This is a genomic window from Enterobacter sp. 04-C-12-SI-ECC, assembly GCF_047530715.1.
GTDB lineage: Bacteria > Pseudomonadota > Gammaproteobacteria > Enterobacterales > Enterobacteriaceae > Enterobacter > Enterobacter bugandensis.
Window position 1 is genome coordinate 226,575 of the sequence record NZ_JBLKDI010000001.1, and the last position, 114,131, is coordinate 340,705.

Sequence of the window (114,131 nt, forward strand, 5' to 3'; positions counted from 1 at the left end):
ACCCGCTTCTGGTACGACGAACACCACGGGCTGAAGCGCGTGGTGGATCCGCTGGGGCAGACCACGAAGCTGCGCCGGGACGAGTTTGGCCAGGTTGTGGAAGAGGTCGATGCCGCAGGCAACAGCCGCTATCAGGAGTACAACGAGGCCGGACAGGTTGTCCGTTCGACGGACTGTTCCGGGCGTGTTACCCGCTATCGCTATCATCCGCTGGGCTGGCTGGTGGCTGAGACAGGCGCCGACGGTGAAGAGACGCGCTACCGCTACGACGCCGCAGGGCGCCCGGTGCAGCTCGATCGCCCGGAAGGCTGGACGGAGTCGCTCAAATGGAACGAACGTGGCCTGCCGGTGAAGCATGCGGGCGCCGACGGGAAAGAGAGTGAGTTCAGATACGATGCGGCGGGGCGCTTAACCGCCACCCGTAATACGCAGGGTGAAGAGGTCCGTCGCCGCTGGGACAGCCGCGGGCGTCTGATTGCCCTGGAAAACGAGAACGGCGAAGCGTACCAGTTCCGCTGGGGCGCTGACTCGCTGCTGCTGGAAGAGGTAGGGCTTGATGGCGTGGCCTCACAGTATCGCTATGACGCCTGCGGACGCACGATTGCGCGCACCTTTGCCGCCGGTCATCCGGAGGCCATTACCCACGCCTTCGCCTGGAGCGCGAGCGGTCAGCTGGTCGCCCGCACCACGCCGGAAGGCCAGACCCGCTACCACTATACCCCGTCCGGGCTTTTAAGCCGGATTGGGCTGCATCCTGCGCTTGCAGCCGACGCGTGGACCACCGAGGCAGAGCAGGAGCTCGCCTTTGAGTATGACGCGCTTGGTCGCGTGACGCGCGAAGCGGGCGAGCATGGTGAGCTGGCGTGGGAATATGACGCGCTGGGCAACCGCATCTCCGTCACGCTGCCCGATGGCCGCGAGCTGAAGCAGTTCTACTACGGCAGCGGGCATCTGCTGAGCATTGCCCTCGATAAGCTGTCGGTCTCCGATTTTACCCGCGATGAACTCCACCGCGAGACCAGCCGCACCCAGGGGCTGCTGACCACCCGCAGCGAATACGACCGCCTGGGTCGACTGCATCGCCGGGACGTCTTTACCGGCAACGCCCAGCGCCCGTCGCCGCGCCGCTGGTCCCGCCGCTGGGATTACGACTACCGTAATAATCTGGTTCGCGAAGAGCGGGACGATAATCCGTTCAGCTGGTACCGCTGGCAGTACGACAACGCCGGGCGCCTGCTGGTGCAGGACGGCACGCTGCCCGGACAGGAGCAGTGGCGCTGGGATGCAGCCGGTAACCCGCTCGAAGGATCTGCTGAGAAGGTCACGCACAACCGCCTGACGCAACTGAACGGCATTCGCTGGCGCTATGACGTCCACGGACGCACCGTGGAGAAAGATAACGGCCAGACCCGCTGGCACTATCGCTACGACGGCGAGCACCGTCTGACGGAGGTGATCAGCCAGCCGCGGGACCGCAACAGGCCGCAGACGCAGGTCAGCTTCCGCTACGATCCGCTTGGTCGCCGTATCAGCAAAACGCGACGCCAGATGCTGGGTGGACAGCCAACCGGCAAGCCGGTCACCACCCGGTTTGTCTGGGAAGGGTTCCGCCTGCTGCAGGAAGTTCACGGGGATGTGCCGCTCACCTACGTCTACAGCGATCAGGACAGCTACGATCCACTGGCGCGTATTGACGGCGCTGATGACCCGGAGATCTTCTGGTTCCACTGCCAGCCCAACGGCACGCCGGAGCGGATGACGGATATCGAAGGGCAGGTGCGCTGGGAAGGTGTGAACAGCGCCTGGGGCAAGCTGCTGCGGGAAAGCGAGACGCAGGTATCAGGATATTCTCAGAACCTGCGTATGCAGGGGCAATACCTGGACCGTGAGACAGGGCTGCACTACAATCTGTTCCGGTATTACGACCCGGACTGCGGACGGTTTACGCAGCAGGACCCGATAGGGCTGGCGGGGGGGATTAACCTTTACCAGTATGCGCCGAATGCGCTGGGGTGGGTGGATCCGTGGGGGTTAAGCCGTGAGTGTAGCGGTAAAACGAAACCTGATTTCTACGTCGGTCCAGCGGGGCCAAGCGCTACAATGCCTTCTACAGCCTATCGCTATATGAGGTACCTTGAGGATGACGGTACTATTAATGCATGGGTGCCTAAAACATTTGAATCCAAATCCGCACCAGTCACTTATTTTGGTTTTGATAAATTAGACTCCGGCCGCACAGTAAGAGATGCATTCCAGATCAAAGGAGCAGATAAATTGAATCCACTTGATCCTTTGGATAAATCATGGAGTGATGGACGTCTTAGAGCTGAGTTTGATACGCTTCAATTATATGAAAATGGTGTTCCGCAAGTGCGAACCCCGAGAATGTTCGGCGATAGACCAGGAGCGCCACTTGAGCCGTTTACTAAGGCATACCCTGAATACGGCCAAGGTAATGTTCAACAGCTGCATGCTGAAAATAGAGTTATTAATTTCGACAAGATTGATATTCTGCCAGAGGAACCATGATAAATTTACAATCTTATAATGAAGTGTTAGATTTCCTGGAGCTGTTTTTTCAAAAATATATTCTTGATTCTAATTGTTTGCAGGATATGCAATCTATTTTAGATGATTGTCGAAAAGAAAAAATGGTGGCTATTCGAGCTATAGACTCATGTTTTATGGAATATAGGCGAAAGACTCAAGATTATAGAGTCCCTACTCATGAGGAACAGGAGATATGGAAACAGTTGTTCAATATATGGCAGTAAAATATTAAATAAAAATGGCTGGATGGATTTTTACTTAATATCCCGTATTATTTTGCTAAGGTTATGCTATTACCATCGGTGTCAGGAGGTAATCTGTTTTTTTCGAATGTGTTATTAAAATTCAGGAGTAAAATGAATGACAGTGGAAAAGTTAAGAAAGAATCTTGTTTTTTTAATAAAAAAATATGTTCGGGAAAGTCAACAGGAAGCATTTTATGATGACATATCAAAGCCTGATGTGCCAGTGAAAGGTATTTTAGCTGACTTTAATAAAGTCAAAACAAGAACCGTTGATGAAGCGGATGGAGATTTGATACGTGATATTTACTTTTATTTTTGCTAACTATTAGTTATACGGGGAATTGATTTTTTCAGGTTGTTTATTATGTTTGTTTTTTTATGGGAGGTGAGTAGGTTGATGCATGGGGAAGGGTAAATGACTCTTGACTCGTCCCAATCCTTACCCTCCCCTATGAGGGACATTAGAAATATATTAATTACAGATTTTATTTTATATATCACGCATTATGCTGATTTCCTTCTTTTAACTTTATTCAAAACCTGTTCGCCGCTGATGATAATCCGTTCGAAGGGCGATTGAAAAAATTACCCATAACCGCCTGCTGCAGGAGGTGCACGGGGACGTGCCGATGACCTAAGTATACTGCGACCAGACAGTGATGACCCGTTGGCACATGCTGACGACGTTAATGCCCCAGAGATCTTCTGGTTCCACTGCCAGCCCAACGGCACGCCAGAGCGGATAATGGATATCGAAGGGCAGAAGCGCTGGGAAGGGGCGAACGGAGCCTGCGTAAGCTACTGCTGGAAAGCGAGACGCAGATATCCGAGTATCTCCAGAATTGGATGTGCCAAACAAACCAGTGTATGAAATCAGGGATGCCTATCATGAATTACGATTCATATAATGAAGTACTCGATTATCTCAGGTTTTTTTTCAACGAAAGAGTGGATTCATCAATTTATTTAGAAAAACTAATGACTTTGATTGAAGGATCTCGCACTGAAAAAACGGTGATAATAAGAGCAATTTATGAAACGTACATGCAGTATGTAAAACAAAGTAGAGATGGCATAAAAATTAACGCTGAGGAAAAAGAAATGTGGATTGACTTATTGCACCATTGGCAATAAGACTTTATTGTTATGCGGGTGTCATTGTAAATGGTTATAATAAATATAATTTGTACGCGGAAAATGCTCCTCATATGGATGTTCTCATGTTGAGTCGATTATATTATTAAGATCTTGTCAGACAATAAAAAGTAAATCAGGACAAAATGATTAAATTAAAATTTAAACCGATTACAGGTGAACTAAATCTTGATGATCTGCCTTTGGAAATTGATACTGAAGAAGGCTTTTGTAAGTGTGATTTATACCGCGAATTAGTAAAGCACAAAGCCGTTAAGAAAACCATGCCAAATCACTACCTTGTTGACTCAGCAGTGTTTTCCGATAAAGAATTTCAAGTTACTATACGCCCAGTGTGCTATGGTTTTCCTTTTATGCTTCATCTTGTTGATAAAAACAGTCAATACTATAAAGCATTAAATGATTGGAATGCTCGAACTAATATTCACATACTAAATGAATCAGTAAAAAGTTTGTCTGATTGGCTGAAAGAATCACTAAACCTGGACACGCCTGATACCATGGAAACAGACATCATTAGGTGGAACTTTGCGTGGGGGCGGGTTTCAGTCTCATATGAGACAAAGTCGTTTAATCATGGGATATATATAGTTTGGAATATAACGTAGTCACTTCCAGACAAGGTTGTTTAGATATGTTAGAAATGAAACTTGATGTTCATACTGGATTTGTAGCAATTAACAACTACCCAATCGAATTAAAAGATGTTGATACTTTTAAAAATTCCGCATTTTACAATTTCTTCTCGCCATTGGCTAAAATAGGTCCTTTTTATTTCGCTATCGATAATATTAAATGGAAAGATCAAATTTTCATTTTGGAACTGAGGCCCTCAGCATTTTCTTTTACTCCATCATTATTCCTTACTAGTAAGGATGGGAATTTTTATAAAACGCTAGAGGATTGGGATAAAAGGGCTAGTCTGAGTAATTTATCGGATGAGCAGCAACGCTTGACAGCCTGGGTTGAGAGTGAAATAACCTCAAAGCCTAAACTTAAAATTACAACCCCCCCATATGGAATTCAATGGGAGCATGAATGGTGAAGTATTGTTGTACAGTCTAATGAAAAAAGCTTCGATTGTGGTATTTATATCGAATGGAATATTTGATTAAACAATGTTATTAATTAATAAAACCCCTCATTTCCTTCTCGCCTTACTTTTTTATTAATAAAGTTAAAGTCTAAAAAAATGAAAATAACTAATCGACTGAAAAAGAAGATATTAGTCCTGGATGGCATTGATAATGACTTTATAGATTATGGCGCAAAAGTAGCATGCCCTGAATGCGAGGGTGTAATAGTCTATTCCATCGTAAACTCATATGAGTTTGACTCGCTCTCTGAAGAGGTAAAATACTTTTTGGTTAAGAAAATGAGAGGAGTGAAGCTTGTTAGCGATCATAATGAATTTAGCTATGATGAAAGCCAATTACATGTTTCGAAAAAAGCATGTTCAAATTGTTTAAAAGAATTTTCTACTGTATTAACGTATAAAGAAGTGCAGCCAGCCCGATACCGGGTATATCTTGTGGGGCTTTTTGAAGGTGATTTGAAACAGATCAAACTTTAAACGTTGAGGTTTACCAATGATTGAAAATCTCATTTTTATTAAAGAAAATGACCTGGTTCAATGGGTATGTGGTGCAAGTAACATACTGGTTAGTATGCCGTTTTTAGACTATGCAATGGTCGACTCAACTCGCCAGTTAGTCTTTACGTTAAGCGAGCCAAAGCCATTACCAACCGTTTTGACCATCTTCAATGCGCAGGGCGAAAAACTATTTTGGTCTGCACCTCCTGAAGGCGCATTTTTCTATTACTTAACTTTCAACCTGTCAAAGGAAGTGGTTGTGGTCTGTAGCTATGCGGAAAAGCAAAACGGCTGGCATGAGTGGTTTTATTCCTGGGATATGAAGCGTAATGCTTTGTCTCAATTGGGCCCAGCGTATTAACATCAAAAGCGCCAAAAAACGATAACAATAACCGGTAGCCAAAGAGGGCCGAATAAGCAGTTCCAACAAGCGGTTTAAAACAGAGCTAAGAGGCAAAGGATGAGTACGGTTTACATTGTCATATTGACCTATATCAAACCCCTTGAAGAGGTTGACGCAGCGATACCTGCTCATGTGGAGTGGCTAAAAAAGGGGTATGCAGAGGGGATATTTCTGGCATCGGGTAGACGGATCCCAAGAACCGGTGGAGTCATACTCGCTAAATGCGAGAGTCTGGTCTCTCTCGAAGAGCGCTTGCGCGAGGATCCCTTTCAGGCGTTGAAGCTTGCGACTGCCGAAATCATTCCCTTCGAACCAAGTATGAAGGCAGAACTTTTAGACAATGTGTTTTGACCCCCCAATAAAAAAATCCACGCCAGGGCGTGGATTTTTTTTATTCAAGACGACTCAGACGTTGAACAGGAAGTTCATTACGTCGCCATCTTTAACGATATAATCTTTCCCTTCCGCACGCATCTTGCCTGCTTCTTTCGCGCCTTGCTCACCCTTGTAGGTAATGAAGTCTTCAAACGCGATAGTCTGCGCACGAATAAAGCCCTTCTCGAAGTCGGTGTGGATCTTACCGGCCGCCTGAGGCGCAGTCGCACCCACAGGAATCGTCCACGCACGCACTTCTTTCACGCCTGCGGTAAAGTAGGTTTGCAGGTTCAGCAGCTCATAGCCCGCGCGGATCACGCGGTTCAGGCCTGGCTCTTCCAGACCCAGTTCGGCCATGAACTCTTCACGGTCGGCGTCGTCCAGCTCGGCGATATCGGACTCAACGGCTGCGCAAACCGCCACAACCACAGAACCTTCCGCCGCGGCGATTTCACGGACTTTGTCCAGGTACGGGTTGTTCTCGAAACCGTCTTCGTTAACGTTGGCGATGTACATGGTTGGCTTCAGGGTCAGGAAGCTCAGGTATTTGATCGCCGCTTTGTCTTCGTCAGTCAGGTTTTTCAGCGCGCGCAGCATGCCCGCATTTTCCAGCTGTGGCAGGCATTTTTCCAGCGCAGCCAGTTCCGCTTTCGCGTCCTTGTCGCCGCCTTTGGCTTTCTTCTGCACGCGGTGAATCGCACGTTCGCAGGTGTCGAGGTCAGAGAGCGCCAGCTCGGTGTTAATGACGTCGATGTCGTCAGCCGGATCCACTTTGTTATTAACGTGGATGATGTTGTCGTTCTCGAAGCAGCGCACAACGTGGCCGATCGCTTCGGTTTCACGGATGTTGGTCAGGAACTGGTTACCCAGACCTTCGCCTTTGGAGGCACCCTTCACCAGGCCCGCGATGTCCACGAACTCCATGGTGGTTGGCAGAATGCGCTGCGGCTTCACAATTTCCGCAAGCTGGTCCAGACGCGGGTCCGGCATTGGCACCACGCCGGTGTTCGGTTCGATGGTACAGAACGGGAAGTTCGCCGCTTCGATACCCGCTTTGGTAAGCGCGTTAAAAAGGGTGGATTTGCCCACGTTTGGCAGACCGACGATACCGCATTTGAATCCCATTTCTAAATCACCTTAATATCTTGATAATCAATCCGTTAACGATAACCGATTGATGAAAAGTAAATAACTACGCCTATTATACACGTAACCCGCATGACGCGCGGTAAAAAAGCCGTATCGGGCGGATTATTGCGCTTTGAAAGCGTGTAAGCGATTTGTCGCTTTAGTTAAGCCGTCTTGCAGCCAGATTTCAGTGCAGCGCGCCGCTTCGTCTACCGCCTCGTCAATCAGTTTTTGTTCGGAAACCGGGGGTTTACCGAGCACGAAACCGACAACTTTGTTTTTATCGCCCGGATGGCCGATTCCCACGCGCAAACGGTGGAAATTCGGGTTATTGCCCAGCTTGCTGATGATGTCTTTAAGACCGTTGTGGCCGCCGTGCCCGCCGCCCAGCTTGAATTTTGCTACGCCAGGCGGGAGATCCAGCTCATCGTGGGCGACCAGAATTTCATCCGGATTGATGCGATAAAACGTTGCCATTGCCGCCACCGCTTTACCGCTCAGGTTCATAAAGGTGGTCGGCACCAGCAGGCGAACATCCGCGCCAGCAAGGTTGATACGTGAGGTGTAGCCGAAGAATTTAGGTTCTTCACGCAGGGGAGCACGTAACCGTTCGGCCAGCAGATCGACGTACCAGGCTCCGGCGTTGTGGCGGGTGGCCGCATACTCCGCGCCCGGGTTGGCGAGGCCGACAATCAGTTTAATCGTCACGATTCAATTCCTAATGGGTTCCAGATCTGGCGCGTAGTTTACTGTCTGGCGCGCCGCTTGACAAAATTCTGCGTTCGTCACAGCGAGAAGCAAATAATTACTTATCTGAACAATTAGAATTTCAAGTTGTTCAACATGTTATTTGTAAATTTTTGTCTGGGAGTTATCTGTAATTGTGATCATTCACGCAACTCATAAAAGGGGCGTTGTCTATACTTTACACACAAGGATTAGGGGCTTTTCCCCTGACAACCCAAAGTTCCGGAGGTGACACATGAAACGCAAAAACGCTTCGTTACTCGGTAACGTGCTGATGGGGTTGGGGCTCTTCGTGATGGTAGTCGGCGTAGGTTATTCCATTTTAAACCAGCTGCCGCAGCTTGATCTCCCACAATACTTCGCGCATGGCGCGGTATTGAGCATCTTCCTCGGTGCAGTATTGTGGCTCGCCGGGGCGCGCGTAAGCGGACATGAGGAAGTCTGCGATAAATACTGGTGGGTGCGCCACTACGACAAACGCTGTCGTCGCGACCAGCATAAGCACAGCTAGTGCATGATGAAGAACATCGAAACGACTCCATCCGGAGTCGTTTTTTTTGCATAGCATATTGACCCTCACGTAACGTAAGGCTCCAGAGTGGTGGCACTGGCAAAGTAAAAAGGAGCAGTTATGTTGATTCAGGTGGGTGAGCTGGCGAAACGAGCCGGTATCACCGTGCGGACATTGCATCACTACGAGCAAACAGGGCTGTTGCTGCCTTCTGCCAGAAGCGCGGCAGGTTACCGGCTTTACAACCTGGCGGATGTACAGCGTCTGCACATGATCCAGGCGCTGGCAAAAGCGGGGCTGGAACTTGCCGAAATCAGGGATTTTCTGGAAAAGGAGTCGCTGTCGTTGACCGAGCTACTCGATGCGCAAATCACGCAGCTAGATAAACAGCTGCGCAGTATACACACGCTGCGCGACCGGCTGGTGGAGCTGCGTACCGGGCTTACCGACGATGCAACGCCGGATCTGGAGTCCTGGCTACAGACTCTGGAGTTAATGAATATGTACGATCGCTGGTTTAGCAAAGAAGAATTACAGCAGTTGCCGTTTGCGGTACAGAAGGATGCGCTGGCGGCTATCTGGTCAGGGCTGGTGGCAGAGGCTAACGCGCTGCTGGAACAGGATATACCCGTTACTGACACGCGGGCGATGGATCTGGCGACCCGCTGGATGGAACGTCTTGAACAGGACACGGCGGGCAAACCGGAGTTTCTCACCCGGCTGAACGAGATGCACAGCGTAGAGCCACAGATGCAGGCGCAGACCGGCATCACCCCGGAGATGACAGATTACATCACGCGGGCGTTTGCGGAATCTAAGCTCAGGATATGGGAGAAGTATCTCACTGCCGAAGAGATGGCCTTTACCCGGGCGCATTATTTTGACCGCATGATGGAGTGGCCGCCGCTGGTGGCGAAACTGCATCAGGCGCAGCGGGACAATATCGCTCCTGACTCGAAGGAGGCGCAAAAGCTGGCTGAAAACTGGCTGGCATTGTTCCAGTCCTACGCAGGCACCAACCCGGAGACCCAGCAAAAGTTTCGTACGGCTATGCAGCAGGAGCCGCATCTGATGAAAGGAACCTGGATGACGCCTGCCGTGCTTGCATGGCTCCAGCAGGCGATCGGGGGGATGATGCAGAGACGTTTCTCTGCATCAGGTAACTCACAGATCCGCTAACGCGGCTTCACGGTTAGGATAAAAGGCAAGGCGGCCAGGGATCGGCTGCACGCCCGCACGCGCCATGGTGCGCAGGGGCTGGAATTCCAGGTTGCTGACCCGCAGCTCGCAGCCTTCCGGCAGACGTTTCACAAAGCGCTGGAAGGCATCCAGACCACCGGCATCCAGAACCGGGACGGCATCCCACTTCAGCACCACAACCCGTTTCCCCGCGATGCGGGACTCCAGATCGCTGAACAATCCTTCCGCCGCGGCAAAGAAGAGCGGGCCAATCACGCGCAGCACCAGCACATCCTCAGGCACCTCCACGTTAACCGGCGAGAGGCGCGTCATCTGCGCGATGCGGCGCATAAATAGCAGGGACGCGAGCACGATCCCGACGCTGATGGCGATAACCATATCGAACAGCACGGTCAGCGACATGCAGATCAGCATCACGATGATGTCGTCTTTCGGCGCACGGCGCAGCAGATTCACCACCTTATGCGCCTCGCTCATGTTCCAGGCCACCATCAGCAGCAGGGCGGCCATGGCGGAAAGCGGCAGCCAGGAGAGCAGTGGGGCAAGGATCAGCAGCGCCAGAATCACCAGCACGGAGTGGATAACCGCCGAAACGGGGGAGGTCGCACCTGCGCGCACGTTGGCCGCTGAACGGGCGATGGCTGCCGTAGCGGTAATCCCGCCAAAGAACGGTGCGATGAGGTTGCCTAAGCCCTGACCGACCAGTTCGCTGTTGGCTTTGTGCCTGGTGCCGGTCATCCCGTCGAGCACCACAGCGCACAGCAGGGATTCAATCGCTCCCAGCATCGCCATAGAGAACGCGGCGGGCAGCAGGGCGCGAAGGGAATCCCAGCTCAGGGTGAAGCTCGAACCAGGCATGTCCCACGGCAGCACCAGCTGCGGCAGCAGCTGTGGAATGCCGTTACCCTGCGAACCGTCCGCCAGAACATAGTGGAACTGCGAGCCGATAGTCGCGACATGGCCACCGAACATATTGACGATAGCCATCACCGCGCAGCCCAGCAGCAAGGCGGGCAGATGGCCCGGCAGGCGAATACCGAGGCGAGGCCAGACGATCAGCGTCCCCAGGGTGACTATTCCGATGGCGGCGTCGCCCAGGTTGGCCGTTGGCAGCGCCATAAACAGCGCCCCCACTTTCTGTAAATAGTGCTCCGGAACGTGGGTCATTTGCAGACCGAGGAAATCCTTAATCTGCATGGTTCCGATGGTGATCCCAATCCCTGAGGTGAACCCCAGCGTCACGGAAAGGGGAATGTATTCAATCAGGCGACCAAAACGGGCCAGACCGAACAGAATCAAAAAGACGCCGGACATCAGGGTGGCAACCAGCAGGCCTGCCAGACCAAACTGTTGTGAAACCGGGTAGAGGATCACCACAAAGGCGGCGGTCGGGCCGGAGACGCTGAAGCGCGAGCCGCCCGTCAGGGCAATAACAATCCCGGCAACGGCCGAGGTATACAGACCGTACTGTGGCGCAACGCCGCTGCCAATCGCCAGCGCCATCGCCAGCGGGATGGCAATAATCCCTACGGTGATCCCGGCGATCAGGTCACGGATAAAGCGTGACGAGGTGTACTTCTCTTTCCAGCAGGCGTCGATGAGGGCGCGAAAGGGCAGAACATGTGAGGAGGCTACGTTTTTCACAATTATCTATCATCCGTGTGCGCATCATCTGTCATATGAATGGCAGGTGAAGGAGGCATTAATCATACAAATAAAACCCAGAGACAAAAAAACCCGCCGCAGCGGGTTTTTTGGCCGTGTTCGATTAGTGTTCGAACATTGCAGAGATGGATTCTTCGTTGCTGATACGACGAATCGCTTCGGCCAGCATCCCGGACAGGGTCAGGGTACGCACGTTTGGCAGTGCCTTGATTTCGTCGCTCAGTGGGATGGTATCGCATACCACAACTTCGTCAATGACGGAGTTGCGCAGGTTGTTCACGGCATTACCGGAGAAGATCGGGTGGGTCGCGTAAGCGAACACGCGCTTGGCACCGCGCTCTTTCAGCGCTTCAGCGGCTTTACACAGCGTACCGCCGGTATCGATCATGTCGTCAACCAGCACGCAGTCGCGGCCAGCTACGTCACCGATGATGTGCATCACCTGAGAAACGTTAGCGCGTGGACGACGCTTGTCGATGATCGCCATGTCGGTATCGTTAAGCAGCTTAGCGATAGCACGGGCACGTACCACGCCGCCGATGTCCGGAGAAACCACGATTGGGTTGTCCAGGTTCAGCTGCAGCATGTCTTCCAGCAGGATTGGGCTGCCGAATACGTTATCAACCGGGACGTCGAAGAAGCCCTGGATCTGCTCTGCGTGCAGGTCAACGGTCAGCACGCGGTCAACGCCGACGCTGGACAGGAAGTCAGCGACAACTTTTGCGGTGATGGGCACGCGCGCGGAACGGACGCGACGGTCCTGGCGGGCATAACCAAAGTAAGGGATAACAGCAGTGATACGGCCTGCGGAAGCGCGACGCAGGGCGTCGACCATAACAACCAGTTCCATCAGGTTGTCGTTTGTTGGAGCACAGGTGGACTGGATGATGAAAATATCACCACCGCGTACATTTTCGTTGATTTGTACGCTGACTTCGCCGTCGCTAAAGCGACCTACGGCGGCGTCGCCGAGGGAAGTGTACAGGCGGTTGGCAATACGTTGTGCTAGTTCCGGGGTGGCGTTACCAGCAAAAAGCTTCATATCAGGCACGAGAAGAACCTCAGGCATGCGTCCAGTGGTGGATAGCGTTCGCCGCAAACTGCGGGGCCTAAGCGAAGGCTATCCAGGCGGTGTATTAAAGAGCGCGATGCAACGTCTGGAACAGGGTGACGTTGTCACCGAAACTCAGTCTGCGCCAGAATGGCCTGCTGTAGGGGGGAGGTGTTCATCCCGCGTGCTACAAAACCATGCAGCCAATCCGGCGCTTGCTCAAGCACCTGACGGGCGGCGGATTCGGTGTCAAATTCAGCAAAGACACAGGCCCCTGTACCGGTCAGGCGCGACGGCGCGTATTCTAACAGCCAGGAAAGCACCGCATCAACCTCGCGAAAACGTTTTCTTGCGATATCCTCGCAATCGTTGCTGAATTCACAATTTAATAACGTTTCTATTGACCGTACCGGGGTATTTCTTTTCAGGTCAGGATCTTTAAAGATGACCGGGGTCGGAATACTCACGCCGGGGTGGGCAACCAGATACCATTTCTCCGGCGGGTTGACCGGGGAGAGGATCTCACCTACGCCCTCGGCAAAGGCCGCGTGGCCGCGAACAAACACAGGGACATCTGCGCCCAGCGTTAAGCCCAAACCAGCCAGTTCATCCGTCGACAGCCCGCAGCCCCAGAGGTGGTTCAGCGCAACCAGCACGGTGGCGGCGTTGGATGAGCCCCCGCCGAGACCGCCACCCATCGGCAGACGCTTCTCAATGCGGATATCCGCACCGCTTCCCGCCGGCAGACGGCCCGATTCCGCGGCGGCTTTCATCAGCAGGCGCGCGGCGCGGACGATCAGGTTGTCCTCATGCGCCACGCCGTCGACCGGCGTCAGCAGGCAAATCTGCCCATCCTGACGCGGCTCGATGGCAATCGTGTCGCCATAGTCAATGAACTGAAACAGCGTCTGCAGAGTGTGATAGCCGTCAGCACGCTGGCCGGTGATGTATAAAAACAGGTTCAGTTTTGCTGGAGAAGGCCAGTGGGTCATCATTTAACGATCCAGTTGTCCATTTTCAGCTTGATGCGCTGGCTGCCCTGGGTCAGCTCCATGTTTGATGGCAGCGACGGTTTACTCTTGCTGTCATAGGCGCTGTACACCACTTTCCAGGTTTTGCCGTTCTGGGTGTAGTTGACCTGGCTCAGACGGTATTGATCGTCAAGCGTATAGTCGGTCGCTTCGCCCGGCAGGCCGAGGATCCACTGGCGCAGGCTGTTCAGCGGAATTGGCATCCCGGTCAGCTTGCCAATCATCTCTTCAGCATCGGTCGCCGTGTAGTGCTGGCCTTTGTTATCGGTGATCTGCGCTTCGCCCGGTTTGGCGATAAGCTCCAGCTCGGTGCTGCCAAGCGGGTTCAGCAGCAGCAGGCGATAGTTGTCCTGCCCCGTTTGCTGCCAGAAGAAGCGGGCATAAACCTTTTGTTCGTCAGAGAGATACGCGAAGGCGCCGCGCGTCTGGTACTGCTTCAAATTAAGGACGTCCTGCTGGTGCTGACGCCACTGCGGTGAATCAGGGCTTTTGCCCGGGCCTTTTGGTTGGGTGACAGTACAGGCGGTCAGAACCAGTGCTGCCAGCGGCAGCAGGCGAATCAGTCGGGTCATAATGAGGACAAATCCTTGAGATACGTTGCAGTTATAACTGTTAATGCTAGCGCCCCGCAGTGCTACCGTCTACGTTCAAATTATCTCAAAGCGTTGAGTAACCTATTACTCCGAAAGGAGGCGGTCTCTTTTATTGATCTCGCGCATCCTGTATGATGCGTCCTGCTAACCTTATTAACGCTGGTACTACTCCCGCTCAACATGACCCTATTAGCACTCGGCATCAACCACAAAACGGCCCCGGTTTCGCTGCGAGAACGCGTTACGTTTTCGCCGGATACGCTTGACCTGGCGCTGGACAGCCTGCTTGCACAGCCGATGGTGCAGGGTGGCGTGGTGCTTTCGACGTGCAACCGTACCGAGCTGTATTTGAGCGTGGAAGAGCAGGATAACCTGCACGACGCGCTGATCCGCTGGCTATGTGACTACCACAATCTCAACGAAGACGAGCTGCGCAACAGCCTGTACTGGCATCAGGATAACGATGCGGTCAGCCATCTGATGCGCGTCGCCAGCGGTCTGGATTCGCTGGTGCTTGGCGAGCCGCAGATCCTCGGCCAGGTAAAAAAAGCCTTCGCAGATTCCCAGAAAGGGCATCTCAAGGCCAGCGAGCTGGAGCGTATGTTCCAGAAGTCCTTCTCCGTGGCGAAGCGTGTGCGAACCGAAACCGACATTGGTGCCAGTGCGGTTTCTGTTGCTTTCGCGGCCTGCACCCTTGCGCGTCAAATCTTTGAATCCCTGTCGACCGTCACCGTGATGCTGGTAGGCGCGGGCGAAACCATCGAGCTTGTGGCGCGCCATCTGCGCGAGCATAAAGTGAAAAAGATGATTATCGCGAACCGTACCCGTGAACGCGCGCAGGTGCTGGCGGACGAAGTGGGTGCCGAGGTGGTTGCGCTGAGCGATATTGATGAACGTCTGAAAGAGGCGGACATTATTATCAGCTCTACCGCCAGCCCGCTGCCGATCATCGGTAAAGGGATGGTGGAACGTGCGCTGAAATCCCGCCGTAATCAGCCAATGCTGCTGGTGGATATCGCCGTTCCGCGCGATGTTGAGCCAGAGGTTGGCAAGCTGGCTAACGCCTATCTTTACAGCGTGGATGACCTGCAAAGCATTATTTCGCACAACCTCGCCCAGCGTAAAGCGGCGGCGGTGCAGGCGGAAACCATTGTTGAGCAGGAAACCAGCGAATTTATGGCCTGGCTGCGCGCGCAAAGCGTCAGCGAGACCATCCGCGAGTACCGCGGGCAGGCGGAGCAGGTGCGTGATGACCTGACTGCCAAAGCGTTAGCGGCCCTGGAACAGGGCGGCGACGCGCAGGCGATTATGCAGGATCTGGCGTGGAAGCTGACCAACCGCCTGATCCATGCGCCAACCAAATCTCTTCAACAGGCTGCCCGTGACGGGGATGATGAACGCCTGACTATTCTGCGCAACAGCCTCGGGCTGGAATAGCGCCCTATACCCATTTTCTAAGACAAGGTGCACTTACGCCTATGAAGCCTTCTATCGTCGCTAAACTGGAAGCTCTGCACGAGCGCCATGAAGAAGTACAGGCGCTGCTCGGCGATGCCGGGACTATCGCAGACCAGGAACGTTTTCGCGCGCTTTCGCGTGAATATGCGCAGTTGAGTGATGTATCAAAATGCTTTACCGACTGGCGACAGGTTCAGGAAGATATTGAAACCGCGCAGATGATGCTCGACGATCCTGAGATGCGCGAGATGGCGCAGGAAGAGCTGCAGGATGCAAAAGCGCGTTCCGAAGAGATGGAGCAGCAGCTTCAGGTGCTGCTCCTGCCGAAAGATCCGGACGATGAACGTAACGCGTTTGTCGAAGTGCGCGCCGGTACCGGCGGTGACGAAGCGGCGCTCTTTGCCGGGGATCTGTTCCGCATGTACAGCCGCTACGCCGAATCGCGCCGCTGGCGCGTGGAGATCATGAGCGCCAACGAAGGTGAACATGGCGGCTACAAAGAGGTTATCGCCAAGATCAGCGGCGACGGCGTGTACGGACGTCTGAAGTTTGAATCCGGCGGTCACCGCGTGCAGCGCGTTCCGGCCACCGAATCTCAGGGCCGCATTCATACCTCCGCCTGTACGGTGGCGGTGATGCCGGAGCTGCCGGAAGCGGAACTGCCGGACATCAACCCGGCGGACCTGCGCATCGACACCTTCCGCTCCTCCGGGGCGGGTGGTCAGCACGTTAACACCACCGACTCCGCCATCCGCATTACCCACCTGCCGACCGGCATCGTGGTGGAGTGTCAGGACGAACGTTCGCAGCACAAAAACAAAGCCAAAGCGTTGTCCGTGCTGGGCGCGCGCATCCACGCGGCGGAAATGGCGAAGCGTCAGCAGGCGGAAGCCTCTACGCGTCGTAACCTGCTGGGCAGCGGCGATCGCAGCGACCGTAACCGCACCTACAACTTCCCTCAGGGGCGCGTGACCGACCACCGCATCAACCTGACCCTGTACCGTCTGGACGAGGTGATGGAAGGGAAGCTGGATATGCTGATTGAGCCTATCGTGCAGGAATACCAGGCCGACCAGCTGGCGGCGCTGTCCGAGCAGGAATAATGGATTTTCAGCGCTGGTTACGTGAGGCGGCCGCTGAGCTTTGCAAAAGCGAAAGCCCGAAGCGAGACGCCGAAATTTTGCTTGAGCATGTGACGGGTAAAGCCCGCACGTACCTGCTGGCATTCGGCGAAACTGAGCTAACTGCAGAGCAGGAAGCACGGCTCGCCGCGCTCCTTGCCCGCCGTAAAAACGGCGAGCCGGTGGCGCACCTTGTCGGTGAGCGCGAGTTCTGGTCGCTACCGCTTTACGTCTCGGCGGCGACGCTGATCCCGCGTCCGGATACCGAGTGTCTGGTGGAGCAGGCGCTGGCACGTTTACCCGCAGCGGCCTGCCGCATTCTCGATCTCGGTACTGGCACTGGTGCTATCGCGCTGGCGCTGGCCAGCGAGCGGCCTGACTGCGATGTGACGGCAGTGGATGTGATGCCCGACGCGGTGGCGCTGGCGCTGCGTAATGTGGAACGTCTCAGGCTCAGCAACGTAACGGTGCTGCAAAGCAGCTGGTTTGCCGCGCTGGAGAACCGCTCATTTGCGATGATTGTCAGCAATCCTCCTTACATTGACGAACATGATCCGCACCTTGCGCAGGGAGATGTTCGCTTCGAACCGCTGACGGCGCTTGTGGCCGCCAACGCGGGATTAGCCGATCTTGATCACATTGTGACAACGTCACGAGAGCATTTGCTTCCCGGCGGCTGGCTGCTCGTGGAGCATGGCTGGACGCAGGGAGAATCCGTGCGGGCACTGTTTACCCAGGCAGGCTACGCCGCTGTCGAAACCTGCCGCGACTACGGCGGCAACGAACGCCTGACGCTGGGGCAGTGGTCTTGAGATCCGGGTATCTGCCATTTACTGATAAAGGCGTAAGGCTGACTGAAAGGCAGTTTGGCGTTATCATCTACATCGTTTTGAGTTTTATCGCGCCTGAGCGTCATTGTTCGCTCAGTCGTTACTGGGGTAAGTCATGAGGTCCTTAGCCGATTTCGAATTTAATAAAGTGCCGCTTTGCGATGGCATGATCCTGATTTCGGAGATGATACGCGACGATTTTACGTCGCAGTACGTCTACGATGAGCTGGAGAATCTGGTCAGCCTGGCGCGTGAAGAGATCAATCAGGCGCGCCCGCAGGACTGGCAATTAGAGAAGCTTCTGGAGCTTTTCTACGGCGAATGGGGTTTCTGCGACACGCGTGGCGTGTATCGCCTGTCTGACGCATTATGGCTGGACCAGGTCTTAAAAAATCGTCAGGGCAGCGCCGTTGCGCTGGGCTCTATTTTGCTGTGGGTTGCGCACCGCCTGGATATTCCGCTGGTGCCGGTTATTTTCCCGACGCAGATGATCCTGCGTGCGGAGTGGCTGGACGGTGAGATGTGGCTCATTAATCCGTTTAACGGCGACACGCTGGACGAGCATACGCTGGACGTCTGGCTGAAGGGCAACATCAGCCCGGTGGCCGAGCTCTTTAACGAAGATCTCGACGAAGCCGACAACGCCGAAGTCATTCGCAAGCTGCTGGATACGCTGAAGTCAGCGCTGATGGAAGAGCGTCAGATGGAGCTGGCCTTGCGTGCCAGTGAAGTGCTGCTGCAGTTTAATCCGGAAGATCCGTACGAAATTCGCGACCGCGGGCTTATCTATGCCCAGCTCGACTGCGAGCACGTGGCGCTGAACGATCTGAGCTATTTCGTCGAGCAGTGTCCGGAAGATCCGATTAGCGAAATGATTCGCGCGCAGATCAACGCGATCTCGCACAAACAAATTACACTGCATTAATCTTAATTCCGATTCACACCTGAATAAGGCGATCCTATGAAACAAAAAGTGGTTAGCATTGGTGATATCAAGGTAGCAAACGACCTGCCGTTCGTGCTGTTTGGCGGTATGAACGTGCTGGAGTCCCGCGATCTCGCCATGCGTATCTGCGAGCACTACGTGACCGTGACCCAGAAGCTGGGCATTCCGTACGTGTTTAAAGCCTCTTTTGACAAAGCCAACCGCTCCTCCATCAACTCTTACCGTGGCCCTGGCCTGGAAGAGGGGATGAAAATTTTCCAGGAGCTGAAGCAGACGTTTGGCGTGAAAGTGATCACCGACGTGCATGAGTCCTGGCAGGCGCAGCCTGTGGCAGACGTGGTAGACGTAATCCAGCTTCCGGCGTTCCTGGCGCGTCAGACCGACCTGGTTGCCGCGATGGCGAAAACCGGTGCCGTGATCAACGTGAAAAAACCGCAGTTCGTGAGCCCTGGCCAGATGGGTAACATCGTCGATAAGTTTATCGAAGGTGGTAACGACAAGATTATTCTGTGCGACCGTGGCGCTAACTTCGGTTACGACAACCTGGTTGTAGACATGCTGGGCTTCAGCGTCATGAAGAACGTCTCTAACCAGTCGCCGGTGATCTTCGACGTGACCCACGCGCTGCAGTGCCGCGACCCGTTTGGTGCAGCCTCTGGCGGCCGTCGTGCTCAGGTGACCGAGCTGGCGCGCGCCGGTATGGCGACCGGCCTGGCAGGTCTGTTCATTGAAGCGCACCCGGATCCGGCTAACGCGAAATGCGATGGTCCATCCGCGCTGCCGCTGGATAAACTGGAGCCGTTCCTGAAGCAGATCAAAGCGATTGACGATCTGGTGAAAAGCTTCGACGAGCTGGATACCAGCAAGTAATAAAAAAACCCGCTTCGGCGGGTTTTTTTATGGGACATATTGCCGGGTAAGCGCAGCGCCGCTGGGCAAAAGACTACGCAAAGATCGTCATCAAATACGCTACAAACAGCGCCATATGCGCCGCGCCGTTCAGGACATTGGTGCGGCCAGTGGAGAATGAAATCTGGCACAGCAGCAGCGAGGCCACCATCACAATCATCTCCGGCGCGCCCAGCGCAAACTGCAGCTCGTTACCGGTCATAAAGGCGATCAGCGTCACCACCGGTACGGTGAGTGAAATGGTCGCCAGCACGGAGCCGAAGAACAGATTCATCGCACGCTGCACCTGATTGTTCAGCACCGCCTTCAGCGCACCTAAACCCTCAGGGGACAGGATCAGCAGCGCCACCAGGAAACCGGTAAAGGCCACCGGCGCGTTCAGTTCGGTTAACAGCGTCTCCAGCGGGTTGGCGTTCATCTTGGTGACGGCAATCACCGCAATCAGATGCACGATCAGCCAAACCGTGTGCCACGCGCTGCTGTGGGCCGACGGCTTGCCGTGGTGCGGGTCATCGTCGTCGCTGTCGTCTTCATGCTCATACACAAACAGGCTCTGGTGCGTTTTGGTCTGAATGAGCAGGAACACGCCGTACATGGCGGCGGAAATCAGCGCGACCAGCAGCGCCTGGCCGGTGGAGAAGTTTGCGCCCGGCAGCGCCATCGGGAAGACCAGCACGATGATGGCCAGCGGGAAGAGGGCAATCAGATACTGTTTAATGCCGAAAAGATTCATGTACTGGGTCGCAAATTTGCGTCCGCCCAGTAACAGAGAGAAGCCTACCAGGCCGCCCGTCACAATCATAATGATGGAGTAAAGCGTATCGCGCATCAGGGTCGGGGCGGCATCGCCGGTTGCCATCAACGCGGAAATCAGGCTGACTTCGAGAATAACGACGGAAAGGCTGAGAATTAAAGAGCCATAAGGCTCGCCCAGGCGGTGGGCTAATACGTCCGCATGGCGAACGACGCTAAATGCACTGGTTAAAATACCCACCAGGGCAAGAATATTGATACCAACCACCACTGGCAGTGACTGACTGCTTCCCCAGAAGAGCAGCACAGCCAGTGCCAGAACCGGGAAAATGAGAGACGTCTCCTTGTGGCGGGTTTTTACCGCCTCGTGTGTTGCTGTCATGTGCTTCTCCATCAATGCAGGTGCTTGTAATTATAGATAGATTTTAAGGGCAATAAATTAACAGAAATCTGTTAAATAACCTTTGTTTTTTACTTAATTTTACCCTTTATTATGGTTTTCTTGTTTAATGCCTATAATAAGATATTTCTTTTAAATATATATTTAATAACAATGAATTATGGAATTCATCCGCTCATTGTTTATGACCGGCTGGCACACCGGCGTATCGTCGTCCACACTTAACTCTTTAGGCAAAAGAGAGGTTAGTGATGCCATATAAAACGAAACGCGAATTACCCGATAACGTGAAAAACGTCCTGCCCGAACATGCGCAGGATATCTACAAAGAAGCGTTTAACAGCGCCTGGGATCAGTACAAAGATAAAGACGATCGGCGGGATGATGCCAGCCGGGAAGAGACGGCGCACAAGGTCGCCTGGGCCGCAGTAAAACATGACTATGAGAAAGGAGACGATGATAAATGGCATAAAAAGACATAGCCGTGAAATTATTCGCTGCCTTCATTTTGACTTTTCAGGCGGTTGAACTGCCGTTGTATTGCAACTGGTCCGCTAATTGCTTATCGTAATTTGACTGCTGGCAAAATGACCAGCACAGAATGCCGGGAAGGCGAATTACAGATGTCGCAAGGAAGCATGCAGTGGCGGAGGTGGAAAGTGTTAACGCGTGATTTCTTAATGAAGGCAGATTGTAAGACGGCATTTGGTGCTATTGAGGAATCGCTTCTCTGGTCAGCTGAACAACGTGCGGCGTCGCTCGCTGCCACGCTTGCCTGCCGCCCGGATGATGGCCCGGTATGGATTTTTGGCTACGGTTCACTGATGTGGAACCCGGCTCTCGAATTTGTTGAATCGGCAACCGGCACGCTGCCCGGCTGGCATCGCGCATTTTGCCTGCGCCTGACGGCCGGACGCGGCAGCGCCTGTCAGCCAGGGCGCATGCTTGCACTAAAAGAGGGCGGACGCACCACGGGCGTCGCGTATCGCCTTCCGGATGCAACGCTCGAAGAGGAGCTGACGCTGCTCTGGAAGCGCGAGATGATCACCGGCTGCTATATGCCGAGCTGGTGCAAGCTGGAGCTCGACGACGGGCGCACCGTTAACGCGCTGGTGTTTATTATGGATCCGCGCCACCCGCTGTATGAAGCGGACACCCGCACGCAGGTGATTGCCCCGTTAATCGCCGCCGCCAGCGGGCCGCTGGGCACCAACGCGCAATATCTCTTCTCCCTCGATCAGGAGCTGACCCGCCTCGGCATGCAGGACGATTGTCTGAATGAGCTGGTGGTGAAAGTGAAGGCGCTGCTGGAAGGGAACCCGCTCAACAGCACGCTGCGACCGGGTTTTGCCTGAGAATACGCCCGGCGAGCCGGGCGTTTAAATTATGCTGCCACGTAGCTGACCGAATGCTCCAGCGACTGGCTGTGGCTGTCGATCAGCACATCCCACGTGCCGGTATACGGCACGGTAAGCCAGGCCTTGTCATCCTGCACGGTCAGAATATCCGCCTGGGATTGTTTCTGTGCTTTCGCACTCATCAGATGAATACGACAGCGCTCTGAGCAACGCACCACCACCGTATCCCCGCCAAACAGTTTCAAACTTGTTTTCACCAGTGCCATTTTCTACCCCGTCGATTTTGCCCATCCCGAGCGTGATGTTGTTCACAAAATACTCATTGCATAACACCAAAGCGGGGAGCGAGGGATGCTGATTTTGATCAAAAAATGGCATAACGATTAAACAAAAATGACAAAATTCCTGGAACCTTTCAGCTGACGCGCGTTTACCCTGTTTAACGCGCGCCTGAAGAAAATTAAATGCGGAAATGGCCGGCGGTTTCAGCAAGCTCGCCCGCCTGGCTTTGCAATGCGCTGGCGGCCGCGGCGGACTGCACCACCAGCTCGGCATTCTGCTGCACCATTCTGTCGAGATGGGTCACCGCGTGGTTGATCTCATGAATGCCTTTCATCTGCTCGCTGGTGGCAATCGAGATCTCGCGCATGATGCCGGAGACGCTGCCGATGCTGGAGCGGATCTCATCCATGCTTTCCCCGGCCAGATGCACGTAGCGCGAGCCGGTGGCCACGCTGTCGGTGGTGGAGTCGATAAGCGATTTGATCTCTTTCGCCGCCTGGGCGCTGCGGCTGGCGAGGTTCCGCACTTCACCGGCAACCACGGCGAACCCGCGGCCCTGCTCACCGGCACGCGCCGCCTCGACGGAGGCGTTCAGCGCTAGAATGTTGGTCTGGAAGGCGATGCCGTCGATCACGCTGGTGATATCGCCAATCTTAGCGGACGCCACTTCGATAGACTGCATGGTGCTGATGGCCTGCGAAACCACTTCACCGCCGCGCGCTGCGGCCGCAGAGGCCTTGCTGGCCTGGTCGTTGGCTTCTGCTGCCGATTCATTTGACTGGGTGACGGAGGCGGTGATCTCTTCCACGGCGCTGGCGGTTTCGCGAAGGCTGGACGCCGCCTGCTCGGTACGTCCGGAGAGATCCTGGTTACCAGCCGCAATCTCCTGCGCGGCGTTTTTCACCGAGGCGCTGGCGTCGCGGAGCTGAACCATTACCACCGAGAGCTTATCGCTGAAGGCGTTAAACGCCTGCGCAATTTGCGCCACTTCGTCATCGCCGCTGTCCGGCAGGCGCTGGGACAGATCGTTAGTGCCGTTGGCAATGTTGTGCATCGCGTCACGAATGTCGGACAGGCGCTTCAGCAGGCGGGCAATCAGGACGTGAACAATGGCGCCGCTCAGGAGTGCGAGGATCACCAGCGAAATCGCCGACGCTTTCAGCAGGGAACGCATGCCGGAGGTGGCATCGCTGCTGTCGAGGGCGACGACCAGGAGCCAGTTCGTGCCCGGCACGGCTGAGGCGATAAAGGTTTTATCCTTGTCATTCAGCGTTCCGTCGACCGGGTTACCGCTCTTCAGCGCCGCAAGGTCGATGCCTTTGATCGTCTCGGCAAACGGCTTCAGCGTCAGGGCCGGCTCGTTGGCGGCAATCACCGTGCCGTCGCTGTTCAGAAGCAACCCGCTGCTGGCCGGCGTGGGGTGGATCCCGCGCACGTTCGCCACCACGCTATCCATGGCGACATCGCCTGCCACCACCGCTTTCAGAGCGCCATTCTCTTTCACCGGCACGGCAAACGTGACCACCAGCTTCCCGGTCCCGGCATCAACGTAGGGTGCCGTTACCACCGGGCCGTCCGTGCTCACCACCTGTTGATACCAGGGACGAACGGTGGGGTCATAATCCGCCGGGACGCCTGTCGGGTCGGAGAATTTCGCCGTCTTGCTGGCGTAGCCCACGTAAACGTTGGTGAAACCGCCCGCCTGGGCAAGCTGCTTAAACACCGGAACCGGATCGTCAGCCAGCGCGATGCTCTGCGCGGAGGTAATCACCGTCATTTTGCTTTTGACCCAGTCGGCAATCGCCATGTTGTGGCTGGCGCGGGTGCTGGTCAGAATATCGCGCTGGGACTGCTGGTTATCCTGGCGCGTGACCTGGAAGTTAATTACGGTATTGAGAAGAAGGGCGACGACGAGGCAGCCTGTCGTCGCGGCGATAATGCGTGCGCGAATGGATCTGAACATAAGTGAAATACCTGCTGTGTTGTTTCCATGCCTATCGGCAACCCCGCAGGTAAACTTGATGCTGAAACCGCGTCCATAAGAAAATAATATTTTTACGGGTTTATTATTAAAAAGTTAATACTTTATCCGCGGTCAGCGTCCATTCGGCCAGTTCAACCAGCGTACCGATTTCTACGCCCTCGATCAGCGGCAGCCCGGTAATGCCGCGCCCGTCGGTGCAGGTCTTACAGAGTTTTACCGGCACGTCCTGCGCGGTCAGGATCTCCAGCATCTGCTGAATGTTGTAGCCTTCCGCCGGTTTTTGACCCTTCAGCCCGGCGGTGACGGCGTCGGACATTAAAAATATCCGCAGTACCAGGTCGCTCTCTTTTTCGCGTAGCGCGATCGCCAGGCGCAGGCTGTTGAAAAGGGATTCGCTGCCGTAGGCCGCACCGTTGGCGACGATCACAATCTTCTGCATGTTGACTCCTGTTTTTATAAAGGCACGAATATTGCTTAATTTCCCCGGAGTTTCGCTGTCCGGGAGAGTAAGCATGACATTAATGGCCGGCATTTCGCCAGGTGCAACCGAATGGCTCCAGCGCGCAAGGCGGATGCGCCGAGAGCAGCTCAGCAGGCTGGCGCAGCTGAACGTGCTGGTGCGCGGAATTAGCCAGCTGGTGCATATGCTCCAGTGCGAGCGCGGCGCATCTAACGTCTGGCTCTGCTCACAGGGTAAGCTCTATGCGCCTGAATGCAAAGCCAGCCGGGCGCTGGTGGACGAAAACCTTGCTGCACTGAACGACATTCTTGGAAAACAGTCCGCCTTTCCGGGAAGCGCCGTTTGCGAACGTATCGGCAATGCGCTGCTCACGCTGGAGACGCTTCCCGCGCTGCGCGACGGTGTAAATCGGCAAACGCTGACGGCTCCGCAGGCAATGGAGCACTACTCCCGCATGCTGCGCCACCTGCTCAGTATCGTACCGCAGCTTAATGACAGCATTGACGACCCGCAAATCGCGGGCCGTTTCGTCGCGCTATATAGCCTGATGCAGGGGAAAGAGCTGGCGGGACAAGAGCGGGCCCTGGGGGCAATTGGCTTCACGCAGGGCTTTTTCGATGATGTGACCCGCCAGCGGCTGGTTGACCGCATTGACGGGCAGCAGGCCTGCTTTGAGATCTTTCTCTCCCACAGCCAGGCCGACGTGCAGACTTCGTTCTCCCTTAATTGTCAGCCCGATCGTGAGACGGAGCAGCTCCGGCGCGTGGCCTGTACCCGCCAGCCTGCTGCAGACAATGGACATACCGCACTCGCCTGGTTTGCGCTGCAAACGGCGCGGCTGGAGCATCTGCGCGCGCTGGAGGAGACGATCATCGCCGATCTGATGGTCGCGGTGGATGAGCGTATTCAGCGCGACGAGGCATACCCGCTTCCCGGGGATGAACAGGACGATCCGCTGGCGCACTACCCGGATAAACCGCTGCTGACCCTGGTTCGCCAGCAGGCACGAGAGATAGAGCAGCTTTCCCGCCAGCTCGCGTCGCTGCGCGATACGCTTGAGGAGCGCAAAACCATTGACAAAGCCAAAAGCGTGCTGATGACCCACCAGAACATGAGTGAAGAACAGGCGTGGACAACGCTGCGCAAAATGGCGATGGACAAGAACCAGCGCATGGTCGATATCGCCCGCGCGCTGCTTACGGTGAAGAGCGTCTGGCAGGTAACACCAAAGGAGTAGCTGCACAATCAGCGGGCATTTTATGCCTGATTGAGGTGCGTGAACGCGGGCAAAACCCGGTTTTCGGCCCTGAAAGAGGGTCTTTAAACCTGGCATTGGCTTTGCATTATTTAATTAACCATTTTTGACGGTGCGCCAACGGCGGTGCATCCGTCTTCGGGATAAAGGCGTCCAGCGGTGCTTCGGCACGGCGGGCGCTTTTTTTTGGCTTTTTTTCGGGAGCGGTTATGGCGGATTTGTCGAGACGGCGATTTTTGCAGGCCAGCATGCTGGCGAGTGGTGCAGCGCTGTTACCGGGTGTTATGCAGGCTGCCTGGGCGGCTGGCTCAGATAAACCGGAACAGGAGACGGTGCGCGTCGGGTTTATCCCGCTGACCGACTGCGCACCGGTGGTTATCGCAGCGTTAAAAGGCTTTGATAAAAAATACGGTATCACCATCGTTCCCACCAAAGAGGCGAGCTGGGCGGCGGTGCGCGACAAGCTGGTGGCGGGAGAACTGGACGCCGCACACATTCTTTACGGTCTGCTGTACGGGCTGGAGCTGGGCATCGCCGGCAAGCCGCAGCAGATGGCGAACCTGATGACGCTCAATCAGAACGGCCAGGCCATCACGCTTTCAAGCGATCTGGCGGAGAAGGGCGTTCGCGATCTCGACGGGCTGAAAACGCTGATCGGGCAGCAGGCGCCGGGAACCTACACCTTCGCGCACACCTTCCCGACCGGGACGCATGCCATGTGGCTTTACTACTGGCTGGCCAGCGCGGGCATTAACCCCTTTGACGACGTGCGCACGGTGGTGGTGCCGCCGCCGCAGATGGTGATGAACATGCGCATCGGCAACATGGTGGGCTTCTGCGTCGGCGAGCCGTGGAACGCGCGGGCGATTAACGACCGGATCGGCTTTACCGCCGCCACGTCGCAGTCCATCTGGGCCGATCATCCGGAAAAGATCCTCGGCACGCGCCGCGACTGGGTGGAGAAAAACCCGCACGCCGCCCGGGCGCTGGTGAGCGCGGTGCTGGAGGCCGCGCGCTGGATCGAGGCGTCCCAGGAAAACAAACGCGAAACCGCGCAGATCCTCTCCCGCCGGGCGTGGCTCAACTGCAAAGAACAGTATCTCACCGGGCGCATGCTCGGCGAGTATGACAACGGCCTGGGCCAGCGCTGGCAGGACGCGCACCCGATCCGCTTCTTCAACGAGGGGGCTGTGAGCTACCCGTATCTCTCCGACGGCATGTGGTTCTTAACCCAGTTCCGCCGCTGGGGCTTGCTCAAAGCCGCGCCGGACTACGCGGGCATCGCGCAGCGCATCAACCAGACCGCGGTCTGGCAGGATGCCGCCACCGCCGTCGGGGGCGTGTCCACGCCGTCATCACCGTTCCGCAGCAGCACGCTGATGGACGGCACCGTCTGGAACGGCACCGATCCGGAAGGGTACGCCAGCCGTTTCGCTATTCACCGTAAAGGGGCCTGATTATGCCACATCTGCAAAACACGAAACCACAAGAGACGCCAGAGAGCGGGGAAGTGATTGTCCTGCCTCCGGTACAGGTTCGCCGCCGTCCGCCCGCGTTAGCGCGCCGGATGAACGACTTTTTCCAGCGCGTTATCCCGGCGCTGCTTGGCCTCGGGCTGCTGGTGGTGCTCTGGCAACTGGCGGCGATAAACAGCAAAGGCTTCCCGACGCCGCTCAGCACGCTTGATTCCGCCATTACCCTGTTTGCCGACCCGTTTTATCGCGACGGGCCTAACGATATGGGCATTGGCTGGAACGTGCTTGCTTCACTGCAGCGCGTCGCCATCGGCTTTGGCCTGGCAGCGCTGGCGGGTATTCCGCTGGGCTTTTTGATTGGCCGCTTCACCTTTTTCTCGCGCATGTTCAACCCGCTGATTGCGCTTCTGCGCCCGGTCAGCCCGCTGGCCTGGCTGCCCATCGGCCTGCTGCTGTTCCAGAAAGCGGAGCCCGCGTCGAGCTGGACCATTTTCATCTGCTCTATCTGGCCGATGGTGATCAACACCGCCGAAGGCGTGCGCCGCATTCCGCAGGACTACCTCAACGTCGCCCGCGTATTGCAGCTTTCCGAGTGGACGATCATGCGCCGCATACTCTTCCCGGCTGTGCTACCCGCCGTGCTGACCGGGGTGCGCCTCTCCATCGGCATCGCCTGGCTGGTGATTGTCGCCGCTGAGATGCTCACCGGGGGGCTGGGTATCGGCTTCTGGATCTGGAACGAGTGGAACAACCTCAACGTCGAAAACATTCTGATCGCCATCGTCATCATCGGCGTGGTCGGGTTGCTGCTGGAGCAGGGGCTGATGCTGATCGCCCGTCGCTTTAGCTGGCAGGAAAAATAAGGAGCGAACATGAAACCATTAATTCAGGTCCAGGCCGTGAGCCAGCGTTTTTCCACCGCCAGCGGCGAGTTTCTGGCGCTGCAGAACGTCTCTTTTGATATCCACGAGGGCGAAACCGTGAGTCTTATTGGCCACTCCGGCTGCGGCAAGTCGACGCTGCTTAACCTCATCGCCGGGATCGCGCTGCCGACGGAAGGCGGGCTGATTTGCGACAACCGCGAAATCGCCGGGCCGGGGCCCGAGCGCGCGGTGGTGTTCCAGAACCATTCTCTGCTGCCGTGGCTGACCTGCTTCGACAACGTGGCGCTGGCGGTGGATCAGGTGTTCCGTCACACCATGAGCAAGGCCGAGCGCAAAGAGTGGATCGAGCACAACCTCGACCGCGTGCAGATGGGACACGCGCTGCACAAGCGTCCGGAGGAGATCTCCGGCGGCATGAAGCAGCGCGTCGGGATTGCCCGCGCGCTGGCGATGAAGCCGAAAGTGCTGCTGATGGATGAGCCGTTCGGCGCGCTGGATGCGCTGACGCGCGCCCATCTGCAGGACTCGGTGATGCAGATCCAGCAGGCGCTGAACACCACCATTGTGCTCATTACCCACGACGTGGACGAGGCGGTGCTGCTCTCCGATCGCGTGCTGATGATGACCAACGGCCCGGCGGCCACCGTCGGGGAGATCCTCCGCGTTGACCTGCCGCGCCCGCGCAACCGGGTGCAGCTGGCGGACGACAGCCGCTATCACCACATGCGCCAGCAGATCCTCCATTTCCTCTACGAAAAACAGCCGAAAGCGGCGTAACGAGGGGGCGTTGATGCGACTGGTCATTATCGGGAATGGCATGGCGGCAACCCGGCTGATTGCTTCGCTCACCGGGCGAGCTTCCGGTCAGTTCGCTATCACCGTCATCGGTGACGAGCCGGAGCATGCCTATAACCGCATCCAGCTTTCGCCGGTGCTGGGAGGGGAAAAAACGGCTGCGGGCATCTGCCTTCAGGATGACCAATGGTACCGGGAGCGCGGCGTGACGGTGCTGCGGGGCGAAAAGGCACTCGCCGTGAACTTGGACGCGCGGGAAGTGCAAACCACCGCCCGCACGCTGGGCTGGGATGCGCTGGTCTTTGCCACCGGGTCAACGCCGTTTGTGCCGCCGATTCCTGGGGGCGATGCGCCGCACGTTTTCACGTTCCGTACCCTGGAGGATACCCGCGCCATTCAGGCGATCGCCGGTCCGGCGGTGGTGCTTGGGGGCGGCGTGCTCGGCGTAGAGACGGCGGCAGCGCTGGCTCGTTCAGGTAACAACGTCACGCTCGTTCATCGCGGTCCGTGGCTGATGGAGCAGCAGCTGGACCAGCAGGCGGGCGTACTGCTTGAAGAGGCGCTGGCGGCGCGGGGCGTGCGCTCTGAACTCGCCTCCGGCATCGCGGCGATTAACGGGAATAGCGTGACGCTGCTCAACGGACGCCGCGTCGTCGCCGCTCGCGTGGTGCTGGCGACCGGCGTGCAGCCCAACGTCGCACTGGCGCAGGCCAGCGGTGTTCGCTGCGCGCGCGGCATCGTGGTGGATAGCCAGATGCGGACCTCCGCACCGGACGTCTACGCCATTGGCGAGTGCTGCGAAATTGACGGCCAGACCTTTGGCCTGGTCGCCCCCTGTATGACGCAGGCGGATATTCTCGCCGCGCGGCTGGCGGGTGACACAGCCGCGCCGTTTGCACTCACCGACAACGGCGTGCGCCTCAAGGTGACCGGCGTGGAGCTGTTCAGCCTCGGGCGCACGGCGGTGCAGGAGGATGATGTGGTCTGGAGTTCCTGGGATCCGCTAACCCGTCACTATCGTCGGTTACTGATCCATCAGGGTGCGCTGGCTGGCGTGCTGCTGATGGGCGACTGCCGCAGCGCGGCAACATTTACCGATTTACTGGCAACGGCTGCGCCCGCACGCGCGGACTGGCTGTTCGATCGTTTCACTACGCAACCGCAGGTTGCAGGACAGAACGCTATGACAAAACCTACTCTGGTGGTGGTTGGGCACGGTATGGTCGGCCATCATTTTCTCGAAGACTGCGTTAACCGCAATCTGCATCAGCAGTATCAGATCGTTGTCTTTGGTGAGGAGCGCTATGCCGCCTATGACCGCGTGCATCTGTCGGAATACTTTGGCGGCCGAAGCGCGGCGTCGCTCTCGCTGGTGGAGGGGGAATTCTTTGCCGATAACGGCATTGAGCTGCGCCTCTCGCAGCAGATCGTCGCTATCGATCGCGACGCGCGCGTGGTGCGTACCGCCAGCGGGCATGAGACCCACTGGGACAAGCTGGTGCTGGCGACCGGCTCATACCCGTTCGTACCGCCGGTACCGGGCAACGATCTGCCGGGCTGCTTTGTCTACCGCACCCTTGACGACCTGGACAACATAGCGGCCCACGCGGCGGGCTCGCGTCGTGGCGTGGTGATTGGCGGCGGCCTGCTCGGGCTGGAGGCGGCGAATGCCCTCAAGCAACTCGGGCTGGAAACGCACGTGGTGGAGTTTGCGCCCAACCTGATGGCGGTGCAGCTTGATAATGACGGTGCGGCGATGCTGCGCAGGAAAATCGAGGCGCTGGACGTTGGCGTTCACACCAGTAAAGCCACCACGGAAATTGCTGCGACGGACGACGGGCTGGTGCTGCGCTTCGCAGACGGTGAACAGCTGGAAACGGACATGGTGGTCTTCTCTGCCGGTATTCGTCCTCAGGACGCGCTGGCGCGCAGCAGCGGGCTGGCTGTCGGCGAGCGCGGCGGGATCTGCATTGATGACGCCTGCCGGACCTCCGATTCGAACGTGCTTGCCATCGGTGAATGCGCCCTGTGGGAGGGGAAAATCTTTGGCCTTGTGGCGCCGGGCTACCAGATGGCGCGCGTGGCCGCCGCTGCGCTCGCGGGCGAAGATAAAACCTTCACCGGGGCAGATATGAGCACTAAGCTCAAGCTGCTCGGCGTGGACGTGGCGTCGTTTGGCGATGCTCATGGGCGCACGCCGGGGGCGCTAAGCTACCAGTGGACGCACGGCCCGCAGCAAATCTACAAGAAAATCGTGGTCAGCCACGACGGCCAAACGCTGCTCGGCGGCGTGCTGGTGGGCGATGCCAGCGAATACGCCACGCTGGTGCAGATGATGCTTAACGGCATCAGCCTGCCGAAAGAGCCGGAAACGCTGATACTACCCGCGCTGTCAGGCAGCGCGCCAAAAGCGCTGGGCGTGGCGGCGCTGCCGGAAAGCGCGCAGATCTGTTCGTGTCATAACGTCAGCAAAGGCGATATCTGCCGGGCGGTGAGCGCGGGCGCAGCGGATATCGGCGCCGTTAAGCAGTGCACCAAAGCGGCGACCGGCTGCGGGGGCTGCAGCGCGCTGGTGAAGCAGGTGATGGAGTTCCAGCTTGCCGAGCAGGGCGTGGAGGTGAAAAAGGACATCTGCGAACATTTCCCGTACTCGCGCCAGGAGATTTACCATCTGGTGCGCGTCAACCATATCCGCACCTTTGAGCAGCTCATCAGCCGCTACGGTCAGGGGCACGGGTGCGAGATCTGTAAGCCGCTGGTGGGGTCCGTGCTGGCCTCCTGCTGGAACGAATACCTGCTGAAGCCGGCGCATCTGCCATTGCAGGACACCAACGACCGCTACTTCGCCAATATTCAGAAGGACGGGACGTATTCCATCGTGCCGCGCATGCCCGCAGGAGAAGTGACCGCCGACGGGCTGATCGCCATCGGCCAGATTGCGAAACGCTACGGCCTGTACAGCAAAATCACCGGCGGGCAGCGTATCGACCTGTTTGGCGCCACCCTGGAACAGCTGCCGGAGATCTGGCAGGCGCTGGTGGAGGCCGGGTTTGAAACCGGGCACGCTTACGGGAAATCCCTGCGCACGGTGAAATCCTGCGTCGGGTCGACCTGGTGCCGCTACGGCGTGCAGGATTCCACCGGTCTCGCGGTCAGGCTGGAGCACCGCTACAAGGGCCTGCGCGCCCCGCACAAAATCAAAATGGCCGTTTCCGGCTGCACCCGCGAGTGTGCGGAGGCGCAGAGCAAGGACGTGGGGGTGATTGCCACGGACAAAGGCTGGAACCTCTATCTGTGCGGCAACGGCGGGATGAAGCCTCGCCATGCGGATCTCTTCGCCAGCGATCTGGATGACGAAACGCTGATCCGCACCGTAGACCGTTTCCTGATGTTCTACATCCGCACGGCGGATCGCCTGCAGCGCACCAGCACCTGGATGGACAACCTGGAGGGCGGCCTCGACTATCTGCGTGAGGTGATCCTCAACGACAGTCTCGGCATCGCCCATGAGCTTGAGCAGGAGATGGCCCGGGTAGTCGAGACGTACCAGTGCGAATGGCAAACCACGCTCAACGATCCTGACCGCCTGGCGCTGTTCCGCACCGCGGTGAACGTCGCGCCGTCGGACGAAAGCAAGCGCTGGCAGGAAATCTGCGGCATTGACGATATCCCGGAGCAGGCGGGCATTGGCGCGCGTCTTGGCCGTAAACCGATCGCGCTGTTCCGCTTTGGCACGTCCGTTTATGCCCTGGACGACCTCGAGCCGGGCAGCAGTGCGAACGTGCTGTCACGCGGCATCCTCGGCGATGCGGCGGGCGAACCGGTGGTTATTTCTCCGCTCTACAAGCAGCGCATTCGCCTGCGCGACGGCTGTCAGGTGGAGAGTGGCGAACCCGCTGTACGCGCCTGGCCGGTCAAAATTGAAAATGGCAAGGTGTGGGTCGGCAACGAAGAGCTGGTGATGCGCGCGGAGGCCTCATGACGGAAACCAGAACAACGTGCCCCTACTGCGGGGTCGGCTGCGGCGTGATCGCCAGCGTGGAGGATGGAGCGGTCAGCGTTCGGGGGGACGACACCCACCCTGCAAACTTTGGCCGCCTGTGCGTGAAAGGATCGGCCCTGGGGGAGACGACGGGCTTGCAGGGGCGATTGCTGTACCCCGTTGTCGATGGACTTGAGGTGGACTGGTCGCAGGCGCTGAACGCGGCGGGCGAGCGACTGCGGGAGATCATCGACACATGGGGGCCACGGGCGGTGGCGTTTTATGCCTCCGGCCAGCTGTTAACCGAGGACTACTATGCCGCCAACAAGCTGATGAAAGGGTTTATCGGCGCGGCGAACATCGATACCAACTCCCGGCTCTGCATGTCCTCGGCGGTGGTGGGCTACAGGCGCGCCTTTGGCGAAGACGTGGTGCCGTGCAGCTACGAGGATGTGGAAAACAGCGACCTGGTGGTGCTGGCTGGCTCGAACGCGGCCTGGACGCATCCGGTGCTCTATCAGCGCCTGGTGCAGGCAAAGCACATCAATCCACAGATGAAGGTGGTGGTGATTGACCCGCGTAAAACAGCCACCTGCGATATTGCCGACCTGCATCTGGCGCTTAAACCCGGCAGCGACGCCGGGCTGTTTGTGGGGTTGCTCAATCTGATCCAGGGCACCGATGAGTGGCCGATTGACCGCGTGGCGGCGTTTTGCGACCTTCCGGCAGAGGATATTGGTACCTTTTACGACTGGTTTGTTACCGTGCCTCGCGCCATTACGCTCTACACCATGGGGATCAACCAGTCCTCCAGCGGCAGCGACAAGTGCAGCGCCATCATTAACGTGCATCTTGCCAGCGGGAAGTTCAACCGTCCGGGCTGCGGCCCGTTTTCGCTGACCGGACAGCCAAACGCCATGGGCGGCCGGGAAGTGGGCGGGCTGGCGAACCAGCTGGCGGCGCATATGAGCTTCGAGCCGGACGATCTTTCGCGGGTGGCGCGTTTCTGGGGAACGGAACGGCTGGCGCAGACGCCGGGGCTGATGGCGGTGGAGCTGTTTGACGCCATCGCCCGCGGCGAGGTGAAGGCGGTGTGGATCATGGGCACCAATCCTGCCGTGTCGCTGCCGGACAGCCACGCGGTGTGTCAGGCGCTGGCGGCCTGTCCGCTTGTGATTGTCTCTGAGGTGATGAAAGATACCGACACCAGCCGGTTCGCCCATATCCGTTTTCCGGCGCTGGGCTGGGGGGAGAAGGACGGCACGGTGACCAATTCCGAGCGGCGCATTTCGCGCCAGCGCGCGTTTCTGCCCGCGCCGGGTGAGGCGAAGCCGGACTGGTGGATCGTGGCTCAGATTGCAAAACGGCTGGGCTACGGCGAGGCCTTTGCCTGGCAACATCCGCAGGAGATTTTTTGCGAACATGCGGCGCTGACGGCGTTTGAAAATGACGGTGCGCGGGCGTTGAACCTTCAGGAACTGGCGGGGTTAACCCGTGAAGCGTGGGAGACGCTTGAGCCGTACCAGTGGCCGACGGGGAATTTACCGCGCCGAAACGTAGTGCCTGTCGATCCGCTGCCGCACGGCGCGACGGCTACCGCGCTATACCCGGCGATCCTCAATACTGGCCGTATCCGCGACCAGTGGCACACCATGACCCGTACGGGATACGTGCCCCGGCTGATGCAGCATATCGCGGAGCCGTTTGTTGAGGTCTGCGCCGCAGACGCCATTCGGTTTTCACTGTGCGACGGCCAGCTGGCGCGGATCGGCTCGCCGCGCGGCGTGATGGTGGCCAGAGTACGAATCAACGAGAGAATACGGGAAGGCGAAGCGTTTGCCCCGATGCACTGGAACGCTGAGTTTGCCCGCCAGGGAAAGGTTAACGCGCTGGTGGAAGGGCGCATCGATCCGGCTTCCGGGCAGCCGGAGAGTAAGCAAACCGCCGTCAGAATCATGCCCTGGCAGCCCGCCTGGCAGGGGGAGCTCTATGCCCGGGAATGGCCGGAAATCCCCTCTTCGGTTCACTGGTGGCGTAAAGCCTCGCGAATGACGATAGCGGGTGATAAGCCGCTGCTGTCGTGGGTGATGGACTATGCCAGCGGCCGGGGCTGGCAGCTGCAGGTTGCGCAAACCGGGGAACGCAGCAGCGTGCTGGCCTGGCATAACGGCCATCTGATGCTGGGTTTTTGGGAAGGCACCGCCTTGCCCGATCTGGCGCACCCGGTGATAGAAGCCGCTTTTCAGTCACCACCCTCGACGCCCGCAGAACGCCATTCGCTGCTGAACGGGCAGGGCGTGGGGAAGGTTACAGATCCGGGGCGCATCATCTGCAGCTGTTTCAGCGTTGGAGAAAACGCGATACGGGAGGCGATTGCCGGAGGCTGCGGTTCCGTTATCGCGCTGGGGGCGACGCTACGGTGCGGCACGAACTGCGGTTCGTGCGTGCCTGAGCTCAAAACAATGTTTCAGGAAATTCCGGAAAATTCCCCGTAAAGCTGCAAAGAGGGAGAAATCACGTTAAGGTACCTGGTGTTCTTACGTAAGCACCAGGTAATTCTTACGACATTGATGACTGTTTCTTCCCCTTTCCGAACGCTGGTTTTACTCTCCCTCGTTACAGCCGGAGCCGTTCACGGTGCGCCGAATTCCTTTATCCAACAGGCACAAAATCCCTTTGATAATAACGGGGATAATCTCCCCGATCTCGGTATGGCAGCCCCGACCGGGGAGGGGGAAAAGCATCTCGCCGAAATGGCGAAAGCCTTTGGTGAAGCCAGTATGACCGACAACGGCCTGACTACGGGCGAGCAGGCGCGGCAGTTTGCCTTTGGTCAGGTGCGCGACGCGGTGAGCGGCGAGGTGAACCAGCAGATTGAATCCTGGCTGTCGCCCTGGGGGAACGCCAGCGTCAATTTGCTGGTGGATAACGACGGGAAATTCAACGGCAGCAGCGGGAGCTGGTTTATCCCCTGGAACGATAACAACCGTTACCTGAGCTGGAGCCAGCTCGGCCTGACGCAGCAGACGGATGGCCTGGTCAGTAACGCCGGAATCGGCCAGCGCTGGGTGGCCGGAAAATGGCTGCTGGGCTACAACACCTTTTACGATAACCTGCTGGATGAGAACCTGCAGCGTGCCGGACTGGGCGCGGAGGTATGGGGAGAAAATCTGCGCCTGTCGGCTAACTATTATCAGCCTTTTGCCGGCTGGCGCGACAGCTCTGACGTCCAGGAGCAGCGCATGGCGCGGGGATATGACGTGACCGCCAAAGCCTGGCTGCCGTGGTTTCATCACCTGAACACCAGCGTCAGCTTTGAGCAATATTTTGGCGACAACGTTGACCTCTTCAACAGCGGAACCGGGTATCACAACCCGGTGGCGGTCAATCTCGGGCTTAACTATACCCCCGTGCCGCTGGTGACGCTGACCGCCGGGCATAAGCAGGGAGAAAGCGGAGAGAGCCAGAATAACCTCGGGCTGAAGCTCAACTATCGCTTCGGCGTGCCGCTGGTTAAGCAGCTCTCCGCCGGAGAGGTCGCGGCCACGCGATCCCTGCGCGGAAGCCGCTATGACTCGCCGGAGCGTAACAGCCTGCCGGTGATGGAGTTCCGCCAGCGTAAAACGCTCTCCGTCTGGCTGGCAACCCCGCCGTGGGATCTCAAAGGGGGCGAAACCGTCATGCTGAAGCTGCAGGTTCGCAGCACTCACGGTATTCGTCAGATCCACTGGCAGGGTGATACCCAGGCATTGAGCCTGACGTCCCCGGGGAAAAGTGACAGCACCGACGGCTGGAGCGTGATCATGCCTGCCTGGAATGACGCTGAAGGGGCGACAAACCGCTGGCATCTCTCGGCGGTGGTGGAAGATGCGAAGGGCCAGCGCGTCTCGTCCAATGAGATCACGCTCGCTGTGGTGCAGCCGCTGGTCGCATTACCTGACGACGACCCGCGCTGGAAGCTGCTGCCGGATGAGTAATGCTTAAAAAATACGTTCCTGATGGACCCACACCGCGGCTTCAACGCGGGATTTTAGCTTCATTTTCTTGAGCATATGCTTCACGTGCACTTTAACCGTGCTTTCGGTGATATCCAGGCGGCGGGCGATCATTTTGTTCGGCAGGCCCTGGGCAATCAGCTTCAGAATATCGCGCTCGCGCGGGGTTAACTGGCTGACGTCGCGGTCAGAGGTGGCGCGGTTCGCCCGCAGGCTGGCGGCCAGCACCGGCGTCAGGGCCTCGCTCAGCACCATCTCGCCTGCGGCGGCCTGCTGCAGCGCCTTCAGCAGGTCTTCCGGCTCCATATCCTTCAGCAGATAGCCATCCGCGCCGCGCTTCAGCGCCGTGACCACATCCTCTTCGTGGTTGGAGACGCTAAAGACCACCACGCGACCGGAAAGGGATTTCTCGCGCAACTTGTCGAGGGTTTCCAGACCGTTCATGCCGGGCATGTTGAGATCGAGCAGGATCAGATCCGGATCGAGGGATTCGGCCAGCTCAATACCCTGTTCACCGTTGCTGGCTTCGCCAACCACGGTAATGTCGGGTGCCATGCTGACCAGCTGTTTTACGCCAGTACGCAGCATCGGATGGTCGTCGATCAACAGGATGGATGCCGGTTCCTGATTAGTCATGGGTTTCTCCTTGAGCAGTTGTAAGCGGTTTTTCGGGAATAAAGGTGACCACAACTTCCGTGCCACCCGTCTCTCTCCGTCGAACCTGGCAATCACCGCGCAGGCTTTGGGCGCGGTCTCGCATAATGATTAAACCATAGTGGTTAGTGCGTTCGGCATTTTCCGGCACGCCGCGACCGTTGTCGTGAACCGTCAGCCTGACCTGATTAGCGTGCTGGCTGACGGTAACCGTAACCGCCGTCGCTTCAGCGTGTTTGAGCACGTTGCTCAGCGCTTCGCGGGCGATCTGCAGCAGATGAATCGCCTGATGGGAAGGGACAAACCGCGGCGGCAGCTGGTAATCCAGCTTCACCGGGAAGCCAAGCCGGGCGCTAAATTCCTGGCAGCTGGATTCCAGCGCCGGGCGTAGCCCCGGCTCGGTCAGCTGCAGGCGGAAGGTGGTCAGCAGCTCGCGCAGCTGTACCCAGGAGGTGTTCAGCTCGTTGCGGATCTGGCTCAGCAGCTGTTTGTTGATTTCCGGCATTTCCGCGTCCTGCATCTGCAGGCAGCTCACCTGCATTTTCATACAGGAGAGCGACTGGGCGATAGAGTCGTGGAGCTCGCGGGCGATGGTCGCGCGCTCTTCCATGACGATCAGCTGCTGTTGTTTTTCCTGGTGCCTGTCGAGCGCCAGCGTGGCCGTTAGCTGTTCAACCAGGGTGTCCACCAGCTGCTGCTGGTCGTGGCTCAGATGACGTCCGGCTGGCAGGGTGGCCAGCAGAATACCGTACTGGGTGTGGCTGTCCGTCAGCCGCCACTTCAGGGTAGTGCCGCCAGAAGCCTGCAGCGGCAGGCCGCGCGGGCACAGGTGGCAGCCTTTATCATCGCAGGACATGTCGGACTGACAGGTAAACTCCTGATGATTATCTTCATCTTCCACATCGTAAACCCGCAGCTCCAGGTCATGCAGCAGGGTCAGATTTTGCAGGCCGTTCAGCACCGGCGAAAGGCGTTCACATAGCGGCACTTGCATGTGCAGCCGACGGTTGGCTTGCCACAGGAAGGAGAGGATCTCATTTTTCTGCTCCAGCCCGGCGGTTTTTTCCTGCACGCGCTGTTCCAGCACCGCGTAGCTTTCGGAGAGCTCCGCCGACATGGTGTTCAGCGCCTGGCCGAGCATGGCCATCTCGTTGCGGCCGCTGATGTGCGTGCGCTGGGTAAAATCTCTGTTCGTTACGGCGCGCGCCATCGCCAGCAGCTGTTTCCAGGGATTCAGCAGCCGCGCCCGGAGCCAGATAATGGTGAAGATCAGCAGCAGGCCCATAAACAGCGCCATGGCACGGTGTACCATTACCACCCGGTCGATGCGTAATTCGGTGGTTTGGTCGAAAGAGGAGACCAGCGCGTCAATGCGGGAGACGAAACCCGCTACGTCCTGCGCAACGGTTTCGGTGCTGCGCGCCTGTTTCAGACCGGGTTCCAGCTGGGTGTGCCAGTAGCCCTGCAGGGCTTTAAGCTGGGACTGCTGGCCGGCGCGGATGGCGGCGTTTTCCAGTTCGGGGCTGAAGGCCGTGCGCTCCATTTCATCAATTAAGGGCCGATCGTCCTGCGTCAGGGGGACCGACGCCAGCAGACGATAACTCTGCATGCGTAGAGAACCTGCCTCGTTGATGGCATGCGCATTACCCTGTACCCCTTGTACCAGCCAGCCGGAAATCGCCATGCCGGCCACGCCAAGGGCGGTAGACAGCAAAACAATCAGGGCTAGCTGATTGACGAGAGTCAGCGGTGATAAACATCTTTTTAACATAGAGTTGCCGGGCTCCTGACGTGGCCTGCTTGCAGGAATGGCGCTATTCTGGTGCATACCCTGGAGTATACCCATACCAATAAAGGATTACCCCTAAATTGCCAACGGAGTATAGGTGAAGAAGCGGTGGTAGCAAGGAACCTTCAGTGCAGTGAAAAACCACGTCTTTTTTACCGAATTATCCTACTCACTAAGGATAACCCCTTTTTTTGCGCCGCAAATCCCCGCACTTTTCCTTTGATTTATATCAACTTACCGCCGCCCTAAAACCCTAATGTTTGCAGCATCATTCGAGAATCAGAGGTGTCTATGAGTCACTCATCCGCTCCCGAAAGGGAAAATGGTGCCGTTATTACAGACTGGCGTCCAGAGGATCCGGCGTTCTGGCAACAGCGCGGCCATCGTGTAGCAAGCCGGAATCTGTGGATTTCCGTTCCGTGTCTGCTTTTAGCGTTTTGCGTATGGATGTTGTTTAGCGCGGTCGCGGTAAACCTGCCGAAAGTAGGGTTTACGTTCACGACCGATCAGCTGTTTATGCTTACCGCATTGCCGTCGCTGTCTGGCGCGCTGCTGCGTGTCCCTTACGCGTTTATGGTCCCGGTATTCGGTGGCCGTCGCTGGACGGCGTTCAGTACGGGCATCATGATCGTCCCTTGCGTGTGGCTAGGCTTCGCGGTGCAGGATACCTCCACGCCGTTCAGCGTGTTCGTGATTATCTCCCTGCTGTGCGGTTTCGCCGGCGCTAACTTCGCCTCCAGCATGGCGAACATCAGCTTCTTCTTCCCGAAAGCGAAGCAGGGCGGCGCGCTGGGTATTAACGGCGGTCTGGGCAACATGGGCGTAAGCGTGATGCAGCTGATTGCGCCGCTGGCGATCTCTGTTTCTATTTTTGCCGCCTTCGGTGGCGGCGGCGTTGAACAGGCGGATGGTTCTTCCCTCTACCTGCAGAACGCGGCCTGGTTTTGGGTCCCGTTCCTGGTGGTCTTCACCCTCGCTGCGTGGTTCTTTATGAACGATCTGAGCGCGTCGAAAGCATCCCTGAGCGAGCAGCTTCCGGTGCTGAAGCGTGGACACCTGTGGGTGATGGCGCTGCTGTATCTGGCTACCTTCGGTTCGTTTATCGGCTTCTCAGCGGGCTTTGCCATGCTGTCGAAAACTCAGTTCCCGGACGTGCAGATCCTGCAATTCGCCTTCTTCGGTCCGTTCATTGGCGCACTGGCGCGTTCGCTGGGGGGCATGATCTCCGACCGTCTGGGCGGGACTCGCGTTACGCTGGTGAACTTTATTGTGATGGCAGTCTTCTGCGCGCTGCTGTTCCTGACGCTGCCTTCTGACGGGCAGGGCGGTAACTTCTTTGCCTTCTTCGGCGTGTTTATGGTGCTGTTCCTGACGGCCGGGTTGGGGAGTGCTTCCACCTTCCAGATGATCTCCGTGATCTTCCGCAAGCTGACGATGGATCGCGTGAAAGCGCAGGGCGGAAGCGAAGAGCAGGCTATGCGTGAAGCGGCGACGGATACGGCTGCGGCCCTGGGCTTTATCTCGGCTATTGGCGCAATTGGCGGCTTCTTTATTCCGAAAGCGTTCGGCATCTCGCTTGACCTGACCGGATCTCCGGCTGGCGCCATGAAAGTCTTCCTCGTCTTCTATATCGCCTGCGTCGTGATTACGTGGCTGGTATATGGCCGTAATACCAAGAAAAATAAGTAAGTGTGATTATCCGTTAACGCGGCCTTCGGGCCGCGTTTTTTTTCGACTGAATAATAGTTACAACATACTGAAAGCTTTTACAGCAGTCATCTGCGGGTAACACCGTGATCGCCATCGCTTTGCAGGGATGTCTACCCCTTAATACCTGAGATGTTAAATTTTGCCGGGGTTATTGTACGATGAATGATAAATATCTTTATAAATCATTCATTTATTCGTTTTAAAAATATACCGCTTTGGTGGTATTTGGTCTAACCCCTCCTTTTACAGTCCCTCTTCGTCTTGATCGTTATCAATTCTCCCCCTCTTTCAGGGCGTTACCTTCGCTGCAAATCAGCAATGTCGATTTAGAGAGCCACAGGCTCCATACAGGAGATACCCGATGAGCAAATTTTTGGACCGGTTTCGCTACTTCAAACAGAAGGGTGAAACTTTTGCCGATGGGCACGGCCAGGTTCTGGATACCAACCGGGACTGGGAAGACGGTTACCGCCAGCGCTGGCAGCATGACAAAGTCGTCCGTTCTACCCACGGCGTAAACTGCACTGGCTCATGTAGCTGGAAGATTTTCGTTAAAAACGGTCTGGTGACCTGGGAAATGCAGCAGACCGACTATCCGCGCACCCGTCCGGATATGCCGAACCATGAACCGCGCGGCTGCCCGCGCGGGGCCAGCTACTCCTGGTATCTCTACAGCGCCAACCGTCTGAAATACCCGCTGATGCGCAAACGCCTGATGAAAATGTGGCGTGAAGCGAAAGTGCAGCACAGCGACCCGGTTGATGCGTGGGCCTCTATCATTGAAGATGCCGACAAAGCGAAAAGCTTCAAGCAGGCGCGCGGTCGCGGTGGTTTCGTTCGATCTTCCTGGAAAGAGGTGAACGAGCTGATTGCCGCCTCCAACGTCTATACCGTAAAAACCTACGGTCCTGACCGCGTGGCGGGCTTCTCGCCAATCCCGGCGATGTCGATGGTCTCTTACGCTTCCGGCGCGCGCTACCTGTCGCTTATCGGCGGGACCTGCCTGAGCTTCTACGACTGGTACTGTGACCTGCCGCCTGCCTCTCCGCAGACCTGGGGTGAGCAGACCGACGTGCCGGAATCCGCCGACTGGTACAACTCCAGCTACATCATCGCCTGGGGCTCTAACGTTCCGCAGACCCGTACCCCGGACGCGCACTTCTTTACCGAAGTACGCTACAAAGGGACAAAAACCGTTGCGGTCACCCCGGACTACGCGGAAATCGCCAAGCTGTGCGACCTGTGGCTGGCACCGAAACAGGGTACCGATGCCGCGATGGCGATGGCGATGGGCCACGTCATGCTGCGCGAATTCCACCTCGACAAACCGAGCCAGTACTTCACCGACTACGTGCGTCGCTACACCGACATGCCGATGCTGGTGATGCTGGAAGAGCGTGAGGGCTACTATGCCGCGGGCCGCACGCTGCGCGCCGCCGATCTGGTGGACGCGCTGGGCCAGGAAAACAACCCTGAGTGGAAAACCGTTGCCTATAACAGCAACGGCGAGCTGGTGGCGCCAAACGGCTCTATCGGCTTCCGCTGGGGCGAGAAGGGCAAGTGGAACCTTGAGCAGCGCAACGGCACCACCGGTGAAGAGACGGAGCTGCGCCTCAGCATGTTGGGCAGCCAGGACGAGATCGCCGAGGTTGGCTTCCCGTACTTTGGTGGTGAAGGTTCCGAGCACTTCAACAAGGTCGAACTGAAAAACGTGCTGATGCACAAGCTGCCGGTTAAACGCCTGCAGCTGGCCGACGGTTCTACCGCGCTGGTCACCACCGTCTATGACCTGACCATGGCGAACTACGGCCTGGAGCGCGGTCTGAACGACGAAAACTGCGCAACCAGCTATGACGACGTGAAGGCCTACACCCCGGCCTGGGCGGAGCAGATCACCGGCGTACCGCGCGCGCAGATCGTTCGTATCGCCCGCGAGTTTGCGGAAAACGCCGACAAGACCCACGGTCGCTCGATGATCATCGTGGGTGCCGGTCTGAACCACTGGTATCACCTCGATATGAACTATCGCGGTCTGATCAACATGCTGATCTTCTGCGGCTGCGTCGGTCAGAGCGGCGGCGGCTGGGCGCACTATGTGGGCCAGGAAAAACTGCGTCCGCAGACCGGCTGGCAGCCGCTGGCGTTTGCCCTTGACTGGCAGCGTCCGGCACGTCACATGAACAGCACCTCCTACTTCTATAACCACTCCAGCCAGTGGCGCTACGAGACGGTTACCGCGCAGGAACTGCTGTCGCCGATGGCGGATAAATCCCGCTACAGCGGCCACCTGATTGATTTCAACGTGCGCGCTGAACGCATGGGCTGGCTGCCGTCTGCGCCGCAGCTGGGCACTAACCCGCTGCGCATTGCACAAGAGGCGAAGCAAGCGGGCATGTCGCCGGTGGATTACACCGTGAAATCGCTCAAGGAAGGCTCCATCCGCTTCGCGGCAGAACAGCCTGAGAACGGCAAAAACCATCCGCGCAACCTGTTCATCTGGCGCTCCAACCTGCTGGGCTCGTCCGGTAAAGGTCACGAGTACATGCTGAAATACCTGCTGGGCACCGAGAACGGTATTCAGGGTAAAGACCTCGGCAAGCAGGGCGGCGTGAAGCCAGAAGAAGTGGAGTGGAAAGACAATGGTCTGGACGGCAAGCTGGATCTGGTGGTGACGCTGGACTTCCGTCTGTCCAGCACCTGCCTGTACTCCGATATCGTGCTGCCAACCGCCACCTGGTACGAAAAAGACGACATGAATACCTCGGACATGCATCCGTTTATTCATCCTCTGTCTGCCGCCGTTGACCCGGCGTGGGAATCGAAAAGCGACTGGGATATTTACAAAGACATCGCGAAGAAATTCTCCGAAGTCTGCGTAGGTCACCTGGGCAAAGAGACCGACGTGGTGACGCTGCCAATCCAGCACGACTCCGCAGCCGAACTGGCGCAGCCGCTTGACGTGAAGGACTGGAAAAAAGGCGAATGCGACCTGATCCCGGGCGTGACCGCGCCTCACATTATTCCGGTTGAACGTGATTACCCGGCAACTTACGAGCGCTTTACCTCTATTGGCCCGCTGATGGAGAAAATCGGTAACGGCGGCAAAGGCATCGCCTGGAACACCCAGAGCGAAATGGACCTGCTGCGCAAGCTCAATTACACCAAAGCAGAAGGCCCGGCCAAAGGCCAGCCAATGCTGAACACGGCAATTGATGCGGCGGAGATGATCCTGACCCTGGCACCGGAAACCAACGGCCACGTGGCGGTGAAAGCGTGGGCGGCCCTGAGTGAATTTACCGGTCGCGACCACACGCATCTGGCGAAGAATAAAGAGGAAGAGAAAATCCGCTTCCGCGATATCCAGGCTCAACCGCGCAAGATTATCTCCAGCCCGACCTGGTCTGGTCTGGAAGATGAGCATGTGTCCTATAACGCTGGTTATACCAACGTCCATGAGCTGATCCCATGGCGCACGCTTTCTGGTCGTCAGTCACTGTATCAGGACCACCAGTGGATGCGCGACTTCGGTGAAAGCCTGCTGGTGTACCGTCCGCCAATCGACACCCGCTCCGTGAAAGCGGTGATGGGCGCGAAATCGAACGGTAACCCTGAGAAGGCGCTGAACTTCCTGACGCCGCACCAGAAGTGGGGTATCCACTCCACCTACAGCGACAACCTGCTGATGCTGACCCTGTCGCGCGGTGGTCCGATTGTCTGGATGAGCGAAGCGGACGCCAAAGATCTGGGTATCGAAGATAACGACTGGATTGAAGTGTTCAACAGCAACGGCGCCCTGACGGCGCGTGCGGTGGTGAGCCAGCGCGTACCGGCCGGGATGACCATGATGTATCACGCGCAGGAACGTATCGTGAACCTGCCGGGTTCAGAGATCACCGAGCAGCGCGGCGGTATTCACAACTCCGTGACCCGTATTACGCCGAAGCCGACCCATATGATCGGTGGCTATGCGCAGCTGGCCTACGGCTTTAACTACTACGGCACCGTAGGATCGAACCGCGATGAGTTCGTGGTGGTACGTAAGATGAAGAATATTAACTGGTTAGATGGCGAAGGTAATGACCAGGTACAGGAGAGCGTAAAATGAAAATTCGTTCACAAGTCGGCATGGTGCTGAATCTGGATAAATGCATCGGCTGTCATACCTGCTCGGTCACCTGTAAAAACGTCTGGACCAGCCGCGAAGGTATGGAGTACGCCTGGTTCAACAACGTGGAAAGCAAGCCGGGCACCGGCTTCCCGACCGACTGGGAAAACCAGGAGAAGTGGAAGGGCGGCTGGATCCGCAAAATCAACGGCAAGCTGCAGCCGCGCATGGGTAACCGCGCAATGCTGCTGGGTAAAATCTTCGCTAACCCGCACCTGCCGGGCATTGAGGACTATTACGAGCCGTTTGATTACGACTACCAGAACCTGCACAACGCGCCGGAAAGCAAACACCAGCCGATCGCCCGTCCTCGCTCGCTGATCACTGGTCAGCGCATGGACAAAATTACCAGCGGTCCAAACTGGGAAGAAATTCTGGGCGGCGAGTTCGAAAAGCGCGCCAAAGACCAGAACTTCGAGAACATGCAGAAGGCGATGTACGGCCAGTTCGAAAACACCTTCATGATGTATCTGCCGCGCCTGTGCGAACACTGCCTGAACCCGGCGTGCGTCGCGACCTGCCCGAGCGGTGCCATCTACAAGCGTGAAGAAGACGGCATCGTACTGATCGACCAGGACAAGTGCCGCGGCTGGCGCATGTGCATCACCGGCTGTCCGTACAAAAAAATCTACTTCAACTGGAAGAGCGGTAAGTCTGAGAAGTGCATCTTCTGCTACCCGCGTATCGAAGCCGGTATGCCGACCGTCTGCTCCGAGAGCTGCGTAGGTCGTATTCGTTACCTCGGCGTGCTGCTGTACGACGCGGACGCGATTGAGAATGCCGCAAGCACCGAGAATGAGAAAGATCTCTATCAGCGTCAACTGGACGTCTTCCTCGATCCGAACGATCCGAAGGTGATTGAGCAGGCGCTGAAAGACGGCATTCCGCAGAGCGTCATCGACGCCGCACAGCAGTCGCCGGTGTACAAAATGGCGATGGACTGGAAGCTGGCTCTGCCGCTGCACCCGGAATACCGCACCCTGCCGATGGTCTGGTACGTGCCGCCGCTGTCTCCGATTCAGTCTGCGGCGGACGCGGGTGAGCTGGGCAGCAACGGTATTCTGCCAGACGTGGAAAGCCTGCGTATCCCGGTTCAGTACCTGGCAAACCTGCTGACCGCCGGAGATACCCAGCCGGTGCTGCTGGCGCTAAAACGTATGCTGGCAATGCGTCACTTCAAACGTGCGGAAACCGTTGACGGCGTTAACGATACCCGCGCGCTGGAAGAGGTCGGCCTGACCGAAGCGCAGGCGCAGGAGATGTACCGCTATCTGGCAATCGCTAACTACGAAGATCGTTTCGTGGTGCCAAGCAGCCACCGCGAGCTGGCCCGCGAGGCCTTCCCGGAGAAAAGCGGGTGTGGCTTTACCTTTGGCGACGGTTGCCACGGGTCAGACAGTAAATTCAACCTGTTCAACAGCCGCCGCATCGACGCGATGGATGTGACCAGCAAAACGGAGCCGCACCAATGATCGAACTCGTCATTGTTTCGCGCCTGCTCGAGTACCCTGACGCTGCGCTTGCGCAGCATCAACAGGAACTCTTTGATGCACTCGCGTCATCTGAAAACCTGGATAAAGAGGATGCCCAGAAGCTGGGCGTTTTCCTCCGCGATCTGCTGGCACGCGATCTGCTCGACGCGCAGGCGGACTACAGCCAGCTGTTTGACCGAGGGCGCGCGACGTCGCTGCTGCTGTTTGAACACGTTCACGGGGAATCCCGCGACCGCGGTCAGGCGATGGTGGACCTGATGGCCCAGTACGAGCAGCACGGCCTGCAGCTCGACAGCCGCGAGCTTCCGGACCACCTGCCGCTGTACCTGGAGTATCTGGCGCAGCTGCCGAAAGAAGAGGCGCTGGGCGGTCTGCAGGATATCGCCCCGATTCTTGCGCTGCTCGGCGCGCGTCTACAGCAGCGCGAGAGCCGCTATGCCGTACTGTTCGATCTGCTGGTGAAGCTGGCGAACGCCTCTGTAGACAGTGAAAAAGTGGCGGAGAAAATCGCGGATGAAGCCCGCGACGATACCCCGCAAGCGCTGGATGCGGTCTGGGAAGAAGAGCAGGTGAAATTCTTTGCTGACCAGAACTGCGGCGAGTCTGAAATCTCCGCTCACCAGCGTCGTTTTGCCGGCGCGGTTGCCCCGCAATATTTGAATATCTCTAACGGAGGACGGCACTAATGCACTTCCTGAATATGTTCTTCTTTGACATTTACCCGTATATCGCGGGCACCGTGTTCCTGGTGGGAAGCTGGCTGCGCTATGACTACGGCCAGTACACCTGGCGTGCTGCCTCCAGCCAGATGCTGGACCGCAAAGGGATGCACGTCGCGTCTAACCTGTTCCACATCGGTATTTTGGGGATTTTTGCCGGTCACTTCCTTGGGATGCTGACGCCGCACTGGATGTACGAAGCGTGGCTGCCGATTGAAGTGAAGCAGAAGATGGCGATGATCGCCGGTGGTGCCTGCGGTGTGATGACCCTTGTGGGTGGCCTGCTGCTGCTGAAACGTCGTCTGTTCAGCCCGCGCGTGCGTGCAACCACCACTGCAGCGGACATCCTGATCCTCTCCCTGCTGATGGTGCAGTGCGCGCTGGGTCTGCTGACTATTCCATTCTCTGCGCAGCATATGGACGGCAGTGAAATGATGAAGCTGGTGGGGTGGGCGCAGTCCGTCGTGACCTTCCACGGCGGAGCGTCTGAGCACCTGGAGGGCGTGGCGTTTATCTTCCGTGTTCACCTTGTGCTGGGGATGACGCTGTTTGTGCTGTTCCCGTTCTCCCGTCTGGTGCATATCTGGAGCGCGCCGGTGGAGTACCTGACGCGCAAATACCAGATTGTGCGTGCCCGTCGCTAATTCAGCGTCTTGATACCAACCCCGCAATCGCGGGGTTTTTTTTCGCCCCAGCCCAGGTTGTTGCCCGCTGCAGCAAACAGGATCAGCGCGCCGCCCGCCAGCTGCGTCAGGTTCAGCGAGTGCTCGAACACCAGGTTATCGACAACGATCGCCACCACCGGATAGATAAACGACAGTGAGCCGGTAATGGGGGTAGGTAGCTTCTGAATCGCGCTGTAGAGCAGCTGGTACATAATGCCGGTATGGACGATGCCGAGCGTCAGTAGGATCGGCCAGGGAAAATCACCGGAAAATGACGGCCAGCTGGCAAACGGCAGAAGCATCACGACGCCCGTCAGCACCTGAATAAAGGCAATATGCTGCGGTGCGATAGTTTTCAGTTTGCGCGCAATGATTGCCGTCAGCGCGTAGAAGAAGGCCGCGGCCATTGCCAGACTAATACCCGCCAGCCATTCAGTGTCGTGGGTGCCGGTCAGCTCGCTGGAGAGCAGTATCACCACGCCGCCGAAGGCAAGGAACAGCCAGCCCCATTTCACCACGCTGACGCGCTCGCCTAAAAACATCCCAATCAGGACCAGCATAAACGGCTGAGTATTATAGACCACGGTCGAAAGACCAATAGAGATCCGCTCATAGGCTGCGAAGAGCAGCAGCCAGTTCACCACTAATGCCACACCGCCGAGTATCGCCAGCAGCAGCGTGGTGCGGGTGAGGGGGCTAAAGGGCTTTTGACTTACCCGGATAAAAATGAAAAGCGCTATTGCCCCAATAAGGCAGCGCCAGAACACCACTTCCGTCACCGGCAGACCGCTGAGCAAAACAAACGCGCCGATAGAGCCGGAAATTAACATCGCCAGACTCATCTGCCAGACGCCTTTATGTAAATCACGCATTATTCACCTCCTGATTAATAACGCTATTGTCGGAAATCGCTGTTGGGTTTTACAGGGATGAGATAAGGTTGAAGGTGTTAACTGCATTTTTAAATTAGGTGAAACGAGTGGAATACCTTATTGATGATATCGATCGGCAAATTTTAGCCTGTCTGGTTGAGGATGCGCGCATGTCGCTGAAGGTGCTCAGCGGCCGCATCGGTCTGACCTCACCCAGCACGGCAGAGCGCCTTAAGCGGCTGGAAGAGCGGGGCGTGATTCAGGGGTATGGCGCACGGGTGAATCTCGCGGCGCTGGGGTATACGCTGCAGGCGCTGGTACGGGTGCGGCCTTTGCCGGGGCTGTTGCATAAGGTGGATAAATACATACAGGCGATGCCGGAGTGTATTGAGAGCGACAAGGTGACCGGGGAAGACTGCTTTGTGATTAGGCTGGTGGTGCGATCGATAGAACAACTGGATGCGCTGCTGGACGGGCTGGCGGAACATGCCCAATGTAATACGTCGATTGTGAAAAGTTCGCCGGTGAAGCGTCGTTTGCCGCCAATGTAGTCGTCTGTCGCCGGGGGGCGGATGCGCCTTACCAGGCCTACAGAGGCGGATTCGGTTGAGTGTTTGGTTTTAATATGACTTGGGATTTTGCTGGACGTGATGGTGGTGGGGGAAGGATTACTCGGCGCGTTGCGCCTCGCCCTTCGGGTCGTTGCCTGCGGCAACGCTTTCTCGCTGCGCTCGAATCGAACCTTAGTCGAAGCTTCTCATCCTTCCCCTTGCGGAAATACATGATGCACGGTGCGAGCAGAATATTAAGTGTCGTTTGAAATGATGGTGGTGGGGGAAGGATTCGAACCTTCGAAGTCGATGACGGCAGATTTACAGTCTGCTCCCTTTGGCCGCTCGGGAACCCCACCACGGGGTAATGCTTTTTTACTGGCCTGCTTCCTGCTGGAAGCGGGGCGCATCATATCAAATGAGACGCCCCTGTAAAGCATTCCTTTAGGGAAAAGACGCTGTTTGCCTGCTTTTTATCCGTAAAGGCGCAAAGCTAATCAATTCATTTTCCGAAAGATTAAAGAATGATGGTTCTGTTACCGTAGACAAAGACACGCTGCGCCAGCACCTGATACAGGGCACGACTCAACACGTTCTTCTCAACGTCACGTCCGGCGCGCATCATATCTTCTGCGGTGTAGGTGTGATCCACGTGAATCACGTCCTGCATGATGATGGGACCTTCGTCCAGATTGTCATTAACGTAGTGCGCGGTTGCGCCGATGATCTTCACGCCGCGCTCGTACGCCTGGTGATAAGGCCGCGCGCCAATAAAGGCCGGCAGGAACGAGTGGTGAATATTGATAATCTTGTTCGGGAAGCGGGCGACGAAGGAAGGCGTCAGCACGCGCATATATTTCGCCAGCACCACGTAGTCCGGGTTATGCGCTTCAATGGCAGCAGCCATCAGGTTGTCGTGCTCTTCACGGGTATGGCCTTCATGGCTTACCAGCTCAAACGGAATATCAAAACGTTCAACCAGCGTGCGCAGGGTTTCGTGGTTGCCAATAACAGCGGCAATTTCTACGTCCAGGCCGCCGTAGTTGGCCTTCATCAACAGATCGCCCAGGCAGTGAGCTTCTTTCGTCACCAGAATCACAATGCGACGACGGCCCGCAGGATTCAGCTCACGCACGGAACCGTCCGGCAGCGCGCTGTCCAGATCGGCCAGCAGGGTGGTGTCGTTGAAAATGCCTTCCAGTTCGGTACGCATGAAGAAGCGACCGGTACGGTGGTCAACGAACTCGTTGTTCTGCACGATATTCAGTTCATGCTTGTAGCAAATATTGGTGATTCGTGCGATCAGCCCTTTTTGATCGGGACAGATAGTGCGCAGAACTTTACGTTGTAATGATTGCATCGCCGGGAAATCCTGTTTGTATTTGCGAAGTCTGGGTTGTCAGGCGTTACTGCCCGCAACACTTTTTGAATTTTTTTCCTGAACCACAAGGGCAGGTATCGTTACGACCAAACTGTGGGCGCGTACCGTCAATATAGTACCACTGCCCGCTTTCCTTTAAGAACCGGGAACGCTCGATAATGGCGCCAGGCCTGGCGTTCTCGGTAAAACGGGCAACAAAGCTGACAAAGCCTTCGTCGTGGTGGCTACCGGGTGAAGATTCAAACACGGTAAGCCCAAGCCAGTGGGTGTTGGCGAACCCGGCTTCGATCTCCTGTCGGAAATCGGCGGCGTGGCAGGACGGGTGCCAGGTTTTTATCAGGTAGTCTGCGTCTTTGATCACAAAAGCAGTATACCGTGAACGCATGAGGTGTGACGGATCCGGTGCAACCTGATTGCCAGAAAGATATCGCTGGCAACATAGGCTATACTCCAGAGCGCTACCACAGGGGCAGAGTTGAGACACGATTCTCTTCCTGGAACAAAAAATAAGGGCGTAAAACGCCTCGGGTAGCACTATGTTAACTGAGCAGTTGCGTTGACGCTATGTCAGGAATCCAGGGGAAGTAAAACAGGGCTAATGAGAAAGGTTAAAATTGGACTGGCGCTGGGATCAGGTGCAGCCCGGGGATGGTCTCATATCGGCGTGATTAATGCCTTAAACAAGATGGGCGTTGACGTTGATATCGTAGCAGGATGTTCAATCGGATCGCTTGTCGGCTCCGCCTACGCGTGCGGCAAGCTTCCGGATCTCGAAACCTGGGTGCGCTCCTTCAGCTATTGGGACGTGCTGCGTCTGATGGATCTCTCCTGGCAGCGCGGTGGGCTGTTGCGCGGTGAACGCGTCTTTAACCAGTTCCGCCGGGTGATGCCTCTCGAAGACTTTACTGACTGCCGGATGCCTTTCGGTGCCGTCGCAACTAATCTCAGCACAGGCCGTGAACTCTGGCTGACCGAAGGGGATATTCACCTTGCGGTGCGTGCTTCATGCAGTATTCCTGGGCTTATGGCGCCCGTGCCCCATAACGGTTACTGGCTTGTCGATGGTGGTGTCGTGAACCCGGTTCCCATCTCTCTGACGCGCGCCATGGGGGCGGACATCGTCATCGCCGTTGATTTGCAGCACGACGCTCATCTGATGCAGCAAGACCTTATGCCGGTCAATCTGCAGAGCGAAGATGCCGACGTTGAAAAGCTTGCCTGGCATGAACGCCTGCGCGGAAGAATTGGTCGCCTGGCCGCACGACGCTCGGTTGCCGCACCGACGGCCATGGAGATCATGACCACCTCAATTCAGGTTCTTGAGAATCGCCTTAAACGTAACCGTATGGCTGGCGATCCTCCGGATATTCTTATTCAGCCTTACTGTCCGCAAATCTCTACCCTTGATTTCCATCGGGCTGAGGCCGCCATCGCAGCGGGCTCGCTAGCCGTCGAAAAGAAAATAGACGAGTTGCTGCCGTTTGTGCGAACAGCACGTTAAGCACCTTTTTTTGACTACTTCAGCAAAATCTGACAGGCGATAGTGCCGATAGCATGCCACTATTTAGTAACTGTCAGCCAGGGGAGGAACCATGACGCAGCCATTGGCCGGAAAACACATTTTGATTGTTGAAGACGAGCCCGTTTTCCGATCGCTACTGGATTCGTGGTTATCCTCGCTGGGAGCAAACACTTTACTGGCTGAAGATGGTGTCGACGCGCTGGAAAAAATGACCGGTATTACGCCCGATCTGATGATTTGCGACATCGCGATGCCGCGAATGAATGGGCTGAAACTGGTTGAACATCTGCGCAACGAGGGTGACCAGATGCCCATTCTGGTGATCTCCGCGACAGAAAATATGGCGGATATTGCCAAAGCATTACGTCTTGGCGTTCAGGATATTTTGCTGAAACCCGTCAAAGATCTGAACCGGTTACGTGAAACGGTATTAGCGTGCCTTTATCCAAATATGTTTAATTCCCGCGTTGAGGAAGAGGAACGCCTTTTTCAGGACTGGGACGCGCTGGTGAGTAATCCGCCAGCGGCGGCGAAATTGTTGCAAGAACTTCAGCCTCCCGTTCAGCAAACTATTTCCCACTGCCGCGTAAACTATCGCCAGCTGGTGGCGGCCGATCAGCCTGGGCTGGTGCTGGATATTGCACCTCTGTCTGATTCCGACCTCGCATTTTATTCTCTGGACGTAACCCGTGCAGGGGATAATGGCGTATTAGCTGCATTGTTACTTCGCGCGCTCTTTAATGGATTATTGCAGGAACAGTTATCACATCAGGGACAACGGCTCCCAGAGTTAGGCAGTTTACTCAAACAGGTAAACCAGCTTTTTCGTCAGGCCAATTTACCCGGACAGTTCCCGCTGCTGGTTGGTTATTACCATAGCGGTTTAAAGAATCTTATCCTCGTTTCTGCAGGTCTCAACGCGTCACTGAATACCGGGGAACACCATATTCAGGTGAGTAACGGGGTGCCGCTTGGAACACTGGGAACGGCGTATCTAAATCAAATTAGCCATCGCTGTTCTTCCTGGCAGTGCCAAATTTGGGGTGCCGGGGGAAGGCTTCGCTTAATGTTGTCCACGGAATAATCAATTGGATCTTAATTTTAAGATTGCTTTACCTGTGTTTTCTCGGGAGTGCTACTATCGCTGCCCAGATTCATGCGTATTTGTCCTAATTCATCGGCAACGCGTTCTTTTCAGACCCGGACTGCGGGGCGAGGCTGATATACTCAACGCGTTATTTATTGCATAAAAGTTCAAAACTTGAACAGCTCAGGAGAATTTGAATGGCTGCCCTAAATTCGAAAGTCAGAAAGGCCGTCATCCCGGTAGCGGGATTGGGGACCAGGATGTTACCAGCAACTAAGGCGATTCCTAAAGAGATGCTGCCACTGGTTGATAAGCCATTAATCCAGTATGTCGTTAATGAGTGTATCGCGGCCGGCATTACTGAAATTGTGCTGGTTACGCATTCATCTAAAAACTCTATCGAAAACCACTTCGATACAAGTTTTGAACTCGAAGCCATGCTGGAAAAACGCGTTAAGCGTCAGCTGTTAGAAGAAGTTCAGTCTATTTGCCCTCCGCACGTCACCATTATGCAGGTTCGTCAGGGGCTGGCTAAAGGTCTGGGCCACGCGGTTATGTGTGCACACCCGGTTGTGGGTGATGAGCCCGTCGCGGTTATTCTGCCTGACGTGATTCTGGATGAATACGAATCCGATCTTTCCCAGGACAACCTGGCTGAGATGATCCACCGCTTTGACGAAACGGGCTGCAGCCAGATTATGGTTGAGCCAGTTGAAGACGTGACCGCTTACGGTGTGGTTGACTGCAAGGGCGTGAACCTTGAGCCAGGCGAAAGCGTGCCAATGGTTGGTGTCGTAGAGAAGCCTAAAGCCGACGTAGCGCCGTCTAATCTTGCAGTGGTGGGTCGCTATGTCCTGAGTGCTGAAATCTGGCCTCTGCTGGCGAAAACGCCTCCAGGAGCAGGGGATGAAATCCAGCTGACGGATGCCATTGATATGCTGATCGAGAAAGAGACCGTTGAGGCTTACCACATGAAAGGTAAGAGCCATGACTGCGGTAATAAGCTCGGTTATATGCAGGCGTTCGTTGAATACGGCATTCGCCATAATACGCTGGGTGAAGAATTTAAAGGCTGGCTCAAAGAGAGTATGGGTATTAAGAAATAATCCAGGCGTAAATCTATGAAACCGGTGTGGCGCTGCCCACCGGTTTTTTTATGCCCATAAAACGCCATGATCAGCCTGTTTGTAAGCGAAACTAAATAGCCGAATAACGCTTTATGACGGAGTGTAAGAGGATGTTAGTGATAAATTGCGGGCAAAAAAAATCCCACCAGAGGCGGGATTTTTCTGAATTCGGCTTGATTAATCCTTGATCAGGAAGTCATCCAGCTGTTTACCTTGCTCATCCATAGCTTTCTTGATTACAGCAGGAGTACGGCCCTGGCCGGTCCAGGTTTTAGTTTCGCCGTTCTCATCTACATAGCTATATTTAGCAGGACGGGCAGCGCGTTTTGCTTTGGTACCGGTTTTTGCAGCAGCAATGCTGTTCAGCAATTCATTTGGATCGATACCATCAGCAATCAGCATTTCACGATATTGCTGCAGTTTACGCGTACGCTCTTCGATTTCAGCTGCAGCAGCGCTTTCTTCTTCGCGACGTTCATTAACTACAACTTCTAATTTTTCCAGCATTTCTTCGAGCGTTTCAAGGGTACATTCTCTTGCCTGCGCACGAAGAGTACGGATGTTGTTCAGAATTTTAAGTGCTTCGCTCATTGTAGTAATCTCAAACTTATAATGGGGGGTGGTTTGTTGACCTAATAATAGAGCCATAAATTCAGATGTGCAATAGCCAGGAATGTAAGGAATTCAAAAAATACTAAATAAAGCCGCTATTATTAATTACGCTAACTTAAATTTCCTCTTTGGCAGTCTCGCTTGTTATCACGATAACCTGCTTAACCCCGCCGCTTGCATCTTTTTTTTGTGACATTTGCCGCAGGAATTATAGTTGCGGCGGATAAATATCAGCCTTTTGTATTTGTTCCAGGCGACGGTGTTAAGGCAGGAATAGTTAATAAATAGTGAATTTTAATGAACGCAGATTCCACTATAAAAAGAAGTGTTATGTTTGGTTAACCATATAACCTATTCACCAGCATGACCGTCATTACTCTCTGTTTTAGCGGATTATTTTTGCGAAAAGAGGGCGTTTTACACCTTTCAGCACGGCATCGTTTGTGCGGCGTGTCGCTGATGACCAGACAAAATATGGTACAATGAATCATCGGGAATATTACACATTGATTAGGGTTTTACGGCCAATGGCACAACTTTATTTCTACTATTCGGCAATGAATGCCGGGAAATCCACCGCACTGCTGCAATCCTCATACAATTACCAGGAGCGAGGAATGCGTACCGTTGTTTATACCGCTGAAATTGACGATCGCTTCGGTGCAGGGAAGGTGAGTTCCAGAATAGGCCTCTCTTCGCCAGCCAGGCTGTTTAACCCGCAAACTGACCTGCTGGAGGATATCCGCGCTGCGCATGCGTCAGAGCCCATTCACTGCGTGCTGGTTGATGAGAGCCAGTTCCTGACGCGTGAACAGGTGCACGCGCTCTCTGAAGTGGTTGATGAGCTCGATATCCCCGTTCTGTGCTACGGTCTGCGTACGGACTTCCGCGGGGAGCTGTTTGCCGGAAGCCAGTATTTGCTTGCCTGGTCAGATAAGCTGGTTGAACTAAAAACTATCTGTTTCTGCGGACGCAAGGCCAGCATGGTGCTTCGTCTCGACCAGGCTGGAAAACCTTATGCGGACGGTGAGCAGGTGGTGATTGGTGGCAATGAACGCTATGTGTCGGTCTGTCGTAAGCATTATAAGGAAGCGTTGTCCGTAGGCTCGCTGACGGCGATCCAGCACGACAACAGAAAATAATATCCGCCGCTATTCAGACATAAAAAAACCCGCCATACAGGCGGGTTTTTTCCTCAGGCTGTCAGTTAAGCGCTTTTCTTCGCTTTCTTGTCAGCTTTAATGACAGGAGCTTCTGTTTTCACAGCTGCAACGTCACCTTCTTTGAACTCTCGACCGTAGTAGGTATCCAGCAGAATCTGTTTCAGCTCGGAGATCAGTGGGTAGCGCGGGTTAGCACCAGTACACTGGTCATCGAAGGCATCTTCAGACAGCTTGTCTACGTGAGCGAGGAAGTCAGCTTCCTGAACGCCTGCTTCACGGATAGATTTAGGAATACCCAGTTCAGCTTTCAGGCTTTCCAGCCATGCCAGCAGTTTCTCAATCTTCGCAGCAGTACGGTCGCCCGGTGCGCTCAGACCAAGGTGGTCAGCGATTTCAGCATAACGACGGCGCGCTTGCGGACGGTCATACTGGCTGAACGCAGTCTGCTTGGTTGGGTTGTCGTTGGCGTTATAGCGGATAACGTTGCTGATCAACAGGGCGTTCGCCAGACCGTGAGGAATGTGGAACTGTGAACCCAGCTTGTGCGCCATAGAGTGGCAAACACCCAGGAAGGCGTTCGCAAACGCGATACCGGCGATGGTTGCTGCACTGTGGACACGTTCACGTGCTACAGGGTTTTTAGAACCTTCGTTGTAGGACGCTGGCAGGTTTTCTTTCAGCAGTTTCAGAGCCTGCAGAGCCTGACCGTCAGAGAACTCAGACGCCAGTACAGAAACGTAGGCTTCCAGCGCGTGAGTCACGGCATCCAGACCACCGAACGCACACAGAGACTTCGGCATTTCCATTACCAGGTTGGCATCAACGATAGCCATATCTGGCGTCAGCGCGTAGTCAGCCAGCGGGTATTTCTGACCTGTTGCGTCATCTGTTACTACCGCGAATGGCGTCACTTCTGAGCCGGTACCGGAAGTAGTGGTGACGGCGATCATTTTCGCTTTCACGCCCATTTTCGGGAACTTGTAGATACGTTTACGGATGTCCATAAAGCGCAGCGCCAGCTCTTCGAAGTGGGTTTCCGGATGTTCGTACATAACCCACATGATTTTCGCGGCGTCCATTGGGGAACCACCACCCAGTGCGATAATCACATCTGGTTTGAAGGAGTTCGCCAGTTCAGCACCCTTGCGTACAACGCTCAGGGTTGGGTCAGCTTCAACTTCGAAGAACACTTCAGTTTCGACGCCAGCCGCTTTCAGCACAGAGGTGATCTGGTCAGCGTAGCCGTTGTTGAACAGGAAACGGTCAGTCACGATGAGCGCACGTTTGTGGCCATCAGTAATCACTTCATCCAGCGCGATTGGCAGAGAGCCACGGCGGAAGTAGATAGATTTCGGAAGTTTGTGCCACAACATGTTTTCAGCTCGCTTAGCAACGGTTTTCTTGTTGATCAGGTGTTTTGGACCAACGTTTTCAGAGATGGAGTTACCACCCCAGGAACCACAACCCAGAGTCAGGGAAGGTGCGAGTTTGAAGTTATACAGGTCACCGATACCACCCTGAGAAGCAGGGGTGTTAATCAGGATACGAGCAGTTTTCATCATCTGACCGAAGTGGGCAACACGCTCTGGCTGGTTATCCTGGTCGGTGTACAGACATGAGGTATGACCGATACCGCCCATGGCAACCAGCTTCTCGGCTTTTTCTACCGCGTCTTCGAAATCTTTCGCACGGTACATAGCAAGCGTAGGAGACAGTTTTTCGTGAGCAAACGGCTCGCTTTCGTCAACAACTTTAACTTCACCGATCAGGATCTTGGTGGTCGCCGGAACGGTAAAGCCTGCGAGTTCAGCAATTTTATAGGCTGGCTGACCTACGATAGCAGCGTTCAGCGCGCCATTTTTCAGGATGATGTCCTGAACCGCTTTCAGCTCTTTGCCCTGCAGCAGGTAGCCGCCGTGGCTGGCGAAACGCTCGCGTACTGCGTCGTACACGGAATCAACAACAACTACAGACTGTTCAGATGCACAGATAACGCCGTTATCGAAGGTTTTAGACATCAGCACAGACGCAACAGCACGTTTGATGTCAGCGGTTTCATCGATAACAACGGGGGTGTTACCTGCGCCTACACCAATTGCTGGTTTACCGGAGCTGTATGCTGCTTTAACCATACCAGGACCACCGGTCGCCAGAATCAGGTTAATGTCCGGGTGATGCATCAGCGCGTTAGACAGTTCAACAGAAGGTTGGTCGATCCAGCCAATCAGATCTTTTGGTGCGCCCGCAGCAATTGCTGCTTGCAGAACGATGTCTGCTGCTTTATTTGTTGCGTCTTTCGCACGTGGATGTGGAGAGAAGATGATTGCGTTACGGGTCTTCAGGCTGATCAGCGATTTGAAGATAGCCGTTGAGGTAGGGTTAGTCGTTGGAACAATACCGCAAATGATGCCGATAGGTTCGGCGATGGTGATCGTCCCGAAGGTGTCGTCTTCAGACAGAACGCCACAGGTTTTCTCATCTTTATAGGCGTTGTAGATATACTCAGAAGCAAAGTGGTTTTTGATCACTTTATCTTCAACGATACCCATGCCAGATTCGGCAACGGCCATTTTAGCGAGAGGGATTCGAGCATCTGCAGCAGCCAGAGCGGCCGCGCGGAAGATTTTATCAACCTGTTCTTGGGTGAAATTGGCATATTCACGCTGGGCTTTTTTAACGCGCTCGACGAGGGCGTTCAGTTCAGCGATATTAGTAACAGCCATAATGCTCTCCTGATAATGTTTAAACTCTTTTAGTAAACCAGCGCTCGATACGTCAGACAGTATAGACAGTGCCAATACGACTTGCGTTACATAAAGTAAAACAAAGGGTTACTTTATGCTCCAGTACACTAATTTACTAAAAGAGCCTTACCTTAGCATCATTCCTTTTTGTCAGGTGACCTCCCTGGGGGCGTAATCAAGATTACTCACTTCTGAGTACGGAAATCATGATCTGCATCAATTTTCCACCAAGCTGATACCTTTCAGCAGGGTTATTTAATGGATATATGTCCACTGTTAATTAATTAAGTAACTATTGGAAGTGACGCTATCATTGTCTCAACATATGTTTAACATTCTGAAATGCTAACGTTTTGGCACAGATTTCTGGTGAAGTATGCTAATAAAAAGCGTATCTTCAGCGCGATTTTTCCTAACAATGTAACTGTCCCGGGCATGCGCAAAAGCGGAGCAAAACGTGATCCAAACGCTCTTTGATTTTCCAACGTATTTCAAATTTTTTATTGGTCTGTTTGCCCTGGTCAACCCGGTGGGGATCATTCCTGTCTTCATTAGTATGACCAGTTACCAGACGGCGGCGGCCCGGAACAAAACCAATCTTACCGCTAACCTGTCTGTGGCAATCATTTTGCTCACCTCGCTTTTCCTGGGTGATGCCATTCTCCAGCTCTTTGGCATCTCGATTGACTCCTTCCGCATTGCGGGCGGGATCCTGGTGGTGACCATTGCCATGTCCATGATCAGCGGTAAGCTGGGTGAGGATAAGCAGAACAAGCAGGAAAAGTCAGAAACCGCCATCCGCGAAAGTATCGGCGTGGTTCCGCTGGCATTGCCCCTCATGGCCGGGCCGGGTGCCATCAGTTCAACCATTGTTTGGGGCACGCGTTACCATAGCCTCATGCATTTGATTGGTTTTTCTGTCGCGATTGCCGTTTTCGCGCTCTGTTGCTGGGGCGTATTCCGCATGGCGCCGTTGCTGGTACGCCTGCTGGGGCAGACCGGCATCAACGTTATTACGCGTATCATGGGGCTGCTGTTAATGGCACTCGGGATCGAGTTCATTGTCACGGGTATTAAAAGCATTTTCCCCGGCTTGTTACATTGATATTTCATACGAAAGAACGGCGCTTCGGCGCCGTTTTTTTTGTATCAATATCAGCAAATCATATAAATAAAGTTGAAAAGCTTACCTGTCATAATAAATTCTACTAATAATGTTCATCTCATATATTTCATAGAGTTATGAATTCATCTCAAGCCTGCCTGCACAGAAAATCTTCGAACGCACTGTTATTTTACTCACACGATAGTCTTGGGCTTGCTGCGGGATAACCGAAATGATATTAGTAATTTCAACATTTCGTTAGATGAATGTGCTAAATAATAATCAATTGTTAAATTTTCGTACAAAACTACCCGATGATAATGCAGCGACGCGCCTGAAGGGAATATCTTCCATATTGGTTTGAATTTTAAGTGTTTTTTAGGATGATTAACGTATGGAAGGGCTGGGCAGGACGATACGACCTGGGCCGTAAAAGAGAATTGCTTAACAAATTTGCAAAATGTATTGGCGCGTGTTTACGCCATTTGATACTTTCCGGCCTACTATTTTGCAGCCTAAAACAAGTAGATGAGAATTATTTTCATATAATCCTCTTCTCAGATATCCAGCACAGGTCTCAAACAGGGGAGGCCTGGCAAGAATCGACGCAAGACGGCCATACGAGCGGTCAGTAATAAAAAAGTCGGTGATAGCAAGCAGTAAAAAAAGAACCTGACAGCAGCAAAAAAAACTCCTGCGCTGTACAGGCCCCAACAGGGGATTAGACAGCTGGCGAAAGCCAGTAATTATAATGAGTGGAGTACCAACACAATGTCCATCATCACAAAAAAAAATCTGGTAGCGGCGGGGATTTTAACTGCGCTAATCGCGGGAAACGCTGCAATGGCTGCGGACGTTCCTGCTGGTGTTCAGCTGGCGGAAAAACAGACGCTGGTGCGTAACAACGGTGCGGAAGTGCAGTCTCTCGATCCGCATAAAATTGAAGGCGTTCCTGAGTCAAACGTTAACCGCGACCTGTTCGAAGGTCTGCTGGTGACTGACGTAGACGGCCACCCGGCACCGGGTGTGGCAGAAAAGTGGGAAAACAAAGATTTCAAAGTCTGGACCTTCCATCTGCGTAAAGATGCCAAATGGTCCGACGGTACACCGGTTACCGCCGAAGATTTCGTGTATAGCTGGCAGCGCCTGGCGAATCCAAATACCGCCTCTCCGTATGCGAGCTATCTGCAGTATGGCCACATCGCCAATATCGATGACATCATCGCCGGTAAAAAGCCGGTCACCGACCTGGGCGTGAAGGCGATCGATGCTAATACCTTTGAAGTGACGTTGAGCGAACCTGTTCCGTACTTCTATAAGCTGCTGGTTCACCCGTCCGTCTCGCCGGTACCAAAATCCGCCGTGGAAAAATTTGGTGAAAAATGGACGCAGCCTGCCAATATCGTGACCAACGGCGCCTATAAGCTGAAAGACTGGGTGGTCAACGAACGTATGGTGCTGGAGCGTAACCCTCAGTACTGGGATAACGCGAAGACCGTGATTAATCAGGTCACCTACCTGCCAATCTCTTCCGAAGTGACCGACGTTAACCGCTACCGCAGCGGTGAAATCGACATGACCTATAACAACATGCCGATTGAACTGTTCCAGAAGCTGAAGAAAGAGATCCCGAAAGAAGTTCACGTCGATCCATATCTGTGCACCTATTATTACGAAATCAACAACCAGAAAGCACCGTTCACCGACGTGCGCGTTCGTACCGCGCTGAAGCTGGCACTGGATCGCGATATCATCGTGAACAAAGTGAAAAACCAGGGCGATCTGCCGGCGTACAGCTACACGCCTCCGTATACCGATGGGATGAAACTGGTTGAGCCTGAGTGGTTCAAATGGTCGCAGGAAAAACGTAACGAAGAAGCGAAAAAACTGCTGGCTGAAGCAGGATACACCGCAGACAAGCCGCTGACGTTCAACCTGCTGTATAACACATCAGATCTGCATAAAAAACTGGCGATTGCCGTCGCGTCTATCTGGAAGAAAAACCTGGGCGTGAACGTTAAGCTGGAAAACCAGGAGTGGAAAACCTTCCTCGATACGCGTCATCAGGGGACCTTCGACGTGGCGCGTGCGGGCTGGTGTGCGGACTATAACGAACCGACATCATTCCTGAACACCATGCTCAGCGACAGTTCAAACAACACGGCGCACTATAAGAGCCCGGCGTTTGACAAGATCATCGCTGAAACCCTGAAAGTGTCTGACGATGCGCAGCGCGCAGAGCTGTACGCGAAATCAGAAGAACAGCTCGATAAAGACTCTGCAATTGTACCGGTTTACTACTACGTTAACGCCCGTCTGGTGAAACCGTGGGTAGGGGGTTATACCGGTAAAGACCCGTTGGATAATATTTCCGTTAAGAATCTTTATATTATCAAGCATTAATGGCAATACGTGGGGCGAGCCTGGCTTGCCCCACTGTGTCTACTTTGTAACATTCATCAGGCACACGCCAGAAGGTACGGGCAATGTTGAAATTTATCCTGCGTCGCTGTTTAGAAGCGATACCAACGTTATTTATTCTAATTACGATTTCCTTCTTTATGATGCGTCTCGCGCCGGGAAGTCCATTTACCGGTGAACGTACGTTGCCGCCAGAAGTCATGGCCAACATCGAAGCGAAGTATCACTTAAACGATCCCATCACCACCCAATACTTCAATTATCTGAAGCAGCTGGCGCACGGTGATTTTGGACCGTCATTTAAATATAAAGACTATTCCGTTAACGATCTGGTGGCCTCCAGCTTCCCGGTCTCGGCAAAACTGGGTGCTGCAGCATTCATTCTGGCCGTCGTTCTCGGGGTCACTGCAGGCGTTATCGCCGCGCTCAGACAAAATACCAAATGGGATTATGCCGTAATGGGGGTGGCAATGACCGGGGTAGTCATACCCAGCTTCGTTGTCGCGCCATTGCTGGTGATGATATTTGCCATCACGCTGAAATGGCTGCCCGGGGGCGGCTGGAACGGCGGGGCATTGAAGTTCATGATTTTGCCGATGGTGGCATTATCGCTGGCCTACATCGCCAGTATCGCGCGTATTACCCGTGGTTCAATGATCGAAGTGCTGCACTCAAACTTCATCCGCACCGCGCGCGCGAAAGGGCTGCCGATGCGCCGGATCATCTTCCGCCACGCGCTTAAGCCGGCGCTGCTGCCTGTGCTCTCCTATATGGGACCGGCATTCGTCGGCATCATTACGGGTTCAATGGTTATCGAAACAATTTACGGCCTGCCGGGTATTGGTCAACTGTTCGTAAACGGGGCGCTTAACCGTGACTACTCGCTCGTTCTGAGCCTCACGATCCTCGTGGGCGCACTGACCATTCTCTTTAACGCCGTTGTCGATGTGCTTTATGCCGTTATCGACCCGAAAATTCGTTACTAACGCTGGAGCACGCCATGATGTTGAGTAAGAAAAACAGCGAGGCGCTGGAAAACTTCAGTGAAAAACTGGAAGTAGAAGGTCGTAGCCTCTGGCAGGACGCGCGCCGTCGCTTTATGCATAACCGTGCGGCGGTCGCCAGCCTGGTTGTGCTGGTGATCATCGCGCTGTTTGTCACCCTGGCGCCGATGCTGTCGCAATTTACCTATTTCGATACGGACTGGGGCATGATGTCCAGCGCGCCTGATATGGAGTCCGGCCACTATTTCGGCACCGATTCATCCGGCCGTGATTTGCTGGTGCGCGTGGCGATTGGTGGCCGTATTTCCCTGATGGTCGGTATCGCCGCCGCGCTGGTGGCGGTGATCGTGGGGACGCTTTACGGCGCGCTTTCCGGCTACCTTGGCGGCAAAGTAGACTCGGTGATGATGCGTCTCCTGGAAATCCTGAACTCCTTCCCGTTTATGTTCTTCGTGATTTTGCTGGTGACATTCTTCGGCCAGAACATCCTGTTGATCTTCGTGGCCATCGGGATGGTTTCCTGGCTGGATATGGCGCGTATCGTGCGCGGCCAGACGCTGAGCCTCAAACGCAAAGAGTTTATCGAAGCGGCGCAGGTAGGGGGGGTATCAACCAGTAATATCGTGGTTCGCCATATCGTGCCTAACGTGCTGGGCGTGGTGGTGGTCTATGCCTCACTGCTGGTGCCAAGCATGATTCTGTTTGAATCCTTCCTCAGCTTCCTGGGGCTGGGCACGCAGGAGCCACTGAGCAGCTGGGGCGCGCTGCTGAGCGACGGCGCAAACTCGATGGAAGTTTCACCGTGGCTGCTGCTTTATCCGGCGGGTTTCCTGGTCGTTACCCTGTTTTGTTTTAACTTTATCGGCGATGGCCTGCGTGATGCCCTCGACCCGAAAGACCGTTAAGGAGCGCCGTCATGACAATTATTGAAACGGCCACCGCGCCACAGGCGCAGCAGCAGAGTAATCTACTGCTGGATGTTAAAGACCTCCGCGTGACCTTTAAAACCCCGGACGGCGATGTTACTGCGGTCAACGATCTCAACTTTAACCTGAGCAAAGGGGAAACGCTGGGGATCGTGGGTGAATCCGGCTCTGGAAAATCCCAGACGGCTTTTGCGTTAATGGGCCTGCTGGCCGCTAACGGCGTTATTGGCGGTTCGGCGAAATTCAACGGTCGCGAAATTCTTAACCTGCCGGAGCTCGAGCTGAACAAGCTTCGCGCCGAACAGATCTCAATGATTTTCCAGGATCCGATGACCTCCCTGAACCCGTATATGCGCGTCGGTGAGCAGCTGATGGAAGTCCTGATGCTGCACAAAGGTCTGGGCAAAGCGGAAGCTTTTGAGGAATCCGTTAAAATGCTGGATGCGGTAAAAATGCCGGAAGCACGCAAGCGCATGCGCATGTTCCCGCACGAGTTCTCTGGTGGTATGCGTCAGCGCGTAATGATTGCCATGGCGCTGCTGTGCCGGCCAAAACTGCTGATTGCCGATGAACCGACTACCGCGCTGGACGTCACCGTGCAGGCGCAAATCATGACCCTGCTGAACGAGCTTAAGCGTGAGTTCAACACGGCGATTATCATGATCACCCACGATCTGGGCGTGGTTGCCGGTATCTGTGACAAAGTGCTTGTGATGTACGCCGGGCGCACCATGGAATACGGCAAAGCGCGCGACGTATTCTATCAGCCAGCCCATCCGTACTCGATTGGCCTGCTGAACGCGGTGCCGCGTCTTGATGCGGAAGGGGAGTCCCTGCTCACCATTCCGGGCAACCCGCCAAACCTGCTGCGACTGCCGAAAGGCTGTCCGTTCCAGCCGCGCTGCCCGCACGCGATGGAAATCTGTAACAGCGCGCCGCCGCTGGAAGAATTTGCCCCAGGCCGTCTGCGCGCCTGCTTTAAGCCGCAGGAGGAGCTGGTATGAACGCAGTAGATGAAAAACGCAACGTGCTGCTCGAAATCGCCGACCTCAAGGTGCATTTCGACATCAAAGATGGCAAGCAGTGGTTCTGGCAGCCGCCGAAGACCCTGAAAGCGGTAGATGGCGTCACCTTGCGTCTGTACGAGGGGGAAACCCTGGGCGTGGTGGGCGAATCCGGCTGCGGTAAATCCACCTTTGCGCGTGCGATTATCGGTCTGGTGAAAGCCACCGGCGGCAAAGTGGCCTGGCTGGGCAAAGATCTGCTGGGCATGAAGCCTGACGAGTGGCGCGACGTGCGCAGCGATATCCAGATGATTTTCCAGGATCCGCTGGCCTCATTAAACCCGCGTATGACCATCGGTGAGATTATCGCCGAACCGCTGCGCACCTATCATCCAAAGATGCCGCGTCAGGAAGTCCGCGACCGCGTGAAGGCGATGATGCTCAAAGTCGGGTTGTTGCCTAACCTCATTAACCGTTACCCGCATGAATTTTCAGGCGGCCAGTGTCAGCGTATTGGCATTGCGCGTGCGCTTATCCTTGAGCCGAAACTGATTATTTGTGATGAACCGGTCTCCGCGCTGGACGTGTCGATTCAGGCGCAGGTGGTTAACCTGCTTCAGAAACTACAGCGCGAAATGGGGCTGTCGCTAATCTTCATTGCGCACGACCTGGCGGTGGTAAAACACATCTCCGACCGCGTGCTGGTGATGTATCTGGGCCATGCCGTGGAACTGGGAACCTATGACGAGGTGTACCATAACCCGCTGCACCCTTATACCAAAGCGCTGATGTCGGCTGTGCCGATCCCCGATCCGGATCTGGAAAAGAATAAAACGATTCAGCTTCTGGAAGGGGAATTGCCGTCGCCGATCAATCCGCCGTCGGGCTGCGTGTTCCGCACGCGATGCCCAATGGCCGGGCCGGAATGCGCGAAAACGCGACCGGTGCTGGAGGGCAGTTTCCGACATGCGGTTTCCTGCCTGAAAGTAGACCCGCTATAATCGCAAGGGCTGACATGATGTCAGCCCTTATTTTTTTGCGAGGTTACCGTGTCGCGTTTATTCACTTCAGCCCGTCGGCGGCTCTATCATCTTTTATTCGATCCTGAAACGGTATCGGGACGCCGTTTTGAAGGTCTGTGTGCGCTGTTTGCGCTATTGAGCGTAGTGGTCATCTTTATTGAATCGGGTGTGGGGACGCAATATCACCTGACATTTGAGGAATGGCATGCGTTTGTCTGGCTGGAACTTATTATTACCCTGGTCTTTACCGCTGAGTATATTCTGCGTGTTGTTTGCTGGCCCAACCCGGCAAAGTACGTCTTTAGCTTCTGGGGCTTTATTGATTTAGCGACGATCCTGCCGCTCTATGTGATGTGGCTGTGGCCGGAGATCAGCCTCAACTATGTTTTCGCCTGGCGAGCGATGCGCGTTATTCGGGTCTTGCGTATTCTGAAGTTACTGCGCTTTATGCCGTCGCTGCGCGTATTCTGGAGTGCGATCGTCAGCGCACGCCATCAGCTTATTCTGTTCTATTCGTTTATTGCCATCGTCATGATTGTTTTTGGCGCGCTGATGTATTTGATCGAAGGGCCGAAATATGGCTTCACGACGCTCAACGCGTCCGTCTACTGGGCGATAGTGACCGTTACGACCGTGGGGTATGGCGATATAACGCCCCATACGCCGCTGGGACGTATTGTGGCATCCGTGCTGATTCTGATTGGGTATTCGGTAATTGCCATTCCGACGGGGCTTATTACCACGCACATGAGCAGCGCGTTTCAGAACCATAAACAGCGGCGCAAATGTCCGAACTGCCACCAGGCCGATCATGAACACAGCGCGCGGTTTTGCAACCGCTGCGGAAGCGCGTTACCGGATTAAATAAAAAAGGCTGCTATCGCAGCCTTTTTTATTATTCGCGCCAGAGTATGTGGCACAGCTTGTGGTCTTTCTCACGACACAGCAGGACGCGCGCAAAAATGTCGTTAATTTCACCGCCGTCTTCATCAGCCAGCCCAATAACCACTTCGGCAAAGAAGTCAGGGTTCAGGTCGAAATCTACATGTTCGGCCCAGTCCTCTGAAGGGTCGAACAATTCGGCACCGCCGCGCTCTTCGAACTGCAGATTAAAGAGGATCACGTCTGCGGGATCGAGGTTATCAACCGCCAGTTCGAGAAAAATGTCATAGGCCTGCTCGAGCGTTTCGTCTTCGGTCAGGCGATTGTTCAGATCCATTTCCATGATGACTACCTGTTTAACATCGTTGGGCACGTTTTACAGCAACGGACTAAAGAAGTAAAACAGTCGTTCAGCTATTCGCTGCCATAACGGACGTTTTACCCACAGCCTGGCATCCAGCAGCCGCGAGCGGGAGATATAGTCATCCTGAACCGCCGCCAGGTCACCGCCAAAGCCGGCGTCATCAATCACCAGGGTGATTTCAAAGTTTAGCCACAGGCTGCGCATATCAAGGTTAACCGTGCCCACCAGGCTTAATTCGCCGTCGACCAGCACGCTCTTGGTGTGCAGGAGACCGCCTTCAAACTGGTAAATTTTCACCCCGGCGGCAAGCAGTTCGCTAAAGAAGGCACGGCTGGCCCAGCCCACCAGAAGGGAGTCATTTTTGCGGGGCAGAATGATACTGACATCGACGCCGCGCTGCGCTGCGGTACAAATCGCGTGCAGCAGATCATCGCTGGGGACAAAGTAGGGCGTCGTCATGATCAGATATTCACGCGCGGAGTAGGTTGCCGTCAGCAGCGCCTGGTGAATCAAGTCCTCCGGGAAGCCTGGTCCGGAGGCGATAGTATGAATTGTATGACCGCTGGCCTCTTCAAACGGCATAATATTGCCATCCGGCGGTGGCGGCAGGATACGCTTGCCGGTCTCTATCTCCCAGTCGCAGGAGTAAACGATGCCCATCGAGGTGGCAATCGGCCCCTCCATTCGCGCCATCAGATCCACCCATTGCCCGACGCCGGAGTCCTGTTTAAAGAAGCGCGGGTCAACCATGTTCATACTGCCGGTGTAGGCAATATAGTTATCGATCATGACCATTTTACGGTGCTGGCGAAGGTCCATCCGGCGCAGAAACACGCGCAGGAGATTCACCTTCAGTGCCTCAACCACCTCGATACCGGCGTTACGCATCATGCCCGCCCAGGGGCTACGGAAAAATGCCACGCTGCCCGCGGAGTCCAGCATCAGACGGCAGTGGATCCCCCTGCGTGCAGCCGCCATCAGGGATTCAGCGACCTGGTCAGCCATGCCGCCGGGCTGCCAGATATAAAACACCATCTCAATATTATGGCGAGCCAGCTGAATATCGCGGATTAACGCCTGCATGACATCATCGGACGACGTCAGAAGCTGGAGCTGATTGCCCTTAACGCCGCCAATCCCCTGGCGGCGCTCGCAGAGCTTAAACAGCGAGGAGGCGACGCTGCTGTTCTCCTCGGCAAAGATATGCTTACAGGCTTTGAGATCGTTAAGCCACTTCGCGGTGGAAGGCCACATTGCGCGCGCCCGCTCGGCACGGCGCTTACCCAGATGAAGCTCACCGAAAGAGAGATAGGCAATAATTCCCACCAGTGGGAGGATATAAATGATCAGAAGCCAGGCCATGGCAGAGGGTACGGCTCTGCGCTTCATCAGGATGCGTAACGTCACACCCGCGATTAACAGCCAGTATCCCAGAATGACCAGCCAACTCACCACGGTGTAGAAGGTTGTCATAGATAAAAAAATCCTTTTGAAAGCGTATTGTTATGAGTGTACGCATCAGGATTCATCTGGCAAATAAAAACGCCAGGTAAAAGCGCTGGTTTGCTGCCGGGTTGGGTTTATAATGGCGGCTCTGTTTGAGAAAGAGTTGTAGACATGAAGCGCAGTAGAACAGAAGTAGGGCGCTGGCGTATGTTGCGACAGGTGAGTCGTCGCAAGGCTCGTTGGCTGGAAGCACAATCCCGCCGCAATATGCGTATCCACGCCATCAGAAAATGTGGATTGACCCGGCACCGCAATGCGTTGCTGTTCGCAGTCCAGGATATCTGAAACCCATGAGGGCACCGCAAGGTGCCCGCTGATTATATTGTGTCTTATTTTGCGAATATCGTTATTGCGGCGATATTCCGGTTATTTTTAGCAAAAGGAGGGAGAGGTGTTTGCGGAGTTTGGCGTACTGAATTTCTGGACGTATGTTGTTGGCGCATTTTTTATCGTGCTGGTTCCCGGGCCAAACACCCTGTTTGTGCTGAAAACGGGGATTGGTCACGGTGTTAAAAAAGGGTATCTTGCCGCGACCGGCGTGTTTATCGGTGATGCGGTATTGATGTTCCTGGCCTGGGCGGGTGTTGCGGCATTGATCCAGACGACCCCCGTACTCTTTAATATCGTGCGCTATCTCGGGGCTTTCTATCTGCTGTGGTTGGGCGGAAAAATGCTCTGGTCGGTGATCACACGTCAGAATAATGCTCAAGAGAGCGGAACCGAGCCTGCCAGCACGATCATGAAACGCTCCCTCGTCCTGAGCCTGACCAATCCAAAAGCGATTCTGTTCTACGTTTCGTTCTTTGTGCAGTTTATCGACGTGAATGCGCAAAATACCGGGACCTCTTTCCTGATCCTCGCTACCACGCTTGAGCTGATTAGCTTTATGTACATGAGCTTCCTGATCTTCTCTGGGGCGTTTGTTACGCGTTATCTGAAAACCAAAAAGAAACTGGCAAAGCTGGGGAACGGGCTGATAGGGCTGCTGTTTGTCGGGTTTGCGGCGCGGTTAGCGTCACTGCATTGATGTGAAGAAAGGCTCCTGCGGGAGCCTTTTTGATGTCTGGCGTAGCTGGAAAGCCGCGCCAGACAAGGCTTCACGTTTTACTACTAGCAGTCAAAAGCCATAAAAAGCGGCTAGGGAGTGGACACATTGTGGACACTCTGCAGGTACTGAGGAGCGAAGTGCGCATAGACCATCGTTTGCGCAATTTTCGTATGACCTAAGATCCTCTGAAGTGTAATGATGTTGCCCCCGCTAATCATAAAGTGCGTGGCGAAAGAGTGTCGTAGCGCATGTGTTGCTTGTCCGGCCGGTAAATCGGGCTTAACCTCTTTGAGGGTTCGCCTAAAGTCAGCATAAGTGGCCTCAGGAAACAGAAAGCCTCGTGTTTTGCCGACTACGTAAGCCGCAACGTCATCAGAGATCGGGACCGTGCGCGGTGTGTTGGTTTTCGTCTTAACGAAAGACACCCGGTTATGAATCACTTTCTCCGCCATTAACCGTGCCGCTTCTCCCCATCTTGCCCCGGTGCTCAAACATAAAACCGCAATTTTACGATTATCACCTGAGAGCGCAGCTAGTAAGGCGTCAATTTCCTCAAGAGTGAGATAGCCCGTTTCGGCTGTCTGCTCTTTCAGTTTTTTGAATCCCCTGAATGGATGTTCACCGTTATAGAGCTCTGACTCAATCAGGGTTGTGAACATCCCACCTAGCGTGATTAGGTCGCGGTTGATGGTAGTTGGCTTAATACCTTCACCCCGGCGTTGAGCATAATATTGCGTTATCAGGCGCTTGGTGATCTGGAAAGCGCACGGGTTTCCGGTCATCGTTTCGAAACGCTCAATTTTCCTGAGATAAGATTGACCGTGTTCCTCATGTTTACCTTTCAGCTTCCACCACAACTCTTTCAGTTCCGACAATTGGCGTTTGTCCGTTGGTTTTGAAAGCCATTCCTTTGAGTGATGGTTATATTGAGTATGCTTTTCAAAAGCTATCGCCTCGCTTTTCTTGTAGAACTTCCGACGGATGCGTTTTCCGTTACGCCCGCTCGGTCTAATGTCCAGTTCATATCGACCATCATCGAGCTTTTTAACAGACATAAAGCCTCCCGATGATGTTACTGCGTACTTCAATTTCCTGATTTAAATAGCAAAAACTTACTGTGCATTTACTGCACAAATAAGCCCCGTAGATGGTTAGCCAGTTTTCTGGTCTGAGTGGGACGATGTTGTTGTCTGCTGTCCATAGTGCGCGAGAGCCGGTGCAATTTGCCCAGCTTCGGGTGTTATTTGATCGGCCATGAACCACAACGTGTACTTTGTGAACCGGGGGTGTTGCAGGATTTTCATGATTTGCTCAACTCCGGGCTTTTTGTCGCCGGATTCATAACCAGCAAGAGAGCTATACGCTATCCCTGTTAACTCACTGAATTGCCTTTTGTTTAATCTCTCTGACTCTCTAATCAGCTTTATCTTCTCAAATACCGGGGTTGACATGGTTACTCCTATGGAGAAAATATTGCCCCTATTGGGATGTTTTGCTCTTATTGGGTTATCTAGTGAGAGCAATTAAAGCCCATTAAGAGCAATTAATCACACTAAAGGAGAATCGTAGCAGATGAACAACTAGCTTGTAAGTAGAACAGATGCGGTTCCATATCAGAAATTCGCGCGCCTCATTGGTAAAACACCTGCAGCCGTTAAAGGCATGATTGAAAAGGGCAAGCTGCCTGTAGTCGAGATGACTGATCCGCAGTCAACTAGTGGACGCGCAGGGGAATATCTCTGCCGAATCTGGAGCCTGATACGCACCGCTTTCAAAGATAACGATTTAGACGTTTACGGGATGCGCGTTGTCGAGCCGCACCACGACGGCACGCCACACTGGCACATGATGCTGTTTTGCAAACCCGATCAGCGTAAAGCCATTAACGACATTATGCGTCGTTACGCCCTCAAAGAGGACGGACACGAAAAGGGTGCGGCAAAACAGCGTTTCGAGTCACGTCACCTTAATCAGGGCGGCGCGGCGGGTTATATCGCTAAATACATTGCCAAAAATATCGACGGCTACGCGCTCGACGGCCAGCTCGACCACGACACTGGCAAGCCCCTCAAAGATACGGCCGCAGCCGTCACCGCATGGGCGTCTACATGGCGCATCCCCCAATTTAAACTGATTGGCCTCCCGACGATGGGCGCTTACCGCGAGCTCCGCAAACTGCCGAGCGGGGTGAGTATTGCCAGCGAGTTTGACGACCGTGTCGAGGCTGCGCGAGCGGCTGCAGATGAGGGGGAGTTTGACCTGTATATCATCGCTCAGGGCGGGGCAAACATACCGCGTGATGCTCAGGCGGTCAGGGTCGCTCGTAAGGTTACGGATGAGGTCAACGAATACGAGGAAGATATCGAGAGAGTGGCCGGGATTTATGCCCCTCACCTTGGGGCTCACCGTGTCCATGTAACCCGTACAGCCGAATGGCGAATCGTTCCAAAGGTTTTGGCCGTTGAGCCTTTGAAATTAAAAAGCGGCTCTGCCGCGCCTCGGAGTCCTGTCAATAACTGTGGAAAGCTCACCGGCGGTGGCGATCCAGTTATGACCACTACACCGTCTGAGCAAGCCGCAGCGGTGTTAAATCTGATTGAGCGCGGGGTTATCGGCTGGAATGAGCCGGACGTCGTGAAGGTACTTAACGGGGCGTTAAAAGCTGGCGCACCGCGCAAAAATCGCCAGCAAAGAAGCAATAAGCCTCTCAAAACCAGCGAGCAAGCGCCATCAGCCCGTATGACAAGAGCCGAAAGGGAGCGTGTCGCAAAAATTCGTTTCGATTTGGCACAGGACGGTATCATCCCGGAACGCTGGGAACTCGACGCGCTGGCGCGAGGAGCAACGGTGATTTATGGCGATAAAAAAATCAAATTCCCGGCTGCTGATGAGTGGACGGGAGAATTAGCTCAAACATGGTGAAAAATGCTCGAGGTTTCGCAGATCTCTCTGTATAATTCACGAGTGCATAACCGGAGACAAAAATGCTAGTTAAAGTTGTTGATCTTTTCTGTGGCGCTGGCGGCCTAACCCATGGCTTAGAGATTGCTGGCTTAGATGTTGTTGCTGGTATCGATTTAGAAGGTGCTTGCAGAGTAGCCTATGAAAGCAATAACTCAGCGCGCTTCATCGAAAAAGACATATCCTTAGTATCAAAAGAAGATATTGATACGTTTTTCTCGGGTGCTGATATTCGAGTTTTAGCCGGTTGCGCTCCGTGTCAGCCTTTCTCAAAATACACTCAAGGCAAGGATAAGAAAAATGATAAGAAGTGGCCTTTGTTATATGAGTTTGAGCGTTTAATTAAAGAGGTTAAGCCAGAAATAGTTACTATGGAGAATGTTCCTGATGTAACAAAACATTCAGTTTATGATGATTTTTACAATAGCCTTAGGTCGATGGGTTATTATATTTGGGCTGACAAAGTCGAATGCGTAGATTATGGTATCCCACAAAATAGGGTCAGGCATGTACTGTTGGCTTCTAAGTTGGCACCATTAATGTTAATAAAGCCTGATACATACACTCCGCTCACAGTAAAAGAGTGCATTGGTAATTTGCCTACGCTAAATGCAGGTCAAACAGACCCCAATGATCCTTTGCATAAAGCTAGCAAACTAAGTGAAATAAACCTGAAGCGTATTATGCACTCTAAGCCCGGCGGAACCTGGAGAGATTGGCCCCCAGAGTTAGTTGCATCTTGCCACGCTCGAGAAAGTGGTCAAGGTTATGCCAGTGTATACGGTCGTATGGAATGGGATAAACCCAGTCCTACAATTACGACCCTGTGCTATGGATTTGGGAATGGACGTTTTGGTCATCCTGAGCAGAATAGAGCTCTATCTTTACGAGAAGCTGCACTACTCCAAACCTTCCCTAAAAATTATGTTTTCTGCACATCAGAAAAAGGTATTTCAATGAAGAGTGTTGGCAGAATGATTGGAAATGCGGTTCCTGTTAGGCTAGGTGAGGTCATCGGTAAATCAATTTTGACTCACCTAGCTGAACAAAGCTAAACAGCTAATTGCTGATTTGGTTGTATAATTGGTGGCCTAAGATACAACTGGCCATCAAGATACTGCTGAATATTTTCTAAAATTTCTTCTAAATAATTAAATACTTCATCCTTCAATTCTTTAAGAGCATCAATTGATGTCTCCTGTCCTTTGTTAAGAAATGACTCCGAGCCATGAGCTAGGGAATTTCTTGCTTTTTTTATTTTGACGAGATTCCCTCCATTTCGTGTGCGTGTAGCATTTGTCACTGAGGAAAAACCATATTCATCAGCAACTTCTCTGATGACGCGAGCATCAACATTCCCTGAGAATAAAGGGTTTTTATTTTCTTTCACCAATTTATCATGCTCATTTAACCAAGCTCTAAGTACTAGTTTTGCAACTTCGTCATTGGCAAAGTTCATGTTTCCGACAACATTACTATCTATTCTCTTTAAAGCCATTTTGGTGATTTTTTCACATAGCTGATCAACGCATAAATCAGGGTTTTTGCTTAATTGGCTATGGATGTCCTCAATAGCATTGGCAGCAGTGGCTTCAATCAAGTTATACAAAAGAATGAACATATTAGCTTTCAAAATATGAGTCATTTCAATGTCAATCTTTTTCTCTTCATCAACGCCAGTTAATTTGTTTCTGAAAGAAAAAGCAGGTTTGTCATCAATGATAAACTTTACGAAATCAAAATACTTTTCTATATCATCTCGTCGTTCTACGAAAAGAATTTTGCTCTGCATTACAACCATGAGGTTTACTCCTCAGTGTCATCAATAACATCGTGCACGGGCACACCTAACAGCTTGTCGCGAACAAATTCAATTCGAGCTTTTACTTTCGGTCTTGAGTTTGACGCATCAGAACGTGTATGTGTTATAAATTCAGGGGAGTTTATCCATCCATCAACTGCTGGTGGTATTAGCTGAGGGTTTTGCATGAGAGCGAGCGTGGTACCAACAGAAATAGCTTCGAATCGAATTCTTGGGACAGTGTTAGCATTTGCGTTTTTTCTAAAGCCATTAGGAAAATGTTGCATCACGAAATGGCACATGTTCATGAATTGTGCAGTAAGAGAGGCTCGTTGCTCTTCTCGATAAGAGCGGTTTTTTTCAATTAAATAGTCAGTTAAGAAAGAATCAACACTTTTATCGAACTCTAGATATTTATCAGTATAAGCAAAATATCGTAAAACTAATTCAGGGTATTCTGAACGTCGCTCGCGAGCTGCATTTAAAGGACAAATGCTCCTGAAAATAGGCTCTTCAGATAGTTGATTGACCAAGTCCAAGAATGGGCCATCATTAGTCCCCTGACGTTGCTCCATTGTAGTCAACTTAATACCGCCAGTATTTAGGCGGTCAAAAATTTCTCTTCGCGCTTCCTCATCACAAAGTTCGGTTAGCTCAATCATACGGATTGTTTTACGGTCGAAACGCAATTTTCGTGCAGGAGTGAAATCGGAGTACTTGAAACCATTTGCCGAAGTGAGTTTTTTCAGTCCATTTAGCTCAAATTTGTCATTCAAAAAATGGTAAAGGGTTCTTATGCGCTGGCTACCATCAACAATCTCTAGACGCCCATCATCATTACCGATATCAGCAACGAAAACGTATGGGATGGGTATATTTAACAGCAGTGACTCGATAAACCTAGACTTCTGCACGTTGCTCCATACAAATTCCCTTTGATAATCAGGTATATAAAGCTCGGCTTCGTCTGTTTCTAGTCCAGTTTGGAATTTATCAACTATAACACTGACTGGAAATTCTCTGATTTGATGGTCCGTGATTTTTTGCATGGCAACGATTTCTGCATCAAGCGCAGTTCTTTCTGCATCGCTTATCTCACGTACTGGATTTCTCGGTGGTCGGGCCATAAAAATTCCTTATCGTTTATCGCATCAATGTGCATTTTTTTGCATGTGTATTTTGCCCTAAATTTAATAACACAAGGCTTTGGTACGCAAGCGTTAGAAACGACAATGCACCTGCATGAAAAGCGACCCGTTAAGCGCGCAGGCGAGACGGGGATAGCACTGCGCGCCGGGCGTGGTGACAGGATTTATTTTACGCGTCTGTGCGCGTCGTGGTGGCGCGCTGTTGGATGCGGTCGGTAATGAGGTGTTGGCGCAGTTGCGCCGCGTGTACGGCGGCTGGCTCGCTCTGAGGGGGTGCCGCCCGGAGGCGGCATTCTGGCTGGGTTTAGTCGGTCTCAATGCTGTAATCCTTAAAGCGGATCACCTCCATTTCTAACCAATCGTTAATCTCTTTGAAACGCTCCTGCAGCGTCGTCAGCTCGTTACGCACGAACACACGCGCCACCTTCTCGATATCGCCCATTGAGCCGATATTCTCAGGCTTGCCGCCCATGAGCTGGAACGGTACGCGGTGCGCATCGAGCAGGTCGGCGGCGATCACCTTCTTGATGTTAAAAAAATCATCCTTAGTGGCGACTTCACTCAGCGGAATAATCTTGATGCCATCCGGTTTACCGTTAGGAGCATGGAGGAAAATATTTTTAAAATTCCCCATTCCTTTCGAGTTAGCCATGGCTTTTCTGATTGCTTCAACGTCGGTGCTGTATTGAGCAGCGTCTGTTACATACATGATGTACCCCGCGTGCGCGCCGTTCTGGTAATACTTGCGAGGATAAAGTGTGGCGGATTCATTCAGCCAGGCTGAATTGAGTGCGCTCAGGTATTCCGGCATCCCGTAGAGCTCCTGATTGATGTCGGGCTCCAGCAAATGGCACGCCGAGCCGGGCGCGAACTGGTGCGGGTGCGTGTAGTCCGACACGTACCAGTAAACGTCCTCCTCGACACCCCGGCGGGTGTATTTGGCCGGGGAGGTTACCAGCTTCAGGAGCTGGCCGGTGACGCTCAAACGCTTTTCCAGATAGCCGTTGGCAAAGACCAGATAATCGAGCACAAGGCGACTGAAATCCTGACGTGACAGCAACGGGTGCGGGGTGTAGGTACTCGTCAGAATGTTGCGCTTCACGTAAGCGATCCGGTCGTTAATGGCGACCTGAGTGCAGATATCAGCAGGCTTGAGCACGCGCTCGCCGCCTGCGCGCTGCAAATTGAAACCGTCAAAGACTGTCAGGATAAACTCGATGAAGAAAGCAATCAGCCTGCGCAAGGCGTTAATTGACGCCGTCCCGCAGCTTAAAACCAATCCCGAGATGATGCGCATTTTTGCCGACGGGGGCAATATCGATGCGCGGCTCGCGGCTTCCCTGTCCCACGAGAAAATGTACACCCTGAATGTGATCGTGTGTGATTTTGTTGGCGACCCTGATTTTATTTTCGTGCCGGTGGCCGCGTGGCTGCGTGAGCATCAGCCGGATATCTGCACGCTCGATGACGGGCGCAAAAAGGGCTACCGTTTCCAGATGGATTTAAACGACGAGGACAGTGTCGATATCAGCATCAGCCTGCAGCTCATCGAGCGCACCCTCATCAGGGAGGAAGACGGGGCGCTGCACGTGAGCTATGCCCCTGAGCCGGAGCCCGTCACCCGGTCAAAAGAGCTCTACATCAACGGCGAACTGGTGAGCAAATGGGATGAGTGACTTTAAGCCCTTTGACGACCGGCTCAATGGCCTGATTGCTGCCCTGTCACCGGCTGCGCGCCGTAAGCTGGCTGGTGAGATAGCTAGAGCTGCGCAAGTCGCAACAGCAACGTATCAAACAGCAAAAAGCCCCGGATGGCTCACCGTATCAGGCGCGAAAGCGTCAGCCTCTCAGGGCTAAGACCGGGCGGATTAAACGGGCGATGTTCCAGAAGCTACGCACAAGCCGATACATGAAAGCCACTGGCCGTGAAAACAGTGCTGTCGTGGAATTTACAGGTAAAGTGCAGCGCATCGCGCGCGTTCACCAGTACGGGCTTAAAGACCGGCCAAACCCTCACGTACATGAAGCGCGATATGCAGAGCGAAAGTTACTAGGATTAGGTTCAGATGATAGAAGAGAGATTGAAGAAAATATCATTGCCTATTTAAGCTGACTCTATTGCATTCTAAGCAATTATTGTTAAATTGTATCTAGTTGTGTGAAAGTGTTAGTGTGCGTTCATATGGTTATGGGTGTAAGCTGAGTTTTGTGTACAAAAATTAAATATGTTTTTGTATAGTTGCGCCTAAACAGCATTTTTTAAACTGTGCTTTAATTGGATGGTTTGGAAATGCAATGTAGTTTTGGTTAAGGGTTTGATTATATTCGATTTTAATATTCAATGTGGAAGGCGGTGTCGATAATGTCAAGCATTAGCAGGAGGTAAAATGAGTGAAATAATATCAAGGTTTTTTGCATTGCTAAGGGTTGTTACATTGTGGGTGGAGAATGTAGTACAGGGTTTTTTCTCTGTCACTACGCGATATGATGTGGAAGAAAAGATTGAGAATCTTAATAAAGAACGAGATAGAATCTATGTTAGATATGCACACTTTACAAAATTAAGACGTTTAAAACAGCATGGTTATACTGTTGAGCACTTGAAAGCTTTTGATAGTAAGGAATTTGCCGATGAGGAATTGGCTGAGATATATAAGAATCTAGAGATTGTGGATTCTATGTTGAAAACGGAGCAAGACAGTGCGTACGCCAATAAAAACGAAACTGTAGTTAATTTATTTTTGCTCAATGAGAAGAAAAAATATTTTAAGTGTAAACTAATTGCTGTTTTGGTTCTAATGATTAGTGCTATATCAATAGCTTTTTTAGGTGTCCCTTATTGGGCGATTTTCATTGGCGTTGCGCTATACGTTTTGTTTGAGTTGAAAGATCAAGTTGTTAGTTATCGTGTCGGAAAGGGTTATTTTGGAACGACGACATCTGAAGCAATCGAATTAATCAAGTTTATTCGGGAGAATATCGACGACATTGATTCAGGTGATGGAGGAGGTGCAGGGCGGAAAATACTAAATCCAATTAAGGATGCTACTGCAGATGATACTCAAACTACAGGGGAGTTACCAAATGTCTAGTATGGATATGGATATGGTTTCAAAGCGATTGAATAAATCATTGGACATTATCTTCTTGCGGCATCCTATTCGTACGGCATTTGGTTTTTTTGTTGGATATATTATTTTCATGTGCGTGTACACGATCAGGAATATCATAGCTGCTAATTGGTTTGATGTCGATTCAGTGCATTATGTCGGTTGCTTTGTTTTGGGTGTGGTGCTTATGCATACAAATACCATCATTGACGCCTACAATGGAACGGCATTGGATGAGCGACTTTCAACTTTGTTAAAAACAGTTGAAAAAAGAACGGATTTATCTAAGGATCAAAAGAGAATTATGGTTATTAGTATATTGAATCAAGAAATTAAATCCCTTACGTCGCAGGAGTTGGATGCAGCTGAGAAAGGAGTTGCTGATGAATGAAGTTAAAGGTTTGGTTTCGGCTGTTTCACTGCTCTTGTAAATTATTCGGGTCTTATAATTTGTTAGGCTATTTTTGAGCGTGGGTGTCTTCATTTGTCGTTTCATTCAGATGAGGCTGCATCTTGGTGTTTGTAACTTACAAAACCGTTAAAGCTGATACCGCAATCAATATGTTGGGGTTGAATTTTAGTAAAGAATAACTCCCAAATATAATATTATACCAGAATTGTTGTGCCATATCTTATAAAACCCCGCTTGATTGCTGCTGGCCTTGTCCGGCGGCATCCTTTCCCCATGAATAATTTAAATTCTCTGCAGGAAATCGCACGCGCGATTCGCAACCTCATCCGCACCGGCATTGTGACCGACGTTAACCTCGACGAGGGGCTGTGTCGTGTCCAGACCGGCGGCGTGCAAACCACCTGGCTTAACTGGCTCACCTGTCGCGCCGGTCGTTCTAGCCTGTGGTGGGCTCCTTCGGTCGGTGAGCAGGTGTTATTGCTGGCCATCGGTGGCGAGCTTGATACGGCCTTTGTGCTGCCGGGCATTTTTTCTGACGACCATCCCGCGCCCTCGGCCTCGCCCGATGCGATTCATGTCGCCTTTCCTGACGGGGCGGTTATCGAGTATGAGCCCGAAAGCGGCGCGCTCACCGTGTCCGGTATCAAAACCGCCGACGTCACCGCGTCGGATTCCATTACGGCCACCGTGCCGGTGGTGCTGGTGAAAGCTGAAACCCGCATCACGCTCGACACACCCGAGGTGGTATGCACCAACAAGCTGACGACCGGCACGCTCGAAGTGAAGCAAGGCGGGAAGATGTCCGGGAACATCGAGCACACCGGCGGGACACTGAAATCAAACGGCGTGCAGGTGGATAACCACGCGCACGGCAACGTACAGAGCGGCGGAAGCTGGACTAAGGGGACGCAATGATGGTGCGTTATCTGGGAATGAACAGCCAGACCGGCCTCAGTATCTCCGAGTTCGAGCATATCAGGCAAAGCGTGCGCGACATTCTGGTCACGCCGATAGGCTCGCGCGTTATGCGCCGTGAATACGGCTCGCTCCTGTCGGCTCTGATTGACCAGCCGCAGACCAAGGCGCTGCGCCTGCAGATTATGGCCGCGTGTTATTCCGCGATCCAGAAATGGGAGCCCCGTGTCAGCCTGACAAGCATCACCTTTGAGCGGTCAGAGAATGACGGCGGGCTGTATGTCGACATCACCGGCACGCGCTCGGCTAACGGCCAGCCTTTTTCCCTTACCATTCCACTGAGTTAAACGCTATGGCAATTGTTGACCTGAACCAGCTCGCCGCGCCTGATGTCGTGGAAGTACTGGACTATGAGAGCATCCTGAGCGAACGCAAGGCAACGCTCGTCTCGTTATATCCCGAAGAGCAACAGGAGGCTGTCGCGCGCACCCTGACGCTCGAATCAGAGCCGATTGTTAAGCTGCTGCAGGAAAACGCCTACCGGGAAGTTATCTGGCGACAGCGCGTCAACGAGGCCGCGCGTGCGGTCATGTTGGCCTACGCTGCTGACAGCGACCTCGACCAGATAGGCGGAAATTACAACGTTGAGCGCCTCGCCATCACACCTGCAGACGACACGACGTTTCCGCCCACGCCAGCCGTTATGGAGTCGGACACCGACTACCGCCTGCGCATTCAACAGGCTTTTGAGGGGTTGAGTACCGCAGGCTCTACCGGCTCATATCAGTTTCATGGCCGCAGCGCGACGGGCGGGGCGCAGATATTTCCGTCATCAGTCCCGAGCCAGCGTGCGTGACCGTGTCCGTGCTGTCGCGTGAAAATAACGGCGTGGCCTCTGACAAGCTGCTCGCCATTGTGCGCACTGCGCTTAACGACGAGGACGTCCGACCGGTTGCCGACCGCGTGACCGTGCAGTCAGCAAAAATTGTCGACTATAAAATCACCGCGTCGCTTTACCTTTACCCCGGTCCCGAAAGCGAGCCGGTGCTCAGTGCGGCAAAAGCAAAGTTACAGGCATATATCACCGCGCAGCACCGGCTCGGGCGTGACATCCGTAAATCGGCCATCTATGCGGCGCTCCACGTCGAGGGCGTGCAGCGTGTCGAGCTGGCCGCGCCGGTGGCCGACATAGTGCTCAATGACACGCAGGCGTCATGGTGCACCGAGTACAGCGTGACGATCGGGGGTAACGATGAGTAATACCCGCCTGTTGCCGGTGGGCTCCTCGCCACTTGAGGTCGCGGCGGCGCGCGCCTGCGCTGAAATCGAAAACACGCCCGTACCCCTGCGCCGTCTCTAGAGTCCCGACGACTGCCCGGCAAACCTGCTGCCGTGGCTGGCGTGGGCGTTTTCCGTCGACCGGTGGGATGAGAGCTGGCCGGAGGACACAAAGCGGGAAGTGATCCGCGCGGCGTGGTTTATCCATGCGCACAAGGGAACGATTGGCGCAGTGCGCCGCGTGGTGGAGCCGCTCGGCTACCTGATTAACGTCTCGGAATGGTGGGAGACAAACGACCCGCCCGGCACATTTCGCCTCGATATCGGCGTGCTGGAGACCGGCATCACCGAGGAAATGTATTACGAAATGGAGCGGCTTATCGCCGATGCAAAGCCAGCCAGCCGCCATTTAATTGGCCTCAATATTATTCAGGATATCCCCGGCTACCTCTACACCGGCGCTCTGTCCTATGACGGCGACATCATCACGGTTTACCCCGGATAAGTGAGAGCACAATGACAGTGAAATACAAAACGGTCATCACCAAAGCCGGTGCAATCAAACTGGCTGCAGCGACCCTCCCGAACGGGAAAAAGGTGAACCTGACGGCGATGGCCGTGGGTGACGGTGGCGGCACGCTGCCGGTGCCTGACCCGAACCAGACAAAACTCGTCAAAGAGGTATGGCGTCACGCGCTGAACAAAATCAGCCAGGACAAAAAGAATAAAAATTACGTCGTGGCGGAACTGCTTATCCCGCCGGAGACCGGCGGTTTCTGGATGCGCGAGCTCGGGCTCTATGATGACACCGGCACGCTGATTGCGGTCGGCAATATGGCCGAAAGCTACAAGCCAGCGCTGGCGGAGGGGTCAGGCCGCGCACAGACCGTGCGTATGGTAATCATAGTGAGCGACATTGAGTCAGTCGAGCTGACGATTGATACCTCAACGGTGATGGCAACGCAGGACTACGTCGACGACAAAATTGCGGAGCATGAGCAGTCCCGCCGCCATCCTGACGCCACGCTCACCGCAAAGGGCTTTACTCAGCTAAGCAATGCGACCGACAGCACGTCTGAGAGCGTCGCAGCGACGCCGAAAGCGGTTAAGACGGCGTATGACCTTGCGAAAGGTAAATACACAGCTCAGGACGCCACCACGGCGCAAAAGGGTATCGTCCAGCTCAGCAGTGCGACCGACAGCGCGTCTGAGAGCGTTGCAGCGACGCCGAAAGCGGTTAAGGCAGCGTATGACCTTGCGAAAGGTAAGTACACGGCTCAGGACGCCACCACGGCGCAAAAGGACATCGTCCAGCTCAGCAGCGCGACCGACAGCACGTCGGAGACGCTGGCTGCGACACCGAAAGCAGTTAAGGCTGCGTTTGATGCCGCTAAGTCAGCGAATGAAAATGCTGAAGGGCGCGTGCCAAAAGGTGCTGGCCTGAATACCTATGCTGAATCATTTGCCGATGTCGCTGTTGATTTAAGAACGCGAAGCGGCTTTTTTAACGGCTCCTCTGTAAAAAATGGCATGCCCGGCGGCCATACGTGGAAGCAATATATCAACGCCGCACACTCTAATACTCAGGGCTATAACATCGTCATTGGGATTGATTTTGATGGCAATGTTATTGGTTTTGCCGCTGTCACAGCTGGCGTTTTTAAGGGCTGGAAACTTATTCATCATGATGGATATAACAATTACCCGGTAGGTGCGCCGATTCCGTGGCCGTCTGATACGGTGCCAGCCGGTAGCGCCATTATGGCAGGGCAAGTTTTTGATAAAGCAGCATATCCACGTCTGGCGGTAGCCTATCCTTTTGGCGTCATCCCGGATATGCGCAGCTGGACGATTAAAGGGAAACCCGCAAGCGGTCGCGCAGTGCTGTCACAGGAGTTAGACGGCGTTAAGTCGCACACCCACGGCGCATCGGCAACATCAACCGATCTCGGCACTGAAACGACCAGCGCATTCGATTACGGGACGAAAACGACCAGCGCCTTTGACTACGGAACAAAGTCCTCAAACAGCACGGGCGCACACACGCACAGTATTTCCGGTACAGCAGCAAGCGCAGGTGCTCATAACCACTCCGTCCCTGTGTGGGTTGGCAGCGGGGGGGGCTGGTGCTGGCCGATATGTGGATCGTAATGAGTTTAATAACGCACAGAATAACAACCCAAATGGTCCGCCTACCACGAGTGCGGGTGCGCATACTCATACCATTTCAGGCACGGCGGCCAGCGCTGGCGCGCATGCGCATACGGTAGCCGTTGGGGCTCACACGCATACGGTGGCCGTAGGTTCGCACACTCACTCGGTTGTTATGGGGTCACACACCCACACCATCACCGTTGCCGCCAATGGTAACGCAGAGAACACCGTCAAAAATATTGCTTATAACTACATTGTGAGGCTCGCATACACGACGGGCTTAGAGCTTGAGGTTAAGGTTTCGGATGTGGAGTATGAAAGCGAAGAAATAACACAATAAAGGTTTTTTATGTGTTTGATATGAAAGGATTTAATGGTTAAAGTTAACGCATTGAAAACGCTCTGAGGTGCTCGCCATGTTTTACTGTCCAAAATGCCATTACGCCGCCCACGCTCGCACAAGTCGCTATTTTTCCGATACGACAAAAGAGCGTTATCATCAGTGCACAAACATCAACTGCAGTTGCACGTTTGTCACCACTGAGACGGTCGAACGGTTTATCGTTTCGCCGGGTAAGGTAGTGCCCGTGCTACCGCATCCTGCAAAATCAGGGCAACAACAGATTCATTGGGGATGAAAGAATGTTAAGCCCCGCATAATGCGGGGCGCTGGAATTTGCTTAATCCGTAAAGTGATAACAATTTTCAATTTTTGATAGTCACTCTTCCTCAACATCACAGGTAGGGCAAGAATTTTCTATGAGATACCCTTTGCATCGATCACATGGTTTCATTTCTACAAACCCACCCTCTTTACCGTAATAACATTTCTCGTAAAGACATACCCCTGCGAGATTACTTTCATCATAGAAGAGTGTTGGGTTGCCGCACTCAGGGCAAATATGTAAATCATAACTTTCGATATTGGAAAGTTTATAATCGCAGCAAATACAATATGTTTCTACTGGATAGCTGGTGTCTTTATATAAGATGAAGTGGGAATGATTTTCACATTTTGGACATAGCGCTAAATAGTTATCGCTATCCCCTTGAATAGCTAGGAATTTTTTTTCAGCAGTAATGATTTGTTTTTCTAAGGAGGAGTTATATTGGTTAACATATGTTAATTTTGATAGAATAATTTTAAATGCGGGTTTGAAGACATCAATGTATAGGCTTGTTAGAAGCTTCGATAAAGTTTCTTGCTCTATGTTTATAGTAAAATGCTGGATTTTGTTTCTCTCTTTCGCAAGTCCTTTTACAATTTCAATCTTCCCCTTGAATTCAGCAGGATAAAATTTTAAAATTTCAGAGCATAAACTATTAATATCGATGGACTTAAGCTTGTATAGTTCATTTTCAGTAGGGTTGCTAGGGTCTACACAGGTTTTATACAGAGAGTTTTTATCAAAAATTAATGTCACATCAATCCTTCTCAATAACTCCTTTAAAATAAGCTCTGAGCCATGAAACATATTGATTAGACATTGTTTATACTTTCTTGGGGTGAATTCATTTTTTCCATCTTGAAAATATAAAAGCCCTAGCTCTATAGAATCAAGTGCATTTTCAATCAATGTAAACTTAATAGTTGGCTTTCTATTACTATCCATGTCATAGCTCTACTTGCATGAAGGTGATTGTCAGTAATTGACATTTTAAACAATTTAGGAGGAAAGGCAAACTAGTTGTTATTAAATTAAATACTGACAATGGATGTTTATTACTAAGTTTAATTTTAGTAAATGATTGGAATGGGAACAATTGTTGTGTCAAAAATTTTGCAAAACAGCACACAAAAACAGTGGTCTAAAACTTATCATTCATAAAAATATGTTGCGGGAATGCTCTTAAGCTTCGGTTGATTAGTGTTTTTTGAAGATGTGTCAGATACAGTTTAATTCCAAAGTCCCAATTTGAGCGACTTTTTTAGTCGTGAAAATTCATTTTGCCTAAAATTTGACCGCATAAGGCTAGGGTAATTTAGCCCCGCATTTGCGGGGCAATCTTATCGATGTGGTCAACTTGTGGATGTGACCTGAAATAAATCCTTTTATTCATTGTGTTGAAGCGTTTAAAAAAGCTCCTGAGGGCGCCTTTTTACATCAGAATACTTTCTTATACGGTCGCACCGTCACTTTTGCATACACACCCGCCGCAACGTATGGGTCTGCGTCAGCCCAAGCCTGCGCCGCTTCAAGAGACTCAAACTCAGCAATAACCGTGGAGCCAGAAAAACCGGCGGCTCCCGGGTCATTGCTGTCAACAGCAGGCATTGGACCCGCGGTCAGCAAACGGCCTTCGTCCTGGAGCAGCTGCAGGCGAGCCAGATGGGCAGGGCGAACAGAGAGACGTTTTTCGAGGGAATCAGCGACATCTTCAGAGTAAATCACGTAAAGCACGGTGAAGCTCCTTAAGCGTTATAAAGTGTCAGTTACGTTATGTGAAAGGGCAATTGACTGCAATGTAAAGATAAAAACAACGTTAATACCCCGATCTGGATGTCCTTTTTTTGACCACTCCTGCGCTTAAATTGCGCCAGAACAAAGTGTCTTATTGAATATGATTGCTATTTGCATTTAAAATCAGGGTCCGGTTTTTAACGTTGATGATTATGACTTCGATGACCCTTGATTTACCTCGCCGTTTTCCCTGGCCGACGCTGTTGTCCGTCGTGATTCACGGTGCCGTCGTGGCGGGTTTGCTCTACACCTCGGTTCATCAGGTTATTGAAATGCCCGTACCCGCCCAGCCGATCTCGGTAACCATGGTCTCGCCAGCGGATCTCGAACCGCCGCAGGTTGCGCCACCACCGCCACAGCCGGTTGCTGAGCCTGAACCGGAACCCGAGCCTGTACCGGAGCCACCGAAGGAGGCACCGGTGGTAATCCACAAACCTGAACCGAAGCCAAAACCTAAGCCGAAGCCAAAGCCGGTGAAGAAGGTCGAGGAGCGTCCGAAACGTGAAGAACGCCCGGTTGAACCGCGCGCGACCCAGCCGGTCGAGAATGCAGCGCCTTCGCGTCCGGTCATGAATAACAGCGCACCGGCGGCGAAGCCGACGGTTGCCGCACCAGCGGGCCCACGTGCGTTGAGCCGTAATCAGCCTCAATATCCGGCGCGGGCTCAGGCCTTACGTATTGAAGGTCGCGTACGGGTGAAATTTGACGTCACTGCGGATGGCCGCGTGGATAACGTGGAAATCCTGTCTGCTCAACCTTCTAATATGTTTGAGCGCGAAGTGAAGTCGGCGATGCGCAGATGGCGCTACGAACCCGGGAAACCGGGAAGCGGACTGATCGTGAACATTGTTTTCCGCCTGAATGGCGGGGCGCAGATGGAATAAGAAAAGCCTCCGAAAGGAGGCTTTTTTTTGCCTGCCATTCAGGCTGGCGGAAGCTGACGAGGTTTACTGTCGCTATCGACAGCGACATAAATAAACAGCGCTTCAGTTGCTTTATAGCGCTGTCCAATCGGTTCAGAAGAGACTTTCTTCACCCAGACTTCAATGTTGATGGAGATGGATGTATTGCCGCGCTTTACGCAGCGGGCGTAACAGCAAACCACATCACCTACCGCAACCGGACGCAGGAAGGTCATTCCATCCACCCGCACGGTCACCACGCGTCCGTGAGCAATCTCTTTTGCCAGAATTGCGCCGCCCATATCCATCTGCGACATCAGCCAGCCGCCAAAAATATCGCCATTGGCATTGGTGTCAGCGGGCATTGCCAGTGTGCGTAAAACCAGTTCGCCCTGAGGGGCGTTATTTGTTGTCATTGTTTTAACTCATAACGGAAGACTTCAGGCGGGATGCTACTATGATTTCACAGCGGAGAGAATAGACCAGAACGCCTGTCGAACACGTTCTGGTCAGTCAGCAATCAGTGCTTGTCGTCCTGCGGCATGTGGCGATAGATATAAATGCCGCTTAGCAGGGTGAATATCAGCGTCAGGGCCGTCAGGCCGAAGACCTTGAAGTTGACCCAGATATTCTGTGGCAGCCAGAAAGCGATATAGATATTGGCAAGACCGCAAAGGATAAAGAACACCGCCCAGGCGATATTCAGGCGCGACCAGACCTCCTGAGGCAGCGTCAGCTCTTTACCGAGCATGCGCTGGATCAGCGGCTTTTTCATCACCCACTGGCTGATGAGCAGCGCACCCGCAAACAGCGCGTAGATCACCGTCACTTTCCACTTGATAAATTCATCATTGTGGAAGAAGAGGGTTAGCCCACCGAATACGGCGACCAGGACGAACGTTACCAGCGCCATTTTCTCAACTTTACGGTAGCGCACCCAGCTGTAGATCAGCACAACCGCTGTCGCAATAATCAGCGCTGTGGTGGCAGCATAAATGTCATACAGTTTGTAAAACGCGAAAAAAACCACCAGCGGTAAAAAATCAAGAAACTGCTTCATTCTGTGATTCCATCTTCTTTGTTGAGCCGGGCCCTGTCATGCACCCGGCATCAGGGTTACTGACGAATTAACATATACAGGCGGAACAGATAGACAAGCAGCACCGCTGAAATCAGGTTGCTCAGTGTATTCGCGACCACCGCGCCGACGTTCGGGGTTAATACCGCAAAATTCGGAGCAAACAGAAGCAGGAGCGTTTTTGCCAGCAGCCAGGCAATGACTGCGGGAGCCACCAGACGCATATTAGCCCATGCGAGTCGGATGCTGCTGCGCATCGCGGTAAAAATTCCCATTTTATCCTGAACGATCATTACTGGGGCAAAAGCGAGCACAATAGCCAGTAACACGCCCGGCACCACAACCAGCATAATTCCCATCTGCACCAGCATGGTGGTTAAAAAGATCAGGATAAACAGCTTAGGTAAGACCGGCGCGCTGGCACCAATCGCCCGCAAGGCGCTGACCCGGTGGCCCGCCGACACCAGTTGGATCATCAGCAAAACGCCGCCCGCCAGAATGGCGTTACCAATCAGGCCAGAAAACGTGGATGCGGCAGACGCCCGGAGCAGAATTTGTTGCTGCTCTGGCGTCATGTTTTGCACCAGTTCAAATAGCCCAACGCTTCCTGCAAGATGGTCGCCCTGGCTCAGGCTGGCAATCTGTTCTTCACTCGGTGAGAACGCATGACCGAGCACCACAGTGATAAAGGCGCAAAGCAACGCGATCAGTAAAAAGGTAATGAACTGATTGCGGAAAAAATTTCCCGTGTCACGGTAGACAGACTTCGCCGTGATAGACATGCACTCTCCTTGCGTATTGCAGGTGTTAATTAGCCGGCAATTGTACACCGGATGAACCTGCTGTGGCAGCATCAAGGCTTGTATGGAAAAGCATATCTTTGTAAAGCGGTGGTAATCCAAAGCGCGCGCGGGCGCGATTACAGGCTTCGTTGACCTGCCCATCTTCCCCCGACATGGCAAATTCCCGGCACGGGCTGGGGCGATCCTCATAGATCGCGCACCGGGTCGAAACCCCGGGCTCACCTTGTAAGGCCGCGCAGCGGGCCTGCTTTTGATTGGTGCCGCTCATGCAGCGCAGAAAGGGGGTTAACGGCTCAGTAAGATGAACCGGAACGGTACCGCCGCCATCGCTGGCTTCAGCCCAGTAGAAAGAGACTCGAAAATACGCACAACAGGCTCCGCACGTCATGCACGGGTTAACTTCACTCATGGCACACCTGCAAAAAAGAACGCATCAAATCAACTTGTGAGAGCGATAAATTATCCAGCCGACAGAGGAAGAGCAAGAGGGGGAAAAGAAAAATTTTGTAACTGTGAAATGCCAAAAATTGACATAGAAACAACTTATTGCTTTTCAAAGCGCCACAAAAAATTAACCCAGATCAATGAATGTTAACTTACTGGTTTTAATGTGATCTGTGGCAGATCACTTATTACTCTTTTGTGAGTATATTCTCATCCGCGATTAAAACCACAACGATGGAGCGGATATGAAAAAATTAGCGGTGGCAGCCCTTGTATTAAGCAGTCTCTCTGGCGGCGCGTATGCGCATGAAGCAGGCGAATTCTTTATTCGTGCCGGTTCGGCTACGGTTCGCCCAACTGAAGGATCGGATAACGTGTTGGGTATGGGCGGTTTTAACGTCAGTAACAACACCCAGTTAGGTTTAACATTCACCTGGATGGCGACGGATAACGTTGGGGTTGAGCTTCTGGCGGCAACGCCGTTCCGTCACCGTGTCGGTCTTGGTGCGACCGGTGATATCGCCACGGTTCACCATTTACCGCCAACGCTGATGGCGCAATGGTACTTTGGCGATGCCAGCAGCAAGGTGCGTCCATATATTGGCGCGGGTGTGAACTACACCACCTTCTTCGATGAGAAATTCAACGATACCGGCAAAGAAGCAGGACTCTCCGATCTCAGCCTGAAAGACTCGTGGGGTATGGCTGGGCAGGTTGGTCTGGACTATCTGATTAACCGCGACTGGCTGATCAACGCCTCGGTCTGGTATATGGATATTGATACGGACGTACGCTTCAAGGCGGGCGGCGAGCAGCAAAGCATCAATACGCGTCTGGATCCGTGGGTATTCATGTTCTCTGCGGGTTATCGTTTCTAATTCTGTATGTTTAATGCGCCCCCTCGGGGGCGCATTTCGTCTATTACTTCTGAATCAAATAGCGAATGGTTGGCCCGTCCTGCTGGATATCCAGCACCGTATAACCGTGGTTTTTTGCATCCAGCGGAATGTTGTTGATGGATTGCGGACAATCGCTCACCACCTCCAGAATTTCACCTTTTTCCAGCTGCGGCAGTGCCTCAAGCGTGGCAACCGCCGGATACGGGCAGGGTTCACCGACCATATCCAGACGATAGTCGGGGACGATCTCTTTCATGCAGCGTTCTCCTGCGTTTCAGTTTTGACGACGGCACGGCGGAAGAAGCGTTTCTCCTGCGCGACAACCAGTAAAAAAGCGACCAGCAGCAGGGCATAAGTCACCAGCAGGCCGCCGAGAGGGCCGAAAGCGCTCAGCAGGTTAACCTTGTCCCAGTTTGTGGCAAGCACCGGGGACACATCGTCCCAGAAGTATGCGAGGAGTGTGGATCCAAGGACATTCCCAAGCCCGACCCACCAGTAGTGCACCTGTCCCTCAACCGCGCGGTACATCCAGCCGGTTTCACACCCGCCCGCCAGCACAATCCCGAAGCCAAACAGCAGACCGCCAATCACCGCGTTCGGGCCAGCCCACATGATCTTCGGTTCAACACCGAGCTGAACATAGCTGAAAATGCCGACAGCGCTCACCGCCATGCCGGCAATGATTGCCTTCGCCATCATCGTCCTTCCGGTGATCCACATATCGCGAAACGCAGAGGTAAAGCAGATCTGCGCGCGTTCGATCAGCAGGCCAAAGCCGACGCCGAACAACATCGCCAGGCCAAGCTTCGGCTGATTCATCGCCGTGCAAATGGCCCAGGCGATCATAGCAAAAAAGACCAGCATACCCAGGCGGAAACGGCGCTTTGCCTGCTCTGGTTTTTGGGTTAGCGGGGACGCCGCGCTGACTTTTATCATTTTCACCGGAATGCGGAACAGCGGCAGAAGGGTGAATTTTGCTCCGAAGTAAGAGCCAATCGCCGTGGCCACGGCAAAAAACCAGGCATGAAGGGAGAACTGCGGAATCCCCGTAAAGAACGCGGCCAGATTACAGCCCATCGCCAGGCGGGCGCCAAACCCGGCAATCATACCCCCGACTACCGCCTGCATGATGCGAACGCGGCTTTTGGGCATGCGCAGCTTAACGTTGTTTGCCCACAGCGCCGCAGCGAAACAGCCGCCGAACATGCCGATAATCATCATTCCGTCGATGCGGGTAAGCGGGGTGCCGTCCAGGTGAATGAGTTTGAAGTATCCCCACTCTTCGGTGTGCACGCCTGCGAGCTGCAGCAGTTGCCCACCCCAGCGGGTGAATTCACCGGTGACGGCCCAGAAGGTGCCGGTAATGCCGAAATAATAAGTAGAGAGAATGCCTGCCGCGATGACGGCCGGAACAGGTGACCAGAACTTAACCAGGTAAGTCTGTTTGAAGGATTGCCATGACATGAATAAGCCTCTGAACTCAGAAGGATTAGTGCTAAAAAGAGTCCAGATCATACGCTTACGCGAAAGTTTGAAAAGCTATTCACACCGAAAATATCGACGGGATCAATTTTGACGTAATCCTTTGTAGAGGATGGAGAAGGAGGAGTAACCGTCTGGCAGGGTTGCCAGACGGTGGAGGGATTATGCTTTACGCGTCGCTGCTTTCATTGCGGTCACGAACGCGTTCAATTCGCTCAGCATCTGCTCGGGCTTGTCCACGTTCTTCTCGATGATCTTCACAATCGCAGAGCCGGAGATGGCGCCCGCCGCCTTCGCGTCAATCGCCGCGGTGACCTGATCCGGAGAGGAGATCCCGAAGCCCTGCAGCGGCGGCGCGGCATGGTACTCGGCCAGCTTTTCCACCAGATGATGCAGCGGCAGTGCAGCTTTATTTTCGGCGCCGGTCACGCCCGCGCGCGAAAGCAGATAGGTATACCCGCGCCCGTAAGAGGCTATCTGGCGCAGCAGTTCATCATCGGCGTTTGGCGGACAGATGAAAATAGGGGCGACATTGTGACGCATCGCAGCCTGGCGGAACGGCGCGGACTCTTCCACGGGCACGTCTGCTACCAGGACCGAGTCGACACCCACGCGCGCGCATTCTGCATAGAACTCGTCAACACCACGGTTGAACACCAGGTTGGCGTACATCAGCAGGCCAATTGGAATGGTTGGGTGCTTCTGGCGGATCGCCGCCAGCATTTCAAAGCACTGGGTTGGGGTCACGCCTGCCGCAAAGGCGCGCAGGGTGGCGTTCTGGATGGTCGGGCCATCCGCCAGCGGATCGGAGAACGGAATACCCAGCTCCAGCGCGTCGGCGCCGGCTTCAATCAGGGCGTCGATAATCTTCAGAGACTGCTCAGGGCCGGGGTCGCCCAGCGTAACGAAGGGGACGAACGCGCCTTCCTGGCGGGATTTCAGTTCAGCAAATACGTTATCGTAGCGTTCCATCAGATTTCCCCTCGTGCTTTCAAAATATCGTGAACGGTGAAGATATCTTTGTCACCGCGACCGGAAAGGTTCACCACCAGCAGTTGCTCTTTTTCCGGGTTCTCTTTCATCATTTTCAGCGCGTGCGCCAGCGCGTGAGAAGACTCCAGCGCCGGGATGATCCCTTCGCTGCGGCACAGCGTTTTGAAGGCTTCCAGCGCTTCGTCATCGGTAATGGAGACATAGTCCGCGCGCCCCGTGCTGTTCAGGAACGCGTGCTGTGGCCCAACGGACGGGAAGTCCAGTCCGGCAGAAATTGAGTAAGACTCTTCAATCTGCCCTTCATCGGTCTGCATCATCGGGGCTTTCATGCCGAAGTAGATCCCCACGCGGCCATGCTTCAGCGGCGCGCCGTGCTCGCCAGTTTCAATCCCATGACCGGCAGGCTCGACGCCAATCAGCCCTACGCGGGTTTCGTCGATAAAATCGGCAAACATGCCGATGGCGTTAGACCCGCCGCCGACGCAGGCAATGACTGCATCCGGCAGGCGACCCTCTTTTTCAAGGATCTGCGCTTTGGTCTCTTCACCGATCATGCGCTGGAATTCGCGCACGATGGTCGGGAACGGGTGAGGACCTGCCGCGGTGCCGAGCATATAGTGCGCGGTTTCGTAGCTGCCGGACCAGTCGCGCAGCGCTTCGTTACAGGCATCTTTCAGCGTCGCAGAACCGCTGTGCACCGGGATCACTTCCGCGCCCATCAGGCGCATACGGAATACGTTCGGCGACTGACGCTCAACGTCTTTAGCACCCATATAGATGCGGCACTTCAGGCCGAGCAGGGCGCTGGCGAGCGCAGAAGCCACGCCGTGCTGGCCCGCGCCAGTTTCGGCGATGATTTCGGTTTTACCCATACGCTTCGCGAGCAGCGCCTGGCCCAGCACCTGGTTAGTTTTATGCGCGCCGCCGTGCAGCAGATCTTCACGCTTGAGATAAAGCGTGGTTTTGGTGCCTTCGGTCAGGTTGCGGCATTTGGTCAGCGCGGTTGGACGCCCGGCGTAGTTTTTCAGCAGGTCGGTAAACTCCGCCTGAAACGCCGGATCTTTCTGCGCGCTCACGAACGCTTCTTCCAGCTGGCGCAGCGCGGGCATCAGGATTTGCGGAACATACATCCCGCCGAATTCACCAAAATACGGGTTAAGTAATGTCGTCATCTTCTCTTCCTTAATATGCACGCAGAGTTTTAAACACCGAGGCCAGCTTGCTGGCATCTTTGATACCCGGTTGCGACTCTACGCCTGAATTGAAATCGAGGCCTGCGCAGCCGGTTTTCGCGGCTTCCACACAGTTATCCGGGCTTAGTCCGCCCGCCAGCAGGACGTTGTCCAGCTTTTCGCCGTTCAGCAGCGACCAGTCAAAACGTTGTCCGGAGCCGCCCTGGCCGTTGTCGAGCACGTATTTGTCAACGTGGTGAAGATTACGTGCGGGCAGGGTGGTGCCCACGCTTTGTGCTTTCCAGATTTGAACCTGTGGTGCCAGCGCGTCGCGCAGGGCATTGATGTACGCCTGATCTTCATCTCCATGAAGCTGAACGGCACGCAGGGATAACGCGTCGGCTTTTGCCACAACGTCCGCGACATCCGCATTGCGGAACACGCCAACATAGCTCAGCGGGGCCGCCGCGATTACCTTGCGGGCCTGTTCCTCATTGACTGCCCGAGGTGAGGTGTCGACGAAGATTAAACCGCCATAGATTGCTCCAGCCTCATACGCGGCCAGCGCATCCTGTTCGCGGGTCAGGCCGCAGACTTTGTTTTCACCCAGCAGCACGCGACGCACCGCCGCATTGAGGTCGTCATGTTCCATCATGGCGGAGCCAATCAGGAAACCGTTGGCGAAGTGGCTCAGCTCGCGCACCTGGGCGTAGCTGTTAATGCCGGACTCGCTGATCACCGTGACGTCCGCACCCAGACGCGGCGCCAGCTGGCGGGTACGGTTCAGGTCAATCGACAAGTCGCGAAGATCGCGGTTGTTGATGCCGACCACTTTGGCTTCCAGCGCGATGGCGCGCTCAAGCTCTTCTTCGTTACTCACTTCGGTCAGCACGCCCATTTTCAGGCTGTGCGCCACGGCAGCAAGCTGCCGATACTGTTCGTCGTCCAGTACCGAGAGCATCAGCAGGCAGGCATCGGCCTGGTAGAAACGCGCCAGCCAGATCTGATACGGGTCGATAATAAAGTCTTTGCACAGGATCGGCTGCGGTGCGATGCCGCTGACGATCGGCAGAAAATCGAAGCTGCCCTGGAAATATTTCTCATCCGTCAGCACGGAGATTGCCGACGCATGATGCTTATAAATACCGGCGATACGCGCCGGGTCGAAATCGTCACGAATAACGCCTTTTGAGGGAGAGGCCTTTTTACACTCCAGAATAAAGGCGGTACGTGCACCCTGCAGGGCGTCATAGAAACGACGGCTGCTTGGAACGACGTCATTCTGGAAACTGGCAAGCGGCTGCTCTGCTTTGCGTGCTTCCACCCAGATGGCCTTATCGGCAACGATTTTCGCTAAAACGGTCTGCATTCTTTACCCTCTTGCCGCAAGTGCGGTAACGCGATCGTAAGCTGCACCGGAGCGCAGTACATCCAGAACTTTTTGAGCATTGGCCTTCAGGTCTTCCTCACCGTGCAAACGCATCAGCATGGCGACGTTGGCAGCCACGGCGGCCTCATGAGCGGCCTCACCTTTACCTTGTAGTAAGCGCGTCAGAATGTCACGGTTTTCTTCCGGCGTACCGCCTGCCAGCGCTTCCTGATGGTACGGCGTTAAGCCGAAATCAGACGCCTCAAGCTGATAGCTGAGTACTTCACCATCGTTAAGCTCGGCCACCAGCGTCGGCGCATGCAGCGAAACTTCATCCATTCCGCCGCTGTGCACCACGGCGGCGCGTTTGTAACCCAGCACGCGCAGCGTCTCGGCAATCGGCAGGACCAGCTCAGGGCTGTAAACGCCAATTAATGCCAGCGGCGGATGGGCCGGGTTGATCAGCGGGCCGAGCACGTTAAACAGCGTGCGGGTTTTAAGCTGCTGGCGAACCGGCATCGCGTGGCGGAAACCGGTGTGATATTTCGGCGCAAACAGGAAGCAAACGCCCAAATCGTCCAGTGCTTCACGCGAACGCTCGGCATTCATCTCCAGATTGATGCCAAACGCGGCCAGCAGATCGGACGAGCCTGAACGGCTGGAGACGCTGCGGTTACCGTGTTTTGCCACTTTCAGTCCACACGCTGCGGCGACAAAGGCACTGGCGGTAGAAATATTGATACTGTTGCTGCCGTCGCCACCGGTCCCGACGATATCGGCAAACTGATAGTCCGGGCGCGGGAACGGAGCGGCATTTTCCAGCAGCGCGGTTGCCGCACCGGCGATCTCCTGCGGGCTTTCGCCGCGCACTTTCATGCTCACCAGCGCCGCCGCCAACTGCTCAGGCTTCAGCTCGCCGCGCACCACGGCGGAAAAAAGCTGGTGGCTCTCCTGTTGGCTCAGGGTCTGTGCCTGATACAGTTTTTCCAGAATCGGCTGCAGGGTGTTGGTCTGCTCCAGCTTCTGTAACGCCCAGTCAAGGGTCTGCTCCAGCAGGCGGGCGCCATTGGAGGTCAAAATAGATTCCGGGTGGAACTGCATCCCGCAGACGCGATCCGCATCGTGGCGTACCGCCATCACCATCCCTTCAAACGAGGCGTTGATGGTCAGCCCGGCCGGAATGTTGCTGCCGACCAGCGAATGATAGCGCGCGACCGGGAGCGGATTCGGCAGCCCGGCAAACATTGCCTGGCCGTCATGTTCAATGCTGGAGGCTTTACCGTGCAGGATCTCGCCCGCCTGGCCGACGTAACCGCCGTAAGCTTCCACGATTGCCTGGTGACCAAGGCAGATACCGATAATCGGCAGCTTGCCGCGCATGCGGGTCAGCAGTTCGGGCATACAGCCCGCTTCGCTCGGCGCGCCCGGCCCCGGGGAGAGCATCAGCACCGGGTTTTGCATGGTCGCCAGACGGTCAATCAGGGTCTGAGCCGGAACGTGGTTGCGGTAGATAACGACGTTGTGACCATTCGCACGCAGCTGATCTGCCAGGTTGTAGGTAAAGGAGTCGATGTTATCGAGCAGCAGAATGTCAGCCATCAGAAAATCTCCTGTGCGTGGTGTGCGGTAGCGATGGCGCGCAATACCGCGCGTGCTTTACTGCGGGTTTCGTCAGCTTCAGACTGCGGAACAGAGTCAAGAACAATCCCGGCGCCGGCCTGAACGGTGGCAATACCGTCTTCGACGTAGGCGGAGCGGATCACGATGCAGGTATCGAGGTCGCCGTGGGCGGTGAAGTAACCTACCGCGCCGCCGTAGCTCCCGCGCCGACGTCCTTCCGCTTCGGCGATAAGCTGCATGGCGCGCACCTTCGGCGCGCCGCTCAGGGTGCCCATATTCATGCAGGCGCGGTAGGCGTGCAGCACGTCGAGGTCGCTACGCAGTTCACCCACCACGCGGGAGACCAGGTGCATCACGAAGGAGTAACGGTCAACTTTGGTCAGGTCTGCCACGTAGCGGCTGCCCGGGGTGCAAATGCGCGCCAGGTCGTTACGCGCCAGGTCAACCAGCATCAGGTGTTCGGAGAGCTCCTTGTGGTCGGTTCGCATTTCCAGTTCGATGCGGCTGTCCAGATCGCGGTCCAGCGAGCCATCGGCACGACGGCCACGCGGACGGGTGCCCGCAATCGGGTAGATCTCAATCTGGCGGCTTGTGGCGTCGTACTTCAGCGAGCTTTCCGGCGAGGCGCCGAACAGCGTGAAATCATTGTCCTGCATAAAGAACATATATGGGCTCGGGTTGCTTTTCTTCAGCACGTCGTAAGCCGCCAGCGGTGACGGGCAGGGCAGCGAGAAACGGCGGGACGGCACAACCTGGAAAATCTCCCCGGCGCGAATAGCCTTTTGCATCTGGCGAACCACGGCCCCGTATTGATCGTCGGTCTGGTTAACGTCGCATGTCATTTTTTCCACGTGCTGTACCGGCAGCGCAGGCGGCGCTTCCGTCATCTGCTGCCGGAGCTGAGCGATGCGATGCTCAAGGCGGTTTTTCTCAAACGCAGAGGGCGTGAACAGGCTTGCCTGGATGCGAGTATATTTTTTCTGATGGTCGATCACCAACAGGGTTTCGGCCAGGTAGAAACAGTAGTCCGGACAGCGGTTGCCCTGCTCGGTTTCCGGCAAATCTTCAAAACCGGCGACCAGGTCGTAAGCAAACAGCCCGCCGAAGAACATTGCTTCGCGCTCATCTTCCGGCACGGTGACAAGATTTTGCAGCAGGCGGAAGGCATCGAACACGGACAGCGAGCAGAGGCGCGCATCTTCGTCGAGCAGCTGGCTTACCGGCGGGAAATGCAGAATTCGCAGGTCCGGGTGACGTTCATTGTCGATGCCCGCGGGCAGAGCCGCATCCAGCAGAGGCAGCAGCGATGCGCCATTATCAGAGAGCGCCTTAATGGTGACGGTGTCACCTAGCGCGGTAATGCGCAGCGCGCTGTCGACCAGCAGCAGGCTTTTCAGATCGTCCTTGCTGTCGATATCCGCAGACTCCAGCAGCAGCGTCGCCGGACGCGCACCGCACACCTGATGAAACAGCGCGGTCGGGTTGTGGCGATAGACCGCCTCGCAGGTCAAGAGTTCGAGATGAGGTTTGGCTGTTTGCATGTTGTGATTCTCATTTATTCTGTTCAAAAAAAAGCCCGCTGGGTAGCGGGCGGGTATCTGTTTGCATTTCGCAGATGCGTGACACTGCCCGAAGATCAGGAAGTGCGCCACCAACCGTGCAGAGTGAAATGTGCTGTCATTTTCAGATACCTTTCTCGTGTGAACTTGCGTACTAGTTAACTAGTTCGATGGCGTATTGTCAACCCTTGATTTCAGAATTTCACGTTAAGTCGGTATCATGGCGTTTTCGGATGTCTCCAACCTGTTATGGGAAGTGCTTTGAGCGATACCACCTACGCGATTATTTATGATTTACACAGCCATACTCAGGCCTCTGATGGCCTGCTGACACCCGAAGCCCTGGTTCATCGCGCGGTTGAAATGCGTGTCGGCACGCTGGCGATAACCGATCACGATACCACCGACGCCATTCCGGCAGCGCGCGCCGAGATTGCCCGCAGCGGGCTGGCGCTGAATCTGGTGCCCGGCGTAGAGATCTCGACCGTCTGGGAAAACCATGAGATTCATATCGTTGGCCTGAACATTGATATAGAACATCCGGCACTTCTTGCCTTTTTGCAAGAACAAAAAACGCGCCGCAACCAGCGCGCGGAGATGATCGGCGAGCGTCTGGAGAAGGCGCATATTCCGGGCGCGCTGGAAGGTGCGCAAAAGCTGGCGAACGGCGGGGCGGTCACCCGCGGTCATTTCGCACGCTTTCTGGTTGAAGCGGGCAAAGCGACGACCATGGCGGATGTCTTTAAAAAGTATCTGGCGCGCGGGAAAACCGGATACGTTCCGCCACAGTGGTGTACAATAAAACAAGCTATTGATGTCATTCATCATTCTGGCGGTAAGGCCGTGCTGGCCCATCCGGGACGGTATAATCTTTCTGCTAAATGGCTGAAACGGCTGCTGGCGCACTTTGCCGAATGCGGTGGCGAGGCGATGGAAGTCGCCCAGTGTCAGCAGGCGCCCAACGAGCGCGCGCAGCTCGCGACTTACGCTCGCCAGTTTGGCCTGCTAGGGTCACAGGGCTCTGATTTCCACCAGCCCTGCGCGTGGATCGAGCTGGGACGCAAGCTCTGGCTACCCGCTGGCGTTGAGCCGGTCTGGCAGCTCTGGGAGCAGCCGCAGCAAATTGAAGAGAGGGAAGTATGAGTCAGTTTTTCTATATCCATCCGGACAACCCGCAGCCACGTCTGATTAACCAGGCCGTGGAGATCGTCCGCAAAGGCGGCGTGATAGTCTACCCGACCGATTCCGGCTACGCGCTGGGCTGTAAAATTGAAGATAAAGGGGCGATGGAGCGAATATGTCGCATCCGTCAGCTGCCGGACGGCCATAACTTTACCCTGATGTGTCGCGACCTCTCTGAGCTGTCGACCTATGCGTATGTCGACAACGTGGCGTTTCGCCTGATCAAGAACAACACGCCGGGTAACTACACCTTCATTCTGAAAGGGACGAAGGAGGTGCCGCGTCGCCTGCTGCAGGAAAAGCGTAAGACTATCGGCATGCGCGTGCCGTCAAACCCGATTGCCCAGGCGCTGCTGGAAACTCTCGGCGAACCGATGCTCTCTACCTCACTGATGCTGCCGGGCAGCGAGTTTACCGAGTCCGATCCGGAGGAGATAAAAGATCGTCTGGAGAAGGTGGTGGAGCTGATTATTCACGGAGGTTATCTCGGCCAGCAGCCGACTACCGTTGTGGATCTGACCGAAGACGCGCCTGAAGTGATTCGTGAAGGCGTGGGTGATGTTAAGCCTTTCTTGTAAAGGTGTAAGCAGATATACTACGCGGCCATCAAAGCAGGGCTCGGCTCTGCTTTTGACCTGATTCGACGCCTGTGAAGGCGACACCTGAGGAAGCTCAATGAGCGAGAAGTTACAGAAAGTGCTGGCGCGCGCCGGCCACGGCTCACGCCGTGAAATCGAAGCCATTATAGAAGCGGGCCGCGTGAGTGTGGACGGTAAAATCGCCACGCTGGGTGACCGCGTAGAAATCGTACCGGGGCTCAAGATCCGCATTGACGGTCATCTTATCTCCGTGAAAGAGTCCGCGGAACAGATCTGCCGCGTGCTGGCGTATTACAAGCCGGAAGGCGAGCTGTGTACGCGCAACGACCCGGAAGGTCGTCCAACGGTGTTTGACCGTCTGCCAAAACTGCGCGGCGCCCGCTGGATTGCGGTGGGGCGTCTGGACGTGAACACCTGCGGTCTGCTGCTGTTCACCACCGATGGTGAACTGGCAAACCGCCTCATGCACCCAAGCCGTGAAGTAGAGCGTGAATACGCCGTTCGCGTTTTCGGCCAGGTCGACGAAAATAAACTGCGCGATCTGTCGCGTGGCGTGCAGCTGGAAGACGGCCCTGCGGCGTTCAAAACCATCAAATTTACCGGTGGTGAAGGGATTAACCAGTGGTACAACGTGACCCTGACCGAAGGCCGTAACCGCGAGGTGCGTCGTCTGTGGGAAGCGGTAGGCGTGCAGGTTAGCCGCCTGATCCGCGTTCGCTACGGCGACATTCTGCTGCCGAAAGGTCTGCCGCGCGGTGGTTATACCGAGCTGGATCTTACCCAGACTAACTACCTGCGCGAGCTGGTTGGCCTGACGCCGGAAACCACCTCTAAAGTGGCGGTGGAGAAAGATCGTCGTCGTATGAAGGCGAATCAGATCCGTCGTGCGGTTAAACGCCACAGCCAAGTGAACAGCAATCGTCGCTCTGGCAACCGGAATAACAACGGTTAATTGAAAAAGCCCGGTGAACTCACCGGGCTTTTTCTTTAGTAATCAATGCCAATTTGTGCTTTGATGCCTGCATCAAACGCATGCTTGACCGGACGCAGCTCGCTGACTGTATCTGCCAGCTCCAGAATCTCACGATGACACCCGCGACCTGTAACGATAACCGTCTGGTGCGCAGGGCGGTTCTTCAGTGCATCCAGCACCTCCTCCAGCGGCAGGTAGTCGTAGGCGACCATATAGGTGATCTCATCCAGCAGCACCATATTTAATGTCGGGTCAGCCAGCATCCTTTTTGCGTGCTTCCACACGGCAAGGCAGGCTGCGGTATCGGTTTCCCGGTTCTGCGTATCCCACGTAAACCCGGTCGCCATCACCTGAAACTCAACGCCGTGAGGTTCAAGCAAATTACGCTCACCGTTGGGCCATTCCCCTTTGATAAACTGGATGACCCCCACTTTTTGCCCGTGGCCGACGGCGCGCGTAGCGGTGCCAAACGCGGCAGTAGTTTTGCCTTTACCATTGCCGGTAAAAACAATGACGATCCCTCGCTCGTCCTGGGCTGCCGCGACGCGCGCGTCAACCTGTTCCTTCAGACGCTGCTGTCGCTGCTGATGACGTTCTTCACTCATTGCGAAATTCCCGGTTTGCGGCCCGGCTGGGCATCAAAGGTCATTCCGGTTTTGCGGCGGCTGTCGTCGCCCATCAGCCAGAGATAGAGCGGCATAATGTCTGCCGGGGTTTTCAGCTTCAGCGGATCTTCCGTCGGGAACGCGCTGGCGCGCATGCTGGTGCGCGTCCCCCCCGGATTAATGCAGTTCACGCGCAGATGCCGGCTCTGGTACTCATCCGCCAGCACCTGCATCATGCCCTCGGTCGCGAATTTTGAGACAGCATAAGCCCCCCAGTTTGCGCGTCCCTCGCGGCCTACGCTGGAAGAGGTGAAGACCAGAGATCCAGACTCGGATTTGAGTAATAAAGGAAGCAAGGCCTGCGTGAGGAAAAAAGTACCGTTAACGTTAACCTGCATCACCTGCTGCCAGATTTCAGGATCCTGTTCATCCATTGGACGCACTTCACCTAACAAACCGGCGTTGTGCAGTACGCCGTCAAGACGTGGGTAGTGGGTACTGATACGGTGAGCAAGCTCCTGGCAGAGCGCTGGGGTGCAGGTCAGCAAATCGAGCGTGTACCAGGGGGCAGGTGTGCCGCCTGCGGCCTCAATTTCCTGAGCGACCCCTTTGAGCTTTTCTTCGTTGCGCCCAATCAGAATTACGCTTGCGCCATATTCAGCGTACGTCAGGGCCGCTTCGCGACCAATACCATCGCTGGCGCCGGTGACAAGAATGATTCGGTTCTGCAGCAGGTTTTTTTGCGGTTGATAATGCACGGTGACTCCTCAGGCGCACGGTGTCTCAATCACGCCTTCATAATGACTTTTCGGCTTTATGCCCGAATTAGCGTGAGAATTCAATCAGTCTACAGGACGCATTGCTGCAAAATTAACAATTTGCAAATATTTAAACCGCAGCGCGGGGATTCCTGAAGACGGCTCGCAGAGGTAATGTCACGGGCGAGACGCAGGGGCAGGGCTGTTGTACACTGCCGTGAAAGATTCGTGGTTAAATCAAGGTGGAACGCGTGGAATTACTTTCTCAATATGGGTTGTTTTTGGCCAAAATCGCGACGGTGGTGATTGCCATTGCCGTGGTTGCCGTTCTGATTGTCAACCTGACGCAGCGCAAGCGTCAGCGTGGGGAGTTACGCATCACCCGCCTGAGCGAGCAGTATAAAGAGATGCAGGAAGAGATGTCCCTCTCGCTGCTCGATAGCCATCAGCAGAAGCTGTGGCTGAAAGCCCAGAAGAAAAAACACAAGCAGGAAGCCAAAGCCGCGAAGGCGAAGGCAAAGCTCGCGACGCCGCAGGGCGACGCAAAACCCCGCGTCTATGTGCTCGATTTTAAAGGCAGCATGGATGCGCATGAAGTCGCTTCGCTGCGCGAAGAGGTGACTGCGGTTCTGGCCGTGGCAACGCCGCAGGATCAGGTGGTGGTGCGTCTTGAGAGCCCGGGCGGGGTGGTACACGGTTACGGGTTGGCCGCTTCGCAGCTGCAGCGTCTGCGCGAGAAGCAGATCCCACTTACCGTGGCAGTAGATAAAGTCGCGGCGAGCGGCGGCTATATGATGGCCTGCGTGGCGGACAAAATCGTTGCGGCGCCGTTTTCCATCATAGGTTCCATTGGCGTGGTCGCACAGATCCCTAACTTTAACCGCTTCCTGAAAAATAAAGAGATTGATATCGAACTTCACACGGCGGGTCAGTACAAACGCACCCTGACGCTGCTGGGGGAAAACACGGAAGAGGGGCGCCAAAAATTCCGTGAAGATCTGAATGAAACTCACCATCTCTTTAAAGACTTCGTACATCGCATGCGCCCAACGCTGGATATTGAACAGGTGGCGACCGGTGAGCACTGGTACGGCATCCAGGCGCAGGAAAAAGGGCTGGTGGATGAAGTAGGTACCAGTGATGACCTGCTGCTCAACCTGATGGAAGGCCGGGAACTGGTAGGCGTGCGCTTTACACAGCGCAAACGGCTGATGGACCGCTTTACCAACAGTGCGGCGGAAAGCGCGGACCGCCTGCTGCTTCGCTGGCTACAGCGCGGACAAAAACCGCTGCTGTAAACAAAAACGCGAGGCATATGCCTCGCGTTTTGCATTAATCGACCAGGTGATATTTCTCTGAAAGCGTATGCGCCAGGTATTTAAACATATTAAACACGGCAGTGCTTTTCGGGGTCGGTAACCCCTGCTCGTCAAGGAAGTATTCGCCGCTGAAAACCAGCACGCCATTACGTTGCTCAACACCGGTGGCTTCAATGCCTGCCAGCGTATCTTCATGGTCACGAATAAGCTTGTTTGCTTCGATAAGCAGAGAGGCTCGGTCAATGGGTTGGGTCGTATTCTGCATAATCCACTCCTTAAACAGTGACAATAGTCTACGCCGGGGGCGCTTTGGGGGCAAATTTTCCCTGTAATGTGAGGGGATAAGATGCAGAGGGCAGGTTGGCGGGATTTGCTTTTGCATGCTAATAAAGTTGCGTAACGAATTTTATCAGGTAGAGTGTGCGCTTTCGTCATTCTGGCAACAGAATTGCTTGACATTCGACCGGGAATTCGTCACGAATAATACGAGATGTGAGAAAAATACCCGAAAACTCAATGACCTGGATGTCGCCATTCTGACGTTCGGTAAGACATAGGGGTTGATATCCCCTGACGCAGTCGCAATATCATTGGCTCGTCGTCAGCGGAAGGGAAATCAACGTGCGGCGTATTCCTGGAAGAATTAAATTAGGTAAAGGTGAATATGGGTAAAGCTCTCGTCATCGTTGAGTCCCCGGCAAAAGCCAAAACGATCAATAAGTATCTGGGTAATGACTACGTGGTTAAGTCCAGCGTTGGTCACATCCGCGATTTGCCGACCAGTGGCTCAGCCAGCAAAAAGAGCGCAGACTCTACCTCCACCAAAGGGGCTAAAAAGCCTAAAAAGGATGAACGTAGCGCGCTTGTCAACCGCATGGGTGTTAACCCATGGCACAACTGGGATGCACAATATGAAGTGCTGCCCGGGAAAGAAAAAGTCGTTAACGAGCTGAAGCAGCTGGCTGAAAAAGCAGACCACATCTATCTCGCAACCGACCTTGACCGCGAAGGGGAAGCCATTGCGTGGCACCTGCGGGAAGTGATCGGCGGGGATGACAAACGCTACAGCCGCGTAGTGTTTAACGAAATTACAAAGAATGCGATTCGTCAGGCGTTTGAGAAGCCGGGCGAGCTGAATATCGACCGTGTGAACGCCCAGCAGGCGCGTCGCTTTATGGACCGCGTTGTGGGCTACATGGTTTCTCCACTGCTGTGGAAAAAGATTGCCCGCGGCCTGTCCGCAGGACGCGTGCAGTCTGTAGCCGTGCGTCTTGTCGTTGAGCGTGAACGCGAAATTAAAGCCTTCGTGCCGGAAGAGTTCTGGGAAGTTGACGCCAATGTCACTACCCCGGGCGGTGATGCGCTGCCGCTGCAGGTAAGCCATCACAACGATAAGCCTTTCCGTCCTGAAAACCGCGATCAGACCATGGCCGCCGTGGCGCTGCTGGAAAAAGCGCGCTATCAGGTACTGGAACGCGAAGATAAGCCGACCAGCAGCAAGCCTGGCGCGCCGTTTATCACGTCCACACTGCAACAGGCGGCGAGCACCCGTCTGGGTTACGGCGTGAAGAAAACCATGATGATGGCCCAGCGCTTGTATGAAGCGGGTTACATCACCTACATGCGTACTGACTCAACGAACCTGAGCCAGGACGCGGTGAACATGGTGCGCGGCTACATCAGCGATAACTTCGGTAAAAAATACCTGCCGGAAAGCGCCAACCAGTTCGCCAGCAAGGAGAATTCTCAGGAAGCGCACGAAGCGATTCGTCCCTCTGATGTCTCTGTTTTAGCCGAGTCGCTGAAGGATATGGAAGCCGACGCCCAGAAGCTGTATCAGCTGATCTGGCGTCAGTTTGTCGCGTGTCAGATGACGCCAGCGAAATATGATTCCACTACGCTGACCGTTGGCGCGGGCGACTTCCGCCTCAAGGCACGCGGTCGTATTCTGCGCTTCGACGGCTGGACGAAAGTGATGCCTGCACTGCGTAAAGGTGATGAAGACCGTACGCTGCCTGCGGTAAACAAAGGCGACGAGTTGTCGCTTGTCGACCTGGTTCCGGCCCAGCACTTCACCAAGCCGCCTGCGCGCTTTAGTGAAGCGTCGTTGGTTAAAGAGCTGGAAAAACGCGGGATTGGCCGTCCGTCAACCTACGCGTCAATCATCTCGACCATTCAGGACCGCGGTTACGTTCGCGTAGAGAACCGCCGTTTCTATGCCGAAAAAATGGGTGAGATTGTCACTGACCGTCTGGAAGCTAACTTCCGCGAATTGATGAACTACGACTTCACCGCGCAGATGGAAGACAGCCTCGACGAAGTGGCCAGTCACAAGGCGGAGTGGAAGAAGGTTCTCGATAGCTTCTTCAGCGACTTTACCAACCAGCTTGAGAAAGCGGAGAAAGATCCTGAAGAGGGCGGCATGCTGCCTAACCAGATGGTTCTTACCAGCATCGACTGCCCGACCTGCGGCCGCAAGATGGGGATCCGTACTGCGACAACGGGCGTGTTCCTTGGCTGTTCAGGCTATGCGCTGCCACCCAAAGAGCGCTGCAAAACAACCATCAACCTGGTGCCGGAGAACGAAGTTCTCAACGTGCTGGAAGGTGATGATGCGGAAACCAACGCCCTGCGCGCGAAACGCCGCTGCAAAAAATGCGGCACGGCGATGGACAGCTATCTGATCGATCCTAAACGTAAGCTACACGTGTGCGGTAACAACCCAACGTGCGACGGGTATGAGATCGAAGAGGGTGAGTTCCGCATTAAAGGCTATGACGGCCCGATTGTGGAGTGCGAGAAGTGTGGCTCTGAGATGCACCTGAAAATGGGGCGTTTCGGTAAGTATATGGCCTGCACAAACGACGAGTGTAAGAACACGCGCAAAATTCTGCGCAATGGTGAGGTTGCTCCGCCGAAGGAAGATCCGGTTCCGCTGCCAGAATTGCCGTGTGAAAAATCCGACGCGTACTTCGTGCTGCGTGATGGTGCCGCAGGTGTCTTCCTGGCCGCCAACACCTTCCCGAAATCGCGTGAAACGCGCGCCCCGCTGGTGGAAGAGCTGCATCGCTTCCGCGATCGTCTGCCTGAGAAGCTGCGTTATCTGGCCGATGCGCCACAGCAGGATCCTGAAGGCAATAAGACGGTGGTCCGTTTTAGCCGTAAAACGAAGCAGCAGTACGTTGCGGCAGAGAAAGAGGGTAAAGCGACCGGATGGTCCGCCTTCTTTGTCGATGGCAAATGGGTTGAAGGCAAGAAATAATCTTTCTTAACCGTAGCTTACCCGTGAAAGGGCCGGACTTCCGGCCCTTTTTTATTACCTTATTATTATTTTTTGTTCCGTACTATACAGTCAGGCTATAAGTGATATAGTGGTTATAGTTAACCCTTTTTTTATTATCAAATCGTCTTAAGCGATTGACCGCGTGCGCTAAATCGGATGGTCTGGCATGAAATTACAACAGCTTCGTTATATCGTTGAGGTGGTGAATCACAACCTTAATGTCTCTTCCACCGCCGAGGGGCTATATACCTCGCAACCGGGCATCAGCAAGCAGGTTCGCATGCTGGAGGATGAATTAGGTATTCAGATTTTCGCCCGCAGTGGTAAGCACCTTACCCAGGTGACGCCAGCGGGGCAGGAAATCATCCGTATTGCGCGGGAAGTCCTTTCCAAAGTCGATGCGATTAAGTCTGTGGCGGGGGAACATACCTGGCCGGATAAAGGCTCGCTGTATATTGCCACGACGCACACCCAGGCGCGCTATGCGCTACCGGGCGTTATCAAGGGCTTTATCGAGCGTTATCCGCGCGTCTCCCTGCATATGCACCAGGGATCGCCGACGCAAATTGCGGAGGCGGTGTCGAAGGGCAATGCAGATTTTGCCATCGCGACGGAAGCGCTCCATCTCTATGACGATCTGGTCATGCTGCCGTGCTATCACTGGAACCGCTCCATTGTGGTGACCCCGGATCATCCGCTGGCGGGCAAAGGGTCGGTGTCAATCGAAGAGCTGGCGCAATATCCTCTGGTCACTTACACGTTTGGCTTCACCGGACGATCTGAGCTTGATACCGCCTTCAACCGGGCCGGGTTAACGCCGCGGATAGTCTTTACCGCCACCGATGCCGACGTCATAAAGACCTATGTACGGCTTGGACTGGGGGTAGGGGTGATCGCCAGCATGGCGGTCGACCCGGTGTCAGACCCTGACCTGGTGCGTCTTGATGCGCATGATATTTTCAGCCACAGCACGACAAAAATTGGCTTCCGCCGCAGTACCTTCCTGCGAAGCTATATGTATGATTTTATTCAGCGCTTTGCACCGCATTTAACGCGTGACGTGGTGGATACCGCCGTGGCATTACGATCAAATGAAGATATCGAAGAGATGTTTAAAGATATCAAACTCCCCGAAAAATAATCACACCCGGTATCTTTCCCTGAGGGAAAGATACCGAAATATCGGCTTAAAGCTAAATTAGAATTATCATCATCTGCACTTCCCCTGACATATATTGTCATTATCCTTTTAATTTGTGTGGCTTTAATGTCGTGAATTGGCGACAAAAATAGAAACTAATTAACGGCTACGCAAATTTTTCTTTTCAAATATTTATTTCTGGTCAAAAGATTGAATATTTCATGCCTCTTGATGCGTAAATTCACTGGCTTTTCGGCTAAAGTTTCTTTAGGATTTATCTCAACAGATGATTAATTATACCAATTGTTTGGTCCTAAATGATAAGCGATATCGATTGTATGAGGTTAGCAATGCCTTCAGGAAGTGAAGAACCGCAAAGGGATCCTGCGCTCAAGCGTAAAGCCTGGCTGGCGGTCTTTCTCGTTTCCGCCCTGTTCTGGGTGATGGTTGCTCTCCTGGCCTGGAAATATTGGGGTTGAATATGGCAGTGACGGTACGTACAGAAACGGCAAAGCGGATGTGTCAGCATCATGACACTGTTCACAAGGGACGCAAAGCGCCTGCAACAGCAGTGCCAGCATCCTGGAAACTGACGCCGCAGCAGCAGGCTTTTATTGATGTGTTCGCGGAAGACGAACCCAAAAAACAATAATTTAGTTTATTGCGTAATGATGCAGTTAGTCTGAATAATGACTATGCGCCTTTGTACTCTTTAATAAATACACATCAGCAATATAGCACGAGGACCTGCCTCGGAACGTTTAATAAATAATGCCTGGTGTCCCTATGATGAATAACATGATGTCTCAAAAATACTGGTCATGGATCGGCGTTTTTACCCTGTCGATTCTGTTCTGGAGTCAGCTCATCTGGCTGGCCGTCCACTAAATCATAAAACCTCGCTGCGGCGGGGTTTTTTGTTTTACCCTCCTCTGGACCATTCCTAAATTTATCAATTTGGGTTGTTATCAAAACGTTACGACATCTTTGTGTTATCTTTAATTACGGCCCTGATGATTGTCAGGACATCTCTGTAATTAAGGAGGAGCTTATGTCGTTAACCCTACGCGAAGCCAGTAAGGACACGTTACAGGCAGAAAATAAAACCTGGCACTACTATAGCCTGCCGCTGGCTGCCAGAACGCTTGGGGACATTTCGCGTTTACCCAAGTCCTTGAAAGTTTTGCTGGAAAATCTCTTGCGCTGGCAGGACGGTGACTCCGTGACCCTCGACGATATTCAGGCGCTGGCAGGGTGGCTTAAGAATGCCCATGCCGACAGAGAAATTGCCTACCGCCCGGCAAGGGTCCTGATGCAAGACTTCACCGGCGTTCCTGCCGTGGTGGATCTCGCCGCCATGCGTGAGGCGGTTAAACGCCTCGGCGGCGATACGGCTAAAGTGAACCCGCTTTCACCCGTCGACCTCGTGATTGACCACTCCGTAACCGTTGACCACTTCGGTGATGACGATGCCTTTGGCGAGAACGTGCGTCTCGAGATGGAGCGAAATCACGAGCGTTATGTCTTCCTGAAGTGGGGTCAGCAGGCGTTCAGCCGCTTTAGCGTGGTTCCACCCGGCACCGGTATTTGTCACCAGGTTAACCTTGAATATCTCGGTAAAGCCGTCTGGAGTGAATTGCAGGACAAAGAGTGGGTGGCTTATCCGGACACACTGGTGGGTACAGATTCCCACACCACCATGATTAACGGCCTCGGCGTGCTGGGCTGGGGTGTCGGTGGTATCGAAGCGGAAGCCGCCATGCTCGGTCAGCCGGTCTCCATGCTTATCCCTGATGTCGTGGGCTTTAAGCTCACCGGGAAGTTGTCTGAAGGCATTACCGCCACCGATCTGGTGCTCACCGTTACCCAGATGCTGCGTAAGCATGGTGTGGTGGGAAAATTTGTTGAATTTTACGGTGACGGGCTGGATTCGCTGCCGCTGGCTGATCGCGCGACCATCGCCAACATGGCGCCAGAATATGGTGCAACCTGCGGATTTTTCCCCATTGATGACGTCACGCTGGAGTACATGCGCCTGAGCGGACGCAGCGAAGAGCAGGTGGCGCTGGTGGAGGCGTACACCAAAGCGCAGGGCATGTGGCGCAATCCGGGGGATGAGCCGGTATTTACCAGCACGCTTGCGCTTGACATGGGAAGCGTTGAGGCGAGCCTCGCCGGTCCGAAACGTCCGCAGGATCGCGTAGCGTTAAGCGACGTGCCAAAAGCGTTTGCCGCAAGCAACGAGCTGGAAGTTAACGTGGCGAAGAAGGACCATCGCCCAATCGACTATGTTCTGAACGGACATCAGTATCAGCTCCCGGACGGCGCGGTTGTCATAGCCGCCATTACCTCCTGCACCAACACCTCAAACCCCAGCGTATTAATGGCTGCCGGCCTGCTGGCTAAAAAAGCGGTTGAGCTGGGGCTGAAACCACAGCCCTGGGTAAAAGCCTCCCTGGCACCGGGCTCCAAAGTGGTCTCGGATTACCTGGCGCAGGCCAGGCTAACGCCGTATCTTGACGAGCTGGGCTTTAACCTCGTGGGCTATGGCTGTACCACCTGCATCGGTAACTCCGGCCCGCTGCCTGAACCTATTGAAACGGCAATCAAGCAGGGCGATCTGACGGTTGGCGCAGTCCTTTCCGGTAACCGTAACTTTGAAGGACGTATTCATCCGCTGGTGAAAACCAACTGGCTCGCTTCGCCGCCGCTGGTGGTGGCCTACGCGCTCGCCGGGAACATGAATATCAACCTGGCTACCGATCCTATTGGTCACGACCGCAAGAATGAGCCGGTCTATCTGAAAGATATCTGGCCGTCCTCACGTGAAATTGCGATGGCCGTTGAAAAGGTCTCCACCGAGATGTTCCGCAAAGAGTATGCGGAAGTGTTTGAAGGCACGCCGGAATGGAAAGCCATCAACGTTGTGGGCTCGGACACCTATGACTGGCAGGACGATTCCACCTATATCCGCCTGTCGCCATTCTTTGATGAAATGCTGGCCGAGCCTGCACCGCTTCAGGATATTCACGGGGCGCGCATACTGGCGATGCTGGGGGATTCCGTCACCACTGACCATATCTCTCCGGCGGGGAGCATCAAAGCCGACAGCCCGGCGGGCCGTTATCTGCAAAGCCGGGGCGTGGAGCGCCGCGATTTTAACTCCTACGGATCGCGCCGCGGTAACCATGAAGTGATGATGCGCGGGACGTTTGCCAACATCCGCATTCGTAACGAAATGGTTCCGGGCGTGGAAGGGGGGATGACGCGCCATCTTCCGGGGACGGAAGTCGTGTCGATTTATGACGCAGCCGTCAAATATCAGCAGGAAGGTACGCCGCTGGCGGTGATCGCCGGGAAAGAGTACGGTTCCGGCTCCAGTCGTGACTGGGCGGCGAAAGGTCCGCGACTGCTTGGCGTTCGCGTGGTCATCGCCGAGTCGTTTGAACGTATTCACCGCTCGAACCTGATTGGCATGGGGATCCTGCCGCTTGAGTTCCCGCAGGGCGTCACGCGCAAAACGCTGGGCCTGACGGGGGAAGAGCAGATTGATATTAGCGGCCTGCAAAACCTGCAGCCGGGCAAAACGGTGCCGGTGAAGCTTACGCGAGCAGACGGGAAAAGCGAGGTACTGGAATGCCGGTGTCGTATTGATACGGCAACCGAACTGACCTACTACCAGAACGACGGCATTTTACATTATGTGATTCGTAAAATGCTGGATTGATAAAAAAAACCCGGCATCTGTGCCGGGCTTTTTACTTTCACTCTTTCAGAAGATGGCCCATTTTGGCCGCCTTGGTATCAAGATAGTGGGCATTTTTCGGGTTGCGGCCGACAATCAGCGGTACACGCTCGACGATGTTGATCCCGGCTTCGGTGAGGATTTCCACCTTTTTGGGATTATTAGTCAGCAGGCGAACCTCGTCCACGCCCAGCAGCTTGAACATATCGGCGCAGAGGGTGAAATCACGTTCATCGGCGGCAAAACCGAGCTGGTGGTTGGCTTCCACCGTATCGTAGCCCTGGTCCTGCAGCGCGTAAGCGCGGATTTTATTCAGCAGACCAATGTTACGACCTTCCTGACGGTGATAGAGCAGCACGCCGCGGCCTTCTTCGGCAATATGGGTAAGGGCAGCTTCGAGCTGGAAACCGCAATCACAGCGCAGGCTGAACAACGCGTCGCCGGTCAGACACTCCGAATGGACGCGGGACAGCACCGGCGTCTGCCCTGAAATGTCGCCGTAGACCAGCGCGACATGATCCTGTCCGGTTGCCAGTTCTTCAAACCCCACCATCAGGAAATCGCCCCATGGGGTTGGCAGTTTGGCTTCTGCCACACGTTTAAGCTGCATGTGATTCTCCAGAGTAGGCTGACACGTTTCGTGCCTTGCGCCTGTTTTGCTTTCTGTATTTGTCCATTTTGCCACAAGCTCAGCACGTTCGCCTAATGGGCGCCATGCTATATGAACGTTAAACGCACGATCCGACATATCCACCCATCGAATGAATTTCAGTTATGATTGTGAGGCTTAGCGAAAAAGGAGAAGACATGCTTTCAATCGCCAGACGTACGGCAGCAGGCGCGGCCATTTTATTGATTATGCCTTTGGCCGTGTGGGTCTCCGGCTGGATGTGGCAGCCGGGGCAGAATGCCACGTGGCTGAAAACGTTATACTGGGTAACGGAGACGGTCACGCAGCCGTGGGGAATTATTACCCACGTTATCCTCTGCGGCTGGTTCTTGTGGTGCCTGCGCTTTCGACTGCGCGCAGCGTTGATGCTCTTTGCTATCCTCGGTGGCGCGATCGTTATTGGACAGGGCGTGAAGTCCTGGGTGAAGGATCACGTTCAGGAGCCAAGACCTTTTGTGGTCTGGCTGGAAAAAGCGCACCATGTTCCGGTGGATGAGTTCTACAATTTAAAGCGTAAAGATCGCGGCGCGCTGGTGAAAGAACAGCTTTCAGAACAGGAAGATATTCCAAAGTTCCTGCGTAAGCACTGGCAAAAAGAGACGGGATTCGCGTTTCCTTCCGGC

Annotated in this window: 107 protein-coding genes, 1 tRNA gene, 1 other RNA gene, 6 pseudogenes and 1 other annotated feature (2 of these 116 cut by a window edge); of the genes and pseudogenes, 71 read left to right on the forward strand and 44 right to left on the reverse strand. The window is 54.4% G+C overall.

What is annotated here, in order from left to right; all coding sequences use genetic code 11:
• The 8 genes from ACMWL8_RS01125 to ACMWL8_RS01160 form a co-directional block, all read left to right on the forward strand.
• Nucleotides 1-2,529, forward strand: partial view of an RHS repeat-associated core domain-containing protein gene (locus ACMWL8_RS01125; RefSeq protein WP_045261115.1) — the 3' portion only. Its footprint begins 1,950 nt before the window's first position; only the last 2,529 of its 4,479 coding nucleotides appear in the window; its start codon lies beyond the left edge, outside the window; it ends in the stop codon at nt 2,527-2,529.
• A gap of 381 nt (nt 2,530-2,910) precedes the next feature.
• Nucleotides 2,911-3,117 carry a hypothetical protein gene (locus ACMWL8_RS01130; protein WP_045261114.1) on the forward strand — a complete coding sequence of 69 codons (207 nt, stop codon included), beginning with the start codon at nt 2,911-2,913 and terminating at the stop codon, nt 3,115-3,117.
• A 566-nt stretch (nt 3,118-3,683) separates the two neighbouring features.
• Nucleotides 3,684-3,929 carry a hypothetical protein gene (locus ACMWL8_RS01135; RefSeq protein ID WP_038416206.1) on the forward strand — a complete coding sequence of 82 codons (246 nt, stop codon included), beginning with the start codon at nt 3,684-3,686 and terminating at the stop codon, nt 3,927-3,929.
• A 146-nt stretch (nt 3,930-4,075) separates the two neighbouring features.
• On the forward strand, nt 4,076-4,558 hold the full coding sequence (locus tag ACMWL8_RS01140; RefSeq protein ID WP_045261113.1) for a hypothetical protein: 483 nt from the start codon (nt 4,076-4,078) through the stop codon (nt 4,556-4,558).
• A 26-nt stretch (nt 4,559-4,584) separates the two neighbouring features.
• Nucleotides 4,585-4,995: a hypothetical protein gene (locus ACMWL8_RS01145; protein ID WP_235428254.1), complete on the forward strand. Its 411-nt coding sequence runs from the start codon at nt 4,585-4,587 to the stop codon at nt 4,993-4,995.
• 147 nt (nt 4,996-5,142) lie between these two features.
• On the forward strand, nt 5,143-5,523 hold the full coding sequence (locus ACMWL8_RS01150; RefSeq protein WP_045261112.1) for a hypothetical protein: 381 nt from the start codon (nt 5,143-5,145) through the stop codon (nt 5,521-5,523).
• A gap of 16 nt (nt 5,524-5,539) precedes the next feature.
• Nucleotides 5,540-5,905 carry a hypothetical protein gene (locus ACMWL8_RS01155; protein WP_038416203.1) on the forward strand — a complete coding sequence of 122 codons (366 nt, stop codon included), beginning with the start codon at nt 5,540-5,542 and terminating at the stop codon, nt 5,903-5,905.
• 99 nt (nt 5,906-6,004) lie between these two features.
• Entirely contained in the window at nt 6,005-6,298 is a 294-nt protein-coding gene (locus ACMWL8_RS01160) for a YciI family protein (protein WP_038416202.1), read from the forward strand.
• 54 nt (nt 6,299-6,352) lie between these two features.
• Here ACMWL8_RS01160 and ychF read toward each other — a convergent pair whose 3' ends face one another.
• Both ychF and pth read right to left on the reverse strand, forming a co-directional pair.
• Nucleotides 6,353-7,447 (reverse strand): redox-regulated ATPase YchF, encoded by a 1,095-nt coding sequence (ychF, locus tag ACMWL8_RS01165; protein ID WP_003856650.1) that lies wholly within the window; start codon nt 7,445-7,447, stop codon nt 6,353-6,355.
• A gap of 126 nt (nt 7,448-7,573) precedes the next feature.
• Nucleotides 7,574-8,158 (reverse strand): aminoacyl-tRNA hydrolase, encoded by a 585-nt coding sequence (pth, locus tag ACMWL8_RS01170; RefSeq protein WP_008499504.1) that lies wholly within the window; start codon nt 8,156-8,158, stop codon nt 7,574-7,576.
• A gap of 274 nt (nt 8,159-8,432) precedes the next feature.
• Between pth and ychH the strand changes: the two genes are divergently transcribed.
• Both ychH and ACMWL8_RS01180 read left to right on the forward strand, forming a co-directional pair.
• On the forward strand, nt 8,433-8,708 hold the full coding sequence (ychH, locus tag ACMWL8_RS01175) for a stress-induced protein YchH (RefSeq protein WP_008499505.1): 276 nt from the start codon (nt 8,433-8,435) through the stop codon (nt 8,706-8,708).
• 120 nt (nt 8,709-8,828) lie between these two features.
• Nucleotides 8,829-9,887, forward strand: coding sequence for a MerR family transcriptional regulator (locus ACMWL8_RS01180; protein WP_045261111.1), 1,059 nt, complete (start codon nt 8,829-8,831; stop codon nt 9,885-9,887).
• Here the strand turns inward: ACMWL8_RS01180 and dauA are convergent.
• From dauA to lolB, 4 genes are all read right to left on the reverse strand, one after another.
• Nucleotides 9,873-11,552: a C4-dicarboxylic acid transporter DauA gene (gene dauA / locus ACMWL8_RS01185; protein ID WP_045261110.1), complete on the reverse strand. Its 1,680-nt coding sequence runs from the start codon at nt 11,550-11,552 to the stop codon at nt 9,873-9,875. The genes ACMWL8_RS01180 and dauA overlap by 15 nt on opposite strands.
• A 124-nt stretch (nt 11,553-11,676) precedes the next feature.
• Nucleotides 11,677-12,624 (reverse strand): ribose-phosphate diphosphokinase, encoded by a 948-nt coding sequence (gene prs / locus ACMWL8_RS01190; protein ID WP_003856663.1) that lies wholly within the window; start codon nt 12,622-12,624, stop codon nt 11,677-11,679.
• A gap of 125 nt (nt 12,625-12,749) precedes the next feature.
• Nucleotides 12,750-13,619, reverse strand: a complete 870-nt coding sequence (gene ispE / locus ACMWL8_RS01195) for a 4-(cytidine 5'-diphospho)-2-C-methyl-D-erythritol kinase (protein ID WP_028013463.1) — start codon at nt 13,617-13,619, stop codon at nt 12,750-12,752.
• Nucleotides 13,616-14,227: a lipoprotein insertase outer membrane protein LolB gene (gene lolB / locus ACMWL8_RS01200; protein ID WP_028013462.1), complete on the reverse strand. Its 612-nt coding sequence runs from the start codon at nt 14,225-14,227 to the stop codon at nt 13,616-13,618. The genes ispE and lolB overlap by 4 nt, the downstream gene beginning before the upstream one ends.
• Before the next feature lie 201 nt (nt 14,228-14,428).
• Here lolB and hemA point away from each other — a divergent pair, with 201 nt between their 5' ends.
• From hemA to kdsA, 6 genes and pseudogenes are all read left to right on the forward strand, one after another.
• Nucleotides 14,429-15,685, forward strand: coding sequence for a glutamyl-tRNA reductase (gene hemA / locus ACMWL8_RS01205; protein WP_021240361.1), 1,257 nt, complete (start codon nt 14,429-14,431; stop codon nt 15,683-15,685).
• A 41-nt stretch (nt 15,686-15,726) separates the two neighbouring features.
• Nucleotides 15,727-16,809: a peptide chain release factor 1 gene (gene prfA / locus ACMWL8_RS01210; protein ID WP_021240360.1), complete on the forward strand. Its 1,083-nt coding sequence runs from the start codon at nt 15,727-15,729 to the stop codon at nt 16,807-16,809.
• Nucleotides 16,809-17,639 (forward strand): peptide chain release factor N(5)-glutamine methyltransferase, encoded by an 831-nt coding sequence (gene prmC, locus ACMWL8_RS01215; protein WP_045261109.1) that lies wholly within the window; start codon nt 16,809-16,811, stop codon nt 17,637-17,639. Before prfA ends, prmC begins: the two co-directional genes overlap by 1 nt.
• Nucleotides 17,640-17,647: 8 nt before the next feature.
• Nucleotides 17,648-17,731: pseudogene (locus ACMWL8_RS01220) on the forward strand (siroheme synthase); the annotation flags it as partial.
• 41 nt (nt 17,732-17,772) lie between these two features.
• Complete coding sequence (gene sirB1 / locus ACMWL8_RS01225) at nt 17,773-18,582, forward strand: invasion regulator SirB1 (RefSeq protein WP_028013460.1); 810 nt, start codon at nt 17,773-17,775, stop codon at nt 18,580-18,582.
• Nucleotides 18,583-18,618: 36 nt separating this feature from the next.
• Nucleotides 18,619-19,473, forward strand: coding sequence for a 3-deoxy-8-phosphooctulonate synthase (gene kdsA / locus ACMWL8_RS01230; RefSeq protein ID WP_045261107.1), 855 nt, complete (start codon nt 18,619-18,621; stop codon nt 19,471-19,473).
• 73 nt (nt 19,474-19,546) lie between these two features.
• Here kdsA and chaA read toward each other — a convergent pair whose 3' ends face one another.
• The gene (gene chaA, locus ACMWL8_RS01235) at nt 19,547-20,647 is read right to left on the reverse strand and encodes a sodium-potassium/proton antiporter ChaA (RefSeq protein WP_008499517.1); all 1,101 of its coding nucleotides are present in this window, start codon (nt 20,645-20,647) and stop codon (nt 19,547-19,549) included.
• A gap of 269 nt (nt 20,648-20,916) precedes the next feature.
• On the opposite strand from chaA, the gene chaB reads away from it, so the two are divergent.
• Together chaB and ACMWL8_RS01245 are read left to right on the forward strand one after the other, a co-directional pair.
• A complete protein-coding gene (gene chaB, locus ACMWL8_RS01240) occupies nt 20,917-21,147 on the forward strand; it encodes a putative cation transport regulator ChaB (RefSeq protein ID WP_045261106.1) in 231 nt (76 codons plus the stop codon).
• A gap of 177 nt (nt 21,148-21,324) precedes the next feature.
• Nucleotides 21,325-22,020 (forward strand): gamma-glutamylcyclotransferase, encoded by a 696-nt coding sequence (locus ACMWL8_RS01245; protein ID WP_028013457.1) that lies wholly within the window; start codon nt 21,325-21,327, stop codon nt 22,018-22,020.
• A 29-nt stretch (nt 22,021-22,049) separates the two neighbouring features.
• Here ACMWL8_RS01245 and ACMWL8_RS01250 read toward each other — a convergent pair whose 3' ends face one another.
• The 3 genes from ACMWL8_RS01250 to ACMWL8_RS01260 form a co-directional block, all read right to left on the reverse strand.
• Entirely contained in the window at nt 22,050-22,289 is a 240-nt protein-coding gene (locus tag ACMWL8_RS01250; RefSeq protein WP_013096243.1) for a DUF1883 domain-containing protein, read from the reverse strand.
• A gap of 194 nt (nt 22,290-22,483) precedes the next feature.
• Nucleotides 22,484-24,268: a methyl-accepting chemotaxis protein gene (locus ACMWL8_RS01255; protein ID WP_045261105.1), complete on the reverse strand. Its 1,785-nt coding sequence runs from the start codon at nt 24,266-24,268 to the stop codon at nt 22,484-22,486.
• Between the two features lie 106 nt (nt 24,269-24,374).
• Nucleotides 24,375-24,728 (reverse strand): DsrE/DsrF/TusD sulfur relay family protein, encoded by a 354-nt coding sequence (locus tag ACMWL8_RS01260; RefSeq protein ID WP_028013455.1) that lies wholly within the window; start codon nt 24,726-24,728, stop codon nt 24,375-24,377.
• Between the two features lie 73 nt (nt 24,729-24,801).
• On the opposite strand from ACMWL8_RS01260, the gene nasR reads away from it, so the two are divergent.
• From nasR to ACMWL8_RS01295, 7 genes are all read left to right on the forward strand, one after another.
• The gene (nasR, locus tag ACMWL8_RS01265; protein ID WP_045261104.1) at nt 24,802-25,986 is read left to right on the forward strand and encodes a nitrate regulatory protein NasR; all 1,185 of its coding nucleotides are present in this window, start codon (nt 24,802-24,804) and stop codon (nt 25,984-25,986) included.
• Nucleotides 25,987-26,213: 227 nt separating this feature from the next.
• Nucleotides 26,214-27,461: a CmpA/NrtA family ABC transporter substrate-binding protein gene (locus tag ACMWL8_RS01270; protein WP_045261103.1), complete on the forward strand. Its 1,248-nt coding sequence runs from the start codon at nt 26,214-26,216 to the stop codon at nt 27,459-27,461.
• Between the two features lie 2 nt (nt 27,462-27,463).
• A complete protein-coding gene (gene ntrB, locus ACMWL8_RS01275) occupies nt 27,464-28,342 on the forward strand; it encodes a nitrate ABC transporter permease (protein WP_028013452.1) in 879 nt (292 codons plus the stop codon).
• Between the two features lie 9 nt (nt 28,343-28,351).
• A complete protein-coding gene (locus ACMWL8_RS01280; protein WP_045261102.1) occupies nt 28,352-29,140 on the forward strand; it encodes an ABC transporter ATP-binding protein in 789 nt (262 codons plus the stop codon).
• A gap of 13 nt (nt 29,141-29,153) precedes the next feature.
• Entirely contained in the window at nt 29,154-33,140 is a 3,987-nt protein-coding gene (gene nirB, locus ACMWL8_RS01285) for a nitrite reductase large subunit NirB (RefSeq protein WP_082071017.1), read from the forward strand.
• Nucleotides 33,137-35,635, forward strand: coding sequence for a nitrate reductase (locus tag ACMWL8_RS01290; protein ID WP_045261101.1), 2,499 nt, complete (start codon nt 33,137-33,139; stop codon nt 35,633-35,635). The genes nirB and ACMWL8_RS01290 overlap by 4 nt, the downstream gene beginning before the upstream one ends.
• Nucleotides 35,636-35,710: 75 nt before the next feature.
• Nucleotides 35,711-37,117, forward strand: coding sequence for a YchO/YchP family invasin (locus ACMWL8_RS01295; RefSeq protein ID WP_045261100.1), 1,407 nt, complete (start codon nt 35,711-35,713; stop codon nt 37,115-37,117).
• 3 nt (nt 37,118-37,120) lie between these two features.
• On the opposite strand, the gene narL is transcribed toward ACMWL8_RS01295, so the two are convergent.
• Both narL and narX read right to left on the reverse strand, forming a co-directional pair.
• Nucleotides 37,121-37,771, reverse strand: coding sequence for a two-component system response regulator NarL (gene narL / locus ACMWL8_RS01300; protein WP_003856701.1), 651 nt, complete (start codon nt 37,769-37,771; stop codon nt 37,121-37,123).
• Nucleotides 37,764-39,560, reverse strand: a complete 1,797-nt coding sequence (narX, locus tag ACMWL8_RS01305; protein ID WP_045261099.1) for a nitrate/nitrite two-component system sensor histidine kinase NarX — start codon at nt 39,558-39,560, stop codon at nt 37,764-37,766. The genes narL and narX overlap by 8 nt, the downstream gene beginning before the upstream one ends.
• Before the next feature lie 309 nt (nt 39,561-39,869).
• Here narX and ACMWL8_RS01310 point away from each other — a divergent pair, with 309 nt between their 5' ends.
• From ACMWL8_RS01310 to narI, 5 genes are all read left to right on the forward strand, one after another.
• Nucleotides 39,870-41,267 (forward strand): NarK family nitrate/nitrite MFS transporter, encoded by a 1,398-nt coding sequence (locus ACMWL8_RS01310; protein ID WP_045261098.1) that lies wholly within the window; start codon nt 39,870-39,872, stop codon nt 41,265-41,267.
• 382 nt (nt 41,268-41,649) lie between these two features.
• On the forward strand, nt 41,650-45,393 hold the full coding sequence (locus tag ACMWL8_RS01315; RefSeq protein WP_045261097.1) for a nitrate reductase subunit alpha: 3,744 nt from the start codon (nt 41,650-41,652) through the stop codon (nt 45,391-45,393).
• A complete protein-coding gene (narH, locus tag ACMWL8_RS01320; RefSeq protein WP_028013444.1) occupies nt 45,390-46,925 on the forward strand; it encodes a nitrate reductase subunit beta in 1,536 nt (511 codons plus the stop codon). Before ACMWL8_RS01315 ends, narH begins: the two co-directional genes overlap by 4 nt.
• A complete protein-coding gene (gene narJ, locus ACMWL8_RS01325) occupies nt 46,922-47,632 on the forward strand; it encodes a nitrate reductase molybdenum cofactor assembly chaperone (protein WP_045261096.1) in 711 nt (236 codons plus the stop codon). Before narH ends, narJ begins: the two co-directional genes overlap by 4 nt.
• Nucleotides 47,632-48,309: a respiratory nitrate reductase subunit gamma gene (narI, locus tag ACMWL8_RS01330; RefSeq protein WP_028013442.1), complete on the forward strand. Its 678-nt coding sequence runs from the start codon at nt 47,632-47,634 to the stop codon at nt 48,307-48,309. The genes narJ and narI overlap by 1 nt, the downstream gene beginning before the upstream one ends.
• On the opposite strand, the gene ACMWL8_RS01335 is transcribed toward narI, so the two are convergent.
• Nucleotides 48,306-49,202, reverse strand: coding sequence for a DMT family transporter (locus tag ACMWL8_RS01335; RefSeq protein ID WP_045261095.1), 897 nt, complete (start codon nt 49,200-49,202; stop codon nt 48,306-48,308). The two genes, narI and ACMWL8_RS01335, sit on opposite strands and share 4 nt — an antisense overlap.
• 107 nt (nt 49,203-49,309) lie before the next feature.
• Here ACMWL8_RS01335 and ACMWL8_RS01340 point away from each other — a divergent pair, with 107 nt between their 5' ends.
• Complete coding sequence (locus ACMWL8_RS01340) at nt 49,310-49,753, forward strand: Lrp/AsnC family transcriptional regulator (RefSeq protein ID WP_041909598.1); 444 nt, start codon at nt 49,310-49,312, stop codon at nt 49,751-49,753.
• 100 nt (nt 49,754-49,853) lie between these two features.
• Here the strand turns inward: ACMWL8_RS01340 and ACMWL8_RS01345 are convergent.
• From ACMWL8_RS01345 to ACMWL8_RS01360, 4 genes are all read right to left on the reverse strand, one after another.
• A non-coding RNA gene (locus ACMWL8_RS01345) (RtT sRNA) lies at nt 49,854-49,984 on the reverse strand.
• A 43-nt stretch (nt 49,985-50,027) separates the two neighbouring features.
• A tRNA-Tyr gene (locus ACMWL8_RS01350) sits at nt 50,028-50,112 on the reverse strand.
• A 158-nt stretch (nt 50,113-50,270) separates the two neighbouring features.
• Nucleotides 50,271-51,113 carry a formyltetrahydrofolate deformylase gene (gene purU / locus ACMWL8_RS01355; RefSeq protein WP_028013439.1) on the reverse strand — a complete coding sequence of 281 codons (843 nt, stop codon included), beginning with the start codon at nt 51,111-51,113 and terminating at the stop codon, nt 50,271-50,273.
• A 46-nt stretch (nt 51,114-51,159) separates the two neighbouring features.
• Nucleotides 51,160-51,618, reverse strand: a complete 459-nt coding sequence (locus ACMWL8_RS01360; RefSeq protein ID WP_041909602.1) for a YchJ family protein — start codon at nt 51,616-51,618, stop codon at nt 51,160-51,162.
• A 114-nt stretch (nt 51,619-51,732) separates the two neighbouring features.
• Here ACMWL8_RS01360 and rssA point away from each other — a divergent pair, with 114 nt between their 5' ends.
• The 3 genes from rssA to galU all read left to right on the forward strand — a co-directional run bounded on the left by rssA (nt 51,733) and on the right by galU (nt 54,849).
• The gene (rssA, locus tag ACMWL8_RS01365; protein ID WP_028013437.1) at nt 51,733-52,635 is read left to right on the forward strand and encodes a patatin-like phospholipase RssA; all 903 of its coding nucleotides are present in this window, start codon (nt 51,733-51,735) and stop codon (nt 52,633-52,635) included.
• 91 nt (nt 52,636-52,726) lie between these two features.
• Complete coding sequence (gene rssB / locus ACMWL8_RS01370; protein WP_028013436.1) at nt 52,727-53,740, forward strand: two-component system response regulator RssB; 1,014 nt, start codon at nt 52,727-52,729, stop codon at nt 53,738-53,740.
• Between the two features lie 200 nt (nt 53,741-53,940).
• Nucleotides 53,941-54,849 (forward strand): UTP--glucose-1-phosphate uridylyltransferase GalU, encoded by a 909-nt coding sequence (gene galU, locus ACMWL8_RS01375; protein ID WP_028013435.1) that lies wholly within the window; start codon nt 53,941-53,943, stop codon nt 54,847-54,849.
• A 198-nt stretch (nt 54,850-55,047) separates the two neighbouring features.
• Here galU and hns read toward each other — a convergent pair whose 3' ends face one another.
• Nucleotides 55,048-55,461, reverse strand: coding sequence for a histone-like nucleoid-structuring protein H-NS (hns, locus tag ACMWL8_RS01380; RefSeq protein ID WP_028013434.1), 414 nt, complete (start codon nt 55,459-55,461; stop codon nt 55,048-55,050).
• Between the two features lie 548 nt (nt 55,462-56,009).
• Between hns and tdk the strand changes: the two genes are divergently transcribed.
• Nucleotides 56,010-56,624, forward strand: coding sequence for a thymidine kinase (gene tdk / locus ACMWL8_RS01385; RefSeq protein ID WP_028013433.1), 615 nt, complete (start codon nt 56,010-56,012; stop codon nt 56,622-56,624).
• A 65-nt stretch (nt 56,625-56,689) separates the two neighbouring features.
• Here the strand turns inward: tdk and adhE are convergent, their stop codons facing one another.
• On the reverse strand, nt 56,690-59,368 hold the full coding sequence (adhE, locus tag ACMWL8_RS01390) for a bifunctional acetaldehyde-CoA/alcohol dehydrogenase (protein WP_028013432.1): 2,679 nt from the start codon (nt 59,366-59,368) through the stop codon (nt 56,690-56,692).
• A gap of 478 nt (nt 59,369-59,846) precedes the next feature.
• On the opposite strand from adhE, the gene ACMWL8_RS01395 reads away from it, so the two are divergent.
• The 7 genes from ACMWL8_RS01395 (at nt 59,847) to ACMWL8_RS01425 (ending at nt 67,735) form a co-directional block, all read left to right on the forward strand.
• Nucleotides 59,847-60,494 (forward strand): YchE family NAAT transporter, encoded by a 648-nt coding sequence (locus ACMWL8_RS01395; protein ID WP_041909604.1) that lies wholly within the window; start codon nt 59,847-59,849, stop codon nt 60,492-60,494.
• A 771-nt stretch (nt 60,495-61,265) separates the two neighbouring features.
• Complete coding sequence (gene oppA, locus ACMWL8_RS01400) at nt 61,266-62,897, forward strand: oligopeptide ABC transporter substrate-binding protein OppA (RefSeq protein WP_028013430.1); 1,632 nt, start codon at nt 61,266-61,268, stop codon at nt 62,895-62,897.
• Nucleotides 62,898-62,980: 83 nt separating this feature from the next.
• Nucleotides 62,981-63,901: an oligopeptide ABC transporter permease OppB gene (gene oppB, locus ACMWL8_RS01405; RefSeq protein ID WP_028013429.1), complete on the forward strand. Its 921-nt coding sequence runs from the start codon at nt 62,981-62,983 to the stop codon at nt 63,899-63,901.
• A 14-nt stretch (nt 63,902-63,915) separates the two neighbouring features.
• Nucleotides 63,916-64,824, forward strand: coding sequence for an oligopeptide ABC transporter permease OppC (gene oppC, locus ACMWL8_RS01410; protein ID WP_028013428.1), 909 nt, complete (start codon nt 63,916-63,918; stop codon nt 64,822-64,824).
• Nucleotides 64,825-64,835: 11 nt separating this feature from the next.
• On the forward strand, nt 64,836-65,849 hold the full coding sequence (locus ACMWL8_RS01415; RefSeq protein ID WP_028013427.1) for an ABC transporter ATP-binding protein: 1,014 nt from the start codon (nt 64,836-64,838) through the stop codon (nt 65,847-65,849).
• Nucleotides 65,846-66,850 (forward strand): murein tripeptide/oligopeptide ABC transporter ATP-binding protein OppF, encoded by a 1,005-nt coding sequence (gene oppF, locus ACMWL8_RS01420; RefSeq protein ID WP_041909608.1) that lies wholly within the window; start codon nt 65,846-65,848, stop codon nt 66,848-66,850. The genes ACMWL8_RS01415 and oppF overlap by 4 nt, the downstream gene beginning before the upstream one ends.
• Nucleotides 66,851-66,898: 48 nt before the next feature.
• Nucleotides 66,899-67,735, forward strand: coding sequence for an ion transporter (locus tag ACMWL8_RS01425; RefSeq protein ID WP_045260682.1), 837 nt, complete (start codon nt 66,899-66,901; stop codon nt 67,733-67,735).
• Nucleotides 67,736-67,766: 31 nt separating this feature from the next.
• On the opposite strand, the gene ACMWL8_RS01430 is transcribed toward ACMWL8_RS01425, so the two are convergent.
• Complete coding sequence (locus tag ACMWL8_RS01430; RefSeq protein WP_006810881.1) at nt 67,767-68,096, reverse strand: HI1450 family dsDNA-mimic protein; 330 nt, start codon at nt 68,094-68,096, stop codon at nt 67,767-67,769.
• Nucleotides 68,097-68,129: 33 nt separating this feature from the next.
• Complete coding sequence (gene cls, locus ACMWL8_RS01435) at nt 68,130-69,590, reverse strand: cardiolipin synthase (RefSeq protein WP_028013424.1); 1,461 nt, start codon at nt 69,588-69,590, stop codon at nt 68,130-68,132.
• A 144-nt stretch (nt 69,591-69,734) separates the two neighbouring features.
• Here cls and ACMWL8_RS01440 point away from each other — a divergent pair, with 144 nt between their 5' ends.
• The gene (locus ACMWL8_RS01440) at nt 69,735-69,908 is read left to right on the forward strand and encodes a YciY family protein (protein ID WP_086379783.1); all 174 of its coding nucleotides are present in this window, start codon (nt 69,735-69,737) and stop codon (nt 69,906-69,908) included.
• Between the two features lie 106 nt (nt 69,909-70,014).
• Nucleotides 70,015-70,650: a leucine efflux protein LeuE gene (leuE, locus tag ACMWL8_RS01445; RefSeq protein ID WP_028013423.1), complete on the forward strand. Its 636-nt coding sequence runs from the start codon at nt 70,015-70,017 to the stop codon at nt 70,648-70,650.
• A gap of 110 nt (nt 70,651-70,760) precedes the next feature.
• On the opposite strand, the gene ACMWL8_RS01450 is transcribed toward leuE, so the two are convergent.
• Together ACMWL8_RS01450 and ACMWL8_RS01455 are read right to left on the reverse strand one after the other, a co-directional pair.
• A complete protein-coding gene (locus ACMWL8_RS01450) occupies nt 70,761-71,726 on the reverse strand; it encodes a tyrosine-type recombinase/integrase (protein ID WP_045260681.1) in 966 nt (321 codons plus the stop codon).
• A gap of 96 nt (nt 71,727-71,822) precedes the next feature.
• On the reverse strand, nt 71,823-72,122 hold the full coding sequence (locus ACMWL8_RS01455) for a helix-turn-helix domain-containing protein (protein ID WP_045260680.1): 300 nt from the start codon (nt 72,120-72,122) through the stop codon (nt 71,823-71,825).
• 154 nt (nt 72,123-72,276) lie between these two features.
• Between ACMWL8_RS01455 and ACMWL8_RS01460 the strand changes: the two are divergent.
• Nucleotides 72,277-73,593 (forward strand): annotated as a pseudogene (locus ACMWL8_RS01460) (Cox family DNA-binding protein); the annotation flags it as partial.
• 62 nt (nt 73,594-73,655) lie between these two features.
• Nucleotides 73,656-74,687, forward strand: a complete 1,032-nt coding sequence (locus ACMWL8_RS01465) for a DNA cytosine methyltransferase (RefSeq protein ID WP_045260679.1) — start codon at nt 73,656-73,658, stop codon at nt 74,685-74,687.
• On the opposite strand, the gene ACMWL8_RS01470 is transcribed toward ACMWL8_RS01465, so the two are convergent.
• The 3 genes from ACMWL8_RS01470 to ACMWL8_RS01480 form a co-directional block, all read right to left on the reverse strand.
• On the reverse strand, nt 74,684-75,433 hold the full coding sequence (locus tag ACMWL8_RS01470) for an MAE_28990/MAE_18760 family HEPN-like nuclease (protein WP_045260678.1): 750 nt from the start codon (nt 75,431-75,433) through the stop codon (nt 74,684-74,686). The genes ACMWL8_RS01465 and ACMWL8_RS01470 overlap by 4 nt on opposite strands.
• Nucleotides 75,434-75,438: 5 nt before the next feature.
• The gene (locus ACMWL8_RS01475) at nt 75,439-76,560 is read right to left on the reverse strand and encodes a DUF262 domain-containing protein (RefSeq protein ID WP_045260677.1); all 1,122 of its coding nucleotides are present in this window, start codon (nt 76,558-76,560) and stop codon (nt 75,439-75,441) included.
• A 325-nt stretch (nt 76,561-76,885) separates the two neighbouring features.
• Entirely contained in the window at nt 76,886-77,764 is an 879-nt protein-coding gene (locus ACMWL8_RS01480; protein ID WP_321029303.1) for a phage portal protein, read from the reverse strand.
• On the opposite strand from ACMWL8_RS01480, the gene lysC reads away from it, so the two are divergent.
• The 12 genes and pseudogenes from lysC (at nt 77,723) to ACMWL8_RS01540 (ending at nt 85,088) form a co-directional block, all read left to right on the forward strand.
• Nucleotides 77,723-77,836, forward strand: coding sequence for an Rz1-like lysis system protein LysC (gene lysC, locus ACMWL8_RS01485; protein ID WP_414751546.1), 114 nt, complete (start codon nt 77,723-77,725; stop codon nt 77,834-77,836). The two genes, ACMWL8_RS01480 and lysC, sit on opposite strands and share 42 nt — an antisense overlap.
• Nucleotides 77,799-78,257, forward strand: a complete 459-nt coding sequence (locus ACMWL8_RS01490; RefSeq protein WP_045260676.1) for a phage tail protein — start codon at nt 77,799-77,801, stop codon at nt 78,255-78,257. Before lysC ends, ACMWL8_RS01490 begins: the two co-directional genes overlap by 38 nt.
• A pseudogene (locus tag ACMWL8_RS01495) lies at nt 78,250-78,694 on the forward strand (phage virion morphogenesis protein). The gene ACMWL8_RS01490 and the pseudogene ACMWL8_RS01495 overlap by 8 nt, the downstream one beginning before the upstream one ends.
• Before the next feature lie 274 nt (nt 78,695-78,968).
• Nucleotides 78,969-79,673, forward strand: coding sequence for a hypothetical protein (locus ACMWL8_RS01500; protein ID WP_052682993.1), 705 nt, complete (start codon nt 78,969-78,971; stop codon nt 79,671-79,673).
• Entirely contained in the window at nt 79,666-80,082 is a 417-nt protein-coding gene (locus tag ACMWL8_RS01505) for a hypothetical protein (protein ID WP_131678070.1), read from the forward strand. The genes ACMWL8_RS01500 and ACMWL8_RS01505 overlap by 8 nt, the downstream gene beginning before the upstream one ends.
• A 294-nt stretch (nt 80,083-80,376) precedes the next feature.
• The gene (locus ACMWL8_RS01510) at nt 80,377-81,018 is read left to right on the forward strand and encodes a phage baseplate assembly protein V (RefSeq protein WP_045260673.1); all 642 of its coding nucleotides are present in this window, start codon (nt 80,377-80,379) and stop codon (nt 81,016-81,018) included.
• Nucleotides 81,015-81,365 (forward strand): GPW/gp25 family protein, encoded by a 351-nt coding sequence (locus ACMWL8_RS01515; RefSeq protein WP_045260672.1) that lies wholly within the window; start codon nt 81,015-81,017, stop codon nt 81,363-81,365. The genes ACMWL8_RS01510 and ACMWL8_RS01515 overlap by 4 nt, the downstream gene beginning before the upstream one ends.
• A gap of 5 nt (nt 81,366-81,370) precedes the next feature.
• Nucleotides 81,371-82,278, forward strand: a pseudogene (locus ACMWL8_RS01520) (baseplate assembly protein).
• Nucleotides 82,271-82,801 (forward strand): annotated as a pseudogene (locus ACMWL8_RS01525) (phage tail protein I). The pseudogenes ACMWL8_RS01520 and ACMWL8_RS01525 overlap by 8 nt, the downstream one beginning before the upstream one ends.
• Nucleotides 82,802-82,812: 11 nt before the next feature.
• Nucleotides 82,813-84,447 carry a phage tail protein gene (locus ACMWL8_RS01530; RefSeq protein WP_082071006.1) on the forward strand — a complete coding sequence of 545 codons (1,635 nt, stop codon included), beginning with the start codon at nt 82,813-82,815 and terminating at the stop codon, nt 84,445-84,447.
• Nucleotides 84,448-84,490: 43 nt separating this feature from the next.
• A pseudogene (locus tag ACMWL8_RS01535) lies at nt 84,491-84,718 on the forward strand (tail fiber protein); the annotation flags it as partial.
• A gap of 148 nt (nt 84,719-84,866) precedes the next feature.
• Entirely contained in the window at nt 84,867-85,088 is a 222-nt protein-coding gene (locus tag ACMWL8_RS01540) for a DNA-binding transcriptional regulator (protein ID WP_072049688.1), read from the forward strand.
• An 81-nt stretch (nt 85,089-85,169) separates the two neighbouring features.
• Here ACMWL8_RS01540 and ACMWL8_RS01545 read toward each other — a convergent pair whose 3' ends face one another.
• Both ACMWL8_RS01545 and ACMWL8_RS01550 read right to left on the reverse strand, forming a co-directional pair.
• On the reverse strand, nt 85,170-86,063 hold the full coding sequence (locus tag ACMWL8_RS01545; protein ID WP_045260671.1) for a hypothetical protein: 894 nt from the start codon (nt 86,061-86,063) through the stop codon (nt 85,170-85,172).
• A 492-nt stretch (nt 86,064-86,555) separates the two neighbouring features.
• Nucleotides 86,556-86,852, reverse strand: coding sequence for a YciI family protein (locus tag ACMWL8_RS01550; protein WP_045260670.1), 297 nt, complete (start codon nt 86,850-86,852; stop codon nt 86,556-86,558).
• Between the two features lie 221 nt (nt 86,853-87,073).
• On the opposite strand from ACMWL8_RS01550, the gene tonB reads away from it, so the two are divergent.
• Nucleotides 87,074-87,796 (forward strand): TonB system transport protein TonB, encoded by a 723-nt coding sequence (gene tonB, locus ACMWL8_RS01555; protein ID WP_045260689.1) that lies wholly within the window; start codon nt 87,074-87,076, stop codon nt 87,794-87,796.
• A gap of 38 nt (nt 87,797-87,834) precedes the next feature.
• Here the strand turns inward: tonB and yciA are convergent, their stop codons facing one another.
• The 4 genes from yciA to ACMWL8_RS01575 all read right to left on the reverse strand — a co-directional run bounded on the left by yciA (nt 87,835) and on the right by ACMWL8_RS01575 (nt 90,104).
• The gene (gene yciA / locus ACMWL8_RS01560) at nt 87,835-88,230 is read right to left on the reverse strand and encodes an acyl-CoA thioester hydrolase YciA (protein WP_045260669.1); all 396 of its coding nucleotides are present in this window, start codon (nt 88,228-88,230) and stop codon (nt 87,835-87,837) included.
• A gap of 104 nt (nt 88,231-88,334) precedes the next feature.
• On the reverse strand, nt 88,335-88,874 hold the full coding sequence (locus ACMWL8_RS01565; protein WP_028013419.1) for a septation protein A: 540 nt from the start codon (nt 88,872-88,874) through the stop codon (nt 88,335-88,337).
• Between the two features lie 56 nt (nt 88,875-88,930).
• A complete protein-coding gene (locus ACMWL8_RS01570) occupies nt 88,931-89,674 on the reverse strand; it encodes a YciC family protein (protein ID WP_028013418.1) in 744 nt (247 codons plus the stop codon).
• 25 nt (nt 89,675-89,699) lie between these two features.
• A complete protein-coding gene (locus ACMWL8_RS01575; protein ID WP_052682991.1) occupies nt 89,700-90,104 on the reverse strand; it encodes a YkgJ family cysteine cluster protein in 405 nt (134 codons plus the stop codon).
• Between the two features lie 280 nt (nt 90,105-90,384).
• Between ACMWL8_RS01575 and ompW the strand changes: the two genes are divergently transcribed.
• A complete protein-coding gene (ompW, locus tag ACMWL8_RS01580) occupies nt 90,385-91,017 on the forward strand; it encodes an outer membrane protein OmpW (RefSeq protein ID WP_045260668.1) in 633 nt (210 codons plus the stop codon).
• Nucleotides 91,018-91,060: 43 nt separating this feature from the next.
• Here the strand turns inward: ompW and yedF are convergent, their stop codons facing one another.
• The 8 genes from yedF to trpL all read right to left on the reverse strand — a co-directional run bounded on the left by yedF (nt 91,061) and on the right by trpL (nt 99,355).
• A complete protein-coding gene (yedF, locus tag ACMWL8_RS01585; protein ID WP_045260667.1) occupies nt 91,061-91,294 on the reverse strand; it encodes a sulfurtransferase-like selenium metabolism protein YedF in 234 nt (77 codons plus the stop codon).
• Complete coding sequence (gene yedE, locus ACMWL8_RS01590; RefSeq protein ID WP_045260666.1) at nt 91,291-92,502, reverse strand: selenium metabolism membrane protein YedE/FdhT; 1,212 nt, start codon at nt 92,500-92,502, stop codon at nt 91,291-91,293. Before yedE ends, yedF begins: the two co-directional genes overlap by 4 nt.
• A gap of 180 nt (nt 92,503-92,682) precedes the next feature.
• The gene (trpA, locus tag ACMWL8_RS01595) at nt 92,683-93,492 is read right to left on the reverse strand and encodes a tryptophan synthase subunit alpha (RefSeq protein WP_045260665.1); all 810 of its coding nucleotides are present in this window, start codon (nt 93,490-93,492) and stop codon (nt 92,683-92,685) included.
• Nucleotides 93,492-94,685, reverse strand: coding sequence for a tryptophan synthase subunit beta (trpB, locus tag ACMWL8_RS01600; RefSeq protein WP_028013413.1), 1,194 nt, complete (start codon nt 94,683-94,685; stop codon nt 93,492-93,494). Before trpB ends, trpA begins: the two co-directional genes overlap by 1 nt.
• Nucleotides 94,686-94,695: 10 nt before the next feature.
• On the reverse strand, nt 94,696-96,054 hold the full coding sequence (trpCF, locus tag ACMWL8_RS01605) for a bifunctional indole-3-glycerol-phosphate synthase TrpC/phosphoribosylanthranilate isomerase TrpF (protein WP_414751538.1): 1,359 nt from the start codon (nt 96,052-96,054) through the stop codon (nt 94,696-94,698).
• 3 nt (nt 96,055-96,057) lie between these two features.
• A complete protein-coding gene (gene trpD, locus ACMWL8_RS01610) occupies nt 96,058-97,653 on the reverse strand; it encodes a bifunctional anthranilate synthase glutamate amidotransferase component TrpG/anthranilate phosphoribosyltransferase TrpD (protein ID WP_028013411.1) in 1,596 nt (531 codons plus the stop codon).
• On the reverse strand, nt 97,653-99,215 hold the full coding sequence (locus ACMWL8_RS01615) for an anthranilate synthase component 1 (RefSeq protein ID WP_045260663.1): 1,563 nt from the start codon (nt 99,213-99,215) through the stop codon (nt 97,653-97,655). Before ACMWL8_RS01615 ends, trpD begins: the two co-directional genes overlap by 1 nt.
• Before the next feature lie 25 nt (nt 99,216-99,240).
• Nucleotides 99,241-99,334, reverse strand: a sequence feature (Trp leader region).
• Nucleotides 99,311-99,355: a trp operon leader peptide gene (gene trpL / locus ACMWL8_RS01620; RefSeq protein WP_106993556.1), complete on the reverse strand. Its 45-nt coding sequence runs from the start codon at nt 99,353-99,355 to the stop codon at nt 99,311-99,313. (Overlaps the previous feature by 24 nt.)
• A 139-nt stretch (nt 99,356-99,494) precedes the next feature.
• Between trpL and rnm the strand changes: the two genes are divergently transcribed.
• The 3 genes from rnm (at nt 99,495) to rluB (ending at nt 101,966) form a co-directional block, all read left to right on the forward strand.
• On the forward strand, nt 99,495-100,376 hold the full coding sequence (gene rnm, locus ACMWL8_RS01625; RefSeq protein ID WP_028013409.1) for an RNase RNM: 882 nt from the start codon (nt 99,495-99,497) through the stop codon (nt 100,374-100,376).
• Complete coding sequence (locus ACMWL8_RS01630) at nt 100,373-100,993, forward strand: L-threonylcarbamoyladenylate synthase (protein ID WP_003856793.1); 621 nt, start codon at nt 100,373-100,375, stop codon at nt 100,991-100,993. Before rnm ends, ACMWL8_RS01630 begins: the two co-directional genes overlap by 4 nt.
• Before the next feature lie 97 nt (nt 100,994-101,090).
• Nucleotides 101,091-101,966: a 23S rRNA pseudouridine(2605) synthase RluB gene (rluB, locus tag ACMWL8_RS01635; RefSeq protein WP_045260662.1), complete on the forward strand. Its 876-nt coding sequence runs from the start codon at nt 101,091-101,093 to the stop codon at nt 101,964-101,966.
• 35 nt (nt 101,967-102,001) lie between these two features.
• Here rluB and cobO read toward each other — a convergent pair whose 3' ends face one another.
• Nucleotides 102,002-102,592, reverse strand: coding sequence for a cob(I)yrinic acid a,c-diamide adenosyltransferase (gene cobO / locus ACMWL8_RS01640; protein WP_045260661.1), 591 nt, complete (start codon nt 102,590-102,592; stop codon nt 102,002-102,004).
• Nucleotides 102,589-103,350 (reverse strand): YciK family oxidoreductase, encoded by a 762-nt coding sequence (locus ACMWL8_RS01645; RefSeq protein ID WP_028013406.1) that lies wholly within the window; start codon nt 103,348-103,350, stop codon nt 102,589-102,591. The genes cobO and ACMWL8_RS01645 overlap by 4 nt, the downstream gene beginning before the upstream one ends.
• A gap of 251 nt (nt 103,351-103,601) precedes the next feature.
• On the opposite strand from ACMWL8_RS01645, the gene sohB reads away from it, so the two are divergent.
• On the forward strand, nt 103,602-104,648 hold the full coding sequence (gene sohB, locus ACMWL8_RS01650) for a protease SohB (protein WP_041909637.1): 1,047 nt from the start codon (nt 103,602-103,604) through the stop codon (nt 104,646-104,648).
• 34 nt (nt 104,649-104,682) lie between these two features.
• On the opposite strand, the gene ACMWL8_RS01655 is transcribed toward sohB, so the two are convergent.
• Entirely contained in the window at nt 104,683-104,934 is a 252-nt protein-coding gene (locus tag ACMWL8_RS01655; RefSeq protein WP_003856804.1) for a YciN family protein, read from the reverse strand.
• A gap of 399 nt (nt 104,935-105,333) precedes the next feature.
• On the opposite strand from ACMWL8_RS01655, the gene topA reads away from it, so the two are divergent.
• From topA to acnA, 6 genes are all read left to right on the forward strand, one after another.
• Nucleotides 105,334-107,931 carry a type I DNA topoisomerase gene (gene topA, locus ACMWL8_RS01660; RefSeq protein ID WP_041909639.1) on the forward strand — a complete coding sequence of 866 codons (2,598 nt, stop codon included), beginning with the start codon at nt 105,334-105,336 and terminating at the stop codon, nt 107,929-107,931.
• Nucleotides 107,932-108,118: 187 nt separating this feature from the next.
• Nucleotides 108,119-109,093, forward strand: coding sequence for an HTH-type transcriptional regulator CysB (gene cysB, locus ACMWL8_RS01665; protein WP_028013403.1), 975 nt, complete (start codon nt 108,119-108,121; stop codon nt 109,091-109,093).
• 338 nt (nt 109,094-109,431) lie between these two features.
• Nucleotides 109,432-109,572, forward strand: coding sequence for a YmiA family putative membrane protein (locus tag ACMWL8_RS01670; RefSeq protein WP_213743510.1), 141 nt, complete (start codon nt 109,432-109,434; stop codon nt 109,570-109,572).
• Nucleotides 109,573-109,574: 2 nt separating this feature from the next.
• Nucleotides 109,575-109,745, forward strand: coding sequence for a hypothetical protein (locus tag ACMWL8_RS01675; protein ID WP_032644881.1), 171 nt, complete (start codon nt 109,575-109,577; stop codon nt 109,743-109,745).
• A 137-nt stretch (nt 109,746-109,882) separates the two neighbouring features.
• Nucleotides 109,883-109,981, forward strand: coding sequence for a small membrane protein YmiC (gene ymiC / locus ACMWL8_RS01680; protein ID WP_032644994.1), 99 nt, complete (start codon nt 109,883-109,885; stop codon nt 109,979-109,981).
• A gap of 163 nt (nt 109,982-110,144) precedes the next feature.
• Nucleotides 110,145-112,820, forward strand: coding sequence for an aconitate hydratase AcnA (acnA, locus tag ACMWL8_RS01685; RefSeq protein WP_028013402.1), 2,676 nt, complete (start codon nt 110,145-110,147; stop codon nt 112,818-112,820).
• Nucleotides 112,821-112,857: 37 nt separating this feature from the next.
• Here the strand turns inward: acnA and ribA are convergent, their stop codons facing one another.
• Nucleotides 112,858-113,448, reverse strand: a complete 591-nt coding sequence (gene ribA / locus ACMWL8_RS01690; RefSeq protein WP_028013401.1) for a GTP cyclohydrolase II — start codon at nt 113,446-113,448, stop codon at nt 112,858-112,860.
• 197 nt (nt 113,449-113,645) lie between these two features.
• Here ribA and pgpB point away from each other — a divergent pair, with 197 nt between their 5' ends.
• Nucleotides 113,646-114,131 carry the 5' portion of a phosphatidylglycerophosphatase B gene (pgpB, locus tag ACMWL8_RS01695; protein WP_028013400.1) on the forward strand. It continues 282 nt past the right edge of the window, so only the first 486 of its 768 coding nucleotides appear in the window; the start codon lies at nt 113,646-113,648; its stop codon lies off the right edge, out of view.

Excerpts from the sequence above, each read along its gene's own strand:
- ACMWL8_RS01130 (WP_045261114.1), top strand. The coding sequence starts at position 2,911 with ATGACAGTGGAAAAGTTAAGAAAGAATCTTGTTTTTTTAATAAAAAAA.
- ACMWL8_RS01135 (WP_038416206.1), top strand. The coding sequence starts at position 3,684 with ATGAATTACGATTCATATAATGAAGTACTCGATTATCTCAGGTTTTTT.
- ACMWL8_RS01140 (WP_045261113.1), top strand. The coding sequence starts at position 4,076 with ATGATTAAATTAAAATTTAAACCGATTACAGGTGAACTAAATCTTGAT.
- ACMWL8_RS01145 (WP_235428254.1), top strand. The coding sequence starts at position 4,585 with ATGTTAGAAATGAAACTTGATGTTCATACTGGATTTGTAGCAATTAAC.
- ACMWL8_RS01150 (WP_045261112.1), top strand. The coding sequence starts at position 5,143 with ATGAAAATAACTAATCGACTGAAAAAGAAGATATTAGTCCTGGATGGC.
- ACMWL8_RS01155 (WP_038416203.1), top strand. The coding sequence starts at position 5,540 with ATGATTGAAAATCTCATTTTTATTAAAGAAAATGACCTGGTTCAATGG.
- ACMWL8_RS01160 (WP_038416202.1), top strand. The coding sequence starts at position 6,005 with ATGAGTACGGTTTACATTGTCATATTGACCTATATCAAACCCCTTGAA.
- ychF (WP_003856650.1), bottom strand. The coding sequence starts at position 7,447 with ATGGGATTCAAATGCGGTATCGTCGGTCTGCCAAACGTGGGCAAATCC.
- ychH (WP_008499505.1), top strand. The coding sequence starts at position 8,433 with ATGAAACGCAAAAACGCTTCGTTACTCGGTAACGTGCTGATGGGGTTG.
- ACMWL8_RS01180 (WP_045261111.1), top strand. The coding sequence starts at position 8,829 with ATGTTGATTCAGGTGGGTGAGCTGGCGAAACGAGCCGGTATCACCGTG.
- ispE (WP_028013463.1), bottom strand. The coding sequence starts at position 13,619 with ATGATGACCCACTGGCCTTCTCCAGCAAAACTGAACCTGTTTTTATAC.
- lolB (WP_028013462.1), bottom strand. The coding sequence starts at position 14,227 with ATGACCCGACTGATTCGCCTGCTGCCGCTGGCAGCACTGGTTCTGACC.
- hemA (WP_021240361.1), top strand. The coding sequence starts at position 14,429 with ATGACCCTATTAGCACTCGGCATCAACCACAAAACGGCCCCGGTTTCG.
- prfA (WP_021240360.1), top strand. The coding sequence starts at position 15,727 with ATGAAGCCTTCTATCGTCGCTAAACTGGAAGCTCTGCACGAGCGCCAT.
- prmC (WP_045261109.1), top strand. The coding sequence starts at position 16,809 with ATGGATTTTCAGCGCTGGTTACGTGAGGCGGCCGCTGAGCTTTGCAAA.
- sirB1 (WP_028013460.1), top strand. The coding sequence starts at position 17,773 with ATGAGGTCCTTAGCCGATTTCGAATTTAATAAAGTGCCGCTTTGCGAT.
- kdsA (WP_045261107.1), top strand. The coding sequence starts at position 18,619 with ATGAAACAAAAAGTGGTTAGCATTGGTGATATCAAGGTAGCAAACGAC.
- chaA (WP_008499517.1), bottom strand. The coding sequence starts at position 20,647 with ATGACAGCAACACACGAGGCGGTAAAAACCCGCCACAAGGAGACGTCT.
- chaB (WP_045261106.1), top strand. The coding sequence starts at position 20,917 with ATGCCATATAAAACGAAACGCGAATTACCCGATAACGTGAAAAACGTC.
- ACMWL8_RS01250 (WP_013096243.1), bottom strand. The coding sequence starts at position 22,289 with ATGGCACTGGTGAAAACAAGTTTGAAACTGTTTGGCGGGGATACGGTG.
- ACMWL8_RS01255 (WP_045261105.1), bottom strand. The coding sequence starts at position 24,268 with ATGTTCAGATCCATTCGCGCACGCATTATCGCCGCGACGACAGGCTGC.
- ACMWL8_RS01260 (WP_028013455.1), bottom strand. The coding sequence starts at position 24,728 with ATGCAGAAGATTGTGATCGTCGCCAACGGTGCGGCCTACGGCAGCGAA.
- nasR (WP_045261104.1), top strand. The coding sequence starts at position 24,802 with ATGACATTAATGGCCGGCATTTCGCCAGGTGCAACCGAATGGCTCCAG.
- ACMWL8_RS01270 (WP_045261103.1), top strand. The coding sequence starts at position 26,214 with ATGGCGGATTTGTCGAGACGGCGATTTTTGCAGGCCAGCATGCTGGCG.
- ntrB (WP_028013452.1), top strand. The coding sequence starts at position 27,464 with ATGCCACATCTGCAAAACACGAAACCACAAGAGACGCCAGAGAGCGGG.
- ACMWL8_RS01280 (WP_045261102.1), top strand. The coding sequence starts at position 28,352 with ATGAAACCATTAATTCAGGTCCAGGCCGTGAGCCAGCGTTTTTCCACC.
- nirB (WP_082071017.1), top strand. The coding sequence starts at position 29,154 with ATGCGACTGGTCATTATCGGGAATGGCATGGCGGCAACCCGGCTGATT.
- ACMWL8_RS01290 (WP_045261101.1), top strand. The coding sequence starts at position 33,137 with ATGACGGAAACCAGAACAACGTGCCCCTACTGCGGGGTCGGCTGCGGC.
- ACMWL8_RS01295 (WP_045261100.1), top strand. The coding sequence starts at position 35,711 with ATGACTGTTTCTTCCCCTTTCCGAACGCTGGTTTTACTCTCCCTCGTT.
- narL (WP_003856701.1), bottom strand. The coding sequence starts at position 37,771 with ATGACTAATCAGGAACCGGCATCCATCCTGTTGATCGACGACCATCCG.
- narX (WP_045261099.1), bottom strand. The coding sequence starts at position 39,560 with ATGTTAAAAAGATGTTTATCACCGCTGACTCTCGTCAATCAGCTAGCC.
- ACMWL8_RS01310 (WP_045261098.1), top strand. The coding sequence starts at position 39,870 with ATGAGTCACTCATCCGCTCCCGAAAGGGAAAATGGTGCCGTTATTACA.
- ACMWL8_RS01315 (WP_045261097.1), top strand. The coding sequence starts at position 41,650 with ATGAGCAAATTTTTGGACCGGTTTCGCTACTTCAAACAGAAGGGTGAA.
- narH (WP_028013444.1), top strand. The coding sequence starts at position 45,390 with ATGAAAATTCGTTCACAAGTCGGCATGGTGCTGAATCTGGATAAATGC.
- narJ (WP_045261096.1), top strand. The coding sequence starts at position 46,922 with ATGATCGAACTCGTCATTGTTTCGCGCCTGCTCGAGTACCCTGACGCT.
- narI (WP_028013442.1), top strand. The coding sequence starts at position 47,632 with ATGCACTTCCTGAATATGTTCTTCTTTGACATTTACCCGTATATCGCG.
- ACMWL8_RS01335 (WP_045261095.1), bottom strand. The coding sequence starts at position 49,202 with ATGCGTGATTTACATAAAGGCGTCTGGCAGATGAGTCTGGCGATGTTA.
- purU (WP_028013439.1), bottom strand. The coding sequence starts at position 51,113 with ATGCAATCATTACAACGTAAAGTTCTGCGCACTATCTGTCCCGATCAA.
- rssA (WP_028013437.1), top strand. The coding sequence starts at position 51,733 with ATGAGAAAGGTTAAAATTGGACTGGCGCTGGGATCAGGTGCAGCCCGG.
- rssB (WP_028013436.1), top strand. The coding sequence starts at position 52,727 with ATGACGCAGCCATTGGCCGGAAAACACATTTTGATTGTTGAAGACGAG.
- galU (WP_028013435.1), top strand. The coding sequence starts at position 53,941 with ATGGCTGCCCTAAATTCGAAAGTCAGAAAGGCCGTCATCCCGGTAGCG.
- hns (WP_028013434.1), bottom strand. The coding sequence starts at position 55,461 with ATGAGCGAAGCACTTAAAATTCTGAACAACATCCGTACTCTTCGTGCG.
- tdk (WP_028013433.1), top strand. The coding sequence starts at position 56,010 with ATGGCACAACTTTATTTCTACTATTCGGCAATGAATGCCGGGAAATCC.
- adhE (WP_028013432.1), bottom strand. The coding sequence starts at position 59,368 with ATGGCTGTTACTAATATCGCTGAACTGAACGCCCTCGTCGAGCGCGTT.
- oppA (WP_028013430.1), top strand. The coding sequence starts at position 61,266 with ATGTCCATCATCACAAAAAAAAATCTGGTAGCGGCGGGGATTTTAACT.
- oppB (WP_028013429.1), top strand. The coding sequence starts at position 62,981 with ATGTTGAAATTTATCCTGCGTCGCTGTTTAGAAGCGATACCAACGTTA.
- oppC (WP_028013428.1), top strand. The coding sequence starts at position 63,916 with ATGATGTTGAGTAAGAAAAACAGCGAGGCGCTGGAAAACTTCAGTGAA.
- ACMWL8_RS01415 (WP_028013427.1), top strand. The coding sequence starts at position 64,836 with ATGACAATTATTGAAACGGCCACCGCGCCACAGGCGCAGCAGCAGAGT.
- oppF (WP_041909608.1), top strand. The coding sequence starts at position 65,846 with ATGAACGCAGTAGATGAAAAACGCAACGTGCTGCTCGAAATCGCCGAC.
- ACMWL8_RS01430 (WP_006810881.1), bottom strand. The coding sequence starts at position 68,096 with ATGGAAATGGATCTGAACAATCGCCTGACCGAAGACGAAACGCTCGAG.
- cls (WP_028013424.1), bottom strand. The coding sequence starts at position 69,590 with ATGACAACCTTCTACACCGTGGTGAGTTGGCTGGTCATTCTGGGATAC.
- ACMWL8_RS01440 (WP_086379783.1), top strand. The coding sequence starts at position 69,735 with ATGAAGCGCAGTAGAACAGAAGTAGGGCGCTGGCGTATGTTGCGACAG.
- ACMWL8_RS01450 (WP_045260681.1), bottom strand. The coding sequence starts at position 71,726 with ATGTCTGTTAAAAAGCTCGATGATGGTCGATATGAACTGGACATTAGA.
- ACMWL8_RS01455 (WP_045260680.1), bottom strand. The coding sequence starts at position 72,122 with ATGTCAACCCCGGTATTTGAGAAGATAAAGCTGATTAGAGAGTCAGAG.
- ACMWL8_RS01465 (WP_045260679.1), top strand. The coding sequence starts at position 73,656 with ATGCTAGTTAAAGTTGTTGATCTTTTCTGTGGCGCTGGCGGCCTAACC.
- ACMWL8_RS01470 (WP_045260678.1), bottom strand. The coding sequence starts at position 75,433 with ATGGTTGTAATGCAGAGCAAAATTCTTTTCGTAGAACGACGAGATGAT.
- ACMWL8_RS01475 (WP_045260677.1), bottom strand. The coding sequence starts at position 76,560 with ATGGCCCGACCACCGAGAAATCCAGTACGTGAGATAAGCGATGCAGAA.
- ACMWL8_RS01490 (WP_045260676.1), top strand. The coding sequence starts at position 77,799 with ATGAAGAAAGCAATCAGCCTGCGCAAGGCGTTAATTGACGCCGTCCCG.
- ACMWL8_RS01500 (WP_052682993.1), top strand. The coding sequence starts at position 78,969 with ATGAGTGAAATAATATCAAGGTTTTTTGCATTGCTAAGGGTTGTTACA.
- ACMWL8_RS01505 (WP_131678070.1), top strand. The coding sequence starts at position 79,666 with ATGTCTAGTATGGATATGGATATGGTTTCAAAGCGATTGAATAAATCA.
- ACMWL8_RS01510 (WP_045260673.1), top strand. The coding sequence starts at position 80,377 with ATGAATAATTTAAATTCTCTGCAGGAAATCGCACGCGCGATTCGCAAC.
- ACMWL8_RS01515 (WP_045260672.1), top strand. The coding sequence starts at position 81,015 with ATGATGGTGCGTTATCTGGGAATGAACAGCCAGACCGGCCTCAGTATC.
- ACMWL8_RS01530 (WP_082071006.1), top strand. The coding sequence starts at position 82,813 with ATGACAGTGAAATACAAAACGGTCATCACCAAAGCCGGTGCAATCAAA.
- ACMWL8_RS01540 (WP_072049688.1), top strand. The coding sequence starts at position 84,867 with ATGTTTTACTGTCCAAAATGCCATTACGCCGCCCACGCTCGCACAAGT.
- ACMWL8_RS01545 (WP_045260671.1), bottom strand. The coding sequence starts at position 86,063 with ATGGATAGTAATAGAAAGCCAACTATTAAGTTTACATTGATTGAAAAT.
- tonB (WP_045260689.1), top strand. The coding sequence starts at position 87,074 with ATGACCCTTGATTTACCTCGCCGTTTTCCCTGGCCGACGCTGTTGTCC.
- yciA (WP_045260669.1), bottom strand. The coding sequence starts at position 88,230 with ATGACAACAAATAACGCCCCTCAGGGCGAACTGGTTTTACGCACACTG.
- ACMWL8_RS01565 (WP_028013419.1), bottom strand. The coding sequence starts at position 88,874 with ATGAAGCAGTTTCTTGATTTTTTACCGCTGGTGGTTTTTTTCGCGTTT.
- ACMWL8_RS01570 (WP_028013418.1), bottom strand. The coding sequence starts at position 89,674 with ATGTCTATCACGGCGAAGTCTGTCTACCGTGACACGGGAAATTTTTTC.
- ACMWL8_RS01575 (WP_052682991.1), bottom strand. The coding sequence starts at position 90,104 with ATGAGTGAAGTTAACCCGTGCATGACGTGCGGAGCCTGTTGTGCGTAT.
- ompW (WP_045260668.1), top strand. The coding sequence starts at position 90,385 with ATGAAAAAATTAGCGGTGGCAGCCCTTGTATTAAGCAGTCTCTCTGGC.
- yedF (WP_045260667.1), bottom strand. The coding sequence starts at position 91,294 with ATGAAAGAGATCGTCCCCGACTATCGTCTGGATATGGTCGGTGAACCC.
- yedE (WP_045260666.1), bottom strand. The coding sequence starts at position 92,502 with ATGTCATGGCAATCCTTCAAACAGACTTACCTGGTTAAGTTCTGGTCA.
- trpA (WP_045260665.1), bottom strand. The coding sequence starts at position 93,492 with ATGGAACGCTACGATAACGTATTTGCTGAACTGAAATCCCGCCAGGAA.
- trpB (WP_028013413.1), bottom strand. The coding sequence starts at position 94,685 with ATGACGACATTACTTAACCCGTATTTTGGTGAATTCGGCGGGATGTAT.
- trpCF (WP_414751538.1), bottom strand. The coding sequence starts at position 96,054 with ATGCAGACCGTTTTAGCGAAAATCGTTGCCGATAAGGCCATCTGGGTG.
- trpD (WP_028013411.1), bottom strand. The coding sequence starts at position 97,653 with ATGGCTGACATTCTGCTGCTCGATAACATCGACTCCTTTACCTACAAC.
- ACMWL8_RS01615 (WP_045260663.1), bottom strand. The coding sequence starts at position 99,215 with ATGCAAACAGCCAAACCTCATCTCGAACTCTTGACCTGCGAGGCGGTC.
- ACMWL8_RS01630 (WP_003856793.1), top strand. The coding sequence starts at position 100,373 with ATGAGTCAGTTTTTCTATATCCATCCGGACAACCCGCAGCCACGTCTG.
- rluB (WP_045260662.1), top strand. The coding sequence starts at position 101,091 with ATGAGCGAGAAGTTACAGAAAGTGCTGGCGCGCGCCGGCCACGGCTCA.
- cobO (WP_045260661.1), bottom strand. The coding sequence starts at position 102,592 with ATGAGTGAAGAACGTCATCAGCAGCGACAGCAGCGTCTGAAGGAACAG.
- ACMWL8_RS01655 (WP_003856804.1), bottom strand. The coding sequence starts at position 104,934 with ATGCAGAATACGACCCAACCCATTGACCGAGCCTCTCTGCTTATCGAA.
- topA (WP_041909639.1), top strand. The coding sequence starts at position 105,334 with ATGGGTAAAGCTCTCGTCATCGTTGAGTCCCCGGCAAAAGCCAAAACG.
- cysB (WP_028013403.1), top strand. The coding sequence starts at position 108,119 with ATGAAATTACAACAGCTTCGTTATATCGTTGAGGTGGTGAATCACAAC.
- ACMWL8_RS01670 (WP_213743510.1), top strand. The coding sequence starts at position 109,432 with ATGAGGTTAGCAATGCCTTCAGGAAGTGAAGAACCGCAAAGGGATCCT.
- ACMWL8_RS01675 (WP_032644881.1), top strand. The coding sequence starts at position 109,575 with ATGGCAGTGACGGTACGTACAGAAACGGCAAAGCGGATGTGTCAGCAT.
- ymiC (WP_032644994.1), top strand. The coding sequence starts at position 109,883 with ATGAATAACATGATGTCTCAAAAATACTGGTCATGGATCGGCGTTTTT.
- acnA (WP_028013402.1), top strand. The coding sequence starts at position 110,145 with ATGTCGTTAACCCTACGCGAAGCCAGTAAGGACACGTTACAGGCAGAA.
- ribA (WP_028013401.1), bottom strand. The coding sequence starts at position 113,448 with ATGCAGCTTAAACGTGTGGCAGAAGCCAAACTGCCAACCCCATGGGGC.